The sequence below is a fragment of the Salirhabdus euzebyi genome (assembly GCF_014207435.1).
Taxonomy (GTDB): Bacteria; Bacillota; Bacilli; order Bacillales; family Alkalibacillaceae; genus Salirhabdus; species Salirhabdus euzebyi.
Genome location: NZ_JACHGH010000006.1, coordinates 115,344 through 230,686, shown reverse-complemented (window position 1 = coordinate 230,686; position 115,343 = coordinate 115,344). Strand labels below are relative to the sequence as shown.

General features: G+C 38.4%; 108 protein-coding genes and 2 pseudogenes (2 of these 110 cut by a window edge). 18 read left to right on the top strand and 92 right to left on the bottom strand.

Features of this window, described 5'->3' with window-relative positions; all coding sequences use genetic code 11:
• From HNQ94_RS11930 to HNQ94_RS11820, 23 genes are all read right to left on the bottom strand, one after another.
• Window positions 1-37, bottom strand: the 5' portion of a protein-coding gene (locus HNQ94_RS11930) for a DUF1146 family protein (RefSeq protein WP_174496491.1). It extends 197 nt beyond the left edge of the window; the window shows 37 of its 234 coding nt (coding positions 1-37); the start codon lies at window positions 35-37; its stop codon lies off the left edge, out of view.
• A gap of 74 nt (window positions 38-111) precedes the next feature.
• The gene (gene nuoN / locus HNQ94_RS11925) at window positions 112-1,575 is read right to left on the bottom strand and encodes an NADH-quinone oxidoreductase subunit NuoN (RefSeq protein WP_174496492.1); all 1,464 of its coding nucleotides are present in this window, start codon (window positions 1,573-1,575) and stop codon (window positions 112-114) included.
• A 4-nt stretch (window positions 1,576-1,579) separates the two neighbouring features.
• Complete coding sequence (locus tag HNQ94_RS11920; protein ID WP_174496493.1) at window positions 1,580-3,052, bottom strand: complex I subunit 4 family protein; 1,473 nt, start codon at window positions 3,050-3,052, stop codon at window positions 1,580-1,582.
• 3 nt (window positions 3,053-3,055) lie between these two features.
• Entirely contained in the window at window positions 3,056-4,918 is a 1,863-nt protein-coding gene (nuoL, locus tag HNQ94_RS11915; protein WP_174496494.1) for an NADH-quinone oxidoreductase subunit L, read from the bottom strand.
• A 34-nt stretch (window positions 4,919-4,952) separates the two neighbouring features.
• Window positions 4,953-5,267 (bottom strand): NADH-quinone oxidoreductase subunit NuoK, encoded by a 315-nt coding sequence (nuoK, locus tag HNQ94_RS11910; RefSeq protein ID WP_174496495.1) that lies wholly within the window; start codon window positions 5,265-5,267, stop codon window positions 4,953-4,955.
• Window positions 5,264-5,770 carry an NADH-quinone oxidoreductase subunit J gene (locus tag HNQ94_RS11905; RefSeq protein WP_174496496.1) on the bottom strand — a complete coding sequence of 169 codons (507 nt, stop codon included), beginning with the start codon at window positions 5,768-5,770 and terminating at the stop codon, window positions 5,264-5,266. Before HNQ94_RS11905 ends, nuoK begins: the two co-directional genes overlap by 4 nt.
• A gap of 2 nt (window positions 5,771-5,772) precedes the next feature.
• Window positions 5,773-6,186: an NADH-quinone oxidoreductase subunit NuoI gene (gene nuoI, locus HNQ94_RS11900; RefSeq protein ID WP_174496497.1), complete on the bottom strand. Its 414-nt coding sequence runs from the start codon at window positions 6,184-6,186 to the stop codon at window positions 5,773-5,775.
• Window positions 6,187-6,649: 463 nt separating this feature from the next.
• A complete protein-coding gene (nuoH, locus tag HNQ94_RS11895; RefSeq protein WP_376697746.1) occupies window positions 6,650-7,657 on the bottom strand; it encodes an NADH-quinone oxidoreductase subunit NuoH in 1,008 nt (335 codons plus the stop codon).
• On the bottom strand, window positions 7,657-8,757 hold the full coding sequence (locus tag HNQ94_RS11890) for an NADH-quinone oxidoreductase subunit D (protein WP_174496498.1): 1,101 nt from the start codon (window positions 8,755-8,757) through the stop codon (window positions 7,657-7,659). The genes nuoH and HNQ94_RS11890 overlap by 1 nt, the downstream gene beginning before the upstream one ends.
• Window positions 8,758-8,759: 2 nt before the next feature.
• Window positions 8,760-9,308 carry an NADH-quinone oxidoreductase subunit C gene (locus HNQ94_RS11885; protein ID WP_174496499.1) on the bottom strand — a complete coding sequence of 183 codons (549 nt, stop codon included), beginning with the start codon at window positions 9,306-9,308 and terminating at the stop codon, window positions 8,760-8,762.
• On the bottom strand, window positions 9,305-9,823 hold the full coding sequence (locus HNQ94_RS11880) for a NuoB/complex I 20 kDa subunit family protein (protein ID WP_174496500.1): 519 nt from the start codon (window positions 9,821-9,823) through the stop codon (window positions 9,305-9,307). The genes HNQ94_RS11885 and HNQ94_RS11880 overlap by 4 nt, the downstream gene beginning before the upstream one ends.
• Complete coding sequence (locus HNQ94_RS11875; RefSeq protein ID WP_174496501.1) at window positions 9,814-10,188, bottom strand: NADH-quinone oxidoreductase subunit A; 375 nt, start codon at window positions 10,186-10,188, stop codon at window positions 9,814-9,816. Before HNQ94_RS11875 ends, HNQ94_RS11880 begins: the two co-directional genes overlap by 10 nt.
• 773 nt (window positions 10,189-10,961) lie before the next feature.
• Window positions 10,962-11,360 carry a F0F1 ATP synthase subunit epsilon gene (locus HNQ94_RS11870; protein WP_174496502.1) on the bottom strand — a complete coding sequence of 133 codons (399 nt, stop codon included), beginning with the start codon at window positions 11,358-11,360 and terminating at the stop codon, window positions 10,962-10,964.
• 50 nt (window positions 11,361-11,410) lie between these two features.
• Window positions 11,411-12,820 carry a F0F1 ATP synthase subunit beta gene (gene atpD / locus HNQ94_RS11865; RefSeq protein ID WP_174496503.1) on the bottom strand — a complete coding sequence of 470 codons (1,410 nt, stop codon included), beginning with the start codon at window positions 12,818-12,820 and terminating at the stop codon, window positions 11,411-11,413.
• A 36-nt stretch (window positions 12,821-12,856) separates the two neighbouring features.
• Window positions 12,857-13,717 carry an ATP synthase F1 subunit gamma gene (atpG, locus tag HNQ94_RS11860; protein ID WP_174496504.1) on the bottom strand — a complete coding sequence of 287 codons (861 nt, stop codon included), beginning with the start codon at window positions 13,715-13,717 and terminating at the stop codon, window positions 12,857-12,859.
• Window positions 13,718-13,761: 44 nt separating this feature from the next.
• A complete protein-coding gene (atpA, locus tag HNQ94_RS11855) occupies window positions 13,762-15,270 on the bottom strand; it encodes a F0F1 ATP synthase subunit alpha (RefSeq protein WP_174496505.1) in 1,509 nt (502 codons plus the stop codon).
• Window positions 15,271-15,288: 18 nt separating this feature from the next.
• Window positions 15,289-15,834: a F0F1 ATP synthase subunit delta gene (locus tag HNQ94_RS11850; protein WP_174496506.1), complete on the bottom strand. Its 546-nt coding sequence runs from the start codon at window positions 15,832-15,834 to the stop codon at window positions 15,289-15,291.
• Window positions 15,831-16,355 (bottom strand): F0F1 ATP synthase subunit B, encoded by a 525-nt coding sequence (gene atpF, locus HNQ94_RS11845; protein WP_174496507.1) that lies wholly within the window; start codon window positions 16,353-16,355, stop codon window positions 15,831-15,833. The genes HNQ94_RS11850 and atpF overlap by 4 nt, the downstream gene beginning before the upstream one ends.
• Before the next feature lie 166 nt (window positions 16,356-16,521).
• Window positions 16,522-16,740 (bottom strand): F0F1 ATP synthase subunit C, encoded by a 219-nt coding sequence (gene atpE, locus HNQ94_RS11840; protein ID WP_174496508.1) that lies wholly within the window; start codon window positions 16,738-16,740, stop codon window positions 16,522-16,524.
• Between the two features lie 50 nt (window positions 16,741-16,790).
• Complete coding sequence (atpB, locus tag HNQ94_RS11835; RefSeq protein ID WP_174496509.1) at window positions 16,791-17,513, bottom strand: F0F1 ATP synthase subunit A; 723 nt, start codon at window positions 17,511-17,513, stop codon at window positions 16,791-16,793.
• 18 nt (window positions 17,514-17,531) lie between these two features.
• A complete protein-coding gene (locus HNQ94_RS11830; protein ID WP_174496510.1) occupies window positions 17,532-17,906 on the bottom strand; it encodes an ATP synthase subunit I in 375 nt (124 codons plus the stop codon).
• 1 nt (window position 17,907) lies between these two features.
• Window positions 17,908-18,126, bottom strand: coding sequence for an AtpZ/AtpI family protein (locus HNQ94_RS11825; protein WP_174496511.1), 219 nt, complete (start codon window positions 18,124-18,126; stop codon window positions 17,908-17,910).
• Between the two features lie 119 nt (window positions 18,127-18,245).
• Entirely contained in the window at window positions 18,246-20,417 is a 2,172-nt protein-coding gene (locus HNQ94_RS11820; protein WP_174496512.1) for a S8 family serine peptidase, read from the bottom strand.
• 158 nt (window positions 20,418-20,575) lie between these two features.
• Between HNQ94_RS11820 and HNQ94_RS11815 the strand changes: the two genes are divergently transcribed.
• Window positions 20,576-20,710 (top strand): YpzI family protein, encoded by a 135-nt coding sequence (locus HNQ94_RS11815; protein ID WP_174496513.1) that lies wholly within the window; start codon window positions 20,576-20,578, stop codon window positions 20,708-20,710.
• 58 nt (window positions 20,711-20,768) lie between these two features.
• Here the strand turns inward: HNQ94_RS11815 and HNQ94_RS11810 are convergent, their stop codons facing one another.
• From HNQ94_RS11810 to HNQ94_RS11790, 5 genes are all read right to left on the bottom strand, one after another.
• Window positions 20,769-21,908, bottom strand: coding sequence for a M20 family metallopeptidase (locus HNQ94_RS11810; protein ID WP_174496514.1), 1,140 nt, complete (start codon window positions 21,906-21,908; stop codon window positions 20,769-20,771).
• A gap of 78 nt (window positions 21,909-21,986) precedes the next feature.
• Window positions 21,987-22,628 carry an ABC transporter permease gene (locus HNQ94_RS11805; RefSeq protein ID WP_174496515.1) on the bottom strand — a complete coding sequence of 214 codons (642 nt, stop codon included), beginning with the start codon at window positions 22,626-22,628 and terminating at the stop codon, window positions 21,987-21,989.
• Window positions 22,629-22,648: 20 nt separating this feature from the next.
• Entirely contained in the window at window positions 22,649-23,563 is a 915-nt protein-coding gene (locus HNQ94_RS11800; protein WP_174496516.1) for a glycine betaine ABC transporter substrate-binding protein, read from the bottom strand.
• A 299-nt stretch (window positions 23,564-23,862) separates the two neighbouring features.
• Window positions 23,863-24,504, bottom strand: a complete 642-nt coding sequence (locus tag HNQ94_RS11795; protein ID WP_174496517.1) for an ABC transporter permease — start codon at window positions 24,502-24,504, stop codon at window positions 23,863-23,865.
• A complete protein-coding gene (locus HNQ94_RS11790; protein WP_174496518.1) occupies window positions 24,505-25,626 on the bottom strand; it encodes a betaine/proline/choline family ABC transporter ATP-binding protein in 1,122 nt (373 codons plus the stop codon).
• 315 nt (window positions 25,627-25,941) lie between these two features.
• On the opposite strand from HNQ94_RS11790, the gene HNQ94_RS11785 reads away from it, so the two are divergent.
• Window positions 25,942-26,475 (top strand): GbsR/MarR family transcriptional regulator, encoded by a 534-nt coding sequence (locus HNQ94_RS11785; RefSeq protein WP_174496519.1) that lies wholly within the window; start codon window positions 25,942-25,944, stop codon window positions 26,473-26,475.
• 49 nt (window positions 26,476-26,524) lie between these two features.
• Here HNQ94_RS11785 and HNQ94_RS11780 read toward each other — a convergent pair whose 3' ends face one another.
• From HNQ94_RS11780 to spoIIR, 12 genes are all read right to left on the bottom strand, one after another.
• The gene (locus HNQ94_RS11780; RefSeq protein WP_174496520.1) at window positions 26,525-28,576 is read right to left on the bottom strand and encodes a CocE/NonD family hydrolase; all 2,052 of its coding nucleotides are present in this window, start codon (window positions 28,574-28,576) and stop codon (window positions 26,525-26,527) included.
• A 35-nt stretch (window positions 28,577-28,611) separates the two neighbouring features.
• Window positions 28,612-29,307, bottom strand: a complete 696-nt coding sequence (locus tag HNQ94_RS11775; RefSeq protein WP_174496521.1) for a TetR/AcrR family transcriptional regulator — start codon at window positions 29,305-29,307, stop codon at window positions 28,612-28,614.
• Between the two features lie 181 nt (window positions 29,308-29,488).
• Entirely contained in the window at window positions 29,489-30,118 is a 630-nt protein-coding gene (gene upp / locus HNQ94_RS11770; RefSeq protein WP_174496522.1) for a uracil phosphoribosyltransferase, read from the bottom strand.
• 334 nt (window positions 30,119-30,452) lie between these two features.
• Window positions 30,453-31,688, bottom strand: coding sequence for a serine hydroxymethyltransferase (glyA, locus tag HNQ94_RS11765; RefSeq protein ID WP_174496523.1), 1,236 nt, complete (start codon window positions 31,686-31,688; stop codon window positions 30,453-30,455).
• Window positions 31,689-31,816: 128 nt separating this feature from the next.
• On the bottom strand, window positions 31,817-32,389 hold the full coding sequence (locus HNQ94_RS11760; protein WP_174496699.1) for a TIGR01440 family protein: 573 nt from the start codon (window positions 32,387-32,389) through the stop codon (window positions 31,817-31,819).
• A 117-nt stretch (window positions 32,390-32,506) separates the two neighbouring features.
• Complete coding sequence (rpiB, locus tag HNQ94_RS11755) at window positions 32,507-32,947, bottom strand: ribose 5-phosphate isomerase B (protein WP_174496524.1); 441 nt, start codon at window positions 32,945-32,947, stop codon at window positions 32,507-32,509.
• Between the two features lie 24 nt (window positions 32,948-32,971).
• Window positions 32,972-34,270, bottom strand: a complete 1,299-nt coding sequence (locus tag HNQ94_RS11750) for a methyl-accepting chemotaxis protein (RefSeq protein WP_174496525.1) — start codon at window positions 34,268-34,270, stop codon at window positions 32,972-32,974.
• A gap of 25 nt (window positions 34,271-34,295) precedes the next feature.
• Entirely contained in the window at window positions 34,296-34,898 is a 603-nt protein-coding gene (locus HNQ94_RS11745; RefSeq protein WP_174496526.1) for a low molecular weight protein arginine phosphatase, read from the bottom strand.
• Window positions 34,899-35,060: 162 nt separating this feature from the next.
• Window positions 35,061-35,606 (bottom strand): manganese efflux pump MntP, encoded by a 546-nt coding sequence (locus tag HNQ94_RS11740; RefSeq protein WP_174496700.1) that lies wholly within the window; start codon window positions 35,604-35,606, stop codon window positions 35,061-35,063.
• A 60-nt stretch (window positions 35,607-35,666) separates the two neighbouring features.
• Window positions 35,667-36,707: an L-threonylcarbamoyladenylate synthase gene (locus tag HNQ94_RS11735; protein ID WP_174496527.1), complete on the bottom strand. Its 1,041-nt coding sequence runs from the start codon at window positions 36,705-36,707 to the stop codon at window positions 35,667-35,669.
• Window positions 36,708-36,904: 197 nt separating this feature from the next.
• Entirely contained in the window at window positions 36,905-37,351 is a 447-nt protein-coding gene (locus HNQ94_RS11730) for a hypothetical protein (RefSeq protein ID WP_174496528.1), read from the bottom strand.
• Between the two features lie 67 nt (window positions 37,352-37,418).
• Window positions 37,419-38,033, bottom strand: coding sequence for a stage II sporulation protein R (gene spoIIR / locus HNQ94_RS11725; RefSeq protein ID WP_174496529.1), 615 nt, complete (start codon window positions 38,031-38,033; stop codon window positions 37,419-37,421).
• A gap of 215 nt (window positions 38,034-38,248) precedes the next feature.
• Here spoIIR and HNQ94_RS11720 point away from each other — a divergent pair, with 215 nt between their 5' ends.
• Window positions 38,249-38,455 (top strand): hypothetical protein, encoded by a 207-nt coding sequence (locus HNQ94_RS11720; RefSeq protein ID WP_174496530.1) that lies wholly within the window; start codon window positions 38,249-38,251, stop codon window positions 38,453-38,455.
• A 147-nt stretch (window positions 38,456-38,602) separates the two neighbouring features.
• On the opposite strand, the gene prmC is transcribed toward HNQ94_RS11720, so the two are convergent.
• The 10 genes from prmC to HNQ94_RS11670 all read right to left on the bottom strand — a co-directional run bounded on the left by prmC (window position 38,603) and on the right by HNQ94_RS11670 (window position 48,443).
• Window positions 38,603-39,469, bottom strand: a complete 867-nt coding sequence (prmC, locus tag HNQ94_RS11715) for a peptide chain release factor N(5)-glutamine methyltransferase (RefSeq protein WP_246200021.1) — start codon at window positions 39,467-39,469, stop codon at window positions 38,603-38,605.
• Between the two features lies 1 nt (window position 39,470).
• Window positions 39,471-40,541 (bottom strand): peptide chain release factor 1, encoded by a 1,071-nt coding sequence (gene prfA, locus HNQ94_RS11710; protein ID WP_174496532.1) that lies wholly within the window; start codon window positions 40,539-40,541, stop codon window positions 39,471-39,473.
• Window positions 40,542-40,707: 166 nt separating this feature from the next.
• Complete coding sequence (locus tag HNQ94_RS11705; protein WP_174496533.1) at window positions 40,708-41,316, bottom strand: thymidine kinase; 609 nt, start codon at window positions 41,314-41,316, stop codon at window positions 40,708-40,710.
• A 205-nt stretch (window positions 41,317-41,521) separates the two neighbouring features.
• Window positions 41,522-41,767 carry a type B 50S ribosomal protein L31 gene (locus HNQ94_RS11700; protein WP_174496534.1) on the bottom strand — a complete coding sequence of 82 codons (246 nt, stop codon included), beginning with the start codon at window positions 41,765-41,767 and terminating at the stop codon, window positions 41,522-41,524.
• 203 nt (window positions 41,768-41,970) lie between these two features.
• Window positions 41,971-43,251 (bottom strand): transcription termination factor Rho, encoded by a 1,281-nt coding sequence (gene rho / locus HNQ94_RS11695; protein WP_174496535.1) that lies wholly within the window; start codon window positions 43,249-43,251, stop codon window positions 41,971-41,973.
• Between the two features lie 511 nt (window positions 43,252-43,762).
• The gene (gene glpX / locus HNQ94_RS11690) at window positions 43,763-44,734 is read right to left on the bottom strand and encodes a class II fructose-bisphosphatase (protein ID WP_174496536.1); all 972 of its coding nucleotides are present in this window, start codon (window positions 44,732-44,734) and stop codon (window positions 43,763-43,765) included.
• Window positions 44,735-44,808: 74 nt separating this feature from the next.
• Window positions 44,809-46,095, bottom strand: a complete 1,287-nt coding sequence (gene murA, locus HNQ94_RS11685; RefSeq protein ID WP_174496537.1) for a UDP-N-acetylglucosamine 1-carboxyvinyltransferase — start codon at window positions 46,093-46,095, stop codon at window positions 44,809-44,811.
• A gap of 143 nt (window positions 46,096-46,238) precedes the next feature.
• Window positions 46,239-46,880: a fructose-6-phosphate aldolase gene (fsa, locus tag HNQ94_RS11680; RefSeq protein ID WP_174496538.1), complete on the bottom strand. Its 642-nt coding sequence runs from the start codon at window positions 46,878-46,880 to the stop codon at window positions 46,239-46,241.
• Between the two features lie 80 nt (window positions 46,881-46,960).
• Window positions 46,961-47,824: a class II fructose-1,6-bisphosphate aldolase gene (fba, locus tag HNQ94_RS11675; RefSeq protein ID WP_174496539.1), complete on the bottom strand. Its 864-nt coding sequence runs from the start codon at window positions 47,822-47,824 to the stop codon at window positions 46,961-46,963.
• Between the two features lie 256 nt (window positions 47,825-48,080).
• Window positions 48,081-48,443 carry a response regulator gene (locus HNQ94_RS11670; RefSeq protein WP_174496540.1) on the bottom strand — a complete coding sequence of 121 codons (363 nt, stop codon included), beginning with the start codon at window positions 48,441-48,443 and terminating at the stop codon, window positions 48,081-48,083.
• Between the two features lie 373 nt (window positions 48,444-48,816).
• On the opposite strand from HNQ94_RS11670, the gene HNQ94_RS11665 reads away from it, so the two are divergent.
• Window positions 48,817-49,356 (top strand): DUF2529 family protein, encoded by a 540-nt coding sequence (locus HNQ94_RS11665; protein ID WP_174496541.1) that lies wholly within the window; start codon window positions 48,817-48,819, stop codon window positions 49,354-49,356.
• A gap of 56 nt (window positions 49,357-49,412) precedes the next feature.
• Here HNQ94_RS11665 and pyrG read toward each other — a convergent pair whose 3' ends face one another.
• The 10 genes from pyrG to HNQ94_RS11615 all read right to left on the bottom strand — a co-directional run bounded on the left by pyrG (window position 49,413) and on the right by HNQ94_RS11615 (window position 65,111).
• Window positions 49,413-51,014, bottom strand: a complete 1,602-nt coding sequence (gene pyrG / locus HNQ94_RS11660) for a CTP synthase (protein ID WP_174496542.1) — start codon at window positions 51,012-51,014, stop codon at window positions 49,413-49,415.
• A 407-nt stretch (window positions 51,015-51,421) separates the two neighbouring features.
• Window positions 51,422-51,976 carry a DNA-directed RNA polymerase subunit delta gene (gene rpoE, locus HNQ94_RS11655; protein WP_174496543.1) on the bottom strand — a complete coding sequence of 185 codons (555 nt, stop codon included), beginning with the start codon at window positions 51,974-51,976 and terminating at the stop codon, window positions 51,422-51,424.
• 886 nt (window positions 51,977-52,862) lie between these two features.
• Window positions 52,863-56,102 carry a fused isobutyryl-CoA mutase/GTPase IcmF gene (gene icmF, locus HNQ94_RS11650; protein WP_174496544.1) on the bottom strand — a complete coding sequence of 1,080 codons (3,240 nt, stop codon included), beginning with the start codon at window positions 56,100-56,102 and terminating at the stop codon, window positions 52,863-52,865.
• 17 nt (window positions 56,103-56,119) lie between these two features.
• Complete coding sequence (locus HNQ94_RS11645; protein ID WP_174496701.1) at window positions 56,120-56,713, bottom strand: TetR/AcrR family transcriptional regulator; 594 nt, start codon at window positions 56,711-56,713, stop codon at window positions 56,120-56,122.
• Window positions 56,714-56,761: 48 nt separating this feature from the next.
• Complete coding sequence (gene meaB / locus HNQ94_RS11640; protein ID WP_174496545.1) at window positions 56,762-57,700, bottom strand: methylmalonyl Co-A mutase-associated GTPase MeaB; 939 nt, start codon at window positions 57,698-57,700, stop codon at window positions 56,762-56,764.
• Between the two features lie 19 nt (window positions 57,701-57,719).
• Window positions 57,720-58,862, bottom strand: coding sequence for an acyl-CoA dehydrogenase (locus HNQ94_RS11635; RefSeq protein WP_174496546.1), 1,143 nt, complete (start codon window positions 58,860-58,862; stop codon window positions 57,720-57,722).
• A gap of 572 nt (window positions 58,863-59,434) precedes the next feature.
• Entirely contained in the window at window positions 59,435-60,574 is a 1,140-nt protein-coding gene (locus HNQ94_RS11630; protein ID WP_174496547.1) for an acyl-CoA dehydrogenase, read from the bottom strand.
• 32 nt (window positions 60,575-60,606) lie between these two features.
• Window positions 60,607-61,467: a 3-hydroxybutyryl-CoA dehydrogenase gene (locus tag HNQ94_RS11625; RefSeq protein WP_174496548.1), complete on the bottom strand. Its 861-nt coding sequence runs from the start codon at window positions 61,465-61,467 to the stop codon at window positions 60,607-60,609.
• A 33-nt stretch (window positions 61,468-61,500) separates the two neighbouring features.
• Window positions 61,501-62,688: an acetyl-CoA C-acetyltransferase gene (gene mmgA / locus HNQ94_RS11620; protein ID WP_174496549.1), complete on the bottom strand. Its 1,188-nt coding sequence runs from the start codon at window positions 62,686-62,688 to the stop codon at window positions 61,501-61,503.
• A 290-nt stretch (window positions 62,689-62,978) separates the two neighbouring features.
• The gene (locus HNQ94_RS11615; protein WP_174496550.1) at window positions 62,979-65,111 is read right to left on the bottom strand and encodes a heterodisulfide reductase-related iron-sulfur binding cluster; all 2,133 of its coding nucleotides are present in this window, start codon (window positions 65,109-65,111) and stop codon (window positions 62,979-62,981) included.
• Between the two features lie 316 nt (window positions 65,112-65,427).
• On the opposite strand from HNQ94_RS11615, the gene cls reads away from it, so the two are divergent.
• Entirely contained in the window at window positions 65,428-66,618 is a 1,191-nt protein-coding gene (gene cls, locus HNQ94_RS11610; RefSeq protein ID WP_174496551.1) for a cardiolipin synthase, read from the top strand.
• A 52-nt stretch (window positions 66,619-66,670) separates the two neighbouring features.
• Here cls and argS read toward each other — a convergent pair whose 3' ends face one another.
• Window positions 66,671-68,344: an arginine--tRNA ligase gene (gene argS / locus HNQ94_RS11605; protein ID WP_174496552.1), complete on the bottom strand. Its 1,674-nt coding sequence runs from the start codon at window positions 68,342-68,344 to the stop codon at window positions 66,671-66,673.
• Window positions 68,341-68,781 carry a YwiB family protein gene (locus tag HNQ94_RS11600; protein WP_174496553.1) on the bottom strand — a complete coding sequence of 147 codons (441 nt, stop codon included), beginning with the start codon at window positions 68,779-68,781 and terminating at the stop codon, window positions 68,341-68,343. The genes argS and HNQ94_RS11600 overlap by 4 nt, the downstream gene beginning before the upstream one ends.
• A gap of 161 nt (window positions 68,782-68,942) precedes the next feature.
• Between HNQ94_RS11600 and HNQ94_RS11595 the strand changes: the two genes are divergently transcribed.
• On the top strand, window positions 68,943-69,437 hold the full coding sequence (locus HNQ94_RS11595) for a hypothetical protein (protein ID WP_174496554.1): 495 nt from the start codon (window positions 68,943-68,945) through the stop codon (window positions 69,435-69,437).
• Between the two features lie 57 nt (window positions 69,438-69,494).
• Here the strand turns inward: HNQ94_RS11595 and speB are convergent, their stop codons facing one another.
• Window positions 69,495-70,367 (bottom strand): agmatinase, encoded by an 873-nt coding sequence (gene speB, locus HNQ94_RS11590; RefSeq protein WP_174496555.1) that lies wholly within the window; start codon window positions 70,365-70,367, stop codon window positions 69,495-69,497.
• Between the two features lie 15 nt (window positions 70,368-70,382).
• Entirely contained in the window at window positions 70,383-71,210 is an 828-nt protein-coding gene (gene speE / locus HNQ94_RS11585) for a polyamine aminopropyltransferase (protein WP_174496556.1), read from the bottom strand.
• Between the two features lie 385 nt (window positions 71,211-71,595).
• Between speE and HNQ94_RS11580 the strand changes: the two genes are divergently transcribed.
• Window positions 71,596-73,662 (top strand): transglycosylase domain-containing protein, encoded by a 2,067-nt coding sequence (locus HNQ94_RS11580; protein ID WP_174496557.1) that lies wholly within the window; start codon window positions 71,596-71,598, stop codon window positions 73,660-73,662.
• A gap of 644 nt (window positions 73,663-74,306) precedes the next feature.
• Here the strand turns inward: HNQ94_RS11580 and HNQ94_RS11575 are convergent.
• The gene (locus HNQ94_RS11575; protein ID WP_174496558.1) at window positions 74,307-74,828 is read right to left on the bottom strand and encodes a YwhD family protein; all 522 of its coding nucleotides are present in this window, start codon (window positions 74,826-74,828) and stop codon (window positions 74,307-74,309) included.
• Between the two features lie 194 nt (window positions 74,829-75,022).
• On the opposite strand from HNQ94_RS11575, the gene thmT reads away from it, so the two are divergent.
• Window positions 75,023-75,208, top strand: a complete 186-nt coding sequence (gene thmT, locus HNQ94_RS11570) for a 2-hydroxymuconate tautomerase (protein WP_174496559.1) — start codon at window positions 75,023-75,025, stop codon at window positions 75,206-75,208.
• Window positions 75,209-75,253: 45 nt separating this feature from the next.
• Here thmT and HNQ94_RS11565 read toward each other — a convergent pair whose 3' ends face one another.
• The 5 genes and pseudogenes from HNQ94_RS11565 to HNQ94_RS11545 all read right to left on the bottom strand — a co-directional run bounded on the left by HNQ94_RS11565 (window position 75,254) and on the right by HNQ94_RS11545 (window position 81,748).
• Window positions 75,254-77,245, bottom strand: coding sequence for an ABC transporter permease subunit (locus HNQ94_RS11565; protein ID WP_174496560.1), 1,992 nt, complete (start codon window positions 77,243-77,245; stop codon window positions 75,254-75,256).
• A gap of 140 nt (window positions 77,246-77,385) precedes the next feature.
• Complete coding sequence (locus HNQ94_RS11560) at window positions 77,386-79,428, bottom strand: ABC transporter permease subunit (RefSeq protein ID WP_174496561.1); 2,043 nt, start codon at window positions 79,426-79,428, stop codon at window positions 77,386-77,388.
• 176 nt (window positions 79,429-79,604) lie between these two features.
• Window positions 79,605-80,105 (bottom strand): YwgA family protein, encoded by a 501-nt coding sequence (locus HNQ94_RS11555; RefSeq protein WP_174496562.1) that lies wholly within the window; start codon window positions 80,103-80,105, stop codon window positions 79,605-79,607.
• Window positions 80,106-80,117: 12 nt separating this feature from the next.
• Entirely contained in the window at window positions 80,118-81,413 is a 1,296-nt protein-coding gene (locus HNQ94_RS11550; protein WP_174496563.1) for an HD domain-containing protein, read from the bottom strand.
• A 106-nt stretch (window positions 81,414-81,519) separates the two neighbouring features.
• Window positions 81,520-81,748, bottom strand: a pseudogene (locus tag HNQ94_RS11545) (YuzB family protein).
• A 183-nt stretch (window positions 81,749-81,931) separates the two neighbouring features.
• Between HNQ94_RS11545 and HNQ94_RS11540 the strand changes: the two are divergent.
• Window positions 81,932-82,762 (top strand): lipoate--protein ligase family protein, encoded by an 831-nt coding sequence (locus HNQ94_RS11540; RefSeq protein ID WP_174496564.1) that lies wholly within the window; start codon window positions 81,932-81,934, stop codon window positions 82,760-82,762.
• A 59-nt stretch (window positions 82,763-82,821) separates the two neighbouring features.
• Here HNQ94_RS11540 and pta read toward each other — a convergent pair whose 3' ends face one another.
• Complete coding sequence (gene pta / locus HNQ94_RS11535) at window positions 82,822-83,793, bottom strand: phosphate acetyltransferase (protein WP_174496565.1); 972 nt, start codon at window positions 83,791-83,793, stop codon at window positions 82,822-82,824.
• 333 nt (window positions 83,794-84,126) lie between these two features.
• Between pta and hemQ the strand changes: the two genes are divergently transcribed.
• The 3 genes from hemQ to HNQ94_RS11520 all read left to right on the top strand — a co-directional run bounded on the left by hemQ (window position 84,127) and on the right by HNQ94_RS11520 (window position 86,258).
• Window positions 84,127-84,873, top strand: coding sequence for a hydrogen peroxide-dependent heme synthase (gene hemQ, locus HNQ94_RS11530; protein WP_174496566.1), 747 nt, complete (start codon window positions 84,127-84,129; stop codon window positions 84,871-84,873).
• 525 nt (window positions 84,874-85,398) lie between these two features.
• Window positions 85,399-85,905 (top strand): spore coat protein GerQ, encoded by a 507-nt coding sequence (gene gerQ, locus HNQ94_RS19650; RefSeq protein ID WP_246200009.1) that lies wholly within the window; start codon window positions 85,399-85,401, stop codon window positions 85,903-85,905.
• Window positions 85,906-86,012: 107 nt separating this feature from the next.
• Window positions 86,013-86,258, top strand: a complete 246-nt coding sequence (locus tag HNQ94_RS11520; protein WP_174496567.1) for a hypothetical protein — start codon at window positions 86,013-86,015, stop codon at window positions 86,256-86,258.
• A gap of 7 nt (window positions 86,259-86,265) precedes the next feature.
• Here the strand turns inward: HNQ94_RS11520 and HNQ94_RS11515 are convergent, their stop codons facing one another.
• Both HNQ94_RS11515 and HNQ94_RS11510 read right to left on the bottom strand, forming a co-directional pair.
• Window positions 86,266-86,634 (bottom strand): DUF423 domain-containing protein, encoded by a 369-nt coding sequence (locus HNQ94_RS11515; protein WP_174496568.1) that lies wholly within the window; start codon window positions 86,632-86,634, stop codon window positions 86,266-86,268.
• A 22-nt stretch (window positions 86,635-86,656) separates the two neighbouring features.
• Window positions 86,657-86,944 carry a YwdI family protein gene (locus tag HNQ94_RS11510; RefSeq protein WP_174496569.1) on the bottom strand — a complete coding sequence of 96 codons (288 nt, stop codon included), beginning with the start codon at window positions 86,942-86,944 and terminating at the stop codon, window positions 86,657-86,659.
• Window positions 86,945-87,143: 199 nt separating this feature from the next.
• Here HNQ94_RS11510 and HNQ94_RS11505 point away from each other — a divergent pair, with 199 nt between their 5' ends.
• Window positions 87,144-88,619, top strand: a complete 1,476-nt coding sequence (locus HNQ94_RS11505; protein WP_174496570.1) for a methyl-accepting chemotaxis protein — start codon at window positions 87,144-87,146, stop codon at window positions 88,617-88,619.
• A 404-nt stretch (window positions 88,620-89,023) separates the two neighbouring features.
• Here the strand turns inward: HNQ94_RS11505 and HNQ94_RS11500 are convergent, their stop codons facing one another.
• From HNQ94_RS11500 to HNQ94_RS11490, 3 genes are read right to left on the bottom strand one after another with little or no spacing between them, the layout of a single operon-like run.
• Window positions 89,024-89,740: an amino acid ABC transporter ATP-binding protein gene (locus HNQ94_RS11500; RefSeq protein WP_174496571.1), complete on the bottom strand. Its 717-nt coding sequence runs from the start codon at window positions 89,738-89,740 to the stop codon at window positions 89,024-89,026.
• Window positions 89,733-90,392, bottom strand: a complete 660-nt coding sequence (locus tag HNQ94_RS11495; protein ID WP_174496572.1) for an amino acid ABC transporter permease — start codon at window positions 90,390-90,392, stop codon at window positions 89,733-89,735. The genes HNQ94_RS11500 and HNQ94_RS11495 overlap by 8 nt, the downstream gene beginning before the upstream one ends.
• A 39-nt stretch (window positions 90,393-90,431) precedes the next feature.
• Window positions 90,432-91,217, bottom strand: coding sequence for a basic amino acid ABC transporter substrate-binding protein (locus tag HNQ94_RS11490; protein ID WP_174496573.1), 786 nt, complete (start codon window positions 91,215-91,217; stop codon window positions 90,432-90,434).
• 395 nt (window positions 91,218-91,612) lie between these two features.
• Here HNQ94_RS11490 and HNQ94_RS11485 point away from each other — a divergent pair, with 395 nt between their 5' ends.
• Entirely contained in the window at window positions 91,613-92,815 is a 1,203-nt protein-coding gene (locus tag HNQ94_RS11485; RefSeq protein ID WP_174496574.1) for an acyl-CoA dehydrogenase family protein, read from the top strand.
• A gap of 15 nt (window positions 92,816-92,830) precedes the next feature.
• Here HNQ94_RS11485 and HNQ94_RS11480 read toward each other — a convergent pair whose 3' ends face one another.
• Together HNQ94_RS11480 and HNQ94_RS11475 are read right to left on the bottom strand one after the other, a co-directional pair.
• Window positions 92,831-94,234 (bottom strand): Na+/H+ antiporter NhaC family protein, encoded by a 1,404-nt coding sequence (locus HNQ94_RS11480; protein WP_311771628.1) that lies wholly within the window; start codon window positions 94,232-94,234, stop codon window positions 92,831-92,833.
• A 231-nt stretch (window positions 94,235-94,465) separates the two neighbouring features.
• Window positions 94,466-94,606 carry a hypothetical protein gene (locus HNQ94_RS11475; protein WP_174496576.1) on the bottom strand — a complete coding sequence of 47 codons (141 nt, stop codon included), beginning with the start codon at window positions 94,604-94,606 and terminating at the stop codon, window positions 94,466-94,468.
• A 282-nt stretch (window positions 94,607-94,888) separates the two neighbouring features.
• Between HNQ94_RS11475 and HNQ94_RS11470 the strand changes: the two genes are divergently transcribed.
• Complete coding sequence (locus HNQ94_RS11470; protein WP_174496577.1) at window positions 94,889-96,247, top strand: YjiH family protein; 1,359 nt, start codon at window positions 94,889-94,891, stop codon at window positions 96,245-96,247.
• A 759-nt stretch (window positions 96,248-97,006) separates the two neighbouring features.
• Window positions 97,007-97,339, top strand: a pseudogene (locus HNQ94_RS19865) (C40 family peptidase); the annotation flags it as partial.
• Between the two features lie 219 nt (window positions 97,340-97,558).
• Here HNQ94_RS19865 and HNQ94_RS11460 read toward each other — a convergent pair.
• The 14 genes from HNQ94_RS11460 to HNQ94_RS11395 form a co-directional block, all read right to left on the bottom strand.
• Window positions 97,559-98,800: an aminopeptidase gene (locus tag HNQ94_RS11460; protein ID WP_174496578.1), complete on the bottom strand. Its 1,242-nt coding sequence runs from the start codon at window positions 98,798-98,800 to the stop codon at window positions 97,559-97,561.
• Between the two features lie 135 nt (window positions 98,801-98,935).
• Window positions 98,936-100,339 (bottom strand): L-cystine transporter, encoded by a 1,404-nt coding sequence (locus HNQ94_RS11455; protein WP_174496579.1) that lies wholly within the window; start codon window positions 100,337-100,339, stop codon window positions 98,936-98,938.
• A 218-nt stretch (window positions 100,340-100,557) separates the two neighbouring features.
• A complete protein-coding gene (locus HNQ94_RS11450; RefSeq protein WP_174496580.1) occupies window positions 100,558-101,010 on the bottom strand; it encodes an OsmC family protein in 453 nt (150 codons plus the stop codon).
• 25 nt (window positions 101,011-101,035) lie between these two features.
• On the bottom strand, window positions 101,036-101,761 hold the full coding sequence (locus HNQ94_RS11445; protein WP_174496581.1) for a 5-formyltetrahydrofolate cyclo-ligase: 726 nt from the start codon (window positions 101,759-101,761) through the stop codon (window positions 101,036-101,038).
• Window positions 101,762-101,780: 19 nt separating this feature from the next.
• Window positions 101,781-102,875, bottom strand: coding sequence for a PRK06851 family protein (locus HNQ94_RS11440; RefSeq protein WP_174496582.1), 1,095 nt, complete (start codon window positions 102,873-102,875; stop codon window positions 101,781-101,783).
• 102 nt (window positions 102,876-102,977) lie between these two features.
• On the bottom strand, window positions 102,978-103,751 hold the full coding sequence (locus HNQ94_RS11435; RefSeq protein ID WP_174496583.1) for a MeeY/MeeF family manganese export membrane protein: 774 nt from the start codon (window positions 103,749-103,751) through the stop codon (window positions 102,978-102,980).
• A 275-nt stretch (window positions 103,752-104,026) separates the two neighbouring features.
• Window positions 104,027-105,694, bottom strand: a complete 1,668-nt coding sequence (locus HNQ94_RS11430; protein WP_174496584.1) for an acyl-CoA dehydrogenase family protein — start codon at window positions 105,692-105,694, stop codon at window positions 104,027-104,029.
• Window positions 105,691-107,208: a class I adenylate-forming enzyme family protein gene (locus HNQ94_RS11425; protein ID WP_174496585.1), complete on the bottom strand. Its 1,518-nt coding sequence runs from the start codon at window positions 107,206-107,208 to the stop codon at window positions 105,691-105,693. The genes HNQ94_RS11430 and HNQ94_RS11425 overlap by 4 nt, the downstream gene beginning before the upstream one ends.
• Before the next feature lie 13 nt (window positions 107,209-107,221).
• Window positions 107,222-107,596, bottom strand: a complete 375-nt coding sequence (locus HNQ94_RS11420) for a MerR family transcriptional regulator (protein ID WP_174496586.1) — start codon at window positions 107,594-107,596, stop codon at window positions 107,222-107,224.
• A 299-nt stretch (window positions 107,597-107,895) separates the two neighbouring features.
• On the bottom strand, window positions 107,896-108,996 hold the full coding sequence (locus tag HNQ94_RS11415) for a DctP family TRAP transporter solute-binding subunit (RefSeq protein WP_221452546.1): 1,101 nt from the start codon (window positions 108,994-108,996) through the stop codon (window positions 107,896-107,898).
• Between the two features lie 108 nt (window positions 108,997-109,104).
• The gene (locus tag HNQ94_RS11410) at window positions 109,105-110,382 is read right to left on the bottom strand and encodes a TRAP transporter large permease (RefSeq protein WP_174496587.1); all 1,278 of its coding nucleotides are present in this window, start codon (window positions 110,380-110,382) and stop codon (window positions 109,105-109,107) included.
• A gap of 34 nt (window positions 110,383-110,416) precedes the next feature.
• On the bottom strand, window positions 110,417-110,977 hold the full coding sequence (locus HNQ94_RS11405; protein ID WP_174496588.1) for a TRAP transporter small permease: 561 nt from the start codon (window positions 110,975-110,977) through the stop codon (window positions 110,417-110,419).
• Window positions 110,978-111,604: 627 nt separating this feature from the next.
• Window positions 111,605-112,018, bottom strand: a complete 414-nt coding sequence (locus tag HNQ94_RS11400; RefSeq protein ID WP_174496589.1) for a hypothetical protein — start codon at window positions 112,016-112,018, stop codon at window positions 111,605-111,607.
• Between the two features lie 177 nt (window positions 112,019-112,195).
• Complete coding sequence (locus HNQ94_RS11395; protein ID WP_376697747.1) at window positions 112,196-113,257, bottom strand: multicopper oxidase domain-containing protein; 1,062 nt, start codon at window positions 113,255-113,257, stop codon at window positions 112,196-112,198.
• Window positions 113,258-113,633: 376 nt separating this feature from the next.
• Here HNQ94_RS11395 and HNQ94_RS11390 point away from each other — a divergent pair, with 376 nt between their 5' ends.
• Both HNQ94_RS11390 and HNQ94_RS11385 read left to right on the top strand, forming a co-directional pair.
• Window positions 113,634-114,410 carry a zinc ribbon domain-containing protein gene (locus HNQ94_RS11390; RefSeq protein WP_174496590.1) on the top strand — a complete coding sequence of 259 codons (777 nt, stop codon included), beginning with the start codon at window positions 113,634-113,636 and terminating at the stop codon, window positions 114,408-114,410.
• Window positions 114,411-114,619: 209 nt separating this feature from the next.
• A protein-coding gene (locus HNQ94_RS11385) for a GNAT family N-acetyltransferase (protein ID WP_174496591.1) crosses the window boundary here: on the top strand, window positions 114,620-115,343 show its 5' portion. Its footprint extends 122 nt past the window's final position; only the first 724 of its 846 coding nucleotides appear in the window; the start codon lies at window positions 114,620-114,622; the stop codon falls past the right edge of the window.

The following is a 115,343-nucleotide window of genomic DNA, read 5'->3' as shown; positions in this document are numbered from 1 at the left end:
TGCCTGTTAATGCGTCTACACCTAACGACTGGAGCATTTAATCGCCTCCTTTTTATACCTTTTTAACCTTGCCATGAAAATATAGCATTGTCAATTCAAGACCCTTTTAGATTAGGAGAAAAAGTTTAAGGCGATAAACGGAAAGATTCCTAATACAATCGTTCCTGTTATACAAGCAATTAACGGCACTGCTTGCATCTTATTCACAGTGCGTCTTCCTTCAAACTCCGGTTGGCGAATAAACATTTGAATTAAAATATTAAAATAGTATAAATAGGAAATGACCGTAGCCACTGCCATGACGCCGACTAAAATATATTGAGCAGGATCGGCGCTGATTGCACCTACAAAAATGTTGAATTTGCCTATAAAACCAGCAGTCCCGGGTATTCCTGCCAACGATAGTAAAAATATTGTCATTGATATCGCGAGGACTGGAGAGCGCTGGAACAAGCCAGTAAAGATAGAGATATCCTCTGATTTCTCAGACTGCTCCAATATGTAGATGACCATAAAGGCACCGATTGTCATAAAGGAATAGGCCAACAAGTAAAACCAAACGTTCTCTAATGTCATGGCGGACAAAGAGACAATCGGAATTAAAATGTAACCAGCATGACCAATACTGGAATAAGCAATTAACCGCTTCATGTTTCGTTGTCTTAACGCAATGATATTTCCAATGAGCATCGATAAAATAGCAAGGATAGCAACAAAACCAATCATCGAGCTATATAATGTTTCGTTCCCTTCCACTCCCGTATTAAAAATCGTTACGAATAGCCGAATAATAATCACAAACCCCGCTGCCTTGGAAACGACACTTAGAAAGGCTGAAACTGGAGTAGCTGCTCCTTCATAAACGTCTGGTGTCCACATATGAAAGGGGACGCTAGAAATTTTGAACGCTAACCCGACGAATAAGATAATGAAACCTACCGTCGCGATTGGCTCTGTTGTTCCTAATGCGGAAGACATTTCCCGGGAAATGTCGACAAGCTTTGTCGTACCGGATATGCCGTAAATGTAGCTCATTCCGAACAACGTAAAAGCTGTTGCGATTCCACCGTTAATAATGTATTTCATTGCCCCTTCATTCGCTCGCTTGTTTCGCTTTCGCATGGCGACCATGATGTATGAAGATAAGGATAATAACTCTAAACCGACAAATAAAGTGATCAGATCTCCACTAGACGCCATCATCATCGTCCCTAACAATGCCGATAGCAATAAGTACACGTACTCCCCACGATCCGTTATTTCTTCATCTTTTTGCTTGGACAGAACCATGAAGAAAATGAGTAAAGTTCCTATTAGTAGAATGAATTTAAACGAAAAAGCAAAGGAATCAAAAATGTACGTGTCATATAAAATGGAAACCTCTTCGTGTCCATATTGGAATAACAAGAAAATAAGTGCTAAGCCGATGCCCGCTACAGCAAACGAAGGAATATATTTTTTGATCGAGTCCTTCCCGAATAAATCAATGAGGGATAGAATGACAGCTACGATTAAAATAGTAAATTCTGGTGCCATCATTCCCCATTCAAAGCTTAGTAGTGTTTTTAAGTCCATTGGCTTATCCCCCTATCCCTAAACGTAGCGTTTCAATAGTAAGTTGAATAGTACTTGCGATAATATTCGGAAAGACCCCGATTCCGATGATGCAAATGATCAACACAAGTGTCGGAACCACTTCATATACATTGAGGTCTTTAATTTCACCAAACATATTTCTGTATGTCCCAAAAGTCATATTCATGACAACTCGAAGCATATAGACGACCGTTAATACTAAACCTAGTGTGCCGATGACACCAATCCACGGTAGCTGTTCGAATAAACCGAGAAAGACCATGAACTCGCTGACGAATCCACTCATTCCAGGGAGTCCTAATCCCGCGAGTGCTGCTACTAACAGAAATCCCGCGAGCAATGGCGTCAGTCGTGCAAGTCCGCTTAGTTTTTTCAAGCTTGTCGTATTCGTTCTATTCGCTAGTGACCCTACTAGTAAAAAGAATAGTGCAGCAATCAGCCCGTGGGACACTGCTTGAAAAATAGCCCCTTGTATACCGGATTCATTTAAAGCTGCTATACCGAGCAAAATAATTCCCATGTGTGAAATACTTGAATAAGCTAACACCGCCCGAAGCTCTTTTTGCACAAGGGCCAAGTACGCACCGTAAAGCAGATTCACCAACCCCAATATAGCGAGCACGAGAACGAGTTTTTCAAATGCTACCGGAAAGAAGCCAATCCCAAATGTGATTAATCCGTATGCTCCAATTTTTAAAAGTACCCCTGCATGAACAATCACGACTGGAATAGGAGCATCAACGTGTACTTTTACCATCCATGAATGAAGTGGGAAAATCGGTAATTTAATGCCGAACGCCAGGAGTAACGCGATAGCTATGCCAAGGGCAAGCCCTGAGTTCTCGTTGGTAGCAAAGTGCTGCATGACGGTATCGAAATTTGTGCTTCCTGCTGAAACGAAAATGGCGGCGATTGCCACTAACAAGATCAGCGAGCCTATCCCGTTGTAAACCAAATAGTGAAAAGCAGATTCCTCTCTGTCTGTTCCCCCCCATTTGGAGAGTAATAAGAACATCGGAATTAAGGTAATTTCAAAAAAGATAAAAAAGAGAAACAGGTTCCCTGATGCAAAGACACCTAGCACCCCTAATTCAAGTAGAAACATTAATTGATAAAACATGCGAATGTCTTTTTTAACATGAAAGCTTCCGGCTAAAATCGCAATCGACATAATAATAGCTGTGAGGAAAATGAGAATCGTACTAAAGCCATCAACAGCGAGTTCATAATGGATGACAAAAGATTTTTCCCCCGCTTCAAATTCAATCCATTTTAGAATGTCAGCTGGTATTTCATCTGTTTTAAACAAGATGAAAACGAGTAAACCGAACAAAAATGGGATAAAACTAGCTGCCAATGCAATTTTATGAAGCATTTTCATGTCATGCTTCGGAATAAAAAATAAAATGATGAAACCAACGATTGGGGAAAAGACGAGTAACGATAGTAGTCCCATCTATTAATAGCCCCCTTTCAGCACGTAAAAAGCAACAATAAGGACTAATCCTAAAAAGGCCACTGCCCCGTACGTTTGTGTTTGACCAGTCTGTGTTTTCGTCCCGGTCTTGCTTAGACTTTGTACAACGTCCTTTACGAAGGTCATACAGAGCTGGATGATGTATTTTTCAACGTACGTAAAAAAGGTTCCAATGGCGTTCGTCGCCTTAACAAAAGTTAGCTGATAAAATTCATCGATGTAGTATTTGTTTTTTAAGAGGGTGTGTACGCCAGGGAAGGAGCTCTTCCAGTCTTCTTGATTGATTCTCTTTTTTCCATAGATGAAATAGGCGAGAACAATTCCCCCAACGGATAGCAAAATCGTTACGAAAAACAACCATAATGGCGTCTCGTGATGATGGGTTGATAAGAAGGTTGCCCCTGAAGCCAACCAATCCGCTAAGTATGTTTCAAACCATGACGTATTTAAATAGCCGGAGAAAATGGCGAAAAAGGCAAGCACGATCATCGGTATTTTCATCGTTATTGGCGTAGGTTGAATCTTATCGATTGTTTTTTTGCTTTCCCCTTCGAATACGAGGAAAAATAAGCGGAACATGTATAAGGATGTTAGGAATGCCGCTAAGATTGCAATAACGAAAAGTCCGTATTGTCCGTTTGCCCAAACCGCAGCTAGTATTTCTTCTTTGCTGAAGAATCCAGAAAGAAGTGGGAATCCACTAATGGCAAGCGCACCGATTAAAAAGGTGACACTCGTAACCTTCATTTTTTTACTGAGCCCGCCCATTTGTTTAATATTTTGCGTATGGACAGCATGGATGACTGCACCAGCTGCTAGGAAAAGAAGCGCCTTGAAAAAGGCATGTGTGAAAAGATGAAAAATTCCAGCTGTATAGCCTAGAACCCCCATTGCCAGAAGCATGTAACCGAGCTGCGAAATAGTAGAGTAAGCCAACACTTGTTTAATATCGTCTTGGACGAGCCCGATTGTCGCAGCATAAAGCGCGGTAAAGGCACCAACACTTGCTACAATAGCCAAAGCGACGTTGCTCGCCATATATAACGGATACATGACAGCAATTAAATAGATACCTGCAGCAACCATCGTCGCTGCGTGAATGAGAGCGGAGACAGGTGTAGGCCCTTCCATGGCGTCCGGAAGCCACGTATGTAGTGGGAACTGTCCGGATTTACCGATGGCACCAATTAATATGAGGATAGCAATCAGGGTAATCATACCTGATTCCATTTGGCCAGCTAATATTACCTCGGAAATATCCGCAAAACGAAAACTATTTGTTTGCCAAAATAGTAGAATGAGACCAATCAGTAAGCCCATATCCCCAATACGCGTCATGATAAAAGCTTTTTTGGCTGCCTTCTTGGCGCTGTTTTTATAAAAATAAAAGCCGATTAGTAAGAACGAGCCTAATCCAACTAATTCCCAAAACATATAAAATTGCAGTAAGTTCGGCGACATGACGAGGCCGAGCATCGCAGCCGTAAACAATCCTAAATAAGCAAAAAATACAGAAGTTCGTTTGTCCCCATCCATATATCCAATGGAATACAAATGGATTAAAAAACTCACAAACGCTACTAATAATAGCATGAGACCATTTAGCGGGTTGAGCAGCACACCAAAGGAAATATCTACTGTTCCAATGGTTAGCCACTGCCATTCTGCTAGATAGGTTTGCCTTTTTATTAATTGACCAAAAATTACAATGGCATAAATGAGTGTTAAACCTGAAAAAATAGTTGCTACTAGTCCACTAGTCTTTTGCATTTTTGTTCGAAACAGGATGAGTATAAAAAAAGATAAGAACGGGATTACCGGAACTAACCATGCATAATCTATCATCTTAACCTCCACTCCCTTCTATTCAAGCTGGGGTCTACTCCTTCAACGTGTTCATTTCATCAATATTTACCGTTCTCTTATTTCGATAAAATGCTATTAAAATAGCCATACCAACTGCCACCTCTGCAGCTGCTATCGTGATTGTAAACAGGGAAAATACTTGTCCAGTAATGTTCGCACTCGCTCCAAATTTACTAAAGGCAACGAGGTTCAGGTTAACCGCGTTAAGCATAAGTTCAATACAAATAAGTACGATAATCGTATTTCGTTTCGTCAGAGCACCAAACAGCCCAATACAAAACAGAATCAGAGCAACAATTAAATAGGCTTGCAAAGGGACGGAACTCATTTTTCATCACCTTCCTCACCTTTCGCCAACACGACTGCTCCCATTAAGGCAACGAGTAGCACAATTGAAACGAGCTCAAACGGGATGACGTAATAAGAAAAAATCTTTATTCCAATTTGTTCCGTGTTGTTCACGTGAAGCGCTGTTGCTTCTTGACCAAAATACAAGTTACGAATCGCCAAGTAAATGGTAACGAAGAAAACGACAATACCTAATCCTACTAATGTTGTTCGAAGTGGATTTTTGTTTTTCTCTTCTTTTGCTTGATGTTTCGTCAACATGATCCCGAATATCATCACAATCGTAACAGCTCCAGAGTAGATGAGGATTTGCACGGCCGCCACAAATTCAGCGGACAGCATGACATATAGGCCGGCTAAACTTAAAAAAGTTAATACTACTGCCAGCAGCATGTGAATAACTTTTTTTAGATTCAGCATCAAAATTCCACCGAGTATAGCTGTTGAAGAAAGGAGTAAAAAAACGATGACTTCTCCGCTCATGTTTAATTCTCCTTTCTAACGTTCGTATCATTTTCATCTAACCACTGCAGGTCTTTAAATAGCTCATCTCGGGAATATTCTGCTAGCTCAAAATTATTCGTCATCACAATCGCTTCCGTCGGACAAACTTCGGTGCATAGATCACATAAAATGCATATTTCAAAATTAATATTGTACGTTTCAATAATCTTTCCTTTTTTATCAGGGTCTGGATTCTTTTTCCCCGTCAAGTCAATGCAATCCGTAGGACACACGTTCACGCACTGATTACATACAATGCACTTTTCTGGATAAAATTTTTGAATACCCCGAAATCGTTCCGGCAATGGAATTGATTCATCCGGATAGTTGTAACTCACTTTCTTTTTGCTCATATTTTGCAACGTATGCTTCAAGCCTTTCGCTAAACCCATCATGGTTATCCACCACCTTTTACTCTTTCGTTAAATGTTGGTTCTGAGTTTTTGATTCGTTATTGGTTGAAGCTTTAATTGAGTGTGTAATTCTTATTGTTGAGCCTTCATAGTAAGCTGAGAATCTTTAATTTTCGGTGCTGAACCTTCATTTTCAGCTGCGAACCTGCAATTATTGGTGTTGAACCTTCAATTCCAGCTCCTGAACCTTTGATTATTAGTGATGTACCGTTAATTCCGGCTCCTGAACCTTTGATTATTAGTGATGTACTGTTAATTCGGTACGAACTTGCATTTTTTGGCCCTGTTCCTCAATTCTGCTCCGAAACATGCAATTGTTTGCCATGAACCTTCAATTTCGGCGCCTGAACCTTCAATTCCTGACTCTGTACCTTCAATTGTTAACTCTGTACCTTTAATTCCATAACGCCAGTGTACAATTCTCCTACAAACGAGCAGAATTTGATTAAAAAAACAGTTCCTTCAACACTGCTGAGAAGAATATGTTAAACATGGCGACTGGTAGTAGCACTTTCCAGCCGAACTCCATTAATTGGTCTGCGCGCAATCGTGGTAATGTTGCGCGGATCCACATGAAGACGAATACGACGATGCTGAATTTGAGTGCGAACCAGACGACATCTGGGATGAAGCCTAGGCCGATGATTGGGTTCCAGCCGCCTAAAAATAGGACCGTGATGAGTGCGGACATTGCGAATAAATAGACGTATTCGGAAAGCATGAACATGGCCCAACGAAAGCCAGAGTATTCGACGTGATAGCCGGCGATTAGTTCTGATTCTGCTTCGGGTAGGTCAAATGGTGTGCGGTTTAGTTCGGCGGTTGCGGCGATGAAAAAGACGATGAATCCGATTGGTTGTAGTAGGATGTATGGGACGAATTGCTGTTGTTCGACAATGACGGTTAAGTTTAGGCTTCCGGCAAAGAGGACGACTCCAACAGCAGACATAATTAATGGCACTTCATAGGAAATCATTTGAGCTACGGCACGCATGCCTCCCATTAGTGCGTATTTGTTATTCGATGCCCATCCGGCAGTGACCATGCCGATGGTGGACAGTCCTGATACGGCAATAACGTATAATAGTCCGACTCCCATATTTGCGAAGGTGAGTGTCTCGGTGATTGGAATGGCTACAAGTATGGCGAAGGATGGGACGAATGCGATAATTGGCGCGAGTATGTATAACGGTTTATCGGCTAGTTTTGGTCGTGTATCTTCTTTTATTAATAGCTTCAATACGTCTGCTACCGTTTGGAGTAGTCCGAATCGACCGCCCACTCGGTTTGGTCCGTACCGAAGTTGGATATACCCTATTACTTTTCGTTCTGCTAGAATTGCGTACGTAACAAATCCTAGAATGATAGATAATAACGGTAGAGTGATAGCTAAAAAGTAGAGCATGTTTTCCAGTCCTGGAGCTTGAGCTAATCGTTCTGCTAACCATTCCATTAGCCATCAACCTCCCCGAGCACAATATCGACTCCACCTAGAATAGCGACCATGTTGGCCATGTTTTCACCTTCTAGGAGCTTCGGTAAAATTTGCAGATTATAAAAAGATGGACGACGGAATTTCAAACGATATGGTTCTTTTTTTCCGTCACTGGCAATATAGCAGCCTATTTCCCCACGGGGTGATTCAATTCGGACATACACCTCTCCTTTTGGTGGACGGATAACACGGGGAACTTTTCCTAAAACCTCTCCATCCTCTGGAAACTGTTCAACAGCTTGCTCTACTATACGAAGAGACTGAACGATTTCTTCCATTCGGCACTCGTATCTTGCCCAAGCATCCCCTTCTTCTCGAACAGGCACGTCAAAATCGAAGCGATCATAAATGGAATAGGGCTCAATTTTTCGGATATCGTAATCAACACCTGTGCAGCGTAGATTAGCTCCACTCAGTGAATATTGAATTGCTGTCTCTTTCGAATATTGCCCAATACCTTTGACACGATTTTGAAAAATTTCATTGCCGGTTACGAGTTCATCATAGCCTTCTAACTCTTTCTTCATGTATTCGGTAAATTGCTTTACTTTTTCTATCCATCCTTCTGGGGCATCCCACTTAACGCCACCAATACGCATGTAGTTAAAGGTGAGACGGGCTCCACAAAGTTCATTTAGTAGATTGATAATCATTTCACGGTCTTTAAATGCATACAAAAACGGACTCGTTGCTCCGATGTCTAGTAAATATGTTCCGTACCAGACAAGATGGCTCGCAATTCGTCCTAGCTCCATCGCAATGATGCGCAAATATTCTGCTCGCTCTGGAACTTCTAATTCCATAAGCGTTTCTACTGCATGGCAGAGAACATAGTTGTTTGTCATAGCAGATAAGTAATCCATGCGATCGGTATATGGGATAATTTGCGTATACTGCAAATCCTCCGCTAATTTTTCCGTACCTCTATGTAAATAACCTATTACCGGTGTAGCTTCCTTGATGATTTCTCCGTCAATTTTTACGATTAAACGAAAGACCCCGTGTGTACTAGGATGTTGTGGTCCTACGTTTAAGAGCATTTCTTCTGTTCGAATCATTGCTACACCTCCACATCGTACGGCTCATAATCTTTTCTAAGTGGGTACCCTTTCCAATCCTCACCGAGAAGAATCCTTTTTAAGTCTGGGTGATTGTGGAAGACGATACCGAGTAGGTCATACACTTCACTTTCCGGCCAATTTGCTCCTTCCCAAATTGGGACGAGTGAATCAACTTTCGGATTTTCCCGATCCACTTTCACTTTGAGGGCGATGCTATGCTTTTTTTCCATGGAATATAAATGAACGTAAATTTCCATATATGTTTCATAATCAATGCCGTGTAGGTCGGATAAATAATTGAATTGTAGGTCAGAATGTTCTCTAAGGAGTTTTGCAACATGGAAGTATTGGTCGATTGTTGCAACAATGGTAGGTATATCTTTTGATGAGCGATTAATATAAGATTCTTCTATACTGTCATCGCCGAGGTGTTGGTGGATAATCGATACAAAATTTTTCAGTATTGGTTCGTTTGGGGATGGTTTTTGCTCGACTTGTTCTTCTTCTTCCTTTTTTCGTCTAGGTCGTTTTTCTTTTTCCTCTGTCACTGGTTCGTCACCCGCTTTCCTGTTTTAGCTTCATAGCGGATTTTTTCCTGCAGTTTATTAATGCCATAAATGAGGGCAGCAGGATTTGGCGGACAACCTGGAATGTACACATCGACTGGAACGACTTGGTCGACTCCTTTTACGACCGAATAGGACTTAATGTAAGGTCCACCGGCTGTTGCACATGATCCCATCGCAATAACCCATTTTGGTTCTGCCATTTGGTCATAAAGTCTGCGAACGATTGGTGCCATTTTTTTCGTAACGGTCCCGGATACAATCATGCAGTCAGATTGACGTGGGGACGTTCGGAAAATCGAGCCGAAGCGATCTAAATCATAATGGGAAGCACCGACTCCCATCATTTCAATTGCGCAGCAGGCAAGACCGAATTGAACTGGCCATAACGAGTTACTTCGGGCCCATGCTTTCAACTGCTCAAGCGTTACAAAAAAGACATTTCGCTTAATTTCTTCCTCATTCTCTACTCGAATATTTTCTAAGTTCATCTCCATTTCAGCACCTTCTTTTTCCATGCGTATACTAAACCAAGAAACAACATGACGATAAAGATTAACATTTCAATAAGTGCAAATACCCCAAGCTTTTCATAGGCGACTGCCCATGGATAAAGAAAAACTGTTTCCACATCAAAAATAACAAATAGCAAAGCAAATAAATAATAGCGAACATGAAATTGAACCCGCGCATCCTGGAAGGGTTCCATCCCACTTTCGTACGTAAGCATTTTTTGTTCCGTCGGCTGGTTGGGACGTAATAATCTCCCAACAGATAGTGCGACAATTGGTAGCATTAACGCAACAAAAAGAAAAACAATGACGAATAAGTAGCTGTTCTGATAGATGTTAAGAGACTCCATACATCCACCTCTGTCTTTGTATTTTCTGAATCTTTACATAATTTTGGAACCGTTTTCATTATAGCAAAGTGACTCTATTGTGTCGATATTTCCCTTTAAAATATCATTCATCACCCTATATCTATGATACTAATTTGGTAGACATGCGTTAAAAATGTTCGCGATTATTCTAAGGTGGTTAAATGTTATCCGGAGTGTGTAAGAATTATTCGGTTTTGGGTTTGCCTTATTAAGAGTTCGTATGGGGGAATGAGGGGTCTGGCAGAAAGTATCAAGAGTTCGTAACAATATATATAATGTATATGCTTGTATCAGTATGAGAGGGGATTGATGATCTGTTATCAGGAGTTCATGACGTTTTTCTAGTGAGGGACATGTCTTATTAGGAGTTGATTTAGTTTTTTGCTGAGGGTTTAACGCGATATCAGGAGTCCACCAATATATATCAGGAGTTCAGGAAAAAATATTAGGAGTTAGCGAGATCATATCAAATGTACAGGTTGCTTAATAAAGTGAGGGCCGACTTTCTTGTTATCAGGAGCCCATACGAATATATTAAGAATAGGTCACGATTTATTAGGAGTTGAGTGTATAGTATCAAGAGTAAGCCACGACTTATCAGGAGTTCAGCGTAAAGTATCAAGGGGTGTACACCAATAAATCCAGTGTTCACAACTAACTATCAAGAGCCTGCATAAAAATCTCATCAAAAAAGCCCCGGGTAAGCGGATAAAAATCCACTCACTCGAGGCTTTTAACGTTACGTTTTTGCTTTAGGCGCCTGCAACGTCTAAACGGTTAATGGCACGCTTTAGTGCTAATTCAGCCCGCTTAAAATCAATATCATCTTGTTTTTCTTGAAGGCGTCGTTCCGCACGTTCTTTTGCTTTACGAGCTCTTTCTACATCGATCTCAGTTGGTCTTTCAGCGGATTGTGCTAAAATAGTTACTTTATCAGGACGAACTTCTAGGAATCCACCGCTGACAGCAATGTTGTCCGAGTCTCCTTGCTTTTTCAGACGTACAGCACTAATTGTTAATGGTGCTACGAGTGGAATGTGACCTGGTAAAATACCAAGCTCACCAGTTTCCGACTTACAGCTTACCATTTCGTACGCATCTTCCAATACAGGGCCGTCAGGAGTAACAACACTCACAGTTAGTGTTTTCATGCTAACCCCTCCTCGGGCTTGAATTAAATAGTTGATGACTCAATATTTAATTACATATTTTTTGCAGCTTCTACAACTTCCTCAATACGTCCAACTAGACGGAATGCGTCCTCTGGAAGATCATCGTATTTACCGTCAAGGATTTGTTTGAATCCTTGAACTGTTTCTTGTACTGGAACATAAGAACCAGGTTGACCAGTAAACTGCTCGGCAACGTGGAAGTTTTGCGATAGGAAGAACTGAATACGACGTGCACGAGATACTGTTAGTTTATCTTCGTCACTTAGCTCATCCATACCTAGAATTGCGATAATATCTTGAAGTTCTTTGTAACGTTGTAGTGTACGTTGAACTTCACGAGCTACGTTATAGTGCTCTTCCCCAACAATGTTCGGGTCAAGTGCACGAGATGTTGAAGCTAGTGGATCCACCGCTGGGTAGATACCTTGCTCAGACAATTTACGCTCAAGGTTAGTTGTTGCATCTAAGTGAGCGAAAGTTGTTGCTGGTGCTGGATCCGTATAGTCATCGGCAGGTACATATACTGCTTGGATAGACGTGATAGATCCTTTATCCGTTGACGTAATACGTTCTTGTAATTGACCCATATCTGTTGCAAGAGTAGGCTGGTAACCTACGGCAGATGGCATACGACCTAGTAGGGCAGATACCTCTGAACCTGCTTGCGTGAAACGGAAAATGTTGTCAATGAATAGTAGAACGTCTTGTCCTTGTTCATCACGGAAATACTCAGCCATAGTCAAACCAGTCAAGGCAACACGCATACGTGCACCAGGTGGCTCGTTCATCTGACCGAATACCATTGCTGTCTTTTTAATAACGCCTGAGTCGCTCATTTCAAAGTATAGGTCGTTTCCTTCACGAGTACGTTCCCCTACACCTGCGAATACGGAAATACCACCGTGTTCTTGAGCGATGTTGTTGATTAATTCCTGGATTAATACGGTTTTACCTACACCGGCACCACCGAATAGTCCGATCTTACCACCCTTAATATAAGGAGCTAGCAAGTCAACTACTTTAATACCAGTTTCTAAAATTTCTGTTTTTGTAGATAGGTTTTCAAACTTTGGTGCTTCTCTGTGGATTGGAGCACGTTGAACATCCGCAGCTACTGCGTCACCAAGGTCAATTTCTTCACCTAATACGTTAAATACACGACCAAGTGTACTTTCACCTACAGGTACTGAAATAGGAGCACCTGTATCTTCTACTTCTGTTCCACGAACAAGTCCTTCTGTTCCGGACATGGCAATCGTACGTACTGTATCATCACCTAAGTGTAAAGCAACTTCTAAAGTAAGATCGATATTTACGCCAGATGCATTTTCCACATTTTGATGTACTTTTAAAGCGTTATAGATTTCAGGTAAATGACCACTTTCAAAGCGTACGTCTACTACTGGTCCTGTAACCTGAATTATACGTCCTTTGCTCATCCTTTTCCCTCCTAACTTCATTCCATTCATTACAACCTATTCTAATGCTGCTGCTCCACCAACAATTTCACTAATTTCTTGTGTAATTGCAGCTTGTCGTGCACGGTTATAGGATAATGTTAAGCCATCAATGATGTCATCAGCGTTATCCGTCGCACTCTTCATAGCAGTTCTACGTGCAGCATGTTCACTTGCTTTAGCGTCTAAGATTGCACCATAAATTAAAGTCTCTGCATATTGTGGTAATAAAACATTCAATATTTCCTCTTGGTTAGGTTCATACTCGTAAGAACTCAACGATTTACCTTCTGAACTCATTTCCGTAAGAGGCAATAATTGCTTTTGGGTTACCACTTGAGAGATGGCACTTTCATAGTGATTGTAGAATAAGTGCAGTTCATCGACTTCACCATCTACAAACAAATTAACTGTATTGTAGGCAATATCTTTTATATCGGCAAATTCCGGTTGATCGCTTACACCAACAACCTCATTTGAAATAGGAACGTCACGTTTTTTGAAAAACTCACGTCCAACTTTTCCGATAGCTATAACTGTATATTCCTCAGGAGAATTGTGCTTTTCACGAATCGTGTTATACACCTTACGAATAACGTTACTGTTATAAGCACCAGCCAAACCACGATCAGAAGTAATGACAACATATCCAGTTTTCTTTACTTCTCTCGACTTTAACATCGGATGATCAGCGTCAAGACTACCAGTGGAAATACTAGTTACAACCTCTTGAATCTTTTCCATATAAGGAAGAAACGCTTTTACATTTTGCTCTGCTTTATTTAGCTTAGCAGCTGAAACCATTTGCATCGCATTTGTAATTTGTTTCGTTTTTTTCGTGGAAGAAATTCTTCCCTTTATATCACGAAGAGATGCCACTCCGTTTCACCACCTTTTTTCGGCTAGGTTCCGATTAAAACGAATTACTCTGAAACAACAAATGTTTTCTTAAAGCCTTCAATTGCGTTGTTGAAGTCTGCAGTTTCAGGTAAGTTACCAGTGTTACGTATATGCTCAAAAATTTCATTTGCGTTCTTTTCAATATACTCAAACATTTCAGCTTCGAAACGTTGAATATCTGCAACTGGAATATCATCAAGGAATCCGTTAACAAGTGCGTATATAATCGCTACTTGCTTTTCAACGCCTAATGGCTTGTGAAGTCCTTGTTTTAATACTTCAACTGTTCTAGCACCACGGTTTAATTTCGCTTGTGTTGCTCTATCCAGGTCAGAACCAAACTGAGCAAATGATTCAAGTTCACGGTATGAAGCTAAGTCTAGACGAAGCGTACCAGCAACTTTTTTCATTGCTTTAATTTGTGCTGAACCACCTACACGGGATACAGATAAACCTGCGTTAACCGCTGGACGTACACCGGAGTGGAATAGATCAGACTCAAGGAAAATTTGTCCATCCGTGATGGAAATAACGTTTGTTGGAATGTAAGCAGAAATGTCACCTGCTTGTGTTTCAACGAATGGTAATGCAGTTAAAGAACCGCCACCCTTTTCGTCACTAAGTTTTGCAGCACGCTCTAACAAACGAGAATGTAGATAGAATACATCACCAGGGAATGCTTCACGACCTGGAGGACGACGAAGTAATAATGAAAGTTCACGATAAGCTGCTGCTTGTTTAGACAAGTCATCGTAAATTACTAATACGTGCTTACCGTTATACATGAACTCTTCTCCAAGTGTTACACCTGTATATGGAGCTAGGTATAAAAGTGGAGCTGGTTGTGATGCACTAGCTGTTACAACGATTGTGTAATCTAGAGCCCCTTGTTGACGTAATGTTTCAACAACACCACGAACAGTAGATTCTTTTTGCCCAATAGCAACATAGATACAAATCATATCTTGATCTTTTTGGTTAATGATTGTGTCTAGTGCTACCGCTGTTTTACCAGTTTGGCGGTCACCGATAATTAACTCACGTTGTCCACGACCAACTGGGATCATGGAATCGATAACTTTTAGTCCTGTTTGTAATGGCTCATGTACTGATTTACGATCCATTACACCAGGTGCTGGAGATTCGATTGGACGTGTTTTTGTTGTTTCAATTGGGCCTCTGCCATCAACTGGCTGACCAAGTGAGTTAACAACACGACCTAGCATTGCTTCTCCAACAGGTACTTGCATGATACGTCCTGTACGACGAACTTCATCACCTTCACGGATATCTCTGAATGGTCCAAGAATAACAACACCAACGTTGCTTTCTTCCAGGTTTTGAACTAACCCCATAACACCATTAGAAAATTCTACAAGTTCACCGGACATAACATCATTAAGACCATGAACACGTGCAATACCGTCACCAACCTGAATGACAGTACCAATATCACTTACTTCTATATCAGTTTCGTAATTTTCAATTTGTTGCTTAATCAATGCACTGATTTCTTCAGCTTTGATGCTCATCCAATTTCACCCCTATCATCAATAGTTCACAGAAACTAGCTTGCGTTCCATGCGCTCAAGCTTACCACTTACTGTACCATCATAGATTTTGTTACCGATCTTAAGCTTTACTCCACCAAGAACAGTTGAATCTACAATATTAGTAATACGTAGTGACTTAAACCCGAGCTTTTCCGCAAACACCTTCTGTAGTGAATCTTTTTCACTATCCGTTAAAGCACGAGCTGAATATGCTTCAGCATCAGCAATTCCATACACTTCATTTGTCATATCAATAAATGATTGCGTCATGGAAGGGATAGCATCTTCACGATGGCGGTCTAACATAATATATAGCGTGTTTAGCAATTCTTTGGAAGCTCCTTGAAAAGCTTCTTTCAGAAATTCTTTTTTCTTCTCAATAGCAATTTTCGGTTGCTTTAGAAATTCGGAAAGTTTACTATTCGCTTCAAACACTTCACGAACAGTACGTACTTCCTTTTCTAGTTGTTCTAAAATTGATTTTTCTTGTCCGAGTTGAAAAAGAGCCACTGCATAACGGGTTGCTACTACAGAATCACTCATCGCTCTTCTCCTACCTCTTTAATATATTCATTGATAAGTTTTTCTTGGTCTTTCTCAGAAAGTTCCTTCTCAATAACCTTGCTAGCAATACGTACGGACAAGGAAGCAACTTGATCTTGTAATGCTTGAATAGCTTTGTCTTTTTCTTGCTCGATTTCTTGACGAGCGGACTCTTTTATACGTTCTGCCTCTTGACGAGCAGCAGTTATAATAGATTGTTCTTGACTCTTCGCTGTTTGTTTAGCGTTCTCAATAATTTCTTGAGCGTCTTGTCTTGTCGCCTTGATTTGTTCTTGAGCTTCTTTTGCTAAACGCTCTGCTTCTGAACGGTTTTTCTCAGCTGTGTCAATTTCATTTGCAATATGTTGTTCACGTTCTATCATGATTCCCATTAATGGGCCCCAAGCAAACTTCTTTAGAAGAGCTAATAAAACAACAAAGATTATTAATGAAGCAAGCATATCGCCAATATTTAAATGAAATCCACCAGCACCTAGCACCAGTATGCTTGAATCTAGCATTGCCTACACTCCTTTCGCCTTAACATTTACATGAGGCTTAACATTAGAAAAACTTGGCTTGTGGCCAAGTACCTATAGCGAAAGCCTAGGGTTTTTACTTTGTCTTGAAAAGAATAAAGGAAAGGCGAAGTTCATTTTGCGTTACTCCGCCATTATTACTAATTGACTATCTACCCATTACCATAAATGCGATAACAACAGCGATGATTGGAAGTGCCTCTACTAGTGCAACCCCGATAAACATTGTTGTTTGAAGAGCACCACGTAGTTCTGGTTGACGAGCGATACCTTCTACTGTACGACTTACGATAAGACCGTTACCAATACCTGCACCTAATGCCGCTAAACCTACTGCAATTGCAGCTGCTAAAACTCCTAAACCCATTGAAAATTCCTCCTCAGAATATAGTTAATTAATTTTGGTTTTGATATAAATTAATGGTCATGGCTCAATTTGTGTGCCATATAAACCATTGTTAACATAGTAAAGATAAATGCTTGGATTGCTCCGATAAATAAACTAAAGCCTTGCCATGCCATCATTGGAAGGAAACCACCTATAGCCCCGCCAACTCCTGACGTAATCATCCCAGCTAGTAAGCCGAGAAGAATTTCACCTGCATAAATGTTACCGAATAGACGAAGACCTAACGTCAACGTATTGGCAAACTCTTCAATAATTTTGAATGGAAATAAAAATGGTAACGGTTTGAAAAATCCTTTACCGTATTCCTTTACACCATTCATCTTAACACCGTAATAGTTCGTTAAAATGATAACCATTGCGGCTAGCGATAACGTGATACCTGGATCTGATGTTGGTGATTTCCACCATAAATCATGATTAACAGATACCATTGTAATTACCCCTAAAATGTTGGCAACAAAGATAAACGTAAGCAACGTTAACCCTAATGGAAGAAACTGCTTTCCTGTTTTCCAATCCATATTGCTACCAATAATACCTTTTACGAAATCAACAACCCATTCCATAAAATTTTGTAATCCTTTTGGCTTTCGCTGCAGGTTACGACTTGCTACTACACCAAGGATAAACACGATGATAGCGGTAATTAACAACATAAACACGTTGGAAAGGTTGAAATCTAACCATGAGATCCCAAACGCATTCTCATACAAAGGTGCTTCATGTTCCAAATTTATTCACCTCTCTTCCTAGGGTTTAGATCTTGTATGATGAAGAATAAAATCTATCATAATGACAAAATAAATTGTCACTAATCCAATAACAACTGCTATCATATGGAAATGTTCAGGATAGCGGAGCGCTACGACTACTGCTAATGCAGCACCAGCAAAGCGCGACATGGTACCAAGTGTTCTTGCCGTTACATTTTCTGCAGCAGCATGTCCAACTTGATTGATTTTTCGCTGTAATAACCAGAGGTTAAAAAAGCCGATAGAGGAGCCTAAAATTAGGCCTAAAAAAACTTCTTTATAGGTGGTAAAACCCCAACCCAGGAAAAAGAGCGCGAGTAAATACAACATCCATCTTCTTTGTCTTGAGACCATTCCTTCATAAAATAGCATGCTATTCTTCTCCTGTGTACTTTTTCACTAAGTATATAGTGGCGTAAACTCCTGATGCTAACCCAATGAAAAGTCCAATAATTAAAAACAGGGGTTCTGTTGAAAGTTTTTGGTCAATCCATCTGCCAAAGAAAATGCCTATAAGTGTTGACCCAGCTAAATTGGAGAGGATCCCACTCGTTAATGCAATGGCTCGAAAAGGATATTGACTTTTACCCATTTTGAAAACTCCCATCAAAAGGGTTTCGACATGAATCAAGTACGGTTGTAAGCCTTACCATACACCTAAATTAGCATACAATAGTGGCTTTTCCTTTGTCAATGAATTTCCCCTCAAATTTACGGTTGGAGAGGGAAATTTTGAAATTCTGTCACAAAAGAATCATAAGTTTTGCCGTTTCGTATCTTGACAAATACTAAATAGCTATTTTCGACAAATTCACCTCTGTTAATAATTCCCTCATGCATCCCAGGTTTTACCTCCTCATCCTCCACGATTGTTTTGACATATCGTAAGGATTCTGGCTCATACAGATCGATTGTTAGCTGCTCTGCTCCATCAGGTAAATACATGGAATACTTAAACTTGTCCTGTTCAAAAGGAGATAAAGTTAATTCAACCCCATCAATTTTCGGATAATCTGCTGTTTCATTGACGAATAAATAAGGAAGATAAACTTCATCGTTTCCATTATATAATGTTAACCACCCTTGATGTAGTCCTTTCTCTAATTTTCTAGAATTTACCCTTAATCCTACAGTAATGTGCTTTTTTTCCTTTGGCTTCACATAAAAGGTTTGCGGAATATCCCAAACAACTCCTGATTCATGATGTGGATAATCAAAACGGAATTTCTTCGTTTCCTCACTACGATTTTCCACTACAATATCTACTTTCTTTTCTTTTACTCCTTCGTTAATTTTCCCAAACGTAAGTCGACTTTCGTAAATCAATATTTCTGGATTGATACTTTTTTCTGTTTGGATTGCTCCCATTCCCTGTTCAATTGGCTGATATAGCGAACCAGTTTCATTTTTAAAAGGCTTTGCTGTACTAAGAACGGCTGCTTTCAATTTATTAGGCCCCCAATCGGGATGGGCTTCTTTTATTAAAGCTAATACACCAGCTACATAAGGTGATGCCATACTAGTACCTTGTAGCTCCTGATAACCACCAGGTACAGTGCTCGCAATTTCAACGCCCGGAGCAATAATCTCCGGCTTGATGTCCCAGTTAGCTACAACAGGACCTTTAGAACTGAACGGGGCAAGCTTATCCTTTACTAATTGATAGGAAGTATAAGCCCACTTTTCCTTTCCTTTTTGTAACAGCCATTCACCATCTTCTTTCGTCATCGCCGCTACTGGAATCGAAGTTGTTTCGGTTAATCCTCCTTGAAAAACACCTTCCTCGTTATTATAAATAATGACACCTACTGCACCGGCTTTTTCGGCAACCTGTACCTTTTCCGAAAATGGGATTTCTCCTCTTTTAAAAATCACTATTTTCCCTTGTACATCCGGTAATGCTTCTTTACCTAACCCTCCATTGACGAGTTGATACGGTTTAGAAAAATTCCATTCTGGTGAACCCACTAGCATTTGGAGTGGAAGCTTTCTATCCTCTAATGGGATGGTCAAATATGGGATTTTTATTTCCGTAATAGATGCCCCAACAGATAACGCTTTAACAGACGTAGCAGGAGAAGCTACCGTCCAGTTATCCGGACCCGCATTTCCATTCGCAATCACAACCGCAACGCCCATTTCAATTGCTTTGTTTACCGCAATACTTGTTGGCCAGTCAGGACTGTTGACTGAATTGCCGAGAGAAAGGTTAATAATATCCATTCCATCCTCTACCGCTTTTTCAAGTGCTGCTACAATCCCTACGGATGAACCAACTCCACCAGGTCCGAGCGCCCGATAAGCATATAGATCTGCATTTGGGGCTACACCTTTCATTTCCCCGTTTGCAGCAATAATCCCTGAAACGTGAGTTCCGTGTAATGTTGGCATCCCTTCTGTCGGCAACGTTTCCATCGGTTGATCATCGAAGTCTACGACATCATAGCCGCCTTTATAGTTTCTTTTTAAATCCGGATGGGAGTAATCCATTCCCGTATCAATGACGCCTACTTTTACCCCTTTCCCTGTATAAGGCGTATTTACGTTTCGTTTCGGTGGCTTGATAGGAGAAGGTGAATGGGCAGCATTCGGTACTTCATACTTTTGAGCAGGATGTATGGTCCGCACAAAGTCCTCCTTATCAATATCGTATAAATCTTTACTTTTCCCCTTTAGTGCAAGTGCGTTCAATAACGTGTCGTATACATGAATGACCTCTACAAATGGATGATAATCCTCTATGTACGCTTTCCATTTGTTCGGATCACCTTCCACTTCCACAATAATGGCCATGTCTTCTGCTAAGATAGCATCTGTTTGAATTGGTGATATCGCAACTGTAAATACTAGTGTTATCGCTAAAAGTAATTGTCGAAGTCTCATATAACGAAAAATCTCCCCAATTTTTTCTTTTACCTTTTGCATAAATGCTGTAAATTATGCGTGTTACATCTAGCATTAGTGGAAGAAAGTTGAATAGCTACTCTTTTTTTAAGAAATAGTAAAAGGAATGATATTTGAACAATAAGGAGGGACCAACGATGGGAAAAGATAGGCAGGAAACGAAACAAAGAAAATCAGGTAGAGCAGCTCCTGACCGTGATCAAGCACTTCACTATGGAGGAGCTACAAAACTAGAGAACGAGGAAAGAGCAAGAGACAATAATAAAGATTAATTTAGTCGCAAAAAAACCACGTATGTGTTTAGTCACATACGTGGTTTTTGCTTAGTTGTTACTTATTATATTGCTTCCAATAATCAAAAATGGTTGATGTTAGAACCTTGGCGCCATTAGTTAGTGCTCTTTCATCAATATCAAATTTAGGATGATGATACGGATAAATGAATCCTTTTTCTTCATTTGCTGACCCAGTGAAAAAATAGGTTCCTGGTCTCTCTTGTAAAAAATAAGAGAAATCCTCTGCGCCCATAGTAGGTGGGTCTTCTTTGATACTCTCTTCTGGTAAGACATCTTTTGCCGCGTTAACGAGAAGTTGATTCATCGTCTTATCGTTTAACGTTGCTGGGTAGCCAAACTGATAATCAATGTGATAATCGGCACCAAACGCTTTACACGTGTGTTCTGTAATTTGCTGGACCCAATCATGGATTTCTTGCCTGACGTCTTTATCGAATGTTCGGACTGTTCCTTCTAACCTACCATAACCAGAAATAACATTTGCTTTTTTCCCTGCTTGAAAAGATCCTATCGTAAGAACGGCAGACTTTAGTGGGTCTACTTTACGGCTAACTATTTGATGTAAATTACTTACGAGTTGGCTTCCAATCGAAATAACATCGGTTGTGTCATGCGGAAATGCTGCATGTCCACCTACCCCTTTTATTTCAATCACAAAATCATCAGATGATCCGAAAATATAGCCATTACTGTGCGAAATCGTGTTAACTGGAATATAGTTTTCCATGTGAGTAGCAAAAATGGCATCAACACCCTCTAAGGCACCATCTTCCACCATCGATTTTGCTCCACCTGGGTCTTGTTCTTCAGCATGCTGATGAATAAAGACTACAGTCCCCTCTAACTCGTCTTTCACCTCTACTAATGCTTTGGCCATACCTAAAGCTATCGCTGTATGGGCATCGTGACCACAAGCGTGCATCACGCCTGGATTTTTCGATTTATACGGAACATTATTTTCTTCTTCAATTGGTAACGCATCAAAATCTGCTCTAATCGCTACTGTTTTACCTGGCTTTCCGCCACGTAATGTAGCAACAATACCTAAACCACCGACATTCGTTTGAACCTCTAATCCAAGCTTCGATTGATAATCGGCAATAAACTTAGCCGTCTCATGCTCTTCAAAGGATAATTCTGGGTACATGTGCAAATGTCTCCGCACTTCAACCATTTCATCATATAATTCGTCTATTCTAGAAAAAACGCTACTTTTTAAAATAATGGATCGCTCCTTACTTGTGCGAATCGATTACACTGTTCGTTGTTTTGTCTTTTTCTCTACTCGTCCTAAAATTAAATCTGCAGTAATGGCAAGTAATGCAGCAGGAATAGCACCTGCGTAAATTTTCACTTCAGATTGGAGACTAATACCGGAAATAATTTCTTTACCAAGACCACCTGCACCGATATATGGTCCAATACAAGCTACCGCAACGGCAATAACAGAAGCCACTCTTAGTCCGGCCATTAGAAATGGAATCGATAATGGAAATTGTACTTTTCTTAATAATTGTAGAGATGTCATTCCGACACCAACACCAGCTTCGATTATGCTGTTATCTACTTCTCTAATCCCAACATACGTATTTCTAACAATTGGAAGAAGGGAGTAGAAGAATAGACCAATTACCATCGTTTCAAATCCTAGTCCAAAGTAAATCATTAAGATTGCTAGCATCGCCAAACTTGGAACTAACTGCAAGATATTCGTTAAAGAAAGAATAAATGGAGCAACTTTTTCATATTTAGCAGCAATTATGCCTAATGGAACACCTACGAGAAGGGCAAGCCCTATCCCGTAGACTACCATTAATAAATGTTCTATTGTTAAAGCTAATAGGTCTGAAGAGTTTTCAGCCATATATTGACCAAGTTCAGTGATAAAGCTCATATGAAATCACCTTTTTTTTATTATTCAAGCATTCCTTTTTCTTGTAGGAATTCAATTGCTACTTCCTCAGTAGAACGCTTGTTAATATCAACTTCATGAATTAATTGAGTCATTTCTTCTGTGCTAATTAATCCAACAATGCTATCAAGAATGTCGCTAACTTCTGGGTATTCATCAATTACAGCGTTTCTAGCAACTAATGACGCATCATATGGTGGGAAGAATGCTTTGTCATCTTCTAATAATGTTAAGTTATATTCTAAAATTTGTGGATCTACTGTATATGCTGTAACAACATCTAATTCGTCATTTTTAATACCTTCATACATTAACGATACTTCCATACCACGTACGTCACCAAAGCTATATCCGTATGCTTCTTGGTAACCTTCATAACCATCATTTGCTCTTTCAACCCAAGAGCTGTCTGTTCCTACTGTAAGTTCATCAGCAAATGGCTCTAATTCAGACATTGTTGTAATGTTATTTTCTGCAGCAAAGTCACCTTGGATTGCAATTCCGTATTGGTTACTAAATCCAATAGAGTCATACCATTTCATGTCATATTTTGCACCGAAAAGTTCTTGTGCTTGTTCAATTGTTCTTTGTGGATCTGTTGAATATTCTACTTCATCTTCATCAAAGTGGTTGTTGTAAACTTCACCAGAATATAGTGTTGCAAAGTCAAATTCTTCACGGTCTAAAGCAGCCATAATCTGTGGACTTGCTTGAATATCTTCCGTAATGTTTACTTCGTGATCTGTTTGATCTTCAACTAATACTTTTACAACTTGGGCCATGATTTTTGGATCTGTGTAAGATTGAGAACCATATTCAAATACTACTCCACCATCAGCAGATTCCTTGCTATCTCCACAAGCTGCTAATGCTAGTACTAATGCGGCTAATACTGTTGCAAATAATAATTTCTTCATATCTAGATGTCCCCTTTTTCTTTTGTATTTTTTTATTTCGGCTGTAGAAGATGTTGCTATTGTAGGTGTTTATGACATGCGAATGTTGATTTCCACTCCAGATACTTCGCTTTCCGCGGGCGGTACGGGGAGCCTCCTCGGCGTTCGCCTGCGGGGTCTCCCCAGCCCCGTATTCCCGCAGGAGTCTCGTATCTTCCGTTTCAATCAACGTGCATAGACTTATTGGGAGCTATTAGTCCGCCAAGCGTGGTCAACAACAGTCCTTATAGCAACTTTCATTTATAAAACAGCCTATATTTTTAAGCTCTGGACAGTTTCTTTTCAACTTTTCCAAAGATAAAATCTAGTAATAATGCGATGCTGATTGCTAGGATGGTTCCGGTAAAGATCATGTGTTTGTCGTTAAAACCGATTCCAGCAAGTACTAATCCTCCTAAACCACCTGCCCCGATAATTGCGGCTAGTGTCGTCCAGCTAATTACATAAACAGTCGTTACTCGAATACCAGACATAATATAAGGAAGGGCAACTGGCAATTCTATCTTAAATAGACGTTGAAAGGTGTTATACCCCATTCCCCTTGCAGCTTCAACAATTCCCGGATCAATTGACTGTACACCTGCGTACGTATTTCTTAGTAATGGTAATAATGCATATAGAAATAATGCTGCTACTGCAGGTTTGAACCCAATTCCTAAAATAGGAATCATTATTGCTAGTAATGCAATGGTAGGAATTGTTTGAAATATATTGGCTACATGGAAGATAGAATTTTTAATTCTCGTACTCTTCATTTTTGTCATATAAATAGCCAAAGGTACTGTAACGAGAACGGCAAGAAGGATAGCAACAAATGAAATGACCATATGTTGGTACGTGTATTCTAAAATAGAATCATATTTATCTTGCCAAAATTCAAAGTAATCTAAGATAAGTTCCATTTACGCCACACCACTCTTACTCTTATATATTTGGTGTAATGCTTCTAATAGTTTCTTATTGTCTACTACTCCTATAAGTTTGTTTTCCTCAGAAAGTAGTGGAATAATAGATTTTTCCCCACTTATTTTACTTAGTAATTCGTTACTATCTGTTGTTTCTTGTACAGTCATCACCGTGTTATCTACCAAATCTACTAGTGATGCTTTTTTGTGATCCAGTGCTTTATAAAGACTGATAACGCCTAAATAAGCTCCTTCAGCATCCACTACTGGCAAGCCAGCTACGTGATTTGAAACCATTTTGTTCACTGCTTCTTCTACAGATAGTGTAGAAGGGATAGATGGATAGTCTTTTACAATGAGTTTATTTAATGGTGGCAATGATTGGTTATTACCTAATCTTTCTTCTCCGATAAACTCTTTTACAAAATCATTTGCCGGGTTGGATAGAAGTTCTTGTGGCGACCCTTTTTGTACAACATGGCCATCTTTCATTAAAATAATTTGGTCAGCAATCTTGATTGCTTCATCCATGTCGTGTGTGACGAATACGATTGTTTTCTTAATTTCTTTTTGAAGGCGAACGAGTTCATCTTGTAGTTGCTCCCTACTTATCGGGTCTAGTGCACTAAAAGGCTCGTCCATGAGTATTGTAGAAGGTTCTGCAGCAAGTGCGCGAATAACACCAATACGCTGTTGCTGTCCTCCACTTAATTCAGAAGGATAACGCTTCATATAAGTTTCTGGCGGTAAGCTAACCATATTTAATAGTTCTTCTACTCGTTGCTTAATTTTCTGCTTTTCCCATTTTAAAAGCTTGGGAACAGTCGCAACATTATCGTAAATAGTCATGTGTGGAAATAAACCAATACTTTGAATAACGTATCCCATTCGGCGGCGAAGCTCTATCGGGTTTATTTCTTTTATATCTTTTCCATCTATTAAAATTTGGCCGTCTGTGTGTTCGGTTAATCTATTTAATAGCTTCATTGTTGTGGTTTTCCCGCAGCCACTAGGACCGATCAAAACATTAATTTTTCCTTCTTCAAACGTAAGGTCAATATCTTTTAATGCTTGAAAACCATCATCATAAACCTTGTTTATCTTTTTCAGTTCAATCACAAGTGTTCCTCCTAATCTTCCTGGAATTACGCCGCGCTCTCTTGCACAAGTACAATTGTATCGCGTTTGAAAAAATTAAGAAAACTCTGTATAAACTTTTAATTGCACAAATTTTATAAAATAATAAGTTTATGAATTGCATAAAGTTGATATTCGTACAATTTCGACAAAATACTACTAAATACTATTCAACCCTTTACTTTCTAATTCGTACCATATGTGGTAGTCTTATCATGAAGAAAGTGTCTCTTTCTATATAGAGTAGAGTATTATTACTATATTCGTCCGCTAATACATAAAAAAAGAGTTGATCCTATGAGCAGTGAAAATAAATTAGATCAGGTTTACAACCGTATTATTGAGCAAGTAGCTGATAACATGAAATCTTATGGGTTTCCCGGTACAATCGGTCGTGTTTACGCTATTATTTATTTTGAAGGAAAGCCTTTGGACCTGGATACATTGTCCGAAAAAACAGGAATGAGCAAGACAAGGATGAGCCAGGTTTTACGAGAAATGGCTCAGATTAATTTAGCAGAGAAGGTTTTTATGAAAGGCTCCCGTAAGGACTTTTATGACATTGACAGAGACTATTATCAAAACTTTATATCCATGTTTACCTCCAATTTTAAAAGTGTCGTTAGTCGCAATAAGAACCTCGAGCGAAAAAATATAGCGGATTTAAAACAAATCATTGAGGACCCTAGCTCCAGTGAGGAAGAAAAAGAACGAGCAAAAGCGTTTATCAATGAAACGCAGAAATCAATCGAGTACTTTGACTGGATTGATCGTTTAGTGGAATTTTTTGATTCCCATGAAGTGTTTAAATATGTACCTAAAAAAGATTAGCTAGCCGATACCCATATAATGTGGGATCCGGCTAGCTTTTTTCTTTGTCTTAAATGAAGTCTCTTGGGATTGTTGTTTTCCACGTTTTATGAAAAACTTCCTCTTCCCCTTCATAAGCTGTCAACGTATTAGTCAAATAGAACGTTGTTTCGTCACTTGTCATTTCACTATCACTAACAAGTTTCGTTTGCCAATCGCCTCGCCCTACTTTTAATTCCCATTGACACTGAACCTTTGCCGATAATGGATCATTTTCTTTAATGGTGAATGTATTTTCATTTTTACTGCCATGCTCTATGCCGTTGTGTGGGAGCCTTCTTTCCCCTTCATCGGAAAAGTCTTCTAACTTCCATACACCGTTTATCAAATCATGTCTGACTTCACGAGTACGATTTTCTTCACGAAGGATTTCAATATCCATTACTGGTGCTGTTTCAGGTGGCCCAAACTTCCCACAGTCAGCATCTTCCGGTTGAGCCGTCCGAACTGGTAGTACAAGCTTCGTATCTTCACCAGCATGTACGGTAAGCGTAACTGGTTTTGCTGACGGCCATGCTTGCGGCCAAGAGGTTGGTGAAATAGCCACCTCTAGTTGATGTCCTTTTGGAATTTGTTGTCCCAATACATCTAAATCAACCGCTACTTTGTACTTTTCCCCTGGAACAAGGGCCTCCGGATGCTCATGAGAGTTGCGATGGGTTAAATTCAACATCCCCCAGCTAATCAAGGTAGATTCACCCGTCGGTGCCTTATCACATAAGCGAACGACTAATAAAGCATTTTCCTGGTCTGAAGACACTTCCGCATGGAAAACTGGTTGTCCTAACAAGTCAGTCGTTTCTTCGAGTGGGTCTGAAGTAAATACAACTGCTTTCCCATTTTCTAGCCTTTGATCGCCTGGCAAATCACCTGGTTGGCCGAATGGACAAAATACACCGGTGTAGAAACCGTGCTCTTGCACACTTGGGATTTGGAAAGCTTCTCCTCTTGCGCTTTTATCTGTAAGTTTGTCATTTGCTAGCCATAATGATTTCTCTTGAACGTTTGGGGAAGGCCAAGCAGAATCCCCAACCCATTTTCCTGGACGCTCCTTATACGTTACTTTCGGAAGTTCACTGTTTTGAATCCATGTCGTAAGTTTCGGTTCATCCATAATTCCCGTTTCAATTCCTTTTAGCCATTGGTCCCACCAACGTAAACATTCTTGTAGAAAACCGATTGCCGGGTCTGGAGTCGCTACTTCAGGATATTCATGAGCCCAAGGACCGATTAAACCTTTACTCTCTTTTGGCAAATGCTCGAGCAAACGGAAGACAGCATTTGTATAGCCATCCTGCCAGCCACTAACAGTAAATACAGGAATTTGAATATCGGAGTAATCCTCGCAAATAGAACCATGCTTCCAATAATCATCTCTACGTTGATGTCTCATCCACTCTTCTACTTGTGGTGGCGTATTCTCGAGACGATCGAGCCAATTTTCTTTCCAAGACGCTCCTACTACTTCTGGGTCTTGAGGTCGCGCATTGTACACAAACATAGTCGATGCCCACCAAAGCATATCGGATGCCATCACGGTTCCACCACGGTAATGAACATCATCCGCGTATCGGTCATCTGTCGAATCGATCGTTATTATTGTTTTTAGGGCAGGATGTTGTCTAGCAGCTACTTGAAGGCCATTAAATCCACCCCATGATTTCCCAATCATTCCGATTGCCCCTGTTGCCCATGGTTGCTTCACAATCCAATCAAAAATTTCTAACGCATCGTCTTGTTCTTGTTTTAAATACTCATCTTTCAAAATGCCATCAGAATCACCAGACCCACGGATATCGACACGAATGCTTGCATAACCATGTCCTGCAAAATAAGGATGTCTAGCCGAGTCACGAATGGCTGTAAAATCATTTTTTCGGTATGGAATGTATTCCAAAATGGCAGGTACAGGATTTTCTTCCGCATCTACAGGTAGCCAAATCGTTGCTGCCAGTTTTGCCCCATCTGACATAGGAATCCAAACGTGCTCTATTTTCTTTATTTCTATCGGGTATTCTGTTTTAACTCTTCTCTTTTCTGAATCCTTTATATTAAAAACCAAATTTCTCAACCTTTCTGTTTCTCACCGATGATCTATTAGTTTGGGACGTAATTTATTTCATTTTGCTTATCTGGCACTACTACTCTCCGCACCATTTCATAAACATAGGAAATCGTTTGTGAAGCTGCTTGTTCCTGCGTATAGTTCCTCCGCTGGTTTAAAACGGTATTCATCATACCTTTCCAGAGCATCAAGGTCATATCTGCTAATAGGTCTACATCCTTTTGTAAAATGAATCCCTCATCGACCGCTTTTTGCAGGTAAAGCATACTCCGTTTTGAGAAATTAAGCTCTAAGACGATAGGCTTAATCTCCTCAGGTAGCCCAATTAAATCTTCTTGATAAATTTCATAATAATCTTCCAATAATTCATCTACCGATCCACCAAGGTCATCCATAAAAATGATGGCGTATATTTCAGGTCTATTAAAGGAATGCTTACAAAAACATTCCCAGGAGTATAACCAACTATCAATCGTATTCGTGCCTTTTTTTAAATATAATGGTAGCTCACTAATGTAATCTGTCGTAAAACGCATTGCTGCAAAGAATTTCAAATGTGAAAGATCTTTAAAGTAATTGTAAGCAGTCGAGCTCGTGTAACCTGCTCGCTTTGCAATCTTTCTGATGGTTACTTGCTCAAGCCCTTCCTCTTCAATTACCTCCGTTGCAGCATCTAAAAAATAACGCCACATCCGTGCTCGTTGGATTTCTTTCCTTGCATTTTTCATCTTTCCAATTCCTTTCTAGTACAGATACAATTTTAGTGAACACATTCATTTAATGAACATGTTCATATTATCAGAAAATAAGAGAATGTCAAATTTTTATCGGGGTGATTGAACCATTGGCGTGTTGTAAATAAAAAAGAATCTAACTCGTTTTAATGAGTTAGATCCTTATAATCAAAGCTTATTTCGTACCATACAAACGATCTCCAGCATCACCTAAGCCGGGAACGATGTATCCTTTTTCGTTTAACTTTTCATCTAATGCTGCTAAGTAAATGTCCACATCAGGATGCTCTTCTTTTACAGCTTCTACCCCTTCAGGTGCTGCGCATAAGCACATTAGACGGATTTGTTTTGCTCCGCGTTTTTTAAGTGAGTTGATTGCTTCGTTTGCAGAGCCGCCTGTTGCTAACATCGGATCAATCACGATTAGTTCGCGCTCTTCGATGTCAGAAGGTAGTTTCACATAATATTCAACTGGCTTTAGGGTTTCTGGGTCACGGTACAAGCCAACATGTCCAACTTTTGCTGCTGGAATTAATTTCAGAATGCCATCTACCATTCCTAATCCTGCACGAAGAATCGGAATTAAGCCAAGCTTTTTACCTGCTAATACTTTGGAGTTCGCTGTCGCAACTGGTGTTTGAACGGAAACTTCTTGAAGAGGAAGATCTCTCGTGATTTCAAACGCCATTAATGTTGCTACTTCATCAACTAATTCACGAAATTCTTTCGTACCTGTTTTTTCGTCTCGAATGTATGTTAATTTGTGTTGAATTAGTGGGTGATCAAATACAAATACTTTTCCCATGTCCGAACTCTCCTTTTTATGTAAAGTTATATCCTTCAAATTGTACTGAAATACGACATTTGTTTCAACCTTTAAGCGGAAATCCATTTTAACTGGTTACAAAAGTCCATCAGTTGCTTATAATTCTTCCATATATCAACCGATTTTCAAATATATCAACCGATATAGAGATATATCAACCGTTATAGTTATTTTTCAACCAACATAGGATTTTATCAGCTAAGCCCCATTATTTTATCACTCTGACGATTATATATCACCTAAACGAGTCAATATATCACCTTAACTGGACGCCAAAAAGGTTGACTGAACGAAATTCAGCCAACCTTTTTTCTTATGCGTATAGTGGAAATTGAGAAGTAAGCTCTAATACACGTTGTTTTGCTTCTTCTAGTTTTGCTTCGTCTTCATGATTTTTAAGCGTGAAGGCGATTAAGGATGCAATTTCATCCATTTCTTCTAGACCGAAGCCACGTGTTGTCACAGCTGCTGTACCGATACGAATTCCACTTGTTACAAATGGGCTTTCTGGATCAAACGGGATCGTGTTTTTGTTTGTTGTGATGCCGACTTCATCTAAAGCTTTTTCTGCTACTTTACCTGTTAAACCTAATGGGCGTAAATCTAGTAATAATAGGTGATTATCTGTACCACCGGATACGATACGGATTCCTTCTTTATTTAAAGACTCACCTAGGCGTTTTGCATTTTCAATAATGTGCTTTGTATATGTTTTAAAGTCCTCAGATAGTGCTTCTTTAAATGCAACCGCTTTTGCAGCAATAATGTGCATTAAAGGTCCACCTTGCATACCCGGGAATACGGACTTATCTAGCTTTTTCGCGAACTCTTCTTTACATAGAACCATACCGCCACGAGGGCCGCGTAATGTTTTATGTGTTGTTGTCGTAACAAAATGTGCGTGAGGAACTGGATTTGGATGGAGACCTGTTGCGACTAAACCAGCAATGTGAGCCATATCCACCATTAAATAGGCGCCAACTTCATCTGCAATTTCACGGAATTTAGCGAAGTCGATAACTCTTGGATATGCGCTAGCCCCTGCTACGATTAGTTTTGGTTGAACTTCTTTTGCTTTTGCCAATACAGCGTCATAGTCGATTTGTTCATTTTCTTCGGTAACGCCGTATTCTACGAAATTGTATAATGTGCCACTGAAGTTAACTGGGCTACCGTGTGTTAAGTGGCCACCATGGCTTAAGTTCATTCCTAATACAGTATCGCCTGGCTCTAACACCGTAAAATATACGGCCATGTTAGCTTGTGCACCAGAATGGGGTTGTACGTTTGCGTGATCAGCACCGAATAATTGCTTCGCACGGTCGCGAGCTAAATCCTCTGCAACATCTACGTGTTCACAGCCACCATAGTAACGGCGATGTGGATAGCCTTCTGCGTATTTGTTTGTCATAACTGAACCTGCTGCTTCCATTACCGCTTCTGATACGAAGTTTTCGGATGCGATTAATTCAATTTTGTCCTGTTGGCGCTTTCTTTCATTTTCTATTGATTGAAAAATTTCTGGATCTGCATTTTTTAAATGTCCCATTATTTCTCCTCCTTATTTCCTCTTCACACGATGGATTGTTGATTCATTAACGTTCGATAATCCTGCAGTTGTAGCAATAACTAGTTTGTTTCCGCTAATAATTATAGCAGTTCTGGACCTACTAGTCTTTAGTCACATGTTTTTGCCGTAGGAGAATCTAGCTTGTACACCGCTCTTTCTCCACCAATCAGTTTCGGTCGTGTACGGGCAGCTGTCACATGGGCGGAACCGATATTTTTCTGTTTTAATCGGATTGGTACTGCGACATGTTTTATGTGCATTCCGATAAACGTATCCCCTATATCCATCCCGGCATGTGCTACGATATTCTCCACTAATACGGGGGTATTCATGTGACGATAGGCGTAAGCCGCCATGGAACCCCCTGCTCCTGGAATCGGAACTGCGGACACTTCACTTAAGTTATATACTTTCATCGTCTCTTTTTCAACCACTAATGCACGATTTAAATGTTCACAGCATTGAAAAGCGAGTTTTACTCCTACTGTATCTTGTAAAACCTTCAATTCCTCAAATAAAACTTGGGCAATTTCTTCATTCCCAGCTGTTCCTATTCGTTCACCGGCAACTTCGCTAGTAGAGCATCCGACAACAAAAATATGGTCACGCTCTAAAATGTCTAAGGAAATCCATTCCTCTACGATTTCTTGAACGTGCTTTTTTAATTCTGAAGTATTGATTCCCGTCAAGCTACCACACCTCTATTAGAAAAACGAAGCTTATCACCAAATGCCTGTTTTCCTTATTTTCTTTAAATGCACGAAAAGGAGAAGTTTTTAAGGCTTCTCCTCCATACTTTACTTGTTTTCGTACTCGGTAATTTTGCTTACGCGATTTTCGTGGCGGCCACCTTCATATTCTGATTCTAACCATGCTTTTGCAATTTCTCTAGCAAGGCCAGGGCCGATGACACGTTCACCCATCGCTATCACGTTTGAATTGTTATGGGCCCGGGTCATTTTTGCACTAAACACATCATGCACTAATGCACAGCGGATTCCTTTTACCTTGTTCGCTGCGATAGACATTCCAATTCCTGTTCCACAAATTAAAATGCCTAGATCAAATTCTCCAGATGCGACTCGCTCTGCTGCTGGAATACCGTAATCTGGATAATCGACAGATCCTTCGCAGTCACAACCCATATCTTCAAATTCAATGTTCATTTCTTTTAGCAATTCGCCAATTTCATTACGTAAATTTACACCACCGTGATCTGATGCAATGACTACCTTCACGTTATCGCTCCTTTCTGGAATGAATCACTTTTTATCAATGTTGAACTTATGAATTTGCTTTTTCAATTGTTGTGCTTGGCTTTCTAAATGAGAAGCCATTTGACTAATGTTTAAAATAGTAGCATTTTGCTGCTGGATCGAAGCACTTACTTCTTCTGTTCCTGCTGTTGTTTCTTCCGCAATAGCTGCAACTTCTTGTGATTGTCTCGAAGTATCTTCCATTGTTTTTAATTGTCTGTCCATTAAGTCAGAAATATGCGCGACTGCCTCTACTACGTCATTAACGGACGCAGATACTTTTTCAATCGCAACATTGGACTCTTCTCCTTTAGCCGCTTCATGACGAGCATATGCTACTTGTTGTTGAATGCGCTCGACGACTTGGTGAACGTCTGTTTGAATGTTCGTAATTAATCCAGATATACCGTGAACTGCCTTTGCACTTTCATCGGCAAGCTTTCTGACCTCTTCCGCAACGACTGCAAATCCTCGACCGTGTTCTCCTGCTCTTGCCGCTTCAATCGATGCATTTAAGGCTAAAAGGTTCGTTTGCTCCGCAATTTCGCCAACGAGGGAAATAATTTTTTCTACTTCCTTCGCATTTTGCTCTAAGCGTTCCACAGCCTCTAAAGATGTTTCTTGTTCTTTTGATATGTTTTGGACACTCTCTACTAGCTTTTGAATAATCCCTTTTGAATGGGTTAATGTCTCTAGCATTCCCTGTGAAAGCTGGTGGGAATGACTTGCTTTTTCTTGCACTTCACCTGCTAATCGTGTGGACTCTTCCATTGATTCTGCTGTATGTAAAATAGAGGAAGAAGAGCTCTCTGCACCTGAAGCAATTTCTCCAATCGTTTGACCGATAGTATTCGCTTGTTCTTCTGCATTAGCTGCCGCACTTTTAATCGTTTCGACGGAATCATTCGTTTGATCAAAGTTTTTCTCAATATTGGCAATAATATCACGCAAACTAGCAAGCATCGTATTAAAGGCAATCCCCAAAGCCCTAATTTCATCATCTGATTTCGATACTTCTACGTCGTTTGCAATATTTCCAAGTGCCGCTTCACGCGCAGCAATTTTCAGCTGTAACAACGGCTTTATAATAAAACCAGCTGCAAAATAAGCTAAAATACCAGACCAAATAACACCTAATGATAAAATGATAATCGTGTAAAGATGTTCGGAAAGACCTAAAAATTCTTGAAGTCTTTCATATAGTACATAAATGAACAGAGCACTTGTGCCATATGTAATGGCTGCCAATACAGTAGTGAAGACAACTAATTTTACTCGCAAACTAAAGCGGTGTTTGTCTTTCATTTGGATTCCCCCCAAGGAATATTTCTCATCTATCTTTATTGTCTAATTTTTCTATTAATAGTTCAATATGTTTTTCGAGTTCTTTCAATGTTTTTCGATAAATTTCTACGTCTCCACCGAAAGGATCATGAATATCCACATGATTTAGCTTACTTTCTAGCTCATCTATTTTTCGTAAATCCTCCTTTATTTGTTTTTCCATTTCTAGACGACCTGCCGCCTCACTCTGACTTTGTAAGTTGGCCCTTTTCTCTTCTAATGTTGCATATGCCTTTTTTAAATCGGTCCATACTCTTTGATGTTCTGCATCCACATATTCTTTTAAGGTATACACCTTGTCATCCACTTGTGGAAACTGCATGACAAGCGATTGTTTGTGGTTTGTCGTCATCGTTAAAATAAGGTCTGCCCAGTTAATTAAATCCTGGGTAACTGGCTGGGACTGGTGACGAAGCAAAATTCCTTTTTCTCTTAATGCTTCGGTGGTCCCTCTAGATGCTGGTTGTCCATGGCCAGCAAAAATTCCAGCTGAACGAGCTTTGATTTTATTTGTTTTATGTTTTACTAACGCCTCTGCCATTGGGCTTCGGCACGTGTTCCCCGTACATACAAATAAAATGTTTTTCATTTCAGGCCCTCCGCTTCATTATCCTATGGAAACTATATCATATAAGCTGAAAAAACAACAAAATGATGACATCTATATTCTCTCATAGAAAAAGGACTTTATGATGATTTTTTGATGCAATCATAAAGTCCTTTTCCTAATGTCTTTCATTCATTTTTCTGACTATAAAATTAGTTGTAAACCAAAGGCGCATAAAATACTTCCACCAATTAGTTCACTGTATGAGCCAAGTATACCGCTTACTTTTTTCGCTAATAAGAAGCCCAACCACGTTAAAATTGTACTTGCTAGACCGAACAGAAATAGGGCAACAATTGTATGAACTCCAGACATTCCTAAGCTTAAGCCAACCGAAAAACTATCTAGACTTACCGTAAAAGCAAAAATGAGCAATCCAAAGCCCCTTACTAAACTCGTGTCTTCTTCTTTGGAAAAGGAATTGATAAACATTTGAATTCCTAAAACAATAAGCAGAATTCCACCCATGAGGACAGCAAAGGATCCAAATTGCTTGGATAAAATGTTTCCAAGCAACATACCTATGAAAGGCATAATGACATGAAATAAACCAATTAATAAGCCAATCATTGCTATTCTTCGAAGACGTAGCCCTATCATCCCCATACCTAAGCTTACGGAAAAGGCATCCATCCCAAGGGCAATAGCCATTAATGAAAGGGTAAACCATTCCCCTAAAATATATGAGATCATCTAAACCCCCCTCGGACATGCTAAATCAAATATATGCATGTGAGACGGGCTTTAGAATCACGATTCCGTTATTAGTATTTTGGATGCCGCTTTTTCCAGACGATTCATCACTGCTACTCCGACACCATTTTTCGGCACAGCTTCTGCTAAAATAATATCCACATCTTCCTCATTAAAGGATCTTAATACGTCATAGATGCGGCGCGCGATATCTTTCACATCATTTTTCGAGCCATAGGACTTTGTAATCACACCTTTTAGTTCATGAATGCATTCTTCACTCCCCATGACGCCCACCTTTTTCCCCTCATGTTGAAGACTCTTAATTTGCTGTTCTATTTTTTTGGGGTCGCCGTTTATTACCCATAAAGGTGCATTAGGCGCATAATGGGTATATTTCATACCTGGCGATTTTGGTTTTTCCTCTTTATCTAAAAGTGCTGGGTCTACTAAAATAGTCCCTACTATTTCCTCCAGCTCCTCTTTCGTCACACCACCTGGGCGCAAAATAACCGGAATTTCCCCTGTGCAATCTACAACGGTTGACTCAAGACCAATTCCCGTTGGTCCCCCGTCCAAAATCCCAAAAATCCGACCTTCTAAATCATCCTTTACATGCTTTGCCGTTGTCGGGCTCGGTCTTCCCGATCGATTAGCACTCGGTGCAGCAACGGGAAGATTACATGCTTTTAAAAGAGCAATGGCAACAGGGTGATCCGGCATTCGAATCCCAACTGTGGATAAGCCAGCAGTCACATTATGGGCACAAGCTCCATTGCTTTCTAAAATAACCGTTAAGGCACCGGGAAAAAACTTGTCCATTAGCTTTTTCGCTACTTCCGGGATTTCGGTCGTTAACTCTTTTACTTGAGTTACATCTCCAATGTGGACAATTAGTGGATTGTCTGCAGGACGTCCTTTTGCCTGAAAAATCTTATCCACAGCCTCTTCACTTGTCGCATCAGCACCCAACCCATAAACCGTTTCAGTCGGGAATGCTACTGCTTCTTTATTTTTTAGCACCTCTGCAGCCTCTTTGATTGCAGGGTAGTTTTCATCTATATGAAGTTCGTTCACATTCCAATATTTCGTTTGCATATGTTTGTCGCACTCCTAATGGATTTCTTGTTCTATTATGGGGTTAAATATGTTCGATTAGCAAGTGTTGGTTGTTGACGTGTACTTTACCGTGTAAGAATGCAATTCAATATCCACATAAAAAAAGGAAATGATTGTTTGTCATTTCCTCTCTTAACGAAAGTTTCTTCACTTTTCCACATCTTACAAACAAGTTATTAACAAGGTTTATCCACAGGTGTGGATAAATGTATATGTAATCCCCACCATTTAGCTTCATCGTTTCTTTTCCCTACATTTATAGGTGAATAACTGTCATCCAGCTTTTCAAATCCCCAAGATTTAAATAACGTATCTGTGGATGAATTGTGGCTAAGTACAACGATTCGTTTAAATCGCTCTCTTTCTGCCTCTTTCTTCACCCAATCGATGGCTAGCATAATCATTGCTGGATTCATTTCTTCTTTAAAATAAAGGGTTCTTAATTGTGCTTCCGAGTTTCCACAAGGCACGAGGGCAAAAAATCCCTTTTTATCGTTATCCCACTCTATAAATCTTCCATATTGAAATAGATCCTGTTTACCTTTTTGATTCGGCCACTGTTCACCAAAGAAAGATTCAAGTGTTGCTAGATTTGTATCCCTAGCTTGTACTACTGTTAGCATCCTCTCACTCCTCTATTTCCTTTTCTATCACTACTCTATGAAATAGGAGGAGTCATTATGCTAAAAACTAGGCAAATAAACTTGTAATCCAGTCAAAAATTTTCACTAAGAAAAACTTCACTTCTGCTTTGTTTTCATTTGCCGCTAATTCCGTTTCTTCACCGTTTGTATCCGCATCTGCTACAGAAGTTCCATTTGAAAAATCCAGAAAACATAATGGCGGGAACAGCACGCACCACCAGTTATCACCTTTCCCATCGCCAAGAGTAATTAACACCGCTTCATAAACTCCTGCTGGGTATACGTTATCCCCATACACTTTAGATGGAAATTGTACATCACCAAACGTTACTTCATATGACTGGTCTATTTGATTTTCTTGTAAAACATCTTGAACAATTTCTTCTATGTTTGATAGACGACTTTCGATTACATCTCTTGCTCCATCTATATTTTGCAAAGTTTCTACCCATTTTGTAATTTCCTTATTCACTTCATCACGTATTTCACGCTTCACATCTTGGTCCGCGTCACTATTAGAATGAGCTAAAATACGCAAACGAATAGACTCATCTGGGATTACTTGAAAACTGTTAGTTGTTTGATCATTGCTACTATAACCTGTTAACGGATTAATAAATAATATAATGGCTACCACCGTAATAAAAACAAACTTTTTCACTTTATTTGCCCCCTCAACCTTGTATCTTGGTAACAGTATGGGCGCAAATCTATCATCTTAAACATGGAAGATTTAAATTTTTATAGGTTTATAGGATGGAGGGGGATTGGAATGTGAGTTTAATAGTATTTGAGGGACTGTTACTCTCACGGGGATTTAATTAAGGGATTTCGGGTGATAGTTCATTGAATTGATTGAAGGCTTTAGGTCCAGAATTGAAGATTGGCCGTATTTTAATGGAGGCTTACACTCTTGAATTAAAGGTTCATCGTATTTTATTGCAGACTTCTTCTCCTGAATTAAAGGTTCACCGTATTTTATTGCAGACTTCTTCTCCTGAATTAAAGGTTCACCGTATTTTATTGCAGACTTCTGCTCCCGAATTGAAGGTTCACCGTATTTTATTGCAGACTTCACCTTAGAATTGAAGGTTCACCGTATTTATCCGAAGGTTTCCACTCTATAAGTAAAAGTTTTAATTACCTAATCCACTAACTTATTAACAGTTTGATTACATTCATTGAGTCACAGCATAAAACTTATACACAACTATATAAAAAGCTGGCTCACTATTGGAGCCAGCTGTAAACCATTCGGTCTTTTCCATTAATGTCTTGTACAATTTGGGGATTACTTTGTGGAAAACCGGATTGGATTATTTTTTGGACTGCTTCACCTTGTTGATAACCGATTTCGAATGCTAGGAGGGATTTATTTTTAACTACGCTCGGTAGTTGTTGCAAGATTATTCGGTATGCGTCAAGTCCATCGTCCCCGGCATATAAAGCTTGATCTGGATCATAATTTTTCACGGTATCGTCTAGCGTATCCTTATCATTTATCGAAATATATGGTGGATTGGATACCACTATGTCTGCTTTTATGCCCTTTTCTATAAACGGCTCTAAAAAGTTGCCTTGGAAAAATTCCACATCTGCATCTAGCTTCACTGCATTATGTTTGGCTACTGCAAGCGCATCTTCAGAAATATCCACAGCTTTTACACACAGCATTGGATTTTCCTTTTTCAATGTAATACTTATAGCACCAGAACCTGCACCTAGATCCAAAACAGTTAGCTGCTTTCCACTATATTCACGGTCAATTTCTCGCAAAACGAGCTGGACTAATTCTTCCGTTTCAGGACGTGGTATTAGAACATGTTCGTTTACCGTAAAATGACGGCCGTAAAATTCCTCATGGCCAATTAAATGTTGGACTGGGATTCCTTGTTCGGCATGAGCACGAACTTGTTCCATAAGGAGTTCCTGAATCTCTACTGGAAAAGTATCTTTTGAAGAGGCTAACAAATTAGCACGTGACATGTCCAAATGGTGCATCAGGAGTAAATCGGCTACCCCTTCTTCCCTATTATGTTGTTTTAAAAAAAGAGAAGCCCAACGTCGGGCTTCCCATATTGTCGTAAATCGTTCCATCTTACTCACCGATTTCATCTAGTCGTTGTGTTTGTTCTTCAATAATTAGTGCTTCGGTTACTTCATTTAGCTTACCTTCCAAAATTTGATCTAACTTTTGGATCGTTAAGCCGATGCGGTGATCCGTCACACGGTTTTGTGGGAAGTTGTACGTACGAATACGCTCCGAACGGTCACCAGTACCTACAGCAGACTTTCTCGTTTGATCAATTTCTGCTTGTGCTTCTTGTTGGAATTTTTCATATATACGAGCACGAAGAACCTTCATTGCTTTTTCTTTGTTTTTGATTTGGGATTTTTCATCCTGACAGGATACTACTGTACCAGTTGGAACGTGTGTTAGACGTACTGCAGACATAGTAGTGTTAACACTTTGGCCACCAGGTCCACTTGATGCAAACGTGTCTACACGTATATCTTTTTCATGAATATCTACTTCCACTTCTTCCGCTTCAGGAAGAGCTGCAACGGTTGCTGTCGATGTATGGATTCGGCCGCCAGATTCTGTTTCTGGTACACGTTGTACTCGGTGTGCGCCATTTTCAAATTTCAGCTTTGAATAAGCGCCTTTTCCGTTCACCATAAAGATAATTTCCTTATAGCCACCTACATCTGCTTCATGATATTCAATGACGTCTGTTTTCCAGCCTTGCGCTTCCGCATAGCGGCTATACATACGATAAAGGTCACCAGCAAATAGAGCTGCTTCGTCTCCGCCTGCTGCGCCACGGATTTCCATAATAACACTTTTGTCGTCATTCGGATCTTTCGGGATAAGTAGAATCTTCAATGTGCTTTCCAATTCTTCTTTTTCTTCCGAAAGCTCGGATATTTCCTCTTTTACCATGCTGTACATGTCATCATCAAGGTTATCCTCTAACATTGCTTTCGCATCTTCTAATTGGGATTTCACATCTTTGTACTGACGATACTTTTCTACTATTTCCTGTAAATCCGACTGCTCTTTGGAGTAATCCCGCAGTTTCTTCGTATCGTTGATAACATCCGGATCACTTAACATTTCATTTAACTTATCATAACGATCCTCAATGGATTGTAGTTTATCTAACATATTTACGTCCACCTCTTCTTTTTCCTAAGCATACTAATTATAGTATTGGCAGTAATAGGCGTCAAAAATCAAAAAAGCAATGTTTTACAACGAAGATTATTCTTGGTAAGTTTTGTTTTATGCTAGTTTGTCATTCTACTTATTCTCGACAACTCTAATCTATAGTTTACGCTTGTTGTACCTTTTTTGTTATTCTTGGACGGTTTGGAACTTCATGGTGATGTCGGCATCTAGGTTCATAAGATTCCGAAGCTCCTACTAAAATAATCGGATCATCATAAGATGCTGGTTTTTCATTGATTAATCTTTGGGTTCTACTTGCAGGTGAGCCACAAACTGGACAAATGGCATTTAATTTCGTGACCGACTCACTTAAGGCCATTAGTTTAGGTACTGACCCAAATGGTTCTCCTCTAAAATCTAGATCAAGTCCAGCTACGACAACGCGATGTCCTTGGTCTGCAAGGTCTTGGCAAACCTCTGCAATGTTTTCATCAAAAAATTGCACCTCATCAATTCCGATTACATCTACTTCCTCATCTATGTAATCGTAAATATCAATGGAATTGGCTACTGGTCTTGCAATTACAGATGTCCCATTATGAGAAACAACCGCATCCTCTGCATAACGATTATCTATAACTGGTTTAAACACTCGTACAGTTAAGTTCGCGTATGTTGCACGTCGCACACGGCGAATTAATTCCTCAGACTTTCCGGAAAACATGCTTCCACAAATGACTTCTACCCAACCATTCTGCTTCATTACATGCACTGGTGGACCTCCCCTTTCCATCAAAACAACCTTATCGTTTTTTACATTTTATCTATAGTAATTACAACCAACCTATTGGAAGGCCATCTTCTATTATATCGTCAAGTTTATGTTTATTTCTATCCTAAAAGAGAATAAAAAAACAGGCAAAATAAAAGCAAATTTGCCTGTTTTTTCTAACAGATTGTTCTTGTACAGAACGTTCTTAGTTCATATTATATTTTTTCTTAAAGCGATCAACACGGCCACCGACTTTATCAGCTCTTTGTGTACCAGTGTAGAACGGATGAGATTCGGAGCTGATCTCAACACGGATTAAAGGATACGTGTTGCCATCTTCCCACTCAATTGTTTCATCAGAATATTTCGTTGAACCGCTCAAAAATTTGAAATCTGAACTAGTGTCAAGAAATACTACTTTTCTGTATTCCGGATGAATTTCTGGTTTCATGCTTTTCCACTCCTTTTTGCCCTGATTCCTTAGGAAACAGAGTTAATGTCGAAAACCGTTCAAAAAACGGTTGATTTATGCTTACTCTAAAAACTCACATAGAAAGATTATAACAAGCTAAATTTTATTTTGCAACTGCTTTTTTGGGGTCTGACCCCCGGCACTTTAACGCAATAGCGCAACGGGGGTCAGACCCCAATGTGTTATCTTCTACCAGGTTTTCCCTTCATTTCCTGATCCATCAATTGGAAAAATTCATCATTGTTTTTCGACGCTTTTAATCTTCTTAAGAAGCGTTCCACAAAATCAGGGGAGTCATTCATTGTTTTATGAATAGCCCACATTTTATCAATATGTGTTTTCGGTAATAGAAGCTCTTCTTTTCTTGTACCAGAGCGTGGAATATCGATAGCTGGGAATATTCGACGTTGTGCTAGACCACGATCTAGGTGAAGCTCCATGTTACCCGTACCTTTAAATTCCTCGTAAATAACATCATCCATACGAGAGCCTGTGTCCACAAGGGCTGTTGCTAAAATCGTGACACTTCCGCCCTCTTCAATGTTTCTTGCTGCACCAAAGAATCTTTTCGGACGATGGAATGCAGCAGGGTCAATACCACCAGAAAGCGTTCTTCCACTTGGAGGAATAACTAAGTTATAAGCACGTGCAAGTCGTGTGATACTATCCATTAAAATAATAACGTCACGCTTGTGCTCCACTAGACGCATTGCACGCTCCAGGACGAGTTCTGCTACCTTAATATGATTTTCTGGTACTTCATCGAAAGTGGAACTAACGACATCTACGTCTTCATGTACAGAACGTTCAATGTCTGTTACTTCTTCCGGTCTTTCGTCTACTAGCAAAATAATAAGCTTAGCATCTGGATGATTAACTGAAACGCTGTTGGCAATTTCCTTTAGGAGCATTGTTTTACCTGCTTTAGGTGGGGCAACGATCAACCCACGTTGTCCAAAACCAACAGGCGCCATTAAATCAATAATCCTTGTAGAGAGCTTATGGGACTCTGTTTCAAGCTTCATTAAACGATCAGGATATAGCGGCGTTAAAGCTGGGAAGTGAACACGTTCCTTCGCTGTTTCTGGATCCTCACCATTTACTGCATCTACATGTAAAAGTCCATAATATCTTTCATTTTCCTTTGGTGGTCTTACTTTACCAGATACTTTATCCCCGTTACGCAAATCAAATCGGCGAATTTGCGATGCAGATATGTAAATATCCTCGGCACTAGGTGAATAGTTGATTGGTCGTAAAAAACCAAAACCTTCAGAAGGGATTACTTCTAAAATTCCATCCATGAATAAATAGCCATCTTTTTCTGCTTGTGATTTTAAAATGGCAAAAATTAATTCTCTTTTTGTTAATTTACTATAATACGATACTTTGTACTCGCGTGCTTTTGCATATAGTTCTTTTAAATTCATTGACTCAAGTTGTCCAATTGTCACAGAAGACACAATATCACCACTCTTATTCTTTTCATTTACTATATAACATTATGAAACCATTAAAATATTTACTAGGATTAGCTATCACCTATAGCACCTAGAGTTTAATACCTTTAGGGATAAATCAAATTCTAATGAAATTTTCTAGAACTGATATTAGAAAAACTTGGCTTGTCGCCAGGTCCTTATGGCAAAAACCTTGGTTTTTCTTATACTTTAATCCTTTAACAAAGTTAAACTTTCTTAAAGTACAAAAAGGAATTAGAAATTTTTCAGGAGATGTCCTTGAAGTAAAGCTTTTGAAGGCATGAATAAAAAGGGGGTTGGTCCTTTCTATTAAGCATTATCATTTTAACCCTATTTACTAAATTTATTCAATACTATTTTTTAAATACCTCTCACTATACCACTAATCATATAGAGGACTATGCTGGATCTTCTTTTTGAGGATAGTAGAAGATAGTTCAGATAGTCTGAAAGGGCAGTTCAATTTCTGCCCTTTGTCGGACCACCTTGTTGTTTAATCTTCTTTCATAACTAAATTAGGCTTCTTTTTCAGGCTATGGTTTCCATCGATAAAACGAACCGTACCTGATTTTGCACGCATCACGACTGTTTGTGTTGTTCCTTTATTTCCTTTAAACTGTACACCGCGTAAAAGTTCACCATCTGTTACCCCAGTGGCAGCAAAAATTGCATCATCCCCACCACATAGGTCATCCATCATTAATACTTTATTTAAATCAGTAATTCCCATTTTGTAGCAGCGCTCTTCTTCTTCTTTGTTTTGTGGCACAAGCTTTCCTTGGATTTCTCCGCCTAAACATTTTAGTCCAACAGCAGCTAGAACTCCTTCAGGTGCACCACCAATACCGAATAAAATATCAACGCCAGTATGATCAAACGCTGTATTAATAGCAGCCGCTACATCACCATCTGGAATAAGCTTGATTCTTGCTCCAGCATCACGGATTTCTTGGATGATTTTTTCATGACGCTCACGATGTAAAACGGTAGCAACAACATCCTCTACACCTTTACCTTTTGCTTTTGCCACTGCTTTTAAGTTGTCTGTTACAGAAGCATTAATATCAATTTTACCTACTGCCTCTGGACCAACTGCAATCTTATCCATGTACATATCTGGAGCATGAAGCATTTTTCCGTGGTCTGCAATAGCTAAAACAGCTAGTGCGTTCCACGTTCCAAGTGCTACGATGTTTGTCCCTTCAAGCGGGTCAACAGCCACATCTACTCGTGGACCATATCCATTTCCTAAGCGTTCGCCGATATATAGCATTGGAGCTTCATCCATTTCCCCTTCTCCAATAACGACAGTCCCTTTCATCGGGATCGTATCAAAGACATTACGCATCGCAGTTGTAGCTGCATCGTCTGCTTCCTCTTTTTTTCCGCGGCCCATCCATCTTGCTGATGCTAATGCAGCAGCTTCTGTCACGCGGACTAGTTCCATTGTAAGACTTCTTTCCATGGTACTTCCTCCCCTTTATCCCTCAAATTCCTACTCATATCCATGGAACATTCCAAGCTCTTACTCTTACCTTCTTAAGAATTTTGGAATTGCTCTGCTTCCTCTTCTGTCATTTTTTCACGCCATACTTTTGCGCCTAATTGAATAAGCTTATCTGTTAAATCTTCATACCCTCTATCTATGTGTTCTAATCCAGCAATTTCCGTTACACCTTCAGCCATTAGTCCAGCCGCTATTAATGCCGCACCTGCACGCAAATCACTTGCTCGCACTTTGGCACCCTCTAGTTTAACAGGCCCACCGATAACAGCTGAACTTCCCTCGACTTTAATGTCAGCATTCATTCTCCGAAGCTCGTCGATATGCTTAAACCTAGCAGAGTAAATTGTATCTGTTACGATTCCTGTACCTTCCGCCTGTGTTAACAGCGCTGTAAATGGCTGCTGTAAATCTGTTGGAAAACCTGGATAAACAAGTGTTTTTATATCAACACTTTTCAGTTTACGATTCCCTCTAATAATTAGTTGGTCATCGTCCACATCAATATTTACTCCCATTTCGCGGAGCTTCGCGATAAGCGACTCCAAATGCGTTGGGATTACGTTGTCAATAATAACTTCTTCACCTGTTGCCGCTGCAATAATCGTATACGTTCCTGCTTCTATACGGTCTGGAATGATTGTATGCTGGCATCCAGAAAGGTTTTCTACCCCTTCAATACGAATAACGTCTGTACCCGCACCTTTAATTTTTGCTCCCATACTAGTAAGTAAAGTTGCTACGTCTATAATTTCTGGCTCTTTTGCCGCATTTTCAATAATCGTTTTCCCTGTTGCTTTTACAGCAGCTAGCATAATATTAATCGTTGCACCTACACTCACAACATCTAAATAAATTCTAGCTCCTTTTAATTCGTCCGCACGTAAATAAACAGCACCCTGTTCATTCGTTACTTTCGCACCAAGAGCTTCAAAGCCTTTAATATGTTGATCAATAGGTCTAGGCCCTAAGTTACATCCGCCTGGCAAGCCGATTACTGCTTTTTTGAAGCGCCCTAGCATTGCACCCATAAAATAATAGGATGCTCTAAGTTTCTTCACTTTCCCATTCGGCAGAGGCATTGATATCATCGAAGAAGGATCAACGGTAATATCACGGCCAGATTGTTCGACCTTTCCGCCGATTTCTTCTAATAAATTTTTCAAAATAGTGATGTCAGAAATATTCGGTAGGCCTTCTATCGTAACTGGAGAATTTGCTAATATCGTTGCCGGAATTAAAGCAACGGCACTATTTTTAGCCCCACTTATACGAACTTGCCCTCGAAGCGTTCTGCCACCTTCAACTAATAATTTCTCCATCTGTAAAACTCTCCTCTAATTGATGCACCAAATGTTGTTTGATTTTTTGCTTTGAAACAGTACTCCTAGACGCAAGAGTACAAGAGCTTCTTCAAAAGGAAGCTTCTTTTCCATTAGTATTTACAATCATGTAAAATTCATGCCTATTTTTGGTTATTCCAATCCGCCATAAACTTCTCAATTCCTTGATCGGTTAATGGGTGTTTCACTAAACTTTTCAACACGTTTAGGGGTACGGTTGCGATGTGAGCCCCATTTAGAGCAGCATCTGTTACGTGCAATGGATGACGAACAGAGGCAGCAATTATTTCTGTATCTATTTGGTGAATGTTAAAAATTTCTGCTATTTGAGCTACTAAAGCCATCCCATCATGACCGATGTCATCCAGGCGCCCTAAAAATGGAGAAACGTATGTTGCACCCGCACGTGCTGCAAGGAGAGCTTGATTTGCGGAGAAGATTAACGTTACGTTTGTTTTTATATTTTTTGCGCTTAGTTGTTTAACTGCCTTCAATCCTTCTAAAGTCATTGGAACTTTAATGGTGATATTTGGGGCAATTGCTGCTAATTCATCAGCCTCTTTTAACATGCCTTCCGCATCTTCAGAAATTACTTCTGCACTAACAGAACCGGAAACCTCTGCCGTTATTTCTTTTAAACGATCATGGAAAGAAATATTCTCTTTCGCAACAAGACTTGGGTTAGTCGTTACACCTGCTAAAATACCAAGTGCATTCGCTTCACGTATTTCTTCAATATTCGCCGTATCAATAAAAAATTTCACTTATAACACCCCTCCATTTTTAATTTCGTAAAAGTACATGAAAAGGAAACCGTCAAATATGACGGCTTCCTTGTAGTGACTTAAGCTCTGTTGGAAGAACCAAATTCACGCATTTTGCCAATAACAGTTTGTTTAATAGCTTCTGTACCAGGACCTAAATATTTACGTGGATCATAAAGATCTGGTTTAGCATTTAAAGCTTCACGAACTGCTTTTGTTTGAGAAATTTGGTTTTCTGTATTTACGTTTACTTTTGCTGTTCCTAAAGAAATAGCTCTTTGGATATCTTTCGTTGGAATCCCTGTACCACCGTGTAATACAAGTGGAACATTCGTTATGTTAAATACTTCTTCCATACGATCGAATCCTAGGTTAGGTTCCCCTTTATAAGGACCATGAACAGAACCTAATGCTGGAGCAAAGCAATCTACGTTTGTTTCTTCAATTAGTTGTTTACACTCTGCTGGAATTGCATATGCTGCTTCTGCATCATCTACAATTAAATCATCCTCTTGACCACCAATACGACCTAATTCCGCTTCAACAGAAACGCCGTGAATGTGAGCAAGCTCAACCACTTTCTTTGTAAGTGCGATGTTCTCCTCTAATGGGTAGTGAGAACCATCAATCATAACAGAAGTGAATCCTGCATGAATCGCTTCCGCACATTTTTCAAAGCTAGAACCGTGGTCAAGGTGAATAGCCACAGGTACAGTTGTTCCATATTCAATCATTAAAGATTCAACAATTGCAACAGCCACTCCAAATCCACCCATATAACGAGCAGCACCTTCGGAAACCCCTAAAATAACAGGTGAATTTTCTTCTTCGGCTGCTTGAAGAATCGCTTGCGCATATTCTAGATTGTTCATATTAAATTGTCCTACTGCATAACCGCTCTCTTTTGCATCTTCTAGCATTTCTTTCATGGATACTAATGGCATGAAGAAATCCTCCTTTAGTTAAAGTGAAACTAAAACAGCGGGGTTGTTTGCCTCACTGTGTAGTTATTTAAACTATCTGGGTGTACATCCCACTGTTCCCCTAAATGTTGGAGGGTCTTCGGGAGTTGGCACCAGGATATAAAAATGTCCTTTATGATTTTGGACATTCGTTAGTTTATGTAATCTTCATTACTTTTATAGCATACCAAGTCCAACCTTGTCGTGCAACAAATCGTTATGCGATAATATGTATTTTTTACAAATAGGTAGATAATAATTTATGTATATCTGTTATATCGAACGGTTTTGCTAATATATGCTTAATGTTTTTTGTCTCAGACTTACCTTCCATCTCTTCCACGGATAAACCACTCATTAAAATAACTGGGGCCTCAATGGCAAGCTCTTTTTCTAATTTTGTAGCAAACTCAAGTCCATCCATTAATGGCATTTTATAATCCACAAAATATAAACTCGGCTTTTCTTTTTCACAAACTTTTAAGGCTTCCATACACGTTTCAAAATCCCTGACTTTAAAACCCTGACTTTCAATAACTTCCTTTAACAATAAACGAATCCCAATCTGATCATCGACGATAAAAACTGTTTTCTGTTCCATATGCAACAACACCCTTCACTGATTAATTTTCTTCGGCAAAACATACTATGTTTTAAACCAACTGCTGTATTCATTCTTTAGGACTTTCTTTGCATAACAGGACGCTAATTATTAGGAAGGAAAAGGGATAGAAAAATTATGGTGATCTTTTTCAGTTCGATGCTTTAACCTAACATTTTTCTGCCTAAATCTTCACTAATGAAAAAGGTTCATTTTTCTGGGGTTTTACCATTATTCTTACAAATTTCTATAAAAGGTTTAATTTTCCTCCTTTTTCCTCCTTTTTTCTTATTCCTGATGTGCATTCATTTTTGCTCCAACCCAATTTTATGCTACTCTTATTTTGTTAAAGCACAGTTATAGGAGGGACTTTATGCTTCAAATGTTAGCGACTCAACTTATAGGAGAATTCAATAAAATTAAAGAAAATGAATGGCAGCATATTGAGGATGTGTCACGCACATTGTCGAATACCATTATTGGTGATGGGAATATATATTGGTACGGAAACAAAGAAATGAAAGGGCTATTAGCTGAAATTGTTGAGGGAGCCGAACCTTTTCCAGATTCAAAAGCGTATGACCCTAACGAAACCGACCTTTCTGAATTGGACAGGCTGGTAATTGCTACTCGCTTTTCCGATGATACAGAAATATTACCGTACATAAAAAAAGCACAAGCTACAGGAGCAGAAGTAATCGTACTATGTGCCGTAAAATCTACGGAAGATGAAATTATTCAACAAGCTAACTTTTATGTGGATACAAAACTAACAGAATCCCTTATCCCAATGGATAATGGAAGAATTGGATTCCCAAGTCTCCTAACCATGTTATTTGTTTACTACGGGATTTACTTAACAACACAGGATATTTTGTCCGATTTCGAAGGACCACTACCTACGATGATGTAGCATTTGGTTTGAAATCAAAAAGCAAGCTGGCGAATATGCACCAGCTTGCTTTTTATTTACTTTTTATTATTAATCGATTCTTTTACAAAGTCACGGAACAATGGTTGTGGCTTTGTTGGTCTAGATTTAAATTCAGGATGGAACTGACTAGCAACAAACCATGGATGATCTTTTAGTTCGATAATTTCTACTAAACGGCCATCTGGGCTTGTTCCAGAGAATAAAAATCCGTTGTTTTCCATTTGTTGACGGAACTGATTGTTAAATTCATAACGGTGACGATGACGTTCGTACACAATTTCATCATCATAAGCAGCTCTTGCTTTTGTTCCTTCGTTCAACTTACATGGATATACACCTAAACGCAACGTTCCACCTAAATCAGCAATATCCTTTTGTTCCGGTAGTAAATCAATAATTGGATATGGCGTATTAGGGTCTATTTCAGAAGAATGTGCCCCTTCTAATCCTAGAACGTTACGAGCAAATTCCACCGAAGCTAATTGCATTCCTAGACAAATACCAAGGAACGGAATTTTGTTTTCACGGGCAAATTTCGTTGTCGCAATCTTACCTTCAATACCACGGTCACCAAATCCACCAGGAACTAGAATACCATCAGCTTGACCCAGAAGCTCTTGTACGTTTTCAGCATTTACTTCTTCTGAATTAACCCAAGAAATTTCTACATCCGCATCGTATTGGAAACCAGCGTGTTTAAGAGACTCTACTACAGAAATGTAAGCATCTTGTAGCTCTACATACTTTCCGACTAACGCAATGTTTACTTTTTTCGTTAGATTTTTAACCTTTGTAACAAGTTCGTTCCATTCCGTCATATCCGCTTCACTACATGTTAAACCGAAGTGGTCACACGTAATTTGATCCAAGCCTTGTTCCTTTAAATAAAGAGGAACTTCATATAGGGTATCGGCATCTCGGGCTTCAATTACTGCATTTTTATTAATATCGCAGAATAGGGCAATTTTCTCTTTCATTTCTTCACTTACTGTATTTTCTGTACGTAACACAATCACATCTGGTTGAATACCTAGTGAACGAAGCTCTTTAACAGAGTGCTGGGTAGGCTTTGTTTTCATTTCTCCAGCAGCTTTAATGTATGGAATAAGTGTACAATGAATGTACATCACATTTTCTTTTCCTATGTCACTTTTAATTTGGCGGATTGCCTCTAGGAATGGTAAAGATTCAATATCCCCAACTGTTCCCCCAATTTCCGTAATGACTACATCTGCATTTGTTTCTTTTCCAGCACGGAAAACGCGGTCTTTAATCTCATTTGTAATGTGAGGGATGACCTGAACCGTACCACCTAAGTATTCACCGCGACGTTCTTTACGAATGACAGAAGAATAAATTTTACCAGTCGTTACGTTACTATATTTGTTTAAATTAATGTCAATAAAACGCTCATAATGGCCTAAATCTAAATCTGTTTCTGCACCGTCTTCTGTTACGAAAACTTCACCGTGCTGATAAGGACTCATCGTTCCTGGGTCTACGTTAATGTACGGGTCAAACTTTTGAATCGTTACGCTCAAGCCGCGATTTTTTAATAATCTACCTAAAGATGCTGCTGTGATCCCTTTTCCTAAGGAAGATACTACTCCACCTGTTACAAAAATATAATTTGTCATGTTTCAACCTCTCTTCTGAAAAATTTTAGACTTTCGCGACTTCCTATGTTTGCACGGCATTTGGATTTAAATCCAAATGCTACATTTGTCACACGTCTAGCGATAAATGGTTCCTTATATTTGAAGTCATACCCTGACTTAAGGACTAAGTATTATTAAGGAAAACGATAAAGAAAGTTCATTAAACAGTTTCCGTTTATTACTCCACTAATATTCCTAACTTTCTACCTACTGCCTATTCAACTATGTAAATAGAAGAAGGAAGAAAAGAAAAACGGTCGCTTTCTTCTACATTTTCTTTATCTAAAAAACATAAAAAGCGCCCCCGATTAATCGGGAACGCTTTTACTCTACGTTCATAAAGAGCCCAAATAAAATTCTATCCATTTAGCTCTTTAAAGTCAAGCTTATTTATCTTCTTCCTCTTCAAAATCTTCATCTAGGTCGTTGTCATCATCATCACTATCAAAATCTGTATCATCATCAGAGTCGTCATCAGAATCATAATCGAAATCGTCATCTAAATCATCATCTGATTCATCGTCATCATCATCGAATGAGTCATCATCGTCTAGATCATCTTCTTCTAAATCTTCTTCAAGATCATCTAAATCGTCTTCCACGTCGTAATCGTCGAAGTCTTCTTCTTCTTTTTTAGCAGCCTTTTTCTTCTTTTTACGGACTGGTGCCAAGTCTTCTTCTACTTGGTCAACTGGATACCAGCGTCTTAATCCCCAGACATTTGAGCCAACTGTCATGAACCGTCCATCAACATTCAAGTCCGTATAGAACGAAGCAATGTTTTCTTTTTTTTGTTCTGCAGTAAACCCTTTTGCTTTTGCTACAAGATTATAGAGCTCTTTAAAGTCCAGTGCCTTTTTTTCTTCCAACAAAATCTCGATAGCCACTTCCAACATTGATAGTTCTACGAGATCTTCTTGGGTGTATTTTTCCAAGCTCACGCACAGCACTCCCTTTTCTATCATTTACTATATTTAATCAACAAATTAATGTATGTACTCATGTTGTTAACACCTTTTTACCATACCATACATTATATACAAAATAATAGCATTTAATCCAGACTTATAATATATAGAAAACTTAGTGAATGTCAAGCCGGCAGGCGAAGACAGTCGCTTAGTTGCACTTATCTATTTTCCTTCATTGTGTTTCCTACGTCGAATTCTCTTCTTGCTAACACAATATTGCAAATACGGAATAGAAAACTTAGTGAATGTCAAGCCGGCAGGCGAAGACAGTTGCTTAGTTGCACTTATCTATTTTCCTTATTGTGTTTTCTACGTCGAATTCTCTTCTTGCTAACACAATATTGCAAATACGGAATAGAAAACTTGGTGAATGTCAAGCCAGTAGGCGAAGACAGTTGCTTAGTTGCACTTATCTATTTTCCTTATTGTGTTTCCTAAGTTGAATTCTTACATAAGTGTCTTTTCGTAAAGGTTGTCTTATATCTTAGCACTTATGGAAACTGTGATGTATCTTAATATATCTGAAACCCAGCCGCTACAGAAATACACTACGCTTTCCGCTGGCTCGCGTCTGAAGAACCCACAGTGGTGATTTTCCACGAGGAGGCTGAGGCCGTGCCCACGGAAAGCGAAGTATTCTGCCGAAGCGGTCGTATATCACTCACCAAAACGCGCAATTTATGTATATTGTGTAAAAGAACAATCTTTGAAACCAACCTACATAAAAAACAGGAGAGGACCAAAATAATAGATCCTCATCCCATTTTAAAAACTTTATCGTTGTTGAAGTCTATGTGTATTTCAACTGCTTAATACGCTGAACATTTATGAATAAAACAACATTCAGCCTTCACTCTTACATATTTCTACGATACTGCCCGCCTACTTCATATAATGCATTTGTGATTTGGCCGAGGCTTGCTACTTTTACCGTTTCCATAAGCTCAGCAAAGATATTACCGCCACCTGCAGCAACTTGCTTCAATCGGTTTAAAGCATCGGCAGTTTTGTCTTGATTTCGTTGTTGGAATGCACGCAAATTCGTAATTTGTTGGTCTTTTTCTTCCTTAGAAGCACGTGCTAGTTCCATTGAATCAATTTCATCTTCACTAGGTGGATTCGGGTTTACGTATGTGTTAACCCCGACAATTGGTAGCTCACCTGAGTGTTTTTTCCCTTCGTAGAACAAGGATTCATCTTGGATTTTGCCTCGTTGGTATTGACGCTCCATGGAGCCTAATACGCCACCACGATCGTTTAGACGTTCGAACTCTTGAAGTACTGCTTCTTCCACCATATCAGTTAGCTTTTCTACGATAAAAGAACCTTGCAAGGAGTTTTCATTTTTAGTCAATCCAAATTCCTTGTTAATAATCATTTGGATTGCCATTGCACGTCGAACCGATTCCTCTGTTGGAGTCGTGATTGCTTCATCATAAGCGTTCGTGTGCAAGGAATTACAGTTATCTTGGATAGCAATTAACGCTTGAAGCGTCGTACGAATATCATTGAAATCAATTTCCTGGGCATGTAAAGAACGTCCAGAAGTTTGGATATGATATTTTAATTTTTGGCTACGTTCATTTGCTCCATACTTATCTCTCATAATGATAGACCAGATTCTTCTTGCCACTCGGCCGATTACTGTATATTCAGGGTCTAGTCCGTTTGAGAAGAAGAAGGACAGGTTTGGTGCAAATTTATTAATGTCCATTCCGCGACTTAAATAATACTCTACATACGTAAAGCCGTTTGCTAATGTGAATGCGAGCTGCGTAATTGGGTTTGCTCCAGCCTCCGCAATATGATAGCCAGAAATAGAAACGGAATAATAGTTTCTTACATTGTGATCAATGAAGTACTGCTGGATATCTCCCATCATTCTTAAGGCAAACTCTGTTGAGAATATACATGTGTTTTGGCCTTGGTCTTCTTTTAAAATATCCGCTTGTACTGTTCCACGAGCTACAGCTAACGTTTGTTCTTTAATTTGGAGACGCTCTTGTTCATTCGGCTCACGATTGTTTTCTTCTTTAAACTTTTCTATTTGTTGTTCAATTGCAGTATTAAAGAACATTGCTAAGATGATAGGTGCAGGTCCGTTGATGGTCATAGAAACCGACGTCATTGGATGACACAAGTCAAATCCCGCGTACAGTTTTTTCATATCATCTAACGTACATACGCTTACACCACTTTCTCCAACTTTTCCGTAAATGTCTGGACGCTCATCTGGATCTTCTCCATATAACGTAACAGAATCGAAAGCGGTACTTAGTCGCTTCGCATCATCATCCTTCGATAGATAATGGAAACGTCTATTCGTACGTTCTGGCGTTCCTTCCCCAGCAAATTGACGTTTAGGATCTTCTCCTTTTCGCTTGAAAGGAAACACACCGGCTGTAAAAGGAAATGCACCTGGTACGTTTTCTTTTAGTAGCCAAACGAGTCGATCGCCCCAGTCATTGTATCTAGGAAGTGCAACCTTAGGAATTTTTAAGCCAGATAAACTTTCTGTATTTAGCTCTATTTTAATTTCCTTATCTCGAACTTGATACGACATTTCATCTTGTTCGTATTGGGCCTTCTGTTCATCCCATTTTTCAAGCATTTGTTTATTTGCTGGGTCGATTTCTTTTTCATACTTTTCTACGAGCTGCTCGACAGCTTGACGAGCTTCTACTACTTCAAGCTCCTCCACTGTTCCTTTTACTTTATAAAGTTTTCGAGCCGCTTCCGCTTGTTTTTCTGCTTCTTCATGGTAGTTACGAACAGTTAAGGAGATGTCCCGTAAATATTGCCTGCGCTCATTCGGAATAATCATGTTTTGTTTTTCTACTTTTTTCGTACGTTCGAACGTTGTTTCTGCTTGCCAGCTATACTTTTCATTTATTTTATCTATAATTGCTGCAAATAAAGTGTTCGTACCAGGATCATTAAATTGACTCGCAATCGTACCGTAAACCGGCATATCCTCTGGGTTAGAATGGAATAGCATATGACTCCGTTGATACTGTTTACGAACTTGACGTAGCGCATCTTCTGACCCTTTTTGCTCAAACTTGTTAATAACGATAAAATCAGCAAAATCAATCATATCAATTTTTTCAAGCTGAGATGGGGCACCATATTCACTCGTCATAACATACATCGATAAATCCGTAATATCAGTAATTGCTGCGTCCCCTTGCCCAATACCACTCGTTTCTACAATGATAAAATCGTAGCCCGCAGCCTTCACAACATCAATTGCTTCCTTAATGGCTTTTGAAAGCTCTGTTCTAGAGTCACGTGTTGCCAATGAACGCATATAAATACGATTGTTAAAAATTGCGTTCATTCTAATTCTATCGCCTAGAAGTGCTCCGCCCGTTTTCTTTTTCGTCGGATCGACGGACAAAATAGCAATTTTCTTATCATCCACTTCATTTATAAAACGGCGAATAAGCTCATCTGTTAACGAGCTTTTTCCAGCTCCACCAGTACCGGTAATCCCCATAACCGGAATTCGCTTACTTGCTTCTTGGTATACTTTTTCAAGAACGGCCGCCGTTTCCGCGCTTTGCTCCTGTTGATTTTCTACATACGTAATAAAACGAGCAATCGCTTGAGGTTCACCAGCTCGTAATTTTTCTACTTCCGTTTCGGGATCCATCGGTGTTAAAAAGTCACACTCTTTTAGCATAAGGTTAATCATGCCTTGCAGACCTAGACCTCTACCATCTTCTGGTGAAAATATCCTTGCCACACCATAAGCATGTAGTTCCTTAATTTCTCGTGGGATAATAACCCCGCCACCACCGCCGTATACACGGATGTGTTCAGCACCACGTTCTCTTAACAAATCAATCATGTATTTGAAATACTCTACGTGGCCTCCTTGATAAGAAGAAATCGCGATACCTTGTGCATCTTCTTGGATAGCCGCATTCACAACTTCCTCTACCGAACGGTTATGTCCTAAATGAATAACTTCCGCGCCACTAGCTTGTAAGATTCGACGCATAATATTAATAGAAGCGTCATGCCCATCAAATAAACTGGAAGCAGTTACAAACCGAACTGGATGTTTCGGTGTATACATCACATTTTCCATCTATTGTTTTCCTCCCCTTATTGAATGTCCTGTTGAACAGCCTGTTCTTGTTCAATATTCAAAGATTGGAACAAAAAATGTAGCTGCCTTTCGATATATTGCTGAATGGAAAAATCCTTTTGTAAAATCCATCTTCGGAAACCCCACATTTGCCCTTGAACAAATATGTTATTGGCAACGAGTTTCACATCTTGAGCCGGAATTTCATATGGCAAGCTATTTTGAATCACCTTTTCTAGCATCAAAACCATATCTTTTTCCTTTTGCAGGACGTACTCCTGAGCTTCCTTAGGTAAAGACTTTACTTCCTGATACATAACGATGACCTCATCCTGCATGTCATCCATTAACTGCAAGTAGGATGTCACGGCATCGTATAAGCTCGCAATACTACGCTTATTCGTATCAATCGCACTTTCCATTCGTTCTTTTACATGTTCATAAATGTAATCACAAACTAAGAAAAGGACGTCTTCTTTCGTACGAATGTATTCATACAACGTACCAATACTAAAGCCCGAGGCTTTAGCAATTTCTCGTGTAGTTGTTTTATGGAACCCTTTTTGTTTAAAAAGGTTCACGGCACCTTTTACCATTTGGTTTCTTCTCATTTTAATTAACTGTTCGTCTTTTACAGTTGTAGGTACTTTTTTCAACACTTAACGCCCCCTCTCTCGTTTCCATTCCGAAAGCCAATCGTCTGCGAGTTGATAAGGGTCTTTAGTCTGCTTTAGGGCTTTTTGTTTGGCTGGGTCTTGCTCAATAAATGCTTTCGCTTCTTTCCACAGCTCTTCCCGAATAAGTTCGTACACTTCATACGCTAGTTGATCTTGCCTTTTTTGCTTACCTGCTTCTGTTTCGGACAAATAATCTCGGTGCTGTGTACATTTTTGCCACAGCTCCTCAATCCCTTTGTTCTCCGTAGAAATTGTTTCTACAATAGGTGGAACCCATCCTTTTGGGTCCACGATGTGCATAAACTCCCGTAGTTGTGTTTTCAGCTTTTGAACACCGTGTAAATCTGCTTTATTAATAATAAACAGGTCCGCTATTTCCATAATACCTGCCTTAAATATTTGTAGGACATCTCCACTGTTAGGTGTTAAGACGACAGCTGTCGTATCGACGACCTTCATAATGTCCAGTTCTGATTGACCGACACCTACTGTTTCTACGATTACAGCATCAAAACCATACGCATCACAAACCCGAATCGCATCCTTCGTGGAACGAGCAAGCCCGCCTAGACTTCCTCTTGTTGCCATACTTCGGATAAAGACGCCTGGATCCGTAAAATGTTTATGCATACGTACCCGGTCACCTAACAATGCACCACCGCTGAACGGACTTGTTGGATCAACCGCTATAATCGCAACCGTCAAGTGCTGATTTCTTAAATGGGTAATAAGACGGTCCACTAAGGAGCTTTTTCCCGCACCAGGAGAGCCTGTAATGCCAACATAGTAAGCCTTTTGCTTAATCGAGGCAATATCACTCAACAGACTTAGCTTATCTGGATGATCATTTTCGACCATCGTAATTGCTCGTGCTAAGGCTCTTTGGTCCTGTTTCTGAATCCGTTCAGCTAGCGTATGCATGGTATCTTCCTTCCTCGTACTAATCCTTTGTTACCATTCTACCAATAACGAGACGCTGAATCTCTTGTGTTCCTTCATAAATTTGCGTAATTTTTGCATCTCGCATGTAGCGCTCTACTGGATAATCCTTTGTATACCCATAGCCACCAAATACTTGAACCGCTTCTACAGTCGTACGCATTGCTGTATCTCCTGCAAATAATTTAGCCATTGCAGAAGCTTTTGCATATGGTAATCCTTCTGACTCGAGGTATGCAGCTTGGTAAGTTAATAAGCGCGATGCTTCAATTTCAGTTGCCATATCTGCTAGTTTAAAAGAAATTCCTTGGTTATGAGCAATTGGCTTCCCGAACTGCTCACGTTCTTTTGCATAGTCGACTGCAGCATCTAATGCACCTTGGGCAATCCCTACAGCTTGAGCAGCGATTCCATTACGACCACCATCTAACGTCATCATCGCAATTTTAAAGCCTTCTCCTTCTTTTCCTAACATATTTTCCTTTGGTACTCGGCAATTTTCAAAAATTAATTCTGTCGTTGGGCTGGAGCGAATCCCTAGTTTCTTTTCCTTTTTCCCGAAACTAAATCCTGGAGTACCTTTTTCTACGATAAAGGCACTAATTCCTTTATGTTTTGCATCGTGATCTGTTTTCGCAAAAACAACATAAAGATCACCTACACCACCGTTTGTAATCCACACTTTGCTACCATTTAATACATAATGGTCTCCGTCTTCCTTCGCAGAAGTACGCATGGAAACAACGTCAGATCCAGCTCCTGGCTCAGATAAAGCATAAGCACCAAGTTTTTCTCCTGTTGCTAGCTGCGTTAAGTATTTTTTCTTTTGTTCTTCGTTACCGAATTTATAAATTGGCCAGCTTGCTAAAGAAATGTGAGCAGACAATGTAACACCTGTAGATGCACAAACTCGAGAAAGCTCCTCTACTGCAATTACATAACTAACAAAATCAGATCCGATTCCACCGTATTCTTCTGGCCATGGAATTCCTGTTAATCCTAGTTCAGCCATTTTATTAAAAATTTCTCGATCAAAGCGTTCTTCTTCATCACGCTCTGCTGCTGTAGGCTCTACTTCTTTTTTAGCAAAATCGCGGACCATTTTTCTAAGCATTTCTTGTTCTTCTGTTAATTGAAAATTCATGATAAGTCCTCCCTGTATTTGAAGTATTAATCTAGTTTTTTACGCAATATCCTTAAACTACGACATAACTATAGCTCTGCATTTTGATGAGTGCATACGACCGCTTCGGCAGAATACTTCGCTTTCCACGGGCACGGCCTCAGCCTCCTCGCGGAAAACCACCGCTGCGGGGTCTTCAGACACGTGCTATCCCGTAGGAGTCTGCGTATTCTGCCTACGCTAGTAGTAATTTTCTGATTCAAGAATAGTGATAATCATAAAGTCAAGACATTTTATGAGAATCCCCATACCTATCACTTTGGCTATATTTCAACTTTGTTCCAAACATTAGTACTTTGAATTATAACAAGTTACAAAGCACATGATCAGCGAAGGAAATACACGTAGACTCCTACGGGACAGTGAAGACGTTGAGACCCCACAGCGAGCGTTCTGTGCGAGTGAGGAGGCTCAGCGCGAGCCCTAAGGTGCGCGTAGTATTTCCGTAGCGGTAGGATTTGCACATATTAAGTTACGTCGCATTTTCCATCAACTGTGATTTAAATAACAAAATTTTTAATGAAAAGAGCCTTTTATTTAAGCAGATGTTTACTGATAACTATGTGTTGGATTTCGTTTGTGCCTTCATAAATTTCGGTTACTTTTGCATCACGGAATAGTCGTTCTGCGGGATAGTCTTCGGTAAAGCCGTATCCACCAAAAATTTGTACTGCTTCGATGGCTGATTTCATTGCTGTTTTAGAGGCGAACATTTTCGCCATAGAGGCTTCTTTTCCACATGGCTCGCCATTTGTCCGTAGGGATGCAGCTTGATAGGTTAATAGTTTTGCTGCTTCTACATTCGTTGCCATATCTGCTAGCTTAAAAGAAATACCTTGGTGGTGAGCAATAGGTCTACCGAACTGCTCCCGTTCCTTCGCATAAGCAACGCCGTGCTCTAACGCGGCCTCCGCTATACCTAATGCTTGGGCTGCAATACCAATTCTCCCGACATCAAGGTTAGCCATCGCAATTTTAAAGCCTTCCCCTTCTTGACCTAAAAGCTGGGATTCATGTATTTCGCATTGTTCAAAAGTTAGTTGAACCGTATTAGAACCGTGAAGCCCCATTTTCTTTTCCTTTTTTCCGATAGTGAAGCCTTTTGTATCCTTTTCTACGATAAAAGCGGAAAGACCCTTTGAACCAGCATCTGGATTCGTTCGAGCAAACACGATATACGTATCCGCTTCCCCGCCATTCGTAATAAACACTTTTGAACCATTTAATACGTACGTATCACCACGTTTTTTAGCACGGGTTTTCAATGTACCTGCATCCGATCCTGCACTCGGCTCTGTTAATGCAAAAGCCCCTAAATATTCACCTGTTGCTAGTTTCGTAACGTATTTTTTCTTTTGCTCCTCGTTCCCGAAGTACAAAATTGGGTTAGTTCCAACTGATGTATGAACGGATAAAATAACAGCTAACGCTGCACTTTCTTTGGCAATTTCATTTATAGCGATAATATAGGAAGTGAAATCCATCCCAGCGCCATTATATTGTTCTGGAATCGGGATACCCATTAATCCTAGTTCGCCCATTTTCTGTACGAGCTCCCTCGGAAAACGATCTTCCTTTTCCATTCTTTCAACTGCTGGAGCAACTTCTTTTTTTGCGAAATCCCGAACCATTTTCCGCATCATTTCTTGCTCTTCTGTAAAACGAAAATTCATTAATCCCACCTCTTAGTTGTAAAGTAGAAAGTCTATTCTCCGTAAATATAGAAACCTCTACCTGATTTTTTCCCTAACCATCCTGCTTTTACGTATTTACGAAGCAACGGACACGGACGATATTTACTATCACCGAAACCTTCATGAAGTACTTCCATAATGTATAAACATGTGTCCAAGCCGATAAAATCAGCTAATTGTAGCGGACCCATTGGATGATTCATCCCAAGCTTCATTACTTCATCTACTGCTTCTGGAGTCGCAACCCCTTCATAAACGGTATAAATTGCTTCATTAATCATTGGCATTAACACACGGTTTGAAACAAATCCTGGAAAGTCGTTCACTTCTACTGGTGTTTTACCGAGTGCCTTTGTCGTAGTCTCAATTGCCTCATATGTTTCATCTGATGTCGCTAACCCACGGATAATTTCTACTAATTTCATCACTGGTACTGGATTCATAAAGTGCATGCCTATTACTTTTTCCGGTCTATTCGTTACGGCTGCAATTTCTGTAATCGGTAGAGAAGAAGTATTGGAAGCTAAAATAGCATGCGCTGGTGTGATTTCGTCCAACTGCTTAAACACTTTGCCCTTTACGTCCATATTTTCTACAACCGCTTCAATGACTAAGTCACAATCACTTGCATCTTGAAGAGACGTAGTTGTTGATAAACGTTCCATGATTTCTACTTTTTCCACTTCCGTTAATCTACCTTTTTGAACAGAACGATTTAGATTTTTTTCAATGGAAGCAATCCCTTTTTCTAGAGAAGCTTCTGAAATATCATTTAGCTTTACGTCAAAATTGGATTGGGCAAAAACTTGAGCAATCCCTGAACCCATCTGCCCCGCTCCAATGACCATTACTGTTTTTATTTGCACATTCATTCTCCTCTCTTATCTCGTTGCACACGCAGTCTTCTACTGCTTAGGAACTTCCACTAGCACTGCATCCCCTTGACCACCGCCAGAGCAAATTGCTGCAATACCTAGTCCGCCGCCACGACGCTTTAATTCATAAACTAGTGTTAATAGAATACGAGCACCACTAGCTCCAATTGGATGGCCTAATGCGACTGCTCCACCGTTTACGTTTACTTTTTCAGGATCTACATTCGCAATTTTTCCACTCGCTAGAGCTACAGCTGCAAATGCTTCGTTCATTTCAAATAGATCAATATCTTCTATTTTCTTTCCTGTTTTCTCTAGTAAGGAGTTGATTACTAAACCAGGTGTTTGAGGGAATCTCTCTGCTTCTACAGCTATTTCATCATGAGCTAGAATCGTAGCAAGAGGCGTTAGCCCTTCCTTAGCGGCTCTCTCATCAGACATTAATAGCATCGCGCATGCACCATCGTTTACGCCTGGCGCGTTACCGGCAGTAATCGTTCCATCTTTATCAAATGCAGGACGTAATTTACTTAGCGTCTCAACAGACGTATCTTTACGAGGGGCCTCATCTGTATCTACTATTACCGGATCCCCTTTTCTTTGTGGAACAGACACTGGTACTATTTCTTCTGCCAATATGCCATTTTCAATCGCTTGAATAGCACGTTGATGACTGCGGTAAGCCCATTCATCCTGCGCTTCACGCGTTAGACCATATTCAGCTGCTGTTTTATTGCCATATGTCCCCATGTGAACACCTTCAAAGGAACAAGTTAGTCCATCATGTACCATTAAATCGACAACCTTTTGATCACCCATACGCATTCCGAAACGTGCTTTTGGCATGAAATAAGGAGCGTTACTCATGCTTTCCATTCCACCAGCAACAATTACTTCTTCATCGCCAACACGAATAATTTGATCTGCTAACGTCACACTTCGTAAACCAGAAGCACACACTTTATTGATTGTTTCTGTTTTTACATTCCAAGGAATCCCCGCTTCACGTGCTGCTTGGCGTGATGGTATTTGACCTTGACCACCTTGTAATACAGTCCCCATGATTACCTCGTTAACGAGTTCTGGTGAAACGTTCGCTCTCTCTAACGCGCCTTTAATAGCAGTACCGCCTAACTGAGAAGCTGTTAACGAACCTAAAGCTCCACCAAACTTACCAAAAGGCGTGCGTGAACCTGATACAATAACTGTTTTAACCATTTCATTTCCTCCCCTTAACACTTTAATTTGTTAACGCTTTCATAAAATCGAAGTGTGACTGAACGCTCGCTCAACCACTTTGCAAATAGGAAGCGCCTCGTTCTATTCGAGAAGAAAAAGTGTAACCTTTAAAGCTACACAGGAAGGACAAAGTGCCAGTTTGACCTTATAAGTGAGGTAGTATTCTTTCTCGAACAGAGTGGCGCGGAAAACACCATTACATTAACTACTATTTAAAATCAAAAGGAAAGCGCAAATCCTAAAATTTGCACTCTTTCCTTTTTCTATATTTATGCAGAGATTTCCTCTTTTTGATCACCAAAAATTGATTTTGCTAAAACTTCAGCAACGTCCATTGATTTAACTGTATCTTCTACCTCTTTCGCTTTCGTTCCGTCACTAATCATCGTTAAGCAGAACGGACAGCCTGTAGAAATAGTTGTCGGTTGAACTTGAAGTGCTTGTTCTGTACGAGCAACGTTAATACGATTTCCTGTTTTCTCTTCTGTCCACATGAGACCACCACCGGCTCCACAGCACATACCTGTTTCACGGTTACGTTCCATTTCTACTAAAGTTACTCCTGGAACAGCATCTAAAATTTCGCGAGGTGGTTCGTAAACTTCGTTGTAACGGCCTAAGTAACAAGAATCGTGATACGTAATTTTTTCATTTACTTCAAATTCTGGTACAAGAAGACCCTCTTTCACCCATTGAGCCAATACTTCTGTATGGTGATAAACTTCAGCCTCTAAACCGAAGTCAGGATATTCATTTTTGAAAATGTTATAAGCGTGTGGATCGATCGTAACGATCTTTTTCACACCGCTCTTTTCAAATTCTTTAATGTTTTTCTCGGCAAGCTCTTGGAATAAAAACTCATTACCTAAACGACGAGCTGTATCACCAGAGTTGCGTTCTTTATTTCCTAAAATCGCGAACTTAATGCCTGCTTTGTTCATTAGACGAGCAAAATCAAGCGCGATTTTTTGGCTACGGTTGTCATAAGATCCCATCGAACTAACCCAGAAAAGATACTCAAAGTCTTCTCCTTCTTTGTCAAGCTCTTTAACAGTAGGGATTTTCAATGTTTCATCAAGTTCGCGCCAGTTTTCACGTTCTTTCTTAGAAAGACCCCATGGGTTACCTTGACGCTCAATGTTCATCATCGCACGCTGTGCATCTGGATCCATCTTTCCTTCTGTTAGTACTAGGTAACGACGAAGGTCCATAATTTTGTCAACGTGTTCGTTCATAACTGGACATTGGTCTTCACAGTTACGGCAAGTTGTACATGCCCAAATTTCCTCTTCTGTAATAACATCACCAATCAGGCTTGGCGAGTACATCGCTTCTGCACTTGCTGCCACTTCATCATAGCTTGGCTTTTCTCCTTGTGCCATTTTCGCAAGCTGGTTTCCTTCTGTACCTGCAAAAGCATAAGTTGGAACCCAAGGTGCTTTACCAGTAACTGCTGCACCTTTTGCTGTTAAATGATCACGAAGTTTTACGATTAAATCCATTGGAGACAGCATTTTTCCTGTTCCAGTTGCAGGACATACATTCGTACAACGTCCACACTCGACGCAAGCATAAAAATCAATCATTTGTAGTTGGTCGAAATCTTCTATTTTCCCAACTCCAAAGGATGCTTCCTCTTCACTTTCCACATCGAAATTAATTTTAGATAGCTTACCAGGTGCATCATTACGACTTAAAAATACGTTAATCGGAGCAGCAATTAAGTGCGCATGCTTCGATTGTGGTACGTATACGAGGAAAGAAAGTAACGCGATCAAGTGAATCCACCAAGATACGAAGAAAACAACTGCTGCCGCCGCCGGGCTCATCCAACCAAATAACGCCGCAATACCAGATGCAACAGGTTCTGTCCAAGTTAATTCCTCACCATGCCAGATAAGCGCCATACCATTTCCTAATAATACGGAAAGCATTAAAGTTCCGATAAAAATTAATACTAAACCAGCTTTAAAGCCCCTTTTCAAACGGACAAGTTTTTCAATATAGCGACGATAAAATGCCCAAATTACCGCAGTTAAAATCATTAATGTAACAAGCTCTTGGAAGAAAGTGAAACCAGGGTATAAAAATCCAAGAGGTAAATGGGAGCCAGGGACTAGTCCCTTCCAAATAAAATCAATTGCTCCAAATTGAACTAAAATGAAACCATAAAACATCATAACGTGAATAATTCCAGATTTTTTATCCTTCAATAATTTCTTTTGTCCAAAAACGTTTACAGCAACTTTTTTCAATCGTTCTTTCCACGCTAAATCAAACTCTACTTTTCTACCAAGCTTAATATAGGCGATGCGTGTAAGAATAACTTTTACGAATAAACCGAGTGCGTAAACGGTTACAATAGAGAACAAAATCCAGTTTACAATTGCTAATGTATTCATTCGTTACCCCCCCAGATAAACTGTCCTACTCTTGTTGCTTTGCAACGGATTCATATTTTTACAATGAGCCATATACGTACAAAGAAAAATTTGCTGACTGTAACTATGGTCGAATCTTTGCCTAACTTCAAACAAAGCATAACATAGCCTAGACTTCAGCGGAATAAATTTTGACCCTAACGTATTAAAAATTCTGAATACTATAATCCTACTTTAAATTATGAATGAACATTCAGTCAACACTTTTACATAAAATATTTTAGTTTACTCCTACAAGTTTCCGTAAATAATAGGGAAGGAGAAGGGAGCGAACGAAATGGTATGGTTGTATGTAGGTACCGGTGTAGTGGTCATCTTTTTTTTGCTGTTTTTAGACTTCTATTTCGGGAAAATTCATCATCATAAAAATGCAGACAACCTTTCCTTTCCAATTGCATCTGGAGACTATTCTTGTTTTTTTAATGGCAGTCCTCTATTTAAAGATATGTTTCAAGAAATAAAAGATGCTAAGAAAGAAGTTTGCGTACAATCCTATATAATAAGAAACGACAGTATTGGTAAGGAACTTTTCACTTTATTAAAGCAAAAAGCACAAGAAGGGCTTACCGTACGCCTTCTCGTTGATCGAATTGGTAGTTTTGGTCTTCCTGTTTCTGTCAGGAGGGACTTAAAAAAAGCAGGTGTATATTTTACATACAGTTCAAAACCTAGCTTCCCGTTTTTCTTTTATAAGTTTAATCGTAGAAATCACCGAAAAATAACCATTATTGACGGGAAAATAGCTTATGTAGGTGGTTTAAACGTAGGAAATGAATATATCGGAAAAAGTCCGCGGTTTAATAATTGGCGAGACTGCCATTTACGTTTAACAGGAGAACTAGCAAAAGATGTGCAGCACCTTTTCCAACACGACTGGGAGCTTGCTGCGAAAGAAAAAATAGAAGTATATAAAGCAAACATGCCAAAAATGGAGAAGCAAGGGAAGGTCGTGGCAACGGACGGAATAGGTTTAGAGGATATGTTTTTTCACTTTATTCATCAAGCGAAGAAAGAAATCATTATAGGAACACCATACTTTATTCCGAGCAAGTCTATTGTTAGGGCCTTAGAGGATGCCATCAATAGAGGGGTCGTAGTCAAAATTCTTGGTCCGATGAAAGCAGATCATATGCTAGTAAAGGAAGCCGCTATTCCCTATTTTGTCTCCCTTAAAGAAAAGGGTGCAGACGTCAGGTTATTTGATCAAGGTTTCTACCATGCAAAAATTTTTATGATTGATGATAATTTCTGTGATATCGGCACAGCTAATTTTGATAGAAGAAGCCTCTATTTAAATAAGGAAGTAAACGTCATCACCTATGACGTAGCCTTTATTCAAAAGGTCCGCGAATTATTTTTGAAGGATTTTTACCATAGCGTTGAAATGAATGATCAATGGCTAAACCAGTTGAATGCATGGACATCAATCAAAATAGTGATTGCTAAACTTGTTAGGCCTTTGCTTTAAACATTACATGTAAAAGGGGACAGTCCTCCTTATCGGACTGTCCCCTTCCTGTTTACATTTTTTCCGGTGCCTGTACGCCGATTAAGGATAGGGCTGTTGCAATAGTAATACGAACAGCTTCCATTAAACCTAGTCGGGCCTTCGTTCTTTCTAGGTGATCAACATCTAATACTTTTTCTGCATTGTAAAAACTATGCAAATCTGAAGCTAAATCATATATATATTGTGTCATTCGATGTGGTGTACGTTTTAAAGCTGCATCTGAAACGACTTGTGGGAACTCTCCTAAACGTTTTAGCAAATCAATTTCTTTCTCTGATTGGACTAAAGAAAAATCTCCATCTACATCTAGCTTCAATCCTTTTTCCTCTGCTTGACGAAGCATACTACAAATACGAGCATGAGCGTATTGCACATAGTATACTGGGTTTTCATTGGATTCCGCTTTTGCTAAATCCATATCAAAGTCTAAATGTGAGTCGTTTGAACGCATCACGAAGAAGTAACGAACCGCGTCAAGGCCAACCTCTTCCATTAATTCAATCATCGTAACCGCTTTACCAGTACGTTTACTCATTTTTACAATTTCTCCATCTTGAATGAGGTTCACCATTTGGATAATGGGAACTTCTAGCTTAGCCGGATTATAGCCTAATGCCTCAATTGCCGCCTTCATTCTCGGGATATAACCGTGATGATCTGCACCCCACACATTAATTAATGTTTCAAAGCCACGATCAAGTTTTGTTTGATGATAAGCAATATCTGGTGTCAAATACGTATAAGAACCATCCTGTTTAACTAGCACTCGGTCTTTATCATCTTTAAAGTCCGTAGAACGGAACCATAGGGCACCATCCTTTTCATAAAGGAATCCTTTACCCTTTAGCTTTTCAACAGCTGCTTCTACTTTTCCATCATCATAAAGGGACGTTTCCGAATACCATTCATGGAAAGAAACTCGGTAGCTTTCCAGATCATCTTTTATTTTTTGAAGCAGGAAATCTAGTCCATATTTTCTACAAAACGGAAGTCTAGCTTCCGCCTCTTCCTTTATCCATTTGTCTCCATATTCTTGGTACATTTTCTTACCAAGCTCAATGATGTCTTTACCGAAATATCCGTCCTCTGGCATATCCCAATCATTTTTCCCCGCCGCTTGCATATAACGAGCTTCCACTGATCTAGCCAAATTATTCATTTGGTTACCAGCATCATTTATGTAATATTCTCGTTGTACATCGTAACCTGCTTTACTCATAATTCTTGCTAATGCATCGCCAAATGCTGCACCTCTTGCATGGCCTAAGTGAAGCGTTCCAGTAGGATTTGCAGATACAAATTCGATTTGAACTTTTTCTCCTTTGCCAGCGTCTGTACTTCCATAACTTTCTTGTTGCTTTAAAATAGTTGGGATTAATTCTGTTAAATAAGAAGTGTCTAGGAAAAAGTTAATAAATCCAGGGCCGGCAATTTCCATCTTTTGAATGGAAGCTTTTGTTTGATCAAAATTGCTTACAATATCTTCTGCAATTTGTCTTGGTGCTTTTTTAGCAATACGGGCTAATTGCATGGCCATATTCGTTGCATAATCACCATGGGCTTTATCCTTTGGTACTTCTAACAAAACTTCCGGGATCTGGTCCTCCGTAGCAAGTCCTGCTTTTACAACTGCCTGTACAATTTCAGATTTTAACTTGAGCTCTGTCTGTTCTACTATATTCATTTTGTTGCCTCCCTTTTATATGTAAGCGATAATTGGTGATTTTGGGGTTCCTGTTCATTCAACCTAAGTAAATAGGTAATGTCGAGACTCCCTTGACGACCATTATTTTCTCTATTGAAATCAATTTGTTTCGTTTCCGTTTCCATTCGCATCGTTCCAAATGGATGGTAATAAGTACTTTCCGTACGTTGACCTTCCCGAAAAATTTGATTCATTTTAACATGTCCTGTCCGTTTAACGACAACTTTATCCTCTGAAATAGTAATCATGTTTCGTACATTGTTACCATCAGGATCCTTTTCATTAAATAGTAAGACATACGTCTCATCTTTTTCATAATATTTCCCTTCGGCAGAAACATCGATATGTTCTCGATTATTTTCATCGGAAATCACTGTTTTCAAAGTAACTTTAACATTCATGGGATTTGCAGCCAAGTCGTATCTCTCCGATCATAAGTTTCTTAACTAATACATTATAAAGATTAAAAAATAGATTCTCAACCTAAAGAAAATAAGCCTAATAAATATAAATATAATTATATTTATATTAGGAAATATGTGGTAAAATATTTAAAACTAGTAAAAGGGGGGTTCTCGTGAAATTAATCCTTTATGGTTTAGTGACTGTCTTCCTCATTGTTTCTGGTTGGTATACGTTTCATACTTTTTCAAGCGGAGAATTTGTTTGCTGGAGCGAATCTAGTGCAGATCTTGCATTATTTGAAGAAAAGGGTGGTCTTTACCTAGGATATGATATGGAATGGAACGGCAAAGGCAAGCCAGTTTTAGAGAATCTTGAATTGGTAAGAGCAGACGGGACCCCGCTTCATTCAAACCCTCAAGAAATCATCTACACACCTTTAATTAGTGACCGTACTACTGGCATTTATACAGTTGATGATACAAAGGATATTATATTTTCTCCACTTAAAAAATATAAAATACAAAAACAAAAATTTCACCTCGTCTTAAGAGTGTCTATTCAGGATAAAAACTTCCGTGACGATATTCAAGGAATGAAAATAACCTACAGAATTTTAGGGCAAAAGAAAGAACAAATGCTTCAATTTAGCGGACTTATCACATCTTAATCTTCTCCATAAAGAAACCAGGCGACCCATCAAAGGATAGCCTGGTTTCTTTATGTTTTATTTTACCCAACCCAACAAAATTTCACGAATGAATTTACTAGCTGCAATTGGTGTTTTTTCAGTTGGATCATAAATTGGAGCTACTTCTACTAAATCTGCTCCGATTACATGAACATCGGATTGAGCGATTAGTTGGATCGACTCTAATAATTCCTTTGAAGTAATACCACCCGCTTCTGCTGTACCTGTTCCAGGAGCAAATGCTGGGTCTAATACATCAATATCAATGGTAACGTAAACATTTCTACCTTTTAATTTCGGTAAGACTTCTTTTAAAGGTTCCGCTACTTCGAATTTCGCCATGTACATACCGCTGTCTTGTGCGTACGCGAATTCTTCTCTCATGCCAGAACGAATTCCAAATGAATAGACATTTTCCGGGCCGATTAACTCACACGTTTTTCTAACTGGCGTGGAATGGGAAAGCGGCTCCCCTTCATATTCCTCGCGCAGGTCAGCGTGTGCATCAATATGGATAAGTGCAAAGTCTGGGTATTTTTCATGTACTGCCTGTAAAATTGGCCAGGATACTAAGTGCTCTCCACCTAATCCTAACGGAAATTTCCCTAAATCAAGGATTTTCTTTGCATAATCATAAATCATATCCAGACTACGCTGTGGGTTCCCGAATGGTAATGGAATATCACCAGCATCAAAATATTTTACATCCTCTAAATGCTTGTCCATGTAAGGGCTATATTCCTCTAGTCCTAATGATGCTTCCCTAATTCGGTTTGGGCCAAAACGTGAACCAGGTCGGAAGCTTACTGTCCAATCCATAGGCATACCATAAATGATAGCTTGAGCATCCTCGTGCGTTGGATGGCTCATAATAAAAACTTTTCCTGAATATCCTTCGTCAAAACGCATCACTTTCACCTCTTCTTATTCCGTTAAATCCTTAACAAATTTAGGTAACGCAAAGGCTGCATGATGCAGCTCCTTCGTATAATATTTTGTCTCCATCTCCTGGAAACGTTCTTCTTTTACTTTCAATGGATCATGAATTTTACTTCCCATTGTAAAGGTCCAAAGGCCACTTGGGTATGTCGGAATGTTTGCAGTATAAAGTCTTGTAATCGGGAAAATTTCTTTCACATCATGATAAACTTGGTGAATTAAATCTGCTTTAAACCATGGATTATCTGTTTGCGCAACAAAAATCCCATCAGCTTTTAATGCTTTGGAAATACCTGCGTAAAATCCTTTAGAAAATAAATTTACAGCAGGTCCGACTGGCTCTGTAGAATCAACCATAATAACATCATACTCGTTTTCACTTTGGGCAATATGCATAAATCCATCATCTACTTTTACTTCCACACGTGGATCTTCTAGCTTGCCGGCAATTTCAGGTAAATACTTTTTCGAGTACTCAATTACTTTCCCATCGATTTCCACTAACACGGCTTTTTCAACAGATGGGTGCTTTAACACTTCACGAATGACACCACCATCACCACCGCCGACTACTAGAATTTTCTTCGGACTTGGGTGAGTGTGCAGGGGAACGTGAGCAACCATTTCATGATAAACAAACTCATCCTTTTTCGTCGTCATGACCATATCATCTAGTACGAGCATGTTGCCCCATTCTTCTGTCTCATACATGTCTAACTTTTGAAAATCCGTTTGCTCCGTATGCAATGTTTGCTTAATTTTTGCTGTTATACCAAAGCTATCGGTTTGTTTTTCTGTAAACCATAAACTCATGTAATTCTTCTTCCTTTCCTTTATAGCTTCTACTTGTTGTTTTTCCATTCTATCTAGTACTAAACCACTTTTTTCAACGTCTATAAAAGGAATTTATTTATTTGCTTTGTACATTGTGCAAACAAACAAATTATAGAGAAAATCACCGTAAAAGTTAAGCATTATTTTCCATAACAACCAAATTATTTATGCGTAGTAAGCATAAGGCCTATCGTTGGTAGGTTCTAGAAGTATTAATATAGTTAATCTTTCTTCCCACTCAAGTAATACACAGAAAGACTTTTGTCGAAATGACAAAGTTAGAAGTTTAAAAATGCCAATCCGTTTCCATACTGTTAACAATAAGATGTCTTCATGATTGTAACAGGATGAAAGGTGTTGCTTTATGTCTTTGCGTAAACGTTTCAGAATCCTACAAAACAAGCGGATGAAGTGGATATTTTTCGGCCTGCTTTTTAGTTTTTCTGCTTTTTTTATCTTAGCCATAAGTGTGTACTTTTATGTTTTCGTCCAAGGTCCTCCTCCTCTAACAAGTGAACAAAACACCGTCATCTTCTCAGAGGATGAACAGGTTATTGGCATTAAACAAGGTTCACAAAATCGTTACTGGGTTAAATTAGATCAAATTTCCCCACACGTAAAAGATGCTTTTATCGTGACAGAGGACCAATCCTTTTATGATCATTTCGGCTTTGATCTTTCTCGCATTGCTGTTGCTGCTTTTAAAAATGTAAGCCAAATGGAAAAAGTCCAAGGTGCTAGTACGATTACGCAGCAATATGCAAGAAATCTTTATTTAACGCATCAAAAGACGTGGAAACGTAAAATAAATGAGGCTTTATATGCATTAAGGCTGGAAATGTTTTATGGCAAGGATGAAATTTTAGAAGGATATTTAAATACCATCTATTTCGGACACGGTAATTACGGCATTGAAGCCGCAAGTCGCTATTACTTTAATAAACATGCAGATGAACTTTCGGTAGCGGAAGCATCGTTACTGGCCGCTATTCCAAAGGGACCTTCCTATTATTCACCGATAGACTATCCAGAGCATGCTACAAACAGGCAACAGCTCATTTTAAGCTTGTTAGCTAACAGCGGAAAAATTACCGAAGAGCAATGGGAAGAAGCAAAAGCTACAACCTTAACGATTACACAAGAGGAAGAGCGTGAAGGGAAACAAATCGCCCCTTATTTTCAAGATGTCGTCATGTCTGAAGCTGTAAACATTTTAGATAAATCGAAAGAAGAAATTCAGACAGGTGGATATAAAATTTACACGACTATAGACGTTGATATGCAGGAACAGCTAGAAACAATAACCGACGAGAAGATAGACGATTCCTCCTCCATTCAAATAGGTGCTATTAATGTTGATCCAAAAACGGGTGCAATCAAATCACTTATTGGCGGAAGAGATTATGTGGCAAGTCCTTTCAACCGTGCTATTCAGGCAAAACGTATGGCTGGCTCTACTTTTAAACCATTTCTCTATTACGCTGCACTAGAACGGGGTTATACACCTGCTACTCCGTTAGAAAGTTCACCGACTTACTTTGAGTTAGATAATGGGAAGGTATATGCCCCTTCCAATTACAACGGCTATTACGCTAACTCTCCCATTACTTTAGCACAGGCATTAGCGTTATCTGATAATATTTACGCAGTCAAAACAAACGTCTTTTTCAAGCCAAAAACATTAGTAGAAACCGCGAGGAAATTTGGAATCAAAAGTGATTTACCAGCCGTTCCTTCTTTAGCATTAGGAACCGCATCGGTATCAGTGCTAGAAATGGCAAAAGGGTATAGCTTGCTAGCGAACAAAGGTAAGGAAGTAATACCTCATACCATTACAAAAATAACCGACTCGGAGGGAAAAGTATTATATAAACGTCCTAAACCTTCCGGAAAACAAGTATTAGACCCGAAACATGCATTCGTGTTGACCCATTTAATGACTGGTATTTTCGATGAATCACTAAATGATTACAGCCGAGTAACCGGTGCATCACTGCTAGATGTCGTTTCTAGACCATATGCTGCTAAATCAGGAACAACTAATGCGGATAGCTGGATGATAGGGTTTAGTCCACAAGCGGTAACAGCAATATGGACAGGGTATGATAAGGGTGATCAATTAACAAAAGTAGAGGATCAAACGTACGCAAAAGATATTTGGGGAGAATATATGGAAGCGATTCATCAGGACATTCCTTTTGAGGCATTTAAACCACCTGAAGGCGTAAAAGCAGTCTTTATGGATCCCCATTCTGGTAAACTGGCTCACACAGGCTGTCCAAATATGCGCCTCACATACTTTATCGAGGGAACAGAGCCTCGCACGTTCTGTAGTTTACATGATGCGAAGGATTTCCCGTTTCCACAAAAAGAAGGGCAGGAGGAAGAACAGGAGAATGATAGCGGATCCATTTGGGAATGGGTGTTTTAAGCTAAAAGCAGGCTCTATTCGCATAAATTTTTGCTAATTATAATTCACAAGATGAGTGTTAACCCAACGCAACGGAAATACACTACGCGCACCTTAAGGCTCGCGCTGAGCCTCAGGTGTCTACGTGTTTTTCCTTGCTCACCATGTGCTTTAGAATAGAAGATAGTTTAAATATATATCAAACGTTTTATATCCAAAAATTTTTGCATCTAGGGCAACCTAAGCAATAAGAAGATTCTATGCAATGGATATATGGCCTATTACTACTCTTAAATCAGAAAGTTAATATTAGCGTAGGAAGAATACGTAGACTCCTGTTGCGACCAGTGACCGTCGTTGGACCCCGGAGACGAAGTCGAGGAGGCTCACTGGGAACCCTAAGGCGCGCGAAGTATTCTGCTGAAGCGACGGGATAGCACCAAATTACCATCAGAAAGTATATGCAGCTATAGTTATGTAGTAGTCTATATCTTTGTGATAGAAAGAGAAAAGCAGCCTAAAAATAATAAAGAGGGAACGGTTGGTGGCCGTTCCCTCTTTATTGTCCTAGTAAACACATGTTACCCATGTGTACTATATTTTACAAAGTTCTTGAGTAAAGCACAAGAAATTCAAAAAATGTTCACAATTAGTTCAAATTTACACTATTCAAATGCCTTTTTTATTTCTTGTCGAGAATTCTCCCAAATATCCGGTTTATACGTTTGTAAGAAGTCTCCTAAAATCCTTTTTGATTTTTCATCCATATGTTCGACAACGATTCTGCCCTTTAAGGATTTGTCCATATGGTTAACATGTTCTGGAAGAATCTTATAGCCTCTCTTAATTTCACGTTCTACGACTAGTTCACTTGAAGCAATTCCATAGTAGAACGGACCAGTCTCGTTTCTTTCTACGGTTACCCAAGCAATCCAATATAGTTTCCCGTTTGGGACTACACTTCTATCAGGCACAAATTTAATTCTCTTTTCGATAGCACTACGAGCGTGCATCGCCCCCATATCGACATAGGCCTTTTCTTCATTAGGATCTACAATAATAGGAGACATATTTTCAAGACTTACTGAACCGACACCATAACCACCGTGTCCATCCGTAGAATCATCTTTCATAATGGTGAATTGCTTCGTCTTTTTTTGTTCATCATCTTTTTCGAAGGATGTCATATCCAGAAACCTCCCTTTTTTTCGCACTTTAAAGTTTGATTCATATTTTACCATAATTGACGAATAGAAAGCATTTATTCGGATTGAGCCAATAATTTTTATGTACCTATACTTTTTACTGTTTAACTACTTTCTTTTCGTAGTATACTCTTACTTATTAAGCTTACTATACATATTGATAGGAGGACAAAAAAATGCCATACGTTACTGTAAAAATGTTAGATGGAAGAACCGAAGAACAAAAAAAAGCTTTAGTGGAGAAAGTGACAGAAGCCGTTTCGGAGACAACTGGTGCTCCAAAGGAAAAAGTGGTCGTATTCATTGAAGAAATGACGAAAAACCACTACGGTGTTGCCGGTAAAAGACTTAGCGATCAATAATAGAAAGCCCTTTGATGATAAAAAGCATCAAGGGGCTTTCCTTTCTTACACATCTGACATTTTTTTAATAGGTGTGAAACTTTCTTGCGTATACGTGTAAGCTGAAGGAGAAAGTTCCTTCTTTTGCTTCACTCTTTTTCGCTTCATCTTTCTAAAGGTTACACCTACTTTTACCTGTTGCACCTCTTTTACTCCTTGGATAATGAGCTGCATAGCAAAGATAGATAGCATAAAGGCAAGAAGAACAGTACCTAAAATCCAGTAGTTACCTGTGAAAATAACCGTTCTAGTATTTCCAATTAAACCAGACCACTCATACGTAAATGTTTTTGGAGGGTCCGCGTCCCATCCCATCGTAACGACTGTACCACCAAAAAATAATTGAAAGATCCCTAAATGGATAAAAATGAGTAAGGTTTGAATAAATTGTTGACCAAATAAAATGGTCATCCTCGCTCCAATATGAGGTAAGACATGTCTGCGTAAAATATGTAGAGGACTACCACCTAATACTCTTGCACTTAGAATAAACTCACTCTTTAACACCTGTTTCATTTCATTTCCAGTCAACACCATTGTCATTGGTACAACTAAAATAGTGAGAAGGAATACTTCAATACTAATTCTCTCAAACAGAGAATATTCCCAAGTACCATCAGGATTTCCCCACAGAACAGGTCGAAGTAACAAATAGGCAATAATACTTAACGGTAAAAAGTGCATAGCATCAACTAGCTTTTCCACCCACTTCTGCCTTGATTGATCCATTTTGAATGCATAATAAATGCCTCCAATAAAGCCGATGAAGACTCTTAGAAAAGCAATCAAAAATGCAAAGAATAACGTATATTTTGCACCAACAATAATTTGATCGAACATACTATATCCTACATCATCTGAGCCCAATAACATCGGGTTTGGCGGAGCATGAGGAGGACCGCTGGCAATAGATCCCTTCTCATCATATAGAAACTTCACTCGATCGATTTTACTATCAGTCAAGATAGAATAGATAAAACTGTATGTCGTTAATCCAAACAAAAACAGGAATCCAATGGCAAATTTCACATTTTTCATATGCACAAAAAGCACTTTGCTACCTTTAACGAACGGAATCCATATATACCGCAGCCATTTGCTTTCCTTTTTATCTTTTATTTCTTTTGAAATAGCGAAAGCATCTCGTTCATCAGTTGAAATCCAATAGTCGATGAGTTGATAAAACAGAAAAAATGGCGTGAATAGCATAATAAGTCCAAAGGCAATCGTCATCGGTTGAAAGTCTAATGTAATATAGTGGGTTAGTGCTTGTATATTGAAAATGTATTCAATAATAAAAAGACTAGATAGGAGTGCCCATACAATTACTTTCGAATGATAGAACGCACTTGGCGTAATGTTCTTGATTACGTGAAATAGAATAATAGATTTTTCCCTTAACCCTTTACTTTTTGCAAATTCCACATAATCTTTTAGCATTTCCTCTTCAATCATAAGAAGAAGGATTTTAAACAGTGAAATCATCGGTAAAATAGCTAACGTAATGATTGGAGCTAAATATATTTTCTGTTCACTACCTAAAGCAGCAATTCCGAAAACCCGTGTTCCGGTTGCTTTATATATGTAAATAACGAGTAGCTGAAGTAGTAAAGCAATCACGACTTCAGGAATGGATTCTAAGAAATCTAAAATCTTCTTCAAAAAGCTATACATAATTCTCGGAAGAAAGTTTGCTAGAAAAGCCATTATTGCAGCAATGAAGAATCCTAATAGTATAGCTCCTACAATAATGGTCATCGAATACTTAAACGGCTCCCATAAAAATTCGATGACTGGTTGCGGGTGCTCCTTATACATAAACACCCAATTTTTAGGGTTTATAAATTCGAATAAGAATTTAAAAAGATCCGAAAAATAACCAAAAATGTTAAAGAAACCATTCGTTTGAAATGCTTGGGGCATAACACTTATACAAATAATACCTAGAATCCCTAATACATAGTATGCACCAATTTTCAATAACCTTGTGAACTGCATCATCACACCCCCATATACATATTTACAGATAATGATTAGACGTATTAATATTTCATTTTGTTACACAATTTTTCAACATATTTTTCCATTTAAAAATGCATCCACCAAAAAATTGATGGATACATTGTAAATGACTATTATTACTCTGTTTCCTTCATTGCAAATGTGAAGCTTTCTGGTTGTGGTGTATAAACCGTTTTTTCAACCACTTTCTTCTTTTTCTTCTGCTTGATTCGTTTATAACTTACACCAACTTTTACTTGCTGTACCTCTTTTACCCCTTGAATAATAAATTGCATTGCTATAATCGACAGCATGAAGGCAAACAACGCCCATAACACGACCCAGTAGTTCCCTGTATACAGCGCCTCTCTAGCGGAACCAATAATGCCGGACCATTCATTCGTATAGGAACGATCAGGAAGGTCTGGCCCCATAAAGCCTCCCCCACCTGTAAGAATCGTTCCACCAACATAAAGTTGTACGACCCCAAGATGCACAAACACTAATAACACTTGCACAAATTGTTGTCCAAAAAGAATGGTCATTCTTGGCCCTAAGTGTGGGATAACATGTCGTCGTAAGACATGTCGAGCATTCCCTCCTAAAACTTTTGTGCTCGTAATAAACTCCTGTTTTAACACTTGTTTCATTTCGTTCCCTGTTAAAACAGCCGTCAACGGCAAAACGAGTATCGTTAAAATAAATATTTCATAGATTAATCGTTCACTTAATGAATATTGGTTCATTGGTGTTAGCATAAGTACTGGACTTAACAGTAAATAGGCAATAACACTTAATGGTAAAAAGTGAATAGGATCCACTAGTTTTTCGAGCCATCTTTGCTGGGATGGTTTCATTTTGAAAGCGAAAATCATCCCGAAAAAGAATCCAATAAACACGCGGAAAAATGCGATTAAGAACGCGACAATTAATGTATATTTCGCCCCAACTATTAGTTGGTCTAATAGATCAAAGCCAAATAGGTCAGATCCTAATAAAAAAGGTTCTCCAGGGGGGTGTGGTGGACCGCCCACCCAGGTACCAATTTCATTAACACGGAACTTTTGTTGATCCACATGACTGTCATGTGCAAAATGATAGTAAAGACTCACACCTATTACAACAGCAAAGAAAGTAAAACCGATAGCAAATTTCACATTTTTCAAATGGATATAGAGCGTAAGGACTGTTCCTTTTAAGAAACTGCCCATTGACTTAAACGGGTTAAAAGACCGTTTATATGGTTTTATTTTTTCTGTTCTGACTACTGCTTCGCCCTTGCTTGTCCATTTTAGACGGAAGCTCCTTTTCTTCCCAATAGGTATACCGTTGGATTCTTCAGCAGAAATCCAGAAATCAATTAGGTTATAGAGAAGGAAAAATGGTGTGAAAAGAAATAAGAGCGCAAAGGCTACCATCATAGAATCATAACCTAATGTTGCAAAAGTTGTGATCCCTTTTATGTTAAAGACAATTTCAATAATAAATAGGCTTGAAAACATTCCCCATAAAATTATTTTAGAATGATAGAATGCGCTTGGTAAAATGTTTTTCAACACGTGGCCAAGCAATATTCTTCTCGGTTTGATTCCCTTGCTTCTAGCAAACTCTGTATAATCCTTTAGTAGTTCTTCCTCAATCATTAATAATAGGATCTTAAACAGGGAAATAGCAGGCAAAATAGCTAATGTTAGTACTGGGGCTAAAAATATTTTTGCGTCCGATCCTAAGGCTGCAATGTTAAAAGGCAAAATTCCCGTCGATTTATAAAACCAAATCGCAACCATTTGTAAGGCAAAAGCAACTAACAAGTCAGGAACTGCTTCCAGTAAATCTAATATTCTTTTAATAAAGCCTAATACTATTTTGGGTAGTGCGTGTGCCGTAAAGGCCAAAATAAATGCTGCTAAAAAACCGATAATGATTGCCGAGACTAATATTTGCATCGAGTACACGAATGGATCCCAAAGAAACTCAAAAATGGGGTAGGCTTTTTCTTTGTACATGTATACCCACTCTTCGGGGTTTAGGAACTGCTTGGTAAAGGCAAATAGTAAGGTAAAATAGAGTTTCACATTAAACAGTTCACCCAGTTGAATGAACGCTGGGGCTACGCTAATAAATAAAACCCCGACAACACCTAGTATGTAATAGAATAGTAGTTTGATAATTCGAATCATGTTCTAACTCCTTTTACGTCTATTTGCTAAACAAAATAGAAATTATAGTAATGTAGTATTATGCCTAATTTTATCTGAATGTTCTAATTTTAAATATTTTCTGTCATTTTTTCAACATAATATTACAACAATAAAAAAGAGACAGCCAAACTTATTGTTTGAATGCCTCTTATCCGTTAGTTTGCTCTTTTTACTTGCCCAATAAAATCCCATGCTTTTTCTAATTCATCTTGTGTATAGTTTTGCTTGCTTTTCACAGTTAACACTTTTTCTTCTACGTCTTCTTTTGTCATTCCCTCAAAATACATCATGGTAGATACAAGTTCTAAAAATCTAGAGCTCTCCCCATTCATTTTTTCAATGATGCCATCAATGTTATCTAATTGAAAGTCATAGTGATTTAAAAACTTTTTTCCTTCATCCGTTAATCCATAACGATATTGATAATACCCACTCTTTTTTTCCTTTGATTCGGATAAAAACCCTAAATTCGTAAGCTCTTCTACCCGAAGCGTCAATTCTTCTGAATAAGGTCCATAGAAATGGAACTGATAGCGTTCCGAAAAAGGAAAATTACATTTTTTTAAGATGTAAATCATTTTTTGTAGTCTTTTTCTACCTACTACTTCTTTACAATGTGAAAAAAACGATATAAGTTTTGCATGCTCATTTAACACTCCGCTCAGCTCCTATCCCTCTAAAATTTCCAAGATTCTTTTCTTAATTTCACTGTCATCTGAAAGTCCTTCTATGAAGTCAGCAGCGTAGTAAAGTTTGTGGTCTGTCCGTTTTTTCCCCGAAATCGCTTCTACAATCTCAGACTGACGAGACAATTCCTTTAGGTCTCCATTTTGCATCATTAAATGAATAGGTAGACGTTCCTCATCTTCCCCTGGTCGATAAAAATCGTACGGTAAGTCAGAAGATGAATCTACTTCTAAATAATAATCTGGATCAATGCCCGCTTCTGTAAATAACTTATGAAGCTCCATCCACTGCCCAAACTGATGATTTGGGTTGAATTCGATATATTTAAATAAATGCCTGTTTACAAAACGATTACATAAATCACTTAAAATAGGGTCTTTTTCGTCTTTCCAAATTTGGAAGTAATACATCACGACGGACTCATCTAGTTTTAAATAATCTTCTAACGATGGATTCTCATCAAAAAATGAAACGAAATGATGAGGCTCGAGGGTAAACTGATAATCTCCTTTATATAGATGCATAGCTCTATGTAGTATTTTGGATAAAATTACTTCTGAGCTTCTTGTTACTGGATGAAAATACACTTGCCAATACATCTGATACCTACTCATAATGTAATCTTCAACAGCGTGCATTCCACTCGCTTTTATAACCACTTGATCATCTAAAGGCCTCATTACCCGCAATATCCGCTCCATATCAAAATGCCCATAACTAACACCTGTAAAATAAGCGTCACGTTGTAAATAATCCATTCGATCTGCATCTATTTGGCTTGAAATTAAACTAATAACGAGCTTATTGGCGTAAGTTTTTCCAATAACGTCTGCTACTTTTTGTGGAAAGTCATCCCCAACACGCTGCAGTATTCGATTGACTGCTGTATCACCTAAAATAATGTCACGCGTGTAATCTTCATGGTCTAAATTGAACACTTTTTCAAAAGAATGAGAGAATGGTCCATGTCCTAAATCATGCAACAATGCAGCACTTAAACATAATAGACGTTCCTCATCATTCCAATCTGCATGGCCACGAAAGTTTTCGACTATTCTTCTAATTATTTCATAAACACCTAACGAATGATTGAATCGACTATGCTCCGCTCCGTGAAAAGTAAAAAAGGACGTCCCAAGCTGTTTAATTCTTCTTAACCTTTGGAATTCTGGGGTTCCGATCAAATCCCAGATTACTTTATCACGAACATGAACATAACGGTGAACAGGGTCTTTGAATACTTTTTCTTCATTTAATTGTTCGTCACGATATGCCATTTCTCCCGACCTTTCCACACTTTTTTTCGTTATCTTTGTACCATTATATACTAATTGGAAATGAAAAAAACACCTTGACAGGTATAGGTGTTTTCGTCTCCCCTTGTTATCTCTGCTTTTGCATTCTCTTCAAAATTTTTCTTCTAGTTCTTCATCTGTTGGAGCAGCACAAGGACGATTATTCACAAATGCAAATGTCTTTTTAACCCCGGTCCGCAATAAGATTGACAACCAACTTCTATTTCAGCATCTGGGTCTATTTGTTTCCGTTTTTGTGTAAGTGTTTTTGCATTAGGCGTACGACATTCGTCACATATCCGAAATACGTTTCCCATTTAGCCTTCCTCCTCCAGCGTGTAACGGGTTGTTACACATAAACAAACTTAGGGGATTAAAATACCTCACTATCGTTAGTCTCACTTTACTAAAAGTATTTTATCGAGAAAGTGTTTTTCTTGCAAGTAGCTTATTTTGGTATAATAGAGTATAACTTCTAGGCATTAAAAGGAGCACAGATGATGAAGGAGAACCACTCCCTATTAACCTTTAGTAAAGTTCGTTTTATTGATCATACAAATTATTATCCACACGTTTCCGCAATGCAGTCGTTCGCGATGGACGATGCTTTATGCATATCTGTTGGAGAAGCCATTTCTCCACCTACAGCTAGAGTTTGGGTGCACGATAAAACGGTCGTATTAGGCATTCCAGATGGACGATTACCCCATTTAAAAGCAGGAACGGATTACCTAGAACAGCACGACTATGATGTGATCATTCGTAATTCTGGCGGACTAGCGGTTGTACTAGATGAAGGAATACTTAACCTTTCCCTTATTTTTCCGCACGGGAAGAAGATAGATATTCACGATGGATATGAAGCAATGGTTTCCCTCGTTCAACAATTGTTTAAAAAAGAAGATAAAAAAATAGAAGCATTTGAGGTAAAGGGTTCTTATTGTCCTGGTGATTATGATTTAAGTATAGATGGGATGAAGTTTGCAGGTATATCTCAACGGCGAGTAAAGAACGGTACGGCGGTCCAAATATATATTTGCGTAGAAGGTAGTGGATCTGAGCGAGCAGCTTTAGTAAAAGCGTTTTATGAAAGAGGCTTACAAGGGGACAGTGCGAGTTTTTCTTATCCTCAAATTACGCCTCAATCCATGGCATCGTTACAAGAGTTATTCGGTACGACTATTACTGTTAGCGAAGTAAGAAATAGAGTTTTATTTACACTACAAGAGTTAGCAGGAGAAATAATGACAGAGCCTTTCATTGAGGAAGAATTCGAATGGTTTGAAAAGCGTTTAGAACAAATGAAACAACGCAATGAACGGTTTTTATAAGGAATCAAAAAAAGGTATCGGGGTCACTCTTCACGTGACCCCGATACCTTTTTGATAGGTTACATGGACTGAGCGGCTGTGATAAGAGCTAATTTATACACATCCTCTGTACTACAACCTCTAGATAAGTCATTAACAGGTTTGTTAAGCCCTTGTAAGATTGGCCCTACCGCGTCAAATTGACCTAGCCTTTGCGCAATTTTATAACCGATATTTCCTGCCTCTAAACTTGGGAAAATAAACGTATTTGCATTGCCTTGGATTGGTGAATCGGGAGCTTTTTTAACAGCGACAGATGGGACAAACGCTGCATCAAATTGGAATTCACCATCAATAACTAAATCGTTATTTTTTTGTTTCGCCAACGGTATCGCTTGTGCAACTTTTTCCGTCTCCTCAGATTGCGCCGACCCTTTAGTCGAAAAGCTTAGCATGGCAACCCTTGGTTCAATGTCAAATAACTTTGCTGTTTCTGCGCTTTCCACAGCAATTTCTGCTAAGTCTTCACTTGTTGGGGCTATGTTAATGGCACAATCTGCAAAAACATACTTTTCTTCACCCCTTACCATGATAAAGACACCAGAAGTTTTTTTAATACCCTCTTTTGTTTTAATGATTTGAAGTGCCGGGCGAACTGTATCTGCTGTAGAATGAATCGCTCCACTGACAAGACCGTCTGCTTCCTTCATGTAAACGAGCATCGTGCCAAAGTAATTTCCGTCTTTAAGTAATTCTCTTGCATCTTCTTCCGTCGCTTTTCCTTTTCGTCGTTCCACAAAGGCATTAACCATTTCATCTATTTTTTCGTAATTTTCCGGGTCTAAAATTACACATTTGTTTACATTTACATCTAACCGAGAAGCTTTCTGTTTTATTTCATCCTCATCACCAATTAGTACAGGTGTAACTAGCTCTTCATTCGATAAGCGACTTGCAGCTTCAATAATGCGCACATCTAACGCCTCTGGAAACACAATGCGTTTTTGTTCACTATGTAAATTTTCTTTTATCTTTTCAAATAAATCAGTCATTTTAATAACCTCCTAAAAAATAATCTGTTACATATATTAAAGCACATACTGTAATAATGAAATGAATAAAACTCTTACATTTTGATGTCATTTCTTTTTACTATTCCCCATACAAAATAGCTCTAATCCAAATTTGCACGTCAAAACATTTTCGCAACAAAATTGTCGATATTATAAATAGTATGCTTTCAAATAAAGAATACATTTATGTTATAGTAAAAAACGATAATACATTTATGGATCATTAACCTTTTAAAAATAGTTAATGTCCTACGCGAAAATAATCAACATTTTGAACTTAAAATAATTTCATGTAATAAAGGAGCGATTATTATGGCTGAAGCAGTAGAAACATTAGATGGTTGGTATTGTCTTCACGATTTCCGTACAATCAATTGGAGTGCATGGAAAGCAACAACTTCAGAGGAAAGAGAAGCAGCACTATCTGAATTAAATAAGTTAAATGGTAAGTGGGAAGCTGTTGAGCAGGAGAGAAATGGAAGTTTTGGATTATACTCAATCGTTGGTCAAAAGGCAGATTTACTTCTTATGCATTTACGTCCAACAATGGAAGAGCTTAATGAAATCGAAACAGAGTTCAACAAAACGAAGCTAGCTGAATTTACAACACCTGCTTATTCTTACGTTTCTGTTGTAGAGTTATCTACATATATGGCAAAAGGAAAAGATCCTGAAACAGACCCTGACATTCAAGCTAGATTAAAACCTATTTTACCTAAGTGGGATCATATTTGCTTCTATCCAATGGACAAGCGTCGTGTTGGAAATGATAACTGGTATAGCTTATCTAAAGAAGACAGAGGAAAATTAATGTATACTCACGGTATGACTGGCAGAAAATATGCTGGAAAAGTACGTCAGATTATTACTGGTTCTATCGGTTTTGATGACTGGGAATGGGGCGTTACTTTGTATGCTCATGATGTTCTTCAGTTCAAAAAACTTGTGTATGAAATGAGGTTTGATGAAGTTAGTGCACGATACGCCGAGTTCGGATCTTTCTATATTGGCCAACGTATGACTATCGATCAAGTTCCTCAATGGCTACATGTAAACTAATAAATCCAACCCTTTTACGCAATTGTCGTAAAAGGGTTTTTTATGTTAAAGAGGTTCATCAATCATTCATTCATTTTTTTAATCATCGTTTTATTTATTTTTTCATATTAAGCGCAACCCAGCATATATATTTAAAGAGAATATTCCTCACTTTTGGAACATTCACCCAATTTTTATCATAAACTGACGTGAGGCTTTCATGAAGTGGGGTATATTGTTTAGCGGTTATCCCGTTTTTTCAGCTAGGAAAAAGCTTATGAGGACTGTAGCAAAAAGTAGTGGGAATTAGGGAGGATAGGGAAAGTTTGTGTAGATCGAATGATAGATGTAACTTTCACGAATTCCGATCTTACACGAAAAGTACTTAACGACAACGGTGTCATCCCTCACTGATTTCTATTGGGTTTTATACTTGATGAAAGCTGCCCTTATTTAGACAGTAGCATACAAGTAAGATAATCTCATTGCTTTTTTGCTCGACTCAGACAGCATGATTAAACGTATTTTAGAAAGGAGTCCGTCATTATGAGTAACAACAACGAGAATGTTTATGGGGTACCATCCTTTGAAACAGGTGAGAATCCATATTTTGCTTATCCACAAGGACCATATCAACAAGCACCTTATCCTCAGCAACAACCGGTTTATCCACAGGGGTATAATGTAGGAGCACCCTACGGAACACCTTATGGAGCACCTCCTACGGGTATGGCACCACCGGCTGTATCAGGTGGACCAATTCCAGGTTATGGAGGAATGTTTCCAGTAGCAGGGGCGCAGCCATTCCAAGAGGAATCGTATATTGAAAATATCTTACGTCTAAACAGAGGTAAAAAAGCAACAGTTTACATGACTTTCGAGAATAATACGCAGTGGAATGCCAAAGTATTTAAAGGAATTTTAGAGGCAGCAGGGCGTGATCATATCGTTATTAGTGATCCACAAACTGGTAAACGTTACTTGCTACTCATGATTTACCTTGACTATGTAACATTTGACGAAGAATTACAATATGAGTATCCATTTGCATAAACAATAAACTCCAAATGATTAAAAGGAGTATCCTTTCAAAATTGGATACTCCTTTTTTCTATAAAATAATGTTCATGTTCCTATATTTCGTGAAAGGAAGAAAAACGATGAGACATCAGTCTGAAAAGTTTTTCCGTTTTCATCATATTTCGTTTATTGCTAGTTTAGTTTTCGGTATATTAGCAATTACTCAAAGTCATGCTTTTTTATACTTACTAGCTTTTTATGCATTAGCATTTAGCTTTGCCTTTGAAGGGCTAGCCTATCACATACGTGGAGAAAAGACATATTTTCTTCAGCAAATTCTTCGCGCATTCTTCATTTTAGTACTAGCTACTTTCTTCTTCTTCTAAATTGGGTTTAAAAATATTTAACGATTCCGTATCCCAATAATATCCAACCTATTAAAAAGGCAAGCCCACCTATTGGCGTAATCATAGCAAATGTTTTAATACCGGTAGTTGAGTATATGTACAAGCTACCCGAAAACAAAATAATACCAGCTACGAAGAACCAGCTTGCACCATTAAATGATACGTTGGTTAATTTTAGCGATAACACGGCAGCAATAAATAATGCCATCGTATGAAACATTTGATATTGAACTGCTTTTTCCCACGTTTTCAGCATCTTTTCAGATAGTTTCCCCTCTAAACCGTGTGCACCAAAAGCCCCAAGTGCAACTGATAAAAAGCCATTAATAGCAGCAATAAGTAAAATTATCTTCATTGTTAATTCCCCCTATATTTCTCTAAAAATCAAAAATAGAATCACCATTTGCACCATCATGCTCAATACTAGGTTTCTCGTGATGATCATTTCGTTCATAAGAACCTTTCTTTTCAAGCATTTGTTGCTGAGACATTTTTTTCAAGACAACATCTTCATTTGTCGTTGATTCATTATCTAACATTAATTCCGTTAGCAGTTTAATTGCTCTTATGTGCTCCTTCATTTTGCTTGGATCATGCTGAACTTGCTGTGCTTTATGCATTTCTTCCATCATTTTCGTTAAAACCTTATTGTCTGAGATAGGCATTTCATTGCCTCCTTAACATCAAAATTTTCCTACCCAATTATATCAGATTCCCTCATCTCATGCTTTGTATAAACGGTTACTTTCAACGACTGAAATAAATGTCGAATTTTAGCACTATCTTTATTTAGAAAACGATTTCATATCCGATATAAGATAAGACAGGAAAAGCTACATAACAAAATACAGGGGGCAAAGCAAAATGAATGCAAAGCAACAAGAAATTCAACTACTAAACCTACGAAAGAAAAACAAAATCATGCTCATGATGGTTTTTATTTCTACCGTACTGGCTACTATTGTTGATATCATGATTCAACAGCCATTACAAATTATTCTAACCATTATAATTGGTGGGGGATCTGTCTGTATTGTTTTTGGACTCTTACATTATTTCAATAAACTTACTTCTCTTCTTCCGTACATAGGAGTTATTGGATTATCAGCGGTTATAAGTGCCATTTTATTTCTAAGTCCTTCCTTACAAAACATAGCCCTATTTTATTACATTTTAGTATGTGCGGCTCTCTATTTGGAAAGAGGGGTCTTAATTACAGGTATTATCTCAAGTGTTGGTTTACTCCTAACGTTTAATTTTACTTTTCCAGAATTAGAAATAAATTTAGTAAATGCTCTTTTAGTTCAAGCTTTGGTTATTATCGTATTAATCCTTCAGCAAGTTCTATCTGAACGCAATACGAAACAAGTGTATGAGCTACAAGATAATATTGAGAAAAACTTTTATCAAGAGCAAAAGCAGCGAGAGCATATTGAAGAACAAACAACTGTTATTCGGTCAAGTATGGTTAATATTGAAAAACAATCAAATGATAACCAAATTTCATATGAAGAAATGAACGCAGCTGTACAAGAAGTTGCTTCTGGAACCCAAAGTCAGTCTGAATCGATTACAGATATTCGTCAATCTATTGAAAGTATGAATGACTTGATGAAGCAAATGCTGCTACGAGTAGATACGATTACAGACCAAACAGAAATTTCAACGACAAATGCAGTAAAAGGTAGAGAACAGTCAGAAAAAATGAAGCAAAACATTGAATCATTTAGAAGCGCCTTATACCATATGGCAGATGACTTTAAGCGACTAAGTAAAAATGTTGATGATTCCATGGCATTTATTCATTCTATCCAGGAAATTACAGAGCAGACGAATTTATTAGCATTAAATGCGTCAATCGAAGCAGCAAGAGCCGGAGAACACGGACGTGGGTTTGCAGTAGTTGCAGATGAAATTCGAAAGCTTGCTGAGACGACAGAAAAAACGGCAAAAGAAATTTCCAGAAATTTAAATGAAGTAAATGAATATAACACTCAAACCGAAAAGCAAATGGCCGAAATCGCATCAAAAATGGAAGACAATATGACTGTAACAGAAGAAACTACAGCCATATTCTTTGAAATAGATCGTTCTATCCAAACATTGTCTTCCGAGGTGAAATCGTTCGAACAGGTAGCAGAGCAACTAGGTGAAGACACGGAATCGATTGAAAATGCAATTAACGATTTTGCAGCAGTTCTTGAACAGTCTACAGCTTCACTCGAAGAAGTAACGGCTACTGTTCAAAACCAATCCACTCAAAATCAACGTTTGAATGAAGAAATTCAAAAAACAAACGGTGCTCTACAAGCATTAGCTACAAAAAAGCAAGGTCAGTAGTTACTATTTTTCTACTATATAAAAAGTGAGAACCTCAGCATGTAAATAGGCTGAGGTTTTTCGCGATAAATGTATAGGTCCCATCCCGAAGTGCTTTTAACACAAAAGATAGAAATAAGATTTTGCCGTTTGTTTTTCAATTACTAGAAATTTTGTTAAAACAGCCTATTAAAGTACAAAAGCGTAAGCGCCTTGCTCAGCCTAAGGCAGGCATAAGACAAGACCTGCCGTGGAGGTTTTTGCCACAGAAGGGATTGACTTATGTCCCGAGGGGGTAGGTGCTGGAGCTAGACTTGGCTCCCCCGTGCAACTAACTTATCCACAAGTCCGAAATTTTAAAATTTCCTAAGCAAAAAACAAAAAAGGGTTTGTGCCAAATTTCTTGGACACAGACCCTTTTATCTTTATAACACTTTATCTAAAAACACTTTTGTTCTCTCTTCTTTTGGACTGGTGAATATCGTATTTGGTATTCCTTCTTCTACAATTTTTCCTTGGTCCATGAAAATTACTCGGTCCCCAACTTCTCTAGCAAATCCCATTTCATGGGTAACGACTACCATCGTCATACCCTCTTGAGCTAAGTCTTTAATGACAGCCAAAACTTCCCCAACCATTTCTGGATCGAGAGCAGATGTTGGTTCATCAAACAACATAATTTTAGGTTCCATCGCAAGGGCACGAGCTATCGCTACTCTTTGCTTCTGTCCACCAGAAAGGGATGCCGGATAGCTATCTGCTTTGCTTTCTAACCCAACCCTTTTAAGCAAGGCAACCGCCTTGTCCTTTGCCGCTTCATGAGACCATTTTCTAACTTTAATAGGACCAATCATGACATTTTCTAATACAGATTTATGTGGAAATAAATTAAAATGTTGAAACACCATGCCTACTTCAGTCCGAATTTGGTTTATATTTGATTTATCTACATGTACTCCTTGAATTTCAATTGTTCCCGAAGTACTTTCTTCCAATTTGTTAAAACATCTTAATAAAGTAGATTTCCCTGAACCTGATGGCCCGATGATTACAACTACTTCTTTCTCTTCAACATCTAAAGATATATCCTTTAATACTTCATCTTTACCGAAATGCTTTACTAGATTTCTTACTTTAATCACGTTGTACCCACCTCTTCTCGATCCATTGCAGTAAATAAGTTAAGCTGAAGACAATCACGAGGTAGATAATCGCAACGGCAATATAAGGCTCCCATACTCTTTGGTACTGCCCCATGGCAGCTTTCCCCCAATACATGAGTTCCTCTGCGGCGATAATTCCAGCTAATGATGATTCTTTGATTAAAGTTATAAATTCATTCCCAAGTGGCGGTATCATTCGTCTAACCGCTTGTGGAACGATAATATATCTCATCGTTTGAACCTTGGTCATCCCTAATGACCTAGCTGCCTCTGTTTGTCCCTTATCTAATGATTGTATACCAGCACGGAATATTTCTGCAACGTATGCAGAAGAGTTCAGGCTCAAAGTGACAATAGCTGATGTAACAGCTGTTCCAGGCGGATAGATTGCAGGAAGAAGAGCATAGTGCACGATAAATAATTGGATAAGGACTGGTGTCCCTCTTAAACTATTTATATATAGTGAAAAAGGGATACGAATCCATTTATTAGGTGCCATTCTTCCAAAAGAAATAAACAAACCTATTACAGCACCAATTATTATACCAGCAATGGAAATACCTAATGTTAGCAAGGCCCCTTTAAGAAAGAACGGCCAATATTCTATGATGATATTCATGTTGAAATCCATACTACTTCCCCCTTACAATCCAGCACTACCTAAAATTAATTATTCAAATACACTCATGTCTGGCTGTTGACCAAACCATTCTTCATAAATCTCTGCATACGTACCGTTTTCCATTACAGTAGCTAACGCTTCATTAATTTCATCAACTAACTCGCTATCTTTTGGATACATAAAGCCATAAAATTCTGATTCAAATGCACTGTTGTCATATATTCCCTTAACTGCAACATCTGGGTTGTTTTTCACATATTCCTGTGCTACAACGTTATCTACAATAACTGCGTCTACATCCCCTTGGTTCATAGACATCATTGCTAGAGTGATAGAATCAAACTTTTTCACTTGGCTAGAATTTTTTCCGTAAATAGATTCTGCTGCATCTGCACCAGTTGTTGAAATTTGAACACCTACTGTTTTACCTTCCAAATCACCTACACTACCAACCTCTGAATCTTCTGGAACTAAAATCATTAAAGTAGATTGAAAATACGGATCAGAAAAATCATATGTTAGTTTGCGATCATCCGTAATAGAAATCGCTGCAACTGCTAAGTCTACTTTATCGTTTTCTACGTTTTGAAGCATTGTTTCCCAGCCTACGTTTTCAAAAGTTGCTTTGTATCCTGCTTCTTTTAAGACTGCTGTAGCTAAATCAACATCAAAACCAGTTACTTCTCCACCTTCCATAAATTCAAATGGAGCAAACTGAGCCTCTGTTGAAATGACAAGCTCTTTTGCATCTCCGCTTCCAGATGTATCTTCACTTCCACAAGCAACTAAACCTATAAGTGCTAAACCAATTAATAATGCGGCAACCTTTTTCATTTTTAAAATCCCCCCGAATTAAGTAAGTATAATTATTCATTGCATTTTATTATTATACATCCATTTGTATAAAAGTAAAGTATTTATGAATAAAAAAGTTGTTTTTTGTATATTTATGCTATTTAACCGTTTTCAATAGATTGAAAATTTAGTTAACTTTAGCATTTGTTCCTCCCCCTCTGCATAATTTTATAGCAAGACCTCTTCTCACATTGTTTCCTAGACTTCTAGGCCATGATAAAATGAAGATAGAAGTTAAATTCATCGTTGTCCAGTCTTGTTAAAATAAACCAAAGTGGTGAGCTATCAGTCTAGCCAGTTGCATGTATCCTATCACCTCACATAGGAGCTACGTGCAACTGGCTTTACTATTTTATTTTCAAGGAGATGATTTTATGAATTTTGATTTTTCGGAAGAACAGATCCTTTTGCGCCAAACTGTTCGAAGCTTTGTTGACCAGGAAATTAATCCTTACATAAAGGACTGGGATGTAAAGGGCGCTTTTGATGAAAGTATTTATGTTAAACTTGCAGACCTTGGCTTAATGGGTGTTTGCATCCCTGAAGAATATGGAGGAAGCGGAATGGATTACAACGCTTTGGCTATCGTTTGTGAAGAGTTGGAGCGGGGTGATACTGCTTTTCGCACAGCTGTTTCTGTACATACAGGACTAAACAGTATGACTCTTTTGCAATGGGGAAATGAAGAACAAAAGAAAAAATACTTAGTCCCTCAAGCAAAAGGAGACAAAATTGGTGCTTTCGGATTAACAGAACCAAATGCAGGATCAGATGTAGCCAGTCTTCAAACCACCGCTGTCAGAGAAGGCAATTATTATGTACTAAATGGACAAAAAACATGGATTTCTTTATGTGATACTGCTGATAATTTTATTGTTTTTGCTTACACAGATAAAAGTAAAAAACACCATGGTATATCAGCGTTCATTGTAGAACGTGAGATGCCTGGTTTTTCCTCAAAGGCAACTAAAGGTAAACTCGGTATTCGAGCAGGGAATACGGGTGAGTTATTTTTTGATCATGTCAAAGTACCGGTGGAAAACTTACTCGGCGAAGAAGGTGAAGGCTTTAAAATTGCTATGTCTGCTCTAGATAACGGTAGATTTACCGTAGCAGCAGGTGCTTGTGGTCTTACTATGGCTTGTTTGGAGGCTAGCGTGAACTATTGTCACGAACGCAAAACTTTTGGAAAAGAAATTGGACGTCATCAATTAGTACAACAAATGATTGCGAACATGGAAGCAGGACTTCAAATAAGTCGTTTACTCGTATACCGGGCGGGAGAGTTAAAAAATCAAGGAAAGAGAAATACGAGAGAGACTTCTTTGGCAAAATGGCAAGCGTGTGATATTGCCAATAAGGCAGCGGATGATGCCGTACAAATTCACGGTGCTTATGGGTATTCAAACGAATATCCGGTAGAACGATTTCTAAGAAATTCAAAGGCACCTGTTATATATGAAGGAACGAGAGAAATTCATACCATTATGCAGGCAGAATATGCGCTTGGTTACAGAGAAGATAAAACTTTAAATAAAATGCTCCCTGCTTGGCAGGAAGAAAAAGCCGTCCATTAAGACGGCTTTTTTATATTAAAGATCGAGGAAGAAAGGTAATACAAAGAACAAGATAGCTGCAATGGTTGCAGCTACAAGTGCAGGTTTCAACTTGAATTTAGCATAATCCATTGGGTTTAAATCTAAAATTCCTGCCGTTGTATTCGTGTCATCACTTAATGGAGAAGCAAAGGCACCAAACGTACCACTAGCAAAAACGGCACCAATGACAAATGCTAGGTCAACGCCAGCAACTGTTGCCAATGATACACCTACAGGCATTAAAATACCCCACGTCCCCCAAGCAGAACCAATAAAATATGATAACAAGCAACCTACGATAAACAATAACCCTGCTACAAAGGATGGTGGTATCCAAGCTAACGAGGAGGAGACTACATCAGCAAACTTCAACTCCTCTGAACCTACACTTAATGCCCATACAAGTGTTAGAAGAACGATAACACTCATCATGTCGTTTCCACCATCAATGAGGTATCGAATCATATTGGATAATTTATGCTCTCTTAATAAGGAAATAACGAGCCAAATCATGGTTAGAAGTAATCCTAAAACCATTGCATCCAATACGTTTGCTTCAAGGAAAACCTCTAATCCTCTCGTTCCACTTTCTAACCCTAATACGTACATAAAAAAGAACGTTAAACCGATGATACTAACTAAAGGAAGTAGTAAGTTTAGCGGTTTAGCAGGCAAGTCCTTTGCTACTGCCGGGTGACAATCTACCCACTCCTCTTCTCCGTGATCTTCTGTATCCTCTTCCACATTAACTGGATCCTTTGCGCGATGAAAAAATGCATAATATATCCCAGTTGCTAGCATCGCAAAGGCAAAAAAGTTAAATGGAATACTATTTAAAAATAAACTATAAGCATCATTATTCGTTCCAGCTTGATGGATAGATAATTCTATAACAGAGGTCATATAACCAACAAAAGCGGTTGCCACAGGAATAATTACAATTAAAGGTGTAGCTGTTGTCTCAATAATAAAGCCTAATTCCTCTTTAGACATCTTTACTTTTTTTCTCATCGCCTTCATAACTGGTGCAATCGTGACTATTCGAAAACTAGGTGCTGCAAAAGTACCAAGAGCAGACAACCACGTAAGGAAGATAGCGCTCCTTTTACTATTTACTCTAGAGGAAGCCGTCTTAACAAATCCTTTAATACCGCCTGACATTTTCATAAGACCAACTAATGCAGCAAAAATATATAAAAAGATAATGATTTTCAAGTTATTTGGATCTGATAAACTTTCTACAACAAATCGAAGGGTAGCAGTCAAACCATTTAGCCAGTGCATTTCGGCTAAATATCCCGCTGATAAGACACCTAAAAATAAGCTCGGAATTACTTGTTTCGTCCAAACTGCTACGATAATTACAACAATAAAAGGAACTATTGCAAGCCAATCCATATTCATTATCCTTTCTTTGTAGTCTCCTGTTATGTTGTGAAAATTTTCGTTAACTATACAAGATTTCCTTTTTGACTTTACAAAAATTAGAAAAACTAATTGTCGTCAAGTTCTTATGGCGAAAGCCTTAGTTTTTTTATACTTTGATCCTTTAACAAAGTTAAACTTTTTTAAACACAAAAAAACACCTTGTCCGCTGACAAGGTGCCCCCCTTATAGAAAAATAAACCGTTAAACGGACTTTTCTATAAGATTTTCCTTATGTTTATTATGTACCCAGGTGAGAAACTCCCATTCTCGCTTATTAAGTTCTCGATTCAACTTCGTCTCAAACTCAATTACGAGTCTTTCCAAATCAATAGTGGTATTCATGCTTTTCCCCCTTACAAAAATACCAATCCCCTACCATTATACATCTTTGTTAGTAATTTGTGGATATCTTTAACAATTTTTTTGTAAATTTTTATAATAATATGACAATGGGTTTTTGTCGGTTTTTATTAGAATTAGGTTCATCCTAACTGTATAAGTCGATAAATAAATTTTAATTTCTCTCTGAATTGGGTATTTATTTATGTAAATAAAAATTCATGAGTACGATAATGCTCTTTTGTTTATTCTAAGAAAAGCATTCTAGTAAAGGAGTGGATATTTGTGAAGGATAAGATTTTTTCTTTAGATAACCAATTAAAATTCATTATACCTTCCTTAATAGGCATAATCTTTTTTATTGTACCAATACCTTATAACGGTGAAATTACTATTCCTATTGCTATTCTTTCCAGTTGGTTACAAGGAATATTAGCTAACCAATTAACGGCAATAATGACAATTATTATTACAGGAACAGCCATTTTAACACTTGTTGCGAAATTTCTTCATCATTCACCTATCGATGTTTTTCGAAAGCCTTCATTTGTGAATAACCTGTTAAACGTGTCTTGGTTTTGGGTAATTGTAAGGGTATTTGGGGCTGTTTTTGCTCTTTTAACATTTTTTCAAATTGGACCTGAAGCTATTTATTCTGAATACACGGGCGGGTTATTGTTAGGCAGTCTACTTCATGTACTGTTTGCTGTTTTTTTATTTGCCGGTATGTTGCTGCCTTTACTATTAAATTTTGGTTTATTGGAGCTTTTTGGGACATTATTACAAAAGGTTATGCGCCCGTTATTTACTTTACCTGGACGTTCCTCCATTGATAATCTAGCCTCCTGGTTAGGTGACGGTACAATTGGAGTCCTTTTAACGAGTAAGCAATATGAACAAGGCTACTATACGAAAAGGGAAGCAGCTGTAATCGGTACAACTTTTTCCGTTGTTTCTATCACTTTTAGTTTGGTCATCATTAATGAGGTTGGTCTTGGTCATATGTTTGTACCTTTTTATTTAACCGTATTAGCAGCTGGGATTATTGCTGCACTGATCATGCCAAGAATTCCACCATTATCAAGAATTAAAGATACGTATCTTGATGAAAAACAGGACAAAATTACAGAAGAAATCCCTGCTGAACATAACACTTTTAGCTGGGGCTATCGATTGGCCGTTAAACGAGCTTCCAAGAGTGATGGTATCGGCACTTTTTTTAGAGAAGGTTCTCAAAATGTATTGGATATGTGGATGGGTGTAGCTCCTGTTGTGATGGCATTTGGAACCGTGGCATTAGTTCTTGCTGAATATACACCTATCTTCCAATGGCTTGGGGTTCCGTTTATACCGCTATTAGAATTGATGCAGTTACCAGAGGCACAGCAAGCTTCCGAAACAATTCTGATCGGCTTTGCTGATATGTTTTTACCCGCAATCCTCATTTCAACTGCTGAAAGTGAACTCACACGTTTTGTTATTGCGTGTTTATCTGTCTCCCAGCTAATTTACATGTCTGAGGTTGGTGGGTTGATTTTAGGATCTAAAATTCCAGTCAATTTAGGTCACTTATTTATGATTTTCTTACTCCGAACCATTATTACACTTCCAATCATTGTGCTTATTGCACATTTTATCTTCTAAAAGGATTGAAACATAATTGTAATATACCCCTTAGCCTTAGAACGGCAAGGGGTTATTTTTGTTGCCATTACTTCCCACCTGTTTTCTGCTTAATTTCTGTTACTATTTATTTACGATAAGCAACACGAAAAACAACAACAGGAGGGAATTATCATGAAATTTCGTAAATCTATGATTATAGCTGCTGGCCTAACTGCTTCCCTTGCATTTGGTACAGTGGCAAGTGCCGATACGGTAACAGTAAAATCGGGTGACACTTTATGGGGCCTATCGAAACAATACAACGTTTCAGTAGATAAAATCAAATCTGCAAATGGACTAAGTACTAATAATATTTATGTTGGACAATCTATTAACATACCAACTGCAACTGTAACTAACCGTACACATACAGTTGGATCGGGTGATACATTGTGGTCCATTAGCCGCCAATACAACACAACTGTACAAACTATTAAAAATTTAAATAACCTTTCTTCTAATGCTATTTATGTCGGTCAAAAGATAAGCATTTCTGGACAAGCTTCTTCAGGGTCTACAGGCGGGTCAACTACTACCGCAACTAGCTATACAGTAAAATCTGGAGATTCACTATGGTCGATTAGCCGTCAACACAATGTTACGGTTAACCAAATTAAACAGTGGAATGGTCTTTCTAGTAACGTTATTCGTATAGGGCAAACATTAAAATTACAAGCTAGCCAATCAAGTACACCTGAACCAGCTAAAACTAGCTTAGTAGACGACATTATTGCTGATGCGAAACAGCATATTGGAACTCCTTATGTTTGGGGCGGAAGTACTCCTGCTGGTTTTGATTGTAGTGGATTCCTAAACTATGTATTCGCTCAAAATGGTATTTCAATTCCTAGAACTGTAGCATCTATCTATGATGCAGGTTCATCTATTACATCACCACGTGTTGGTGACCTAGTATTCTTTGAAACGTATAAACCTGGCGCTTCACATGCTGGACTTTATTTAGGAAATAATCAATTTATTCATGCAAGTAGCTCAAATGGAATTACCATTAGTTCAATGGATAACTCTTACTGGAAACAACGCTATTTAGGAGCGAAGAAATACTTTTAATCCTTTAAATTTGCCATAATTTGATCTATTTGCGAATAATTTCATTGAGTCTGCAATTCCTTTACTTGAACCTTTAATTCGGTCACCTGAACCTTCAATTAATTCATGTGAACCTTTAATTCTTTCATGTGAACTTTTAATTCTTTCATTTGAATCAGCAATTCGCTCCATTGAATCTTTAAATCAACAAAAAAAGCTGCCAACCGGCAGCTTTTTTCTTTATCCTAAATCTATAGCCCAATTTCCTTTACGGAAAATTGGTTCTATTTTTCCATCCTTTGTTTCTGCATCAATATCTAATTCAGCTGATCCAATCATGAAATCCTCATGGTTCAAGCTAGTGTTTGCTCCTCGCTCATTAAGCTCTTCCTTAGATAATTTTGCTCCATCCTTAATATTTGTAGGATAAGCTTCACCTAAAGCTAAGTGGCAAGAGGCATTTTCATCAAATAACGTGTTAAAGAACACAACATTAGCTTGAGAAACTGGAGAAGTATGTGGTACTAAGGCTACTTCACCTAGTGATTTAGAGCCTTCATCTGTATCTAATAATTGCTTTAACGTTTCATAGCCCGCTTCAGCAGTATAGTCTACTACTTTTCCATCTTTAAACGTTAAACTGAAATTCTCAATTAAGTTACCATGGTAATTTAATGGCTTCGTGCTTCTTACCGTACCGTTAATCCGATCTTTATGAGGCATTGTGAAAACTTCCTCTGTTGGCATATTCGGATTAAACGTTGCACCTGTTTCTGCTTTCGCAGAACCCCCGTGCCAAATGTGATTTTCAGGCAGTTCTATTGTTAAATCTGTGCCTGGTGCACTGTAGATTAATTTTTTATATTGTTTTGCGTTTAACACTTCACGAGCTTTACGTAACGTTTCATTGTGCTTAGCCCATTCTGCAATTGGATCCTCTTTATCTACACGGACGATTTTAAAGATTTGTTCCCATAACTGCTCAGTACCTTCTTCTACACTAAGATCAGGATATACCTTCTTCACCCAGCCTTGTGTCGGGATAGCAACGATTGACCATTGTACACGGTCATTCATCATGAAGCTACGATATTTTTCTAAGGCTTGGCCTGCTGCTTTACTTGCTGCAGCTGGTTTTTGTGGGTCAATCCCTTTTAGTAATTCTGGATTTGGACCATATACGGATAAGACTGCTCCACCTTTTTCCACATGTTCATTCATTTTTTGTACACGCCACTCCGGGAAATGTTCTAAAACCTTCATTGGTTCATTTTCAAATTTCAACCTAGAAATGACATCGTCACTCCAATCAATTTGCACGTTTTCGGCACCAGCATTGTATGCTTCTTCTACTACATATCGTACAAATTCAACACCTTCAATTGGAGCATTAATTAATAGTGCTTGGCCTTTTTGAATATTTACCCCTGTATGTATGGCAAGCTTTGCATACTTTCTTAACGTTTGTTCTGTTGCTTTCATAGGAATCCCCCTTCACCTTTTTCTCTATTATTTCATATTGAGCTACTAATACCAAGTATTAATAGTCTATATTATATGACAAAATGCAAATAAAATACGACTGTTACCACTTGTAACAGTCGTATTTCTGTTTTTTTATAATGCATTTGATAGGTCTTTTTCAATTGCCTCTTTATCATTAAATTTTTTCATATCTAATTTTCCTAGTATACGAGAAGTCAACGTACCAGAAGTCATTGCTCCATTTACGTTTAGCGCTGTACGGCCCATGTCAATTAGTGGTTCCACTGTAATGAGTAGACCTGCTAAGGCAACTGGTAAGTTCATTGCAGATAGAACAATCAATGCTGCAAAAGTTGCTCCTCCTCCTACACCAGCAACACCGAAGGAACTAATTCCTGTAATGATTACTAATGGAATTAAGAAGCTTAGATCCAATGGGTTAATACCTTGTGATGGCGCAATCATTACTGCAAGCATGGCTGGATAAATACCGGCACATCCATTTTGACCAATAGTTGCCCCAAAAGATGCAGACATGTTTGCGATACCATCTGGTACACCTAGGTTGTTCTTTTGTGCTTGAACATTCAACGGAATCGTTCCAGCACTTGAGCGAGAAGTAAAAGCAAATCCTAATACTGGCAATACCTTCTTCACATATGTTAAAGGATTTAGGCCAAACACACCGACAAATACTAGGTGAATAATAAACATAGCGAAAAGGGCTACATAGGATGCTAACACAAACTTACCGAGTTCTAGAACTCCTCCAATATCGGTGTTCGCTACGGTGTTCGCCATTAACCCCAATATACCAAATGGTGTTAAGCGAAGAACTAATGTAACTATTCGCATAACAACAGCATAAATGGAATTAATTATTTTCGTAAACATCTCAGCCTGTTCTGGTGCTTTCCTCCGCACACCTAAAACAGCAATTCCGATAAATGCGGAGAATATTACAACAGCAATAGTTGATGTTGCACGTGCACCTGTCATATCTTCAAATGGATTTGACGGGATAAACTCTAATATTTTTTGTGGCGTAGACATGTTTTCCAAGCCATCAAGTCTTTCTTCTAAGTAAATCCCACGATCTTGTTCCGCTTGACCTGCTTCAATTTCACCTGCGTTTAGGTTGAAAATTAACGAAGCCGCTACACCGACTAATGCTGCTAACATAGCAGTACCGACTAAAATCCCAATAATCCAAGCAGACATTTTTCCTAACTCAGACGATTTTTCTAAGTTAATGATTGATTGGATAATCGAGACCATAATTAATGGAATAACAATCATCATTAATAATTTTACATAACCTCTACCTAAAATGTTGTACCATTCAGTCGTTTGACCAACCACTTCAGAGCCTGTTCCGTAAGCAAGTTGTAGAAAGGTCCCAAGTAAAACTCCAAGTCCTAAACCAGTAAAAACACGTTTACTAAATGAGACGTGCTTTTTTTGCATATAAATTAATAAACCAATTAACCCTGCTATAATTACTATATTCAGCAAAACATAAACTGCTGTAGTCATTGAAACTCCTCCCCTTTTTAGGAAATGTTATTAATGAGCAAAAGGCTCCATTCATTGTATGAAACACATCTCTTTTATATAATTAAAACCCGATATGTTTACTATGCTTTACATACTATACAATCACATGAAAATATCGTCAACTCATTTGTCTCCCTTTAAAAATGAAATACGAAAAAGGCCTACTTCGCAAAAGTAGGCCTTTCAACATTACACAGTTATTCCTTTTCAATAGACAGCGATGCTTTTAATTCTATTTCAACGTTTCCTTGAATGGCTCTTGAAATCATACAGCTTTTCTCCGCCTTTTCTGTTAACAACTTTAATTCCCTCATCTGTTTTTCTGTTGCAGATGAGCCCAGCACAACAGTAGGCATATGAATTATTTTTTTATATGTAATAACGCCTTTCGCAAACTCTACAATCCCCTCTGATTCATGACTCATTTTTAAAAGTGGGAGGCCGGCTCTTTCTATCATTGCAGCAAGCGTAATGATATAACAAGTCGCTGCAGCTCCTAACAGCATTTCATCGGGGTTCGTTCCTTCCCCAGGACCATTCATTTCAGGTGGTATAGAAATTTTAGTTTTTAAGTTACCGGCATCTATAAAACCAACACTGTTTCTTCCACCAGGCCAATCTGCTTTTAAATAAAAAGTATGTTCCACCATCGTTATTACACCTCGTTTACTCTTGTTATTTCGATTTTCCCTCTTCTTTTATCGCCCATATTTCCTCTAGGACTGGCATATCTTTTCTTTCTTGTTCTGTTACTCGTTCCCAAACAATTCCTTCAGGTTTTGTGCGAGTGGTTTCCACTTTATATATCCCTTTTTCCGTTGCAACCCAATCTGACACGATATCAAATTTGTCAGCAGGAAACGGTTCGTCAATAAATTGAATGCTATGCACAGTCGTAATAATTGGAATTTCTGGATTACCCAACTCTCTTAAAATTGCATACTCCCGGTCCGCATAGCCTTCTCCTTTACCAACCCTACTACCATCCTGATGAACAGCAACGGCCCCAACTACAAAAAGGTCCACTCGTGGTAGATCTTTCAAAGCCAACTCTTGTCCATATTTCTTCATGTTAGAGAGACTTGTAGCTTTACGTTCTTCCCCTGGAGGTACATTTTCGGGTCTGATTTCGATAAAACCCGCCTTTAGGCGAGGGGTCGGAATGAGCACAATTTTTCCATCTTTTATTGCTTGAGCCCGTAAAGGAAGCTGAGGGGCATCCGGATTCACTTTGATTACTTTGGCTTCTTTGTATACATCTAATTGCGTCACATACTTGGCAGCAATTTCAGAACCTTTAAAGTTAGGTATTCTTCCGTGTAACGGAAACGGAAATCGTCCAAGTTTTTGCTCTGTTAACTGATCCCATATTTCTTCTCGTATTTCTGCTTTATTTTTCATATGCCCCTCCACTTAAGCCTTAATGCATTTTTTCTATTTCCTTAATAGCTTTTTCAATCTGAAGTTGTTTCTGTTCTACAATAGAATAATCCATCGCTTGAATATAATAAGATTCAAGTTCATTTCTTAATTTGTTACTTTCCTTCAAGTGTGATGTAGCTAATTTCATCTTTTCAGCGTATTTTTTTGAAAAGTGTTCGATTTCTTCTTCATATTTTTCATCGGTACCAGGGGCAATAAGTTCTTCATACATATCCACTATTTCATCCCCTTTTCGTGAAGGAAAATGCTCATGAGGACTTGTGCTATCAAAAATAGCAACTCCTAATTCTCTAAAAATAAGCATATCCAAACTTTCGGGGTCAAACCCACAATGATATACCTCTACATCAAAACCTCTTGCTTCCGCTCTTTTTGCTAATGTTTTAAGTAAAGTTGATTTTCCTGACCCTGGTCTACCCTTGAGAAAATAACGTTTATTTATATCCTCTGTTAAATTTTCTATAAAGTCAATTGGACCTTCTGGTGTAGCAGCTCCAAGGAATCGGTGGACGACATTTGCCTTTTTGTTTAAAGAAATTGTAGCGAAAAACTCATCCGTTAAGCGGTTTGTCAGCTCTTCTGCTTTGTATACATCCAGGTTTTCAATGAATATTTTTTCCCAATCATCGTGTATTTTCAGCGCTTCTGCAAAAATGGTATATGCTTCATCATAGCACTTCTTTATTTGTTCTTTCACATAAAACACTTCTTGCTTATTTTCTTGTAACTTGGAGGAGTCCCAAGCTTCCCCTAAATTGATGTATTCTTCAATAATTCCAGGATATTGTGGTTCTATAACATGAGGAGCCGTACCATCAACAACCCCAGCACTTAGTTCCGGAATAATGACCCCATCGATCGAGCCATAGTCTGCTGAACAATGTATATATTCAGTATCGTATTGCTGACCCCACTTCTCACCAATTTTTTTCATAAGTGTAGATTTTCCTGTTCCTGGGCCACCTTTTAGGATAAAAATACGATCTAGTTGCTTTAAAGAAGATGAAAAAAGGTCATAAAATCCTTTAGCCGTATTTCCACCAGCATAATAGTTTTTCACTGATTTAGACAAAAAATCACCCCTAACGAATTAGTTACACAATACTTTATGCAACATAACGTTAGTGGGTGATTGCCTATATAGCTATCTTATTCATTTTTATATAGCCTACTCCTAATGACCTTCTAGCTCGCTTGTTTTCTTGCTTCCGGCAAACCAACCAATAACTAAAACGGCAACTAGTACGACATAGAAGAATGCCTTCCACATAGTGGAATGTGGGAAGTGTTCATCTATTATACCTACAGATGGGTGAGCTAACGTAAGAACTAGTAGCTTGACCCCTACCCAACCAACTATAATAAAGGCAGCAGTTTCTAAACCAGGTTTTCTTTCCAATAATTTAACAAAGTATGTTGCTGCGAATCTCATAATGATGACACCTATTAAACCACCAATTAAAATAACTAAAAATTGACCTCCGTCCATACCACCAATTTGAGGTAAGGTTGTTGGCGGTAGCGCAACAGCTAATGCAACAGCAGCTAAAATGGAGTCTACTGCAAAAGCAATATCTGCCACTTCTACTTTTAATACAGTCATCCAAAAGCTTGATCCTTTTTCATTGAGTTTTGCAGTACCTTGGTGATGGTCTTTTTTCCTAACATGCTTTTTAAATAAATGATTAATAGCAATAAACAGCAAATAAGCTGCCCCTAAAGCCTGAACCTGCCATACATTCACTAAGAACGAAATAATAAATAGCGACCCAACTCTAAATACGAAGGCTCCTAGTAGACCATAAAACAACGCCTTTTTTCTTTGCTCTTCAGGAAGATGCTTTACCATAATTGCAAGTACCATTGCGTTGTCTGCTGCTAAAATTCCTTCTAGTGCTATTAGTACAAGTAATACCCAACCATATTCCATTAAAAGACTAGCATCCATATTTCATATACACTCCTTAGTCAGTTTTCAAAATGAAAAAAACCTTTACCGGGCGTGGTAAAGGTCTCAAAAAAGACCTTCACGTGTAGTATTACCCGTAAAGGTCTCGCTAACAACATTTTTTTGTTGCCAATAAAGCCGGGGAACTATTCGTGCCCGAAATGACGACTTTATTGTAGTGCTACTCCCCTTTTCGAAAAAAGGTATATTCATTTATAAACATTAGCTTAACTATATTATCTACTTTTGTCAAACATTACAAATTCAATTTGCTCTTAAACATTAGCTAAATTTTTTTCTGGATGCATAATGGACTCAAAATGTTTTATTCCTAGCATTTCTTCATCAAACCCATTTTGTCCATAGAGATTATTTATAAATAATTTGGCAATATTTGCTTTTCTTTCTCCATCAATTCTAGACAGTGCATGCACGGTTAATAAAATATTGGTCATATGGTAAGCAACCTTCTTAGCATGATAGGTTTGAACTGTTTCATTTTGTCCTTGAAGTTTACTTATAAGAACTTTAAGGTCTTCCACTTTTCCCTTAATTATACTCTTTTCCATTTCGTACCCTTCTACATTTGCAAGCTCATTTTCCATATCACTAATAAATAATTCATGCGCTTTGTATTTATTCATAAGGCGCAGAACCTCAAGTCCTAAAATGTTTTCTGTTCCTTCCCATACGGTAAGAACTTGTGCGTCTCTTAATAACCTTGGTGTTACAAAGTCTTCTATATACCCATTTCCACCATGAAGTTCTATCGATTCATGTGAAAAACCAATTGCCTCTGAAGCAGTTCTAGCTTTCATAAGGGCAATATATAAGCGATTTAAAGCAATTTCTTCTGGTGTTGCTTGTTCTTTATTTTTCATGACGTAATCAAAAAGTTCAATTGTTTCAAATAGTGCAGATAGTTGAACCTCATATCTTGCCTGTAAGTTTGTTAATGTTTCTTGCACCATTGGATATTGAACAATTTTTTGACCAAAAGCATCTCGCCATTTTGCATATTCGTAACCCTCATCCAAGGCTCTTTTCATGATTCCAAGGGACGCAATTGCGTTACAAACCCGCGATAGGTTCAATGCCTCCATCATATAGTAAAACCCTTGTTTCGGATCACCAACTAAATAACCCTTTGATCCTTCCAATATAATTTCTGCAGACGGAACAGCTTTTACACCAAGCTTATCTTTTAATCGTCTTACTGTTATTTGATTATTCCTTCCGTCTTCTCTTTTCCATGGTACTAAAAATAAACTTAATCCCTTTGTCCCAGATGGAGACCCTTTCATACGAGCTAATACGGCAGCCACTCCACATTGACCTGCATTTGATGCGAAATACTTTTCTCCAAAAAGACGGTAGTGATCACCTTCTTGGACTGCTTCTACTTCATTTGCACCAACATCAGAACCCCCTTGTCTTTCCGTTAGAAAAGTAGCCCCTTCAAACAGTTCCACTTCTCCTGTAGATAAAACGTGAGGGAGAAACTGTTCTTTTAGTTCCTCATCTGCAAATTGATCTATTATATAAGCCACAGCCATCGTTAACGTAACAGGACAATAAAATCCAGGTTCCACTTGTGACAATAAATACCCCTGCGCATAACTGTAAACATAATTACCTGAAAGGCCTAGCTCTGGTATTGGTTTATGAACATAACCCACTATACCTGTGTTATATGTATCCTTTACCGTCTGCTTATAGCCTTCATTCACCCATATTTCAGAAATATCATCACCAAACTTATTGTATTTCACTAATTTCGGTTGTCCCTCTCGATCCGTATGCCTCGCTCTTTCATCAAACTCTTCATAGCATTTCTGATAATATTGTTCTAATTCCTTCTCCGCAAACTGATAAAATGGTTCATTCAATTTGTTTTTTAAAATTTCTTTTAGAATGGCCTCTTGTTGGTGGAACGTTTTCAACTTTTTATCCCCTCTTCCCTTAGATGATGTTTTAATATTTTGCCTGTGGCGTTTCTTGGGAGTTCTTCTATTTGCTCATAAATTCTTGGTATTTTAAATTTTGCTACCTTGTTAGCTAAGTAAGAATTACAGCTTGTTTCTAAATCATTTATTGGCTGTGAGGCCGTGACATAAGCTTTTACGGTTTCTCCCCACTCTGGATGCGGAACTCCAATAACCGCAACATCTTCAATTTCTGGATGTGTTCTTAACGCATCTTCAATTTCTTTCGGATATATGTTCACTCCACCAGATAAAATCATATCCTTCTTTCGATCTACCACCCAGAAAAAGCCATCATCATCCACTCTTCCCATATCACCGGTATAGAGCCATCCATTGCGAATAGTTTCTGCCGTTTTTTCAGGGTCTTTATAGTATTGCACCATATTTCCTTCACCCCGAAGAATTATCTCTCCGATTTCTCCTACAGCAACATCCTCATCTTTTTCATTCACAATCCTTATTTCACAATTTAAAGCTGCTCTTTTTCCAATACTACCTGCTTTTTCTTCATGATCTTCCGGACTTAAGAAGGTTCCATTCGGTCCTGCTTCTGTCAATCCATACACACACATTAAATCATTTGTTTTGAATTTTGATTGGACGAATTGTACTTCTGGATTGGATAGTGGAGCTCCACCATATACCCAGCGCTTAACAGAGGAAAGGTTGAATTTATCAATTTCTGGGTGTTTTGCTGTAAGTAAATAGGCAACTGGTGCACCGAAAAAGTGAGTAACTTTTTCTTTTGATACTAACTGTAGTAAAAGATCTGGAGTGAAGGTTGGAGCTAATACATGCGTTGCCCCTACATATGTTCCTGCTACGAAGAACAAATTCAGGGGAGCTGAATGACTTAGCGGCATCATATGAAGAAGAGTTGATTCGTCATTTATTCCTGTTTCGATACACATCATTGTTGCTACAGCTAATACATTACGATTAGAAAGTAATACACCTTTTGGTTTACCCGTTGTACCTGAGGTATATAGCATCGTACAAATATCATCTTCCTTTTTGAAAGATTGTATTTCTTTGTTGTAACCGTTTTCAATTAGTTCGTTTAAATTAACCCATTTGTCTGTATTTTTTCCTGTAGATACCCATAATAAATTTGCTTCCTCAACAAGTGGTTCAACTTGACCCCATAAAAGTTCGTGCCCGATAAACGCCTTTGCTTCACTATGTTCAACAATATATCGAATTTCTTCCGTTGCAAGTTTTGCATTTATAGGTACAGCCACTGCTCCAAGACGTTGAATGGCAAAATAACTAAAAATAAATTCCATCGTATTCGGTGTAAACAAAATAACTTTATCACCATCGCCAATTCCTTCTTTGTATAATGCGTTTGCTAGGCAATTCACCTTCTCATTTACTTCTCCATACGTATGTCGTTCAGATGGTGTAACAAATCCTACTTTGTCCTTAAATTTTCTTGCATTACGTGACAACAATTCAGAAATGTTCATCTTGAAAAACCTCCTATAAATTTTTGGTTTTTTCTTTGAAATCAGTAAGAAAGTGCTCTATTTCTGATCGTAGCTCTATCATCTCTTCAATTTTTACATCTACCTCCTTTAACTTTTGTTCTCCATATTTGACTGTAACCTCAAGCTGCTTTTTCCCTGTGCGGTCCTCATCAAACAGTAGTATCATTTCAGCAATTTCCTCGAGTGAAAAACCAAACTTTTTCCCCCTTAAAATAAGGCGCAGTCGAGCTCGATCTTTCCTTGAATAAATACGTTGTCCTCCATTATTTCTCTGTGGTGCAATTAAACCTTTTTCTTCATAATAACGAATAGTTCTGGTACTAATATCAAATTCATTGGCTAATTGTGAAATGGTGTATGTAGTCATTAAATTTACTCAACTTTCTGAATATTTTAAACATATTATAGTTTACGTTTACGTTAATGTCAATATAAGGACAAAGATGATTAAACTTTACGGCCATTAAAGCTTTGCAGGTAAATAGTATTGATAGAGAATTCAGGGCTAATTGGCATTTTCATCAATGCGCGGGGTATATTACTTATATTAGAAAAACTTGGCTTGTCGCCAAGTTCTTATGGAAAACCTTCGTTTTATAACAAATTTAAAACTTTTACAGTATAAAAAAGCTCGAGTGAAAAAAACACTCGAGCTTCTGTCTATCCTTATTCCATTGCTGCTTCAATTTCACCAACTAGTTTATCTAGAATTGCACCATCTACTGTAGAAACATTTTCTTTGTAGTAGTCACGTACAGGAAGTGCAAGTTCTTTAAATGCTGAGCGTTGCTCTTCTGTTAGTTCGATAACTTCTGTTGGGTGTTCTGTATCATTTTTCATTTGCTCTAAGAATTCAGAGTTTTGTCTGTCTTGCTCTTCATATACCCAAGACTGCATTTCTTCAACTGTTTCATCAATTAAAGCTTGAACCTTTGGATCAAGACCATTGTACCAGTCTGTATTAACTGTAGTCATTGCTACATAGTTGTTATGGTTAGAAATAGTAACCGTGTCTTGTACTTCATAGAAAGAAGCATCATAGATGAAGAAAACAGGATTTTCTTGACCCTCTACTGTACCACGGTCTAGTGCAGTGTATAGCTCACCCCAGCTTAAAGCTTGTGGTTCTGCACCATACGCTTTATAAGATTCCATCATAAGTGGAGAATCTTGCACACGCATTTGGAAACCTTCAAAATCAGATGGTTCTTCTAGCCCAATGTTACTTGACCATGCCATTGCACCTTCCGTCCAGAATGCAAGTGGTGTAATTCCGTGATTTTCATATTGAGCTCTTAAATCCGTGTTAATAGCTTCACTTGTATTTAAAATTTCTTGTGTTTTTTCTACACTTTCTGGGAATAGGAAATGTAAAGCAAAGATTTGACCTTCCATTACCATGTTACCCGTGAAACCAGGTGACATTACTGCCATTTCAACAGCACCATCTTGTAATGCCGCTACTTGGTCAGTTTCAGAACCTAGTCCGCCATACTCATATGGTTCCACTGTAATGGCACCATTTGTTTTATCGCTTATGCGCTTAGCAAACTCTTCTGCATACACATATTGTACTTGACCTTCAACTTCTTCTGTAATAAATCTCCATGTGTCAGACTCAAATTCTGCTTCAGCTGAATCACCTTCAGAACCAGAATCTCCAGAATCTGTTTCCGTACCCGAATCTCCATTATCACCTGTGTTTGTCTCATCAGTATCATCTCCGCCACCACACGCAGCTAGGAAAAGACCCAACGTCAAAATCAAAATTAGTCCAAGAATGTTCTTCTTGTTTAAAATAGTAATTACCCCCTAGTAATTTTTTATTGAAATTTATATTTAAGGACTCATCGTTTACATGAATCTCTTAAAAACTTAATCTGGTAATAACATTAATGATAGTTCTGGAATAAAGATCAACAGCACACCAATAATCAATAGCATGATGATAAATGGTGGTGTTCCCTTAATTACTTCCCAATAAGGTTTGTTGAAGACCGCACTGGCGGTAAATATATCGACCCCAAATGGCGGTGTGGCAGAACCTAATGCTGCTTGGAAAGTAATGATAATGCCTAAATGTATTAAGTTGATATCTGCATCTACTGCTGCAGGTACAAATATTGGTGTTAAAACTAAAATAACAACAATTGGATCAACAAACATACATCCAATAAAGAAGAAAATACTAACCATTATTAAAACGTAAATGGCACTTGGATCCGTGCCCAAAACTGCTTCTGTAATTTGTTGAGGAATTCGTGCATAACCAAGTACCCAAGTAAACACTTGCCCACCAGCCACTAACACAAAAACCGCTGATGTTACGAGTCCAGTTGATAGGGCAATTTTCGGTATTTCTTTTAGGTGAATTGAACGATAGATTACTACCTCTAAAACGAATGCATATAGAACAGAAATACCAGCTGCTTCTACTGGTGTAAAGGTACCTGTATAGATTCCTCCAACAACAAGTATTGGGAATCCTAGAGGTAATATTGCCTTTCTTAAAAAAGCAAATCTATCTTTCCACCTAACTCTTTCAGCTTGAGGTATTTTCCTTATTCTTGCATAAAAGTAACTGTAGATAGAAAAACTTAAGAATACGATAATTCCAGGTATAATACCGGCAATGAATAAATCACCGACAGACACACCTTGTCCTGCAGCAAGCGCGTAAATAATCATGCCTATACTTGGTGGTACTAATAGTGCAACATCACTAGAATTAATAATTAGTGCCATCGCACTTGAATCTTTGTAACCAACTTTCAAAAGGCGTTCACGCATAGGTCTACCGATTGCAACAACTGTCGCCTGTGTTGAACCCGAAATGGCACCAAACAACGTACAAGCTGCTGATGTTGTTACTGCATATCCCCCACGAATATGACCAACAAATGCCCCAATAAAATCTAGCAGTCTATTAGATGTCTTTCCGGAAGTCATAATATCCGCCGCAAAGATAAATAATGGCACACACAATAGAACTGGAGATTCAATTCCCGTTAATAGTTGATCCATTAACAAGTTTGGGTTTAGGTTCGGGAAAAAGATAAAAGCCACTATTAAGGGTGCTACTATAAGCGGAATCATCATAGGGAAGTTCAACAACAGTAAAACAACCATAATCGCTATCATTGTTGTTAACATAAAAGTTTCCTTTCTATGATTAATTTATTTACTTTTAAACGTGGATTTCATCTTCTAATTCACGTTTTTCTTTATCGTTGTAATCTTCGGCATCAATACCGAGATAAACTTTCTTTTTATCCTTTATGTTCACCCATGTGTTACGAAGGAATTGTATTCCACCCATAAAGAATCCAAGTGGGATGAATATTACCATCAAATACTGGGGCACTTGTAATGCTGGTGTAACTGTTCCTTTGTCTATTTCTGCTTGAACATAATTAAATGATAAATAAGCTAAATATAGAAGTATAATAGCCGTTATGAAATTAATAATAATCATCATTATTTTTCTAACTTTAAACGGGGAAAAATCATAAAAAGCTGACATACTAATGTGTCTCCCTTTTCTCGCTGCATAAGAAATCCCCATAAAAGTTGCGATCACGATTGCAAACTTGCTCACTTCTAAGTTAAACCAGAAAAAACCCGATTTAAATATTTCACGAGCTATAACATTTCCAACAGTCATAATCGATATAACGATAACTGCAAAACTTAATATAAACTCTTCAAGTTTCATGATGAACTTGTCAACCATACTAAATATTTTCAATTCTTTTCTTCCTCCTCCAAGGGATGTAAAAGAAATTTATTGGTGGATATTTTTCGCATATATTAAATGATAGGAGATTTTCGAAGATGACTCAAATTGCTTATACGCTAATTATTTACAATTATTTGTTGTATGACGGGGTTATTTTACTATATGAAACAATTCCTATAAATATAACCGCAAATACTAGTAAATAGTCCCATATACTCCAAAATCGCTTGAGGTAGCAAGTCATTTGTTACTCTTCTTTATCAAGGATGGATGAGATTTCTATTAGTTTAGTAATATTAGCCGGTTCCATTAAAACAAAAAACCAGTGTCCCTCCAAAATCGGAATTACACTGATTTCTATACAACTACTTACTCATAAATGATTTAGAAATTACTATTTCTTTTGATACCCAACCCTTAACATGTGAAGTAACTTAAGGTGACTAAATCTGACCGCTAGTAAGATACACTGTGCTAATCATGTGCTTTGTTACTTCCTTCCATTCAACTATTAGTAGAAGCTAGTTGAAAATAGCCACATTTTACTACCAAAAGATTCTGCACTATGGATAATCTGAACGATAGGAAATTTACATGAGCTATGCGAGCTTTTCATAAAGATTCCTTAATTCATTACTATTTTTCTAAAGTAATTTCTAATAATGATGACTTAAGAATTAACTTATTACCTTCTAATTCATAGGTTAACGGTATTGTTTGGTTACTTTCCGGAGTAATGACTTCTATCACTCCATCTTCAGGTACTTCATATCCTAAGGTGAACGCTTCTGTTTTAATTTCATCACCCTCGAAATCATATGTAGCTCCGTTGGTGAAGATTAATTTTAAGTTAATTGCTGTTGTTACTTCATTTAATTTGTTCGTTTCACTTGAGTCATTCTGCGAGCTTAACTCTTCCATATTATCCTCTACATTAATAACAGTCCATTCGCCTTTCAGTGAAGAATCATTGCTACAAGCTCCTAATGCTACAACTATAAAAAACAAACTTATAAAAAAGAATGGTTTCCTTTGCTTTTGCTTACTCAATGTCGCGCCTCCTATATTGATTAACTTTTTTAAAAATTTCTCTAGTCATAATCTATCACCAAGCGAATAGGCTTGCAATAGGGTTTATGTTCAGCCTTTCCGTTCGCTGTGCTAAAGTGAATATTTATAGAAAAGAAAAATCCGAGAAGCGCCTTTGCTTCTCGGATTGTCCTCGTTTTAATGACTCATAACTTCGCTTCCATCATCTAATCCATCTGCCGTAACTTTCAAAATGGCTACTGCACCTTTGGTAGCATGGTTGAATTGATGGGTAACAATTGGGTAAGAACCTTCTTCTGTTACTGTAAATTCTACTACAGCCCCACCACTTGCAGGTAGCATTACTGTTTGTAATCCTTCCATATGATTCGCTGGATTTCCATCAATATATACGTTATCGAAAATGGTGCCTACCACGTGGAAGCTACTTACTTCATTTGGTCCCACGTTGTTAACATATATTCTTACCTTATCCCCTACTTTAGCTAATAACGGTGTTTCCTGAAGGCTATACGTTGTTCCGTTTGTATTTAAGTCACCTTCCTGTAATGCTTTTGCAGAAAATACTACTTGGCTCGGTTCACCATTCATCATATCGTCCAAATCATTGTACTTATACCACTCGTTTTGGATTAAGACGAACTCTTTGTCAATTTCACTATCTGTTGGATATCCGTCTTTTGGTTTTACGATAATAACACCATGCATTCCGTTCGCAATATGACTTAAAACTGGTTTTGTTCCACAGTGGTACATGAATACTCCTGGCTTATTTGCTGGATATGTGAAAGTACCTTCCTCATTAGGCATAATATCGATAAACTTTTCACTTGGTGCAGCATGCACTGCGTGGAAATCCATGCTATGAGGAATGGCTGGATCTAAATTTTTCAAGGTGAAGTTAATTATATCTCCTTCATTGACAACTACGACCGGTCCTGGAGCTTCTCCATTAAAAGTCCAGGCTTTATACATTTCTCCTTTTGCTATTTCAATATCTGTAATTTGGGCAGTCATTTCAACATTTACTTCATTTTCGCTAATCCTTTCCACTATTAATGGAATAGGAGCTTGGTTCAATCCTTCGTGCGGGGCAATTACTTCGACTTCATCAGCCTGAACTTTTTCTGTCTCAGCTGGAGAAGGATCTGGTTTTACCTCTGTTTGACCCTCTTGATCACCACAAGCAGTTACAATTAACATTACCGCCAACAACAACATCGCCATTAACGTCTGCATTCTCTTTTTCACTTTAGGTCACCTCTTTTTATTTTTTAGAGAGCATTTTAGTTATATTTGTAGATCCTTCTCTGAAGATTCTTATTGCCCTCCTTTCACTTCTAATAGTAAAAGATAGTTGTTTATACACATGTGAAAATAATCACATGCAGAGCTTGTTTTTGTGAATTATTTGTGACACGCTTCACAAACCTGATTACTAAACTCTTTTAAATTATTTAAATAATGTTTTATATAACAAGGAATATACAGGTGAAATGTCGAAATTGGTTATGTAGCAGGCTCATGTTATGCTTATTAATTTGTTCCAACCGTTCTATAGGCATAACAAAAACATAAACTTAGTCAGAAAAGATAACAGGAAGGAAGTGTTTTCATGAAGTGTCCTAACTGCGGACAAGTTGGAGAGAATGAAAAGTTTTGCTCCAAATGTGGAACTCAAATGGAAAGCAATAACGAAGCAGCTGCAGCTGCAGAACATCCAGTATCAGAAGTAAACGAGCAACCAACTCAGGCTAAAGTACCGAACGAAACAATGGAAAAATTAAAGTCAACTGGTCAAGGTTATGGGGAATTTTTAGTTAAACATCTAAAAGAACCAACAAACGCACGTAACTTAACAGAGGGCGATTTCGTCTCTGGTATTATCACGTTTAGTATTTATGCACTTATCACAGCGTTATTTATGTTTATATCGCTTAATACATCCATGGCCATTTTAGGTGGCGTATCTTTCTTTGACTTTTTTATCAAGCCTTTAATTGGATTTTTAGTATTACTATTTGGTACAGCAGGCCTTACATACGGAGTTCAAGTTTTTGCAAAAGAGGAAGGTAGCTTCCAGTTAACCGTTGCAAAATTTGGTGGGTATTTAATTCCATTTACTGTCGTTTACCTATTAGGGATAATATTTGGACTTATTAAGCTTACTTCTCTTGCTTTTCTTGCAAGTGCTATCGGGGTAGTTGGTGCAGTTTTTGTTATACCAGCCTTAATTTTGTTTGAAAATGGCCAAACGAAAACGGCTAATGGGCATGATAAGTTATACTTATCTTTTGTCGTTTATGTACTTGCGCTAGTGATCCTAGGAGTAGTAGGAAATATGTTTATTAATTCCTTCTATACAGGTATTTTTGGGGGCGGCTTGTTTTAAACCAAACCTTTTAACAACGGAAGGGTGACAGGGGATATCCTGTCACCCTTTTTTGTTTTTCAGGATCTGTTAGTGATGATTGTTTCTTTTGAAGTATAAGTACAGTAGCATATTACTTTGCGGGTCTCAGGGCTTTCATTAAAATTGTTGACAGATAACCTAATCCGCATTAAAATGGGAAAAATTTAACCTAGAGACGAGGGTTTGTTATGCAATGGAACTATTACTCTAATATACAAGAATTTGCATCTAAAGCGAACACGATACTATTTCAGCAGGAGGCAGAAAATAACTTGCCCCTTGGCTTATTAAACCGACTTGTTAAATCAAATAAAGAAGAAAATGCTTTATGTGCTTTGATTGAAAGAGACAACGAAGTTCTTGCTAGTTTTTTAATGACTCCTCCACACCATTTGATTATATCCGTAGCCGAGGGTGCCCCTACTGATAAAATCATTGCCTTGGCTGTGAGGGAATTAATAGACTCCCCGTACTCTATCCCTAGTGTTATAGGGGATAGAGTAGTAGCAACAAAGTTTGCAAGCGAATGGGCAAATACAACTGGTAAAAACTTGTCTATTTCTATGGAACAAGGTGTCTATAGGTTAGATAAGGTAAATGATATCGAGGAGAGCGAAGGGGAACTGACTTTAGCTCAAACAGAAGATTTAGAACTATTAATGGATTGGTTGTTTGCATTTATTCATGATACTGGAATTATGCCTGTCTCAAAAGCAAAGGCAGAAAAGATGATGATAGACAAGATTGCCAATAAAACAATGTTTATGTGGAAAGTTAATGGTAAAGCAGTTTCCATGACAGCTATAGGAAGAGAAACGACAAATGGGGCAGTTGTTAACCACGTCTATACTCCTGATTCAGAAAGAGGGAAAGGATATGCCTCTTCCATAGTAAAAAAAGTAAGTGAGATAA

Coding starts and splice junctions, on each gene's coding strand:
- HNQ94_RS11820 (WP_174496512.1), bottom strand. CDS start 20,417: ATGAGACTTCGACAATTACTTTTAGCGATAACACTAGTATTTACAGTT.
- HNQ94_RS11485 (WP_174496574.1), top strand. CDS start 91,613: ATGAATTTTGATTTTTCGGAAGAACAGATCCTTTTGCGCCAAACTGTT.
- pyrG (WP_174496542.1), bottom strand. CDS start 51,014: ATGACAAATTATATTTTTGTAACAGGTGGAGTAGTATCTTCCTTAGGA.
- HNQ94_RS11825 (WP_174496511.1), bottom strand. CDS start 18,126: ATGGGTAAAAGTCAATATCCTTTTCGAGCCATTGCATTAACGAGTGGG.
- thmT (WP_174496559.1), top strand. CDS start 75,023: ATGCCATACGTTACTGTAAAAATGTTAGATGGAAGAACCGAAGAACAA.
- HNQ94_RS11450 (WP_174496580.1), bottom strand. CDS start 101,010: ATGGTGGAACATACTTTTTATTTAAAAGCAGATTGGCCTGGTGGAAGA.
- HNQ94_RS11565 (WP_174496560.1), bottom strand. CDS start 77,245: ATGCAGTTCACAAGGTTATTGAAAATTGGTGCATACTATGTATTAGGG.
- pta (WP_174496565.1), bottom strand. CDS start 83,793: ATGACTGATTTATTTGAAAAGATAAAAGAAAATTTACATAGTGAACAA.
- meaB (WP_174496545.1), bottom strand. CDS start 57,700: ATGCATACGCTAGCTGAACGGATTCAGAAACAGGACCAAAGAGCCTTA.
- HNQ94_RS11390 (WP_174496590.1), top strand. CDS start 113,634: ATGAAGTGTCCTAACTGCGGACAAGTTGGAGAGAATGAAAAGTTTTGC.
- HNQ94_RS11540 (WP_174496564.1), top strand. CDS start 81,932: ATGAAGGAGAACCACTCCCTATTAACCTTTAGTAAAGTTCGTTTTATT.
- HNQ94_RS11750 (WP_174496525.1), bottom strand. CDS start 34,270: ATGAAAGACAAACACCGCTTTAGTTTGCGAGTAAAATTAGTTGTCTTC.
- HNQ94_RS11815 (WP_174496513.1), top strand. CDS start 20,576: ATGGGAAAAGATAGGCAGGAAACGAAACAAAGAAAATCAGGTAGAGCA.
- HNQ94_RS11700 (WP_174496534.1), bottom strand. CDS start 41,767: ATGAAACCAGAAATTCATCCGGAATACAGAAAAGTAGTATTTCTTGAC.
- HNQ94_RS11550 (WP_174496563.1), bottom strand. CDS start 81,413: ATGGCATATCGTGACGAACAATTAAATGAAGAAAAAGTATTCAAAGAC.
- argS (WP_174496552.1), bottom strand. CDS start 68,344: ATGAATATAGTAGAACAGACAGAGCTCAAGTTAAAATCTGAAATTGTA.
- HNQ94_RS11665 (WP_174496541.1), top strand. CDS start 48,817: ATGCTTCAAATGTTAGCGACTCAACTTATAGGAGAATTCAATAAAATT.
- HNQ94_RS11805 (WP_174496515.1), bottom strand. CDS start 22,628: ATGAGCTTTATCACTGAACTTGGTCAATATATGGCTGAAAACTCTTCA.
- HNQ94_RS11460 (WP_174496578.1), bottom strand. CDS start 98,800: ATGAAAGCAACAGAACAAACGTTAAGAAAGTATGCAAAGCTTGCCATA.
- HNQ94_RS11670 (WP_174496540.1), bottom strand. CDS start 48,443: ATGGAACAGAAAACAGTTTTTATCGTCGATGATCAGATTGGGATTCGT.
- HNQ94_RS11730 (WP_174496528.1), bottom strand. CDS start 37,351: ATGCTAACAGTAGTACAAGCTAGGGATACAAATCTAGCAACACTTGAA.
- speE (WP_174496556.1), bottom strand. CDS start 71,210: ATGAGTTTATGGTTTACAGAAAAACAAACCGATAGCTTTGGTATAACA.
- HNQ94_RS11875 (WP_174496501.1), bottom strand. CDS start 10,188: ATGGAGTCTCTTAACATCTATCAGAACAGCTACTTATTCGTCATTGTT.
- nuoI (WP_174496497.1), bottom strand. CDS start 6,186: ATGATGGGTTTAGCGAAAGGCTTGAAGCATACGTTGCAAAATATGAGC.
- HNQ94_RS11850 (WP_174496506.1), bottom strand. CDS start 15,834: ATGAGTGATTCTGTAGTAGCAACCCGTTATGCAGTGGCTCTTTTTCAA.
- mmgA (WP_174496549.1), bottom strand. CDS start 62,688: ATGGTTAAAACAGTTATTGTATCAGGTTCACGCACGCCTTTTGGTAAG.
- speB (WP_174496555.1), bottom strand. CDS start 70,367: ATGCGTTTTGACGAAGGATATTCAGGAAAAGTTTTTATTATGAGCCAT.
- HNQ94_RS11580 (WP_174496557.1), top strand. CDS start 71,596: ATGTCTTTGCGTAAACGTTTCAGAATCCTACAAAACAAGCGGATGAAG.
- HNQ94_RS11480 (WP_311771628.1), bottom strand. CDS start 94,234: ATGGATTGGCTTGCAATAGTTCCTTTTATTGTTGTAATTATCGTAGCA.
- nuoL (WP_174496494.1), bottom strand. CDS start 4,918: ATGATAGATTATGCATGGTTAGTTCCGGTAATCCCGTTCTTATCTTTT.
- prfA (WP_174496532.1), bottom strand. CDS start 40,541: ATGTTAGATAAACTACAATCCATTGAGGATCGTTATGATAAGTTAAAT.
- HNQ94_RS11785 (WP_174496519.1), top strand. CDS start 25,942: ATGAGCAGTGAAAATAAATTAGATCAGGTTTACAACCGTATTATTGAG.
- atpD (WP_174496503.1), bottom strand. CDS start 12,820: ATGAGCAAAGGACGTATAATTCAGGTTACAGGACCAGTAGTAGACGTA.
- HNQ94_RS11510 (WP_174496569.1), bottom strand. CDS start 86,944: ATGCCTATCTCAGACAATAAGGTTTTAACGAAAATGATGGAAGAAATG.
- HNQ94_RS11505 (WP_174496570.1), top strand. CDS start 87,144: ATGAATGCAAAGCAACAAGAAATTCAACTACTAAACCTACGAAAGAAA.
- HNQ94_RS11410 (WP_174496587.1), bottom strand. CDS start 110,382: ATGTTAACAACAATGATAGCGATTATGGTTGTTTTACTGTTGTTGAAC.
- HNQ94_RS11435 (WP_174496583.1), bottom strand. CDS start 103,751: ATGGATGCTAGTCTTTTAATGGAATATGGTTGGGTATTACTTGTACTA.
- HNQ94_RS11615 (WP_174496550.1), bottom strand. CDS start 65,111: ATGAATACATTAGCAATTGTAAACTGGATTTTGTTCTCTATTGTAACC.
- HNQ94_RS11645 (WP_174496701.1), bottom strand. CDS start 56,713: ATGAGAAGAAACCAAATGGTAAAAGGTGCCGTGAACCTTTTTAAACAA.
- HNQ94_RS11625 (WP_174496548.1), bottom strand. CDS start 61,467: ATGAATGTGCAAATAAAAACAGTAATGGTCATTGGAGCGGGGCAGATG.
- nuoH (WP_376697746.1), bottom strand. CDS start 7,657: ATGGAATGGTTAGCAGAACGATTAGCTCAAGCTCCAGGACTGGAAAAC.
- glyA (WP_174496523.1), bottom strand. CDS start 31,688: ATGGGACATTTAAAAAATGCAGATCCAGAAATTTTTCAATCAATAGAA.
- HNQ94_RS11800 (WP_174496516.1), bottom strand. CDS start 23,563: ATGAAGAAATTATTATTTGCAACAGTATTAGCCGCATTAGTACTAGCA.
- hemQ (WP_174496566.1), top strand. CDS start 84,127: ATGGCTGAAGCAGTAGAAACATTAGATGGTTGGTATTGTCTTCACGAT.
- HNQ94_RS11870 (WP_174496502.1), bottom strand. CDS start 11,360: ATGAAAACACTAACTGTGAGTGTTGTTACTCCTGACGGCCCTGTATTG.
- HNQ94_RS11515 (WP_174496568.1), bottom strand. CDS start 86,634: ATGAAGATAATTTTACTTATTGCTGCTATTAATGGCTTTTTATCAGTT.
- nuoN (WP_174496492.1), bottom strand. CDS start 1,575: ATGGACTTAAAAACACTACTAAGCTTTGAATGGGGAATGATGGCACCA.
- glpX (WP_174496536.1), bottom strand. CDS start 44,734: ATGGAAAGAAGTCTTACAATGGAACTAGTCCGCGTGACAGAAGCTGCT.
- HNQ94_RS11455 (WP_174496579.1), bottom strand. CDS start 100,339: ATGACTACAGCAGTTTATGTTTTGCTGAATATAGTAATTATAGCAGGG.
- HNQ94_RS11890 (WP_174496498.1), bottom strand. CDS start 8,757: ATGATTCGAACAGAAGAAATGCTCTTAAACGTAGGACCACAACATCCT.
- HNQ94_RS11395 (WP_376697747.1), bottom strand. CDS start 113,257: ATGCAGACGTTAATGGCGATGTTGTTGTTGGCGGTAATGTTAATTGTA.
- cls (WP_174496551.1), top strand. CDS start 65,428: ATGGTATGGTTGTATGTAGGTACCGGTGTAGTGGTCATCTTTTTTTTG.
- HNQ94_RS11560 (WP_174496561.1), bottom strand. CDS start 79,428: ATGATTCGAATTATCAAACTACTATTCTATTACATACTAGGTGTTGTC.
- HNQ94_RS11905 (WP_174496496.1), bottom strand. CDS start 5,770: ATGAGCGGAGAAGTCATCGTTTTTTTACTCCTTTCTTCAACAGCTATA.
- HNQ94_RS11880 (WP_174496500.1), bottom strand. CDS start 9,823: ATGGAGATGAACTTAGAAAATATTCGAGTAGAGAATGAGGAAGAAATT.
- HNQ94_RS11735 (WP_174496527.1), bottom strand. CDS start 36,707: ATGCAAACGAAATATTGGAATGTGAACGAACTTCATATAGATGAAAAC.
- upp (WP_174496522.1), bottom strand. CDS start 30,118: ATGGGAAAAGTATTTGTATTTGATCACCCACTAATTCAACACAAATTA.
- HNQ94_RS11830 (WP_174496510.1), bottom strand. CDS start 17,906: ATGCTATTTTATGAAGGAATGGTCTCAAGACAAAGAAGATGGATGTTG.
- HNQ94_RS11420 (WP_174496586.1), bottom strand. CDS start 107,596: ATGACTACATACACCATTTCACAATTAGCCAATGAATTTGATATTAGT.
- HNQ94_RS11445 (WP_174496581.1), bottom strand. CDS start 101,761: ATGAAAAATAAAGCAGAAATACGAGAAGAAATATGGGATCAGTTAACA.
- HNQ94_RS11810 (WP_174496514.1), bottom strand. CDS start 21,908: ATGGTTGAAGTGCGGAGACATTTGCACATGTACCCAGAATTATCCTTT.
- icmF (WP_174496544.1), bottom strand. CDS start 56,102: ATGGAAAATGTGATGTATACACCGAAACATCCAGTTCGGTTTGTAACT.
- HNQ94_RS11490 (WP_174496573.1), bottom strand. CDS start 91,217: ATGAAAAAGGTTGCCGCATTATTAATTGGTTTAGCACTTATAGGTTTA.
- HNQ94_RS11635 (WP_174496546.1), bottom strand. CDS start 58,862: ATGAATTTTCAATTAACAGAAGAACAAGAAATGCTTAGAAAAATGGTC.
- HNQ94_RS11575 (WP_174496558.1), bottom strand. CDS start 74,828: ATGACATCCTTCGAAAAAGATGATGAACAAAAAAAGACGAAGCAATTC.
- atpA (WP_174496505.1), bottom strand. CDS start 15,270: ATGAGCATCAAAGCTGAAGAAATCAGTGCATTGATTAAGCAACAAATT.
- HNQ94_RS11775 (WP_174496521.1), bottom strand. CDS start 29,307: ATGAAAAATGCAAGGAAAGAAATCCAACGAGCACGGATGTGGCGTTAT.
- HNQ94_RS11475 (WP_174496576.1), bottom strand. CDS start 94,606: ATGAATACCACTATTGATTTGGAAAGACTCGTAATTGAGTTTGAGACG.
- HNQ94_RS11795 (WP_174496517.1), bottom strand. CDS start 24,504: ATGGAACTTATCTTAGATTACTTTGAATTTTGGCAAGATAAATATGAT.
- HNQ94_RS11745 (WP_174496526.1), bottom strand. CDS start 34,898: ATGAAAAACATTTTATTTGTATGTACGGGGAACACGTGCCGAAGCCCA.
- gerQ (WP_246200009.1), top strand. CDS start 85,399: ATGAGTAACAACAACGAGAATGTTTATGGGGTACCATCCTTTGAAACA.
- HNQ94_RS11920 (WP_174496493.1), bottom strand. CDS start 3,052: ATGGGACTACTATCGTTACTCGTCTTTTCCCCAATCGTTGGTTTCATC.
- atpE (WP_174496508.1), bottom strand. CDS start 16,740: ATGGGTTTAGGAGTTTTAGCAGCTGCAATTGCAGTAGGTTTAGCGGCA.
- nuoK (WP_174496495.1), bottom strand. CDS start 5,267: ATGAGTTCCGTCCCTTTGCAAGCCTATTTAATTGTTGCTCTGATTCTG.
- murA (WP_174496537.1), bottom strand. CDS start 46,095: ATGGAGAAATTATTAGTTGAAGGTGGCAGAACGCTTCGAGGGCAAGTT.
- prmC (WP_246200021.1), bottom strand. CDS start 39,469: ATGGAACGATTTACGACAATATGGGAAGCCCGACGTTGGGCTTCTCTT.
- HNQ94_RS11495 (WP_174496572.1), bottom strand. CDS start 90,392: ATGGATTTCAACATGAATATCATCATAGAATATTGGCCGTTCTTTCTT.
- HNQ94_RS11520 (WP_174496567.1), top strand. CDS start 86,013: ATGAGACATCAGTCTGAAAAGTTTTTCCGTTTTCATCATATTTCGTTT.
- HNQ94_RS11630 (WP_174496547.1), bottom strand. CDS start 60,574: ATGAATTTTCGTTTTACAGAAGAGCAAGAAATGATGCGGAAAATGGTT.
- fba (WP_174496539.1), bottom strand. CDS start 47,824: ATGCCATTAGTATCCATGAAAGAAATGCTAGAAGATGCAAAAGAGAGC.
- HNQ94_RS11425 (WP_174496585.1), bottom strand. CDS start 107,208: ATGAACATTTCTGAATTGTTGTCACGTAATGCAAGAAAATTTAAGGAC.
- atpF (WP_174496507.1), bottom strand. CDS start 16,355: ATGCTAGATTCAAGCATACTGGTGCTAGGTGCTGGTGGATTTCATTTA.